This is a genomic window from Pseudoglutamicibacter albus, assembly GCF_031458175.1.
Classification (GTDB): domain Bacteria; phylum Actinomycetota; class Actinomycetes; order Actinomycetales; family Micrococcaceae; genus Pseudoglutamicibacter; species Pseudoglutamicibacter albus.
On record NZ_JAVDXX010000001.1, the window covers coordinates 807,401 to 922,743 of the forward strand.

Here is a 115,343-nt window from a genome sequence, read left to right on the forward strand (position 1 = left end):
GTAACGCATTGAATACTGTGTGATGTGTTTCACGATACCGATAGTATCAGGTACGCTGAGTATTGGTTGAATCACATGAGGCACTGTTAGCTTCAAGCTCGAATAGAGACTCCACTAGAGAGGACACAAGTCCGTGAACAAGTCCCCAGAAAACATCCTGGCAAACAAGGCAGAAGTAGCAAGTAAAGCTGAGCCTAAGCCGCAGAATCCAGGTGTATCTGCGCCTCGTGAGGTTGCGATTGTTGGCGGTAACCGCATTCCGTTCGCACGCGCTTATACCGCATACGCCGATGTGTCTGAGAAAGACATGATGCTCGCCGCCCTCGATGGCCTTGTGGCCCGCTTTGGTTTGCAAGGGGAACGGCTTGGCGCCGTGGCCGCTGGTGCCGTACTGAAGCACCCAAAGGACTTCAACTTGACCCGCGAGGTCGTTCTGGGCTCCCAGCTTGACCCGGCAACGCCGGCCCACGATGTGCAGATGGCGTGCGCGACCGGCGTTGAAGCCGTCGGCTCCGTAGCAGACAAGATCGCTCACGGCCGCATCGACGTCGGCGTGGCAGGCGGGGTGGACAGCATTTCCGACGCTCCGGTCGTTGTCACGGACGGGCTACGTAAGATCCTGGTGCGCCTCACGACAGCGAAGACCGTCAAGCAGAAGCTCGCGGCGATCGCATCGATCCGTCCATCCCACCTCAAGCCAGTTGCACCGGGCACTGCCGAGCCGCGCACCGGCTTGTCGATGGGTGAGCACCAGGCGATCACCAACGAACGCTGGGGAATTACTCGCGAAGCCCAGGACGAGCTTGCCGCTGCAAGCCACCGCAACCTCGCGAAAGCCTACGATGAGAACTTCTTCGACGACCTCATCACCGGATTCCAGGGGCTCACTCGCGATAACAACATGCGCCCGGATTCCACGGTTGAGAAGCTCGCGAAGCTCAAGACCGTCTACGGCAAGAACCTGAAATCGGAACCAACGATGACCGCCGGTAACTCGACCCCGCTGACCGACGGCGCATCAGCTGTTCTGTTGAGCTCGGTTGAATACGCTGATGAGAAGGGCCTTCCGAAGCTGGCCAAGCTCGTTGACTACGAACTCGGTGCCGTGGATTTCGTTGGCGGTGAAGAGGGCCTCCTCATGGCACCTGCCTACGCAGTCCCGCGCATGCTCGAGCGTAACGGCCTCACGCTTCAGGACTTCGATTTCTACGAGATTCATGAGGCCTTCGCCGGTACCGTGCTCTCGACCCTGAAGGCATGGGAAGACGAAGAGTTCTGCACCACCAAGCTCGGCTTGAAGGCCCCGCTCGGTTCGATCGACCGTTCCAAGCTCAACGTCAACGGATCCTCCCTGGCGGCCGGCCACCCGTTCGCTGCAACCGGCGGGCGCATCATCGCCTCGGCCGCCAAGATGGTTCACGCCAAGGGCAACAAGGCACGCGCGCTCGTATCCGTGTGCGCGGCAGGCGGCCAGGGCGCTGTAGCTATCGTGGAGGCTTTCTAATATGGCTGATCAGTACATGAAATTCACCCAAGCAGGGTTCGGTAAATTCCTGAGCAAGAAGCTCGGGCTACCCCGGCCAACCACGCTGCGCCGCTTTGAGGAAGGTGCGCCGCTCGTGCCTGGGACGGCGGTCGTGCTCGGGGTGGAAACACAACTGGAAACCCGGAGCAAAAGCGTCCAACGGATCGCCGATCTGCTCGGAACGTGGGGTGTCAACGCCACAACCCACCCTGATTCTGTGCGCGGAGAGATCGGCGCCATCATCCTGTGCACCGAAGAAATCAATACCCCAGAAGAGCTCAGCAGTATAGCGATGACCGCGTCCCCGCTGGTCAAGAAGCTCGCACGCACCGGCCGTGTTGTGGCCCTCATGCGCCGAGCGGATCAAGCCACATCCACAGCCCAAGCTAGCGCCCGCGGTGCCGTAACCGGCATGATGCGTTCGCTCGCTCGCGAGCTCCGTTGGGGATCGACCGGCAACGGCATCGTGTTAGATAATTCCGTCGATGTGGATGCAACGAGCGTCCAGGCGGCGCTGCGTTTCTTACTCTCGGGTCGCTCGGCTTACGTTGACGGCCAATTCATCGAAGTCAGCAGTGCCGATGGAACACTGCCAGAGAACCCGGAGAAACCACTAGAAGGTAAAGTCGCAGCCGTCACCGGTGCGGCCCGTGGCATCGGCGCCGCGATCGCTAAGGTTTTGGCTCGCGACGGCGCACGCGTCATCGCGATCGACATGCCAGGGGCATCCGAATCGCTCACCACAGTGGCCAACGAGATCAAGGGAACCGCGCTCCAGCTCGACGTCACGGCTGTAGACGCTGGCGAGCGCATTATCGAGCATGCACGCCAGCTACACGGCGGCCTCGACATCGTGATCCATAACGCGGGCATCACGCGCGATAAGTTGCTCGCCAACATGGATGAGTCACGTTGGAACAGCGTCATGGCAGTGAACCTGGAATCCCAGTTACGCATGAACAAGCAGTTCCAGGACGCGGGGCTCGAAGGCCTGCGTGTAGTGACACTCGCCTCAACCTCCGGTATTGCCGGTAACCGAGGCCAAACCAACTATGCAGCATCGAAAGCTGGCGTGATCGCGATGGTTGCGGCTGAAGCCGAGAGGTTCGCGGCCCACGGTGGCTCGATCAACGCGGTCGCTCCGGGCTTCATCGAAACTGACATGACAGCCAAGATCCCACTCGGCCCACGTGTGGTGGGCCGGCTCGTGATGCCAAGCCTTCAACAGGGCGGCCTGCCCGTGGATGTTGCCGAAGCGATCAGCTTCCTCGCATCCGACGGCGCGGGTGGTGTCAACGGCCAAACCTTGCGTGTATGTGGCCAGAGCCTGATCGGAGCGTGAGTATGTCCATCCGTTATCTCGACGCGCTACCAAGCCTGGGGAAGATCTATGCGCAAGCGGGTACCGAGGCGCTTAAGAAGCGGCCAAAGAAGGTCGCTGCAGGTAGCCTCCCGAGTGATGGGCTCGGCGTGCGTGGGGTCACGATATCCCGGGAAACCGTCAACGCTGTCAACCGTCACGTTGGGGCGCCCACTAGGGATTCCGTGCCGAGCATCGTGGTGTTCGGTACAGCGTTTCCGTTGCTGATCGAGCTCATGCGGCAGCCGGAGTTCCCGTTGCCGATGCTCGGGATGATCCACTTGACCAACACGGTTGAGCATCACCGCACCATCGTGCCAGGGGAGAAGCTCACTTTCGAGGTCCGGCCGCTTTCACTCGATGCGCATCACGCCGGTGTGGCGTGCGAAATCGAAACGCGTGTGCTCGATGACGGCGGCGACGTGGTCTGGACGGGGACGGGTGTGTTCCTCGCTAAGGGGGTCACCCTCGAGGGCGTGCAGAAGCCCGAACGGCCTGAGCGGGAAGCGCCTGACCTTCCACCGATGAACGCTCAATGGAGCTTTGCTCCGGGGGAGGGCCGTAGGTGGGCCGGGATCCTGGGGGATTACAACCCGATCCACCTCTCCAACGTGAGCGCGAAACTGTTGGGTATGAAAACCGCGATCGTTCACGGCGCGGACCTCGCAGCGCACGCGCTGGCTGCCGTTGAACCGGCTGATGCAACTGCTTGCGGCGGCTATGAGTGGCACATCGAATTCGGTGCGCCCGCTCCGATCCCATCCCGCATCAGCTTCAACCAGACTGCGGTGAAGAACGCAGATTTTGGTGAGGGAAACGCGGGAGATGAAGTTGAGGGGCTTGTTGGCTTCACCGGGTTCAGTACCCGGAAGAAGCCGCGGATCCACTTCACAGGGTACGTGCGCCCCTTGGGTGTGTAGCCGCCTGACGGTAGAGACCCAGAAGCGTTGAGGCGGTGGACTCCCACGAGAAGTGCCGGCCGTGATCTGCGGCCGCGAGCGCTACCTCGTGGGGGACACCGCCCTTCGCCCAAGGCGCCAACGTGCGTGCCCACTCATGTGGATCACGTGAGTGAATCAGCAAGCCGTCAACGCCGTCGTCAATCAAATCAAGTAAGCCACCCGCGGCATGCCCTACAACAGGGGTACCGGAAGCCAGTGCCTCGGCAGCTACAAGACCGAACGTCTCGTGGCGAGACGGCACCACAACAACATCAGCGGCCCTGTACATTAACGCGAGAAGATCCTGGGGCATCGGGGGTTTGAACGCAACCCGATCCTCGACGCCTCTCGCGCGTGCCCGTGCCGCTAGGTCCATCGAACCAGGCCCAGACTGATCCCCGATCATGACCAGGCTCGCTTCACACCCCGCATCTTTCAGCGCAGCCAGGGTATCTAGCGCGACATCCGGGCCCTTATAGTCCTGGAACCTGCCAGCGAACAACATCTTGAGCCCGCTCCGGTGTGCTCCGGGCTCTACTGGCCAGGAAGCCGTAGGTCCTTCTGGGTGGAACACGCTGCGGTCGATCCCGGGACGGACGATCGTGATCTTCTCAAGCTGGACCCGTAGGTCGTCACTGAGCTCCGCCCGGTCTGTCACGGTATTAGCTGTGAGCCCGTACGCTTCGGCGGCGATGCGCTGTTCCGTCTGCTCACGAAAGGTTTCCACAGTATTCCGGATGTGGCCGTGATGCCGCTTCCGCGCGGCGGTGGTGTGAAAGGTTACGATAACCGGCTTGCCGTGAGCGGCTTTGAGGGCGGCGTCGGCTGAGAGCCAATAGTGGGCGTGAACCACATCTGCGGCAATAAAAGCTGGATGCTGAGATAACTGTTGCGCGAACTCATCCGTGTATTGGGGTAGGTCTTCCTTCGAAGCGTCGGCTGGCCCAGCCGGTAGGGTGTGGACACGGTAGCCAGGGGTCACTTCGATGCTTCCCGGCTTACCTCGTGTGAAAACATCGACGCTCACGCCGGCGGCCGCGAGGGCACGCGACGTCTGATCGACGAAAACATTGAGACCACCGGCGTCCCCTCCACCCGCTGTTGCACGCGGCGAGGTGTGCATACTGATCACAGCAACGTGCATTTAGTCACACTCCAGGCGGAATACGGGAACAAACCAAACAGGGACACGAGCGGAATCTAGCTCGCTTAAAGCCAGCAAATAAGCCCATGGAACGGCTTTCATTCTAGAGCCAGCAGTTCATGTGGGGTAGCTGGCAGGTCATCCACGTGACACATAGAGGTCCCCTCGTTTTGGCATTCTCGAAATCACTGTGTAGAGTCTTTCCTGTTGTCTTCGGTCAGTACAACACAAGGGACTGGCCAAAGCCGCTCGCGCGGGTGGCGGAATAGGTAGACGCGCTAGCTTGAGGTGCTAGTCCTCGCATAAGAGGGTGGGGGTTCAAGTCCCCCTCCGCGCACGTTTGTTATGTGTCGGGACATCGTTCACACGATGTCCCGACATTTTTTATGCCTAGGAGCTTTGAAGTGTCGCGTCATCGTTGGGTTAAGGGTCAAAATGTGTGTCTGGTTTGGGTGTGTTGCGGGGGTTAGATGTGGCCTTTTTGGATGCCGATTGAGTGTGTGTAGGTGGTGTCGATAGCGTTGTCGTAGAGGGCTGGTCGTCCTGTTTGGTGGTCGGCTTGGTTCTTGTTGTGGGTCAGGGCTGGTACTTTGGCGAGTTGGTTTTGGCCCCAGTTGGACTGCCTGGCGATTTCTGTTGGATCGTCAGGCAGTTCTGTTTTCTGGTAGAGCCACCATTCCAGCATTTTTCGTTGGTGTTCTCCGGTTCTGCCGCGGTGGGTGCGGGTGAGCAGTTTCAGTTCGGCGTTGATCGCGCCTTCAAGGCTGTTGGTGGTGGATTTGATGCGGTGCCGGTGCTGTAGTTCGGTCGGTGGGTTGAGGTAGGTGAACAGGAGGTTGTTACGCCATAGGTGTAGCAGGCTGTTGTAGGCCTTACGGGTGTTCGGGTGTGTCCAGGCCCAGTGGCGTTGTTGGGTGATTGGGTCTGTGGTGAAGGTTTTCTGGTTGAGCCATCTCCGGTAGAAGGTGCCGTATTCATGGAGTTGCCTCGCCCAGGTGGCTGCTTCATCCAGGGTGGTGATCCGGGTCAGGTTCCGTGCTAGTTGATAGATCGCTTTGCCCGCATCGGTACGCGGGTGTGAGGTGGTGTAGCGTCGTACAACTCGTTGTGCATGCACCAGGCAGCGTTGGATCACGGTGGCAGGCCAGCATTTCTTGATAGCGCTGGCGGCTCCTTGTCCTCCATCGATGACAGCGATCACTGGTGCGGGGATACGTTGAAGTAGTCGTTGGTAGTCCAGGCTGGTTTCACGCTTGCACCAGTGCCAGGCCAGGACATGATCGAAGGTGGCTGCCACGATAAGACACCCGGCACCGGTGTAGGTTCCATCGATAAAGATCTGGTCATAGATCGTCCCGGCGTGTTTGATCATCGGGTCGGGTACTTCAACCAGCCAGCACCAGCTAAACCGTCGCTTCAACGTCGAAGGGCTCACCCCGGCCTGTTGTGCGGTGTCTTTCAAGCTACGGGTCGAGGTGCAGTGAGCGATGAACTGCTTGAACACTGCTGCTTTGGTGATGTCAGTCCGGGTTTTGGTGCTTGAGGCTCCACAGAGTTTGCACCGCCACCTTGTCCTACCTTGTGTGGTGGTGCCATTGCGTTTCATATCGCCACCGCAGTGGCATCGTGGTCTGTTCTTCGGCATCCAGCCACCACACCACTAGCCGGTAGCACATCAAGGGCACCACACCGAGGAATGAACGCTCACACCACCGATATATGCCCAGCAGCCATATATATCCGCTGAAACCCGCGCCAACACAGCCGAAAACACCAACCCCAGACACACATTCTGACCCTTAACCCTGGTCGGCTTGGTTCTTGTTGTGGGTCAGGGCTGGTACTTTGGCGAGTTGGTTTTGGCCCCAGTTGGACTGCCTGGCGATTTCTGTTGGATCGTCAGGCAGTTCTGTTTTCTGGTAGAGCCACCATTCCAGCATTTTTCGTTGGTGTTCTCCGGTTCTGCCGCGGTGGGTGCGGGTGAGCAGTTTCAGTTCGGCGTTGATCGCGCCTTCAAGGCTGTTGGTGGTGGATTTGATGCGGTGCCGGTGCTGTAGTTCGGTCGGTGGGTTGAGGTAGGTGAACAGGAGGTTGTTACGCCATAGGTGTAGCAGGCTGTTGTAGGCCTTACGGGTGTTCGGGTGTGTCCAGGCCCAGTGGCGTTGTTGGGTGATTGGGTCTGTGGTGAAGGTTTTCTGGTTGAGCCATCTCCGGTAGAAGGTGCCGTATTCATGGAGTTGCCTCGCCCAGGTGGCTGCTTCATCCAGGGTGGTGATCCGGGTCAGGTTCCGTGCTAGTTGATAGATCGCTTTGCCCGCATCGGTACGCGGGTGTGAGGTGGTGTAGCGTCGTACAACTCGTTGTGCATGCACCAGGCAGCGTTGGATCACGGTGGCAGGCCAGCATTTCTTGATAGCGCTGGCGGCTCCTTGTCCTCCATCGATGACAGCGATCACTGGTGCGGGGATACGTTGAAGTAGTCGTTGGTAGTCCAGGCTGGTTTCACGCTTGCACCAGTGCCAGGCCAGGACATGATCGAAGGTGGCTGCCACGATAAGACACCCGGCACCGGTGTAGGTTCCATCGATAAAGATCTGGTCATAGATCGTCCCGGCGTGTTTGATCATCGGGTCGGGTACTTCAACCAGCCAGCACCAGCTAAACCGTCGCTTCAACGTCGAAGGGCTCACCCCGGCCTGTTGTGCGGTGTCTTTCAAGCTACGGGTCGAGGTGCAGTGAGCGATGAACTGCTTGAACACTGCTGCTTTGGTGATGTCAGTCCGGGTTTTGGTGCTTGAGGCTCCACAGAGTTTGCACCGCCACCTTGTCCTACCTTGTGTGGTGGTGCCATTGCGTTTCATATCGCCACCGCAGTGGCATCGTGGTCTGTTCTTCGGCATCCAGCCACCACACCACTAGCCGGTAGCACATCAAGGGCACCACACCGAGGAATGAACGCTCACACCACCGATATATGCCCAGCAGCCATATATATCCGCTGAAACCCGCGCCAACACAGCCGAAAACACCAACCCCAGACACACATTCTGACCCTTAACCCTCATCGTTCCGCTTTTTTGGTGGATGTGTCAGGACATCGTTCCGTTTTATGTGGTGAGCAAAGACGGCTGGGCAAACTGCCTGCAGTCTGGCGGCTCCCCGGTGTTCCCGGGGCTATTTTGCTGCCGCTGCGGTTGCTGTTCACCGGTCTAGTGGCGGCTCGTGGCCGCTGGGATAGTTAGTTTCTGCACCGCCCCGTGCCTCGACGTGGAGGCGTCGGTGGACCCGTCGGGCCTTGCAGTGGTGGGAACGATGTCGTGACAGATGGGTGAAGGATGTCCTGAGACATGGTTGGAAGGATGTCGTGAGAGATCCGTGGGTGGGTTGAGGTGGTTGGGGGTGAACGATGTCGTGAAACCAGACACCCCTCCGCGCACGTTTGTTATGTGTCGGGACATCGTTAACACGATGTCCCGACATTTTTTATGCTCTGGGGTTTTGATGTGTCGGGTCATCTGTATCTATTGTTCGCGGCCGCTATGACAACTAGTTTCTGCGCCGCCTCGCCTCAACGTGGGCTGTCACTGCATCTCAACGTGGGCTGCCCCTGCGGACCGGTACACCTTTGTCTTCAGGTGAAGGATCTCGTTGCACCAGACAAGTTTCCACCCCAGCTGCGGCACGAAAACAACTCAGTACACTCCGTTTGATTTTATTTCAAATTTGTAGAATTTTTGGGTTTTTGGGGTGTTTTCTGGTGGTGGTGCGGGTTAGGATGGCGTGCGTTGGCTCGGGTTTCGCGCCTGGTTTTGGGTGTGGGGTTTGGGTTGATGTGTTGGTTGTATTGGTTTTTGAAGGGATAGTTTTATGAAGTTTGATATGGGTTCGCAGACGTTGGCTACGTTGAATCAGAAGACGTCTGGGTCGAATGATGATTTGGGTGGTTTGGTTCGTCAGTTGGTGGCGGCTGTTGCTCCGTTGGAGGGGAAGTTTAATGGTCAGGGTCGTGTGAGGTTTGATCAGTTCAAGGCTCGTGCTGATGAGATTGCTGCTGATTTGAATAGTTCGTTGGCTCGGATTGCTCAGGGTCAGTCTGAGATGAATGTTGCGACTCAGACTGGGGATCAGCAGACTGCTGATAACTCGACGCGTAATGAGTCTGCTGCGAATTTTGATGGTGCGCGTTTCTCTTCCACCCGCTAACTAGTCTTTCCCGCCTGGGTGGGGGTTAGTTAGTTTTCCTACTTCTCTTAGTTTTCCTTAGTTTTCTTGTTTTTGTTTTTGTGAGGGGTTTGTATGTCGTTGGATCGTATTTCGTTTGATACTGGTGTGTCTGGTCAGGTTCAGGGGGATATTCAGGGGATTGTCTCTCGGCTTGAGTCCTTGATTGGTGAGCGTGATGCTCAGGTGGCTGAGGCGATGTCTGATTTTCAGATGGATGGTGTGGATGCTGAGTATCAGCATGTTGAGAAGCGGTGGCATAACGCTTCGAATGAGGTGCGGGGGATTATTAGTTTGGTGCGTGAGACTCTGGCTAGTAATGATGAGACGGCTGTGTCTACGCAGTCGCGTGCTCGTAATGCTGTAGCGAATATCGGCTAGCCATAGGCGTACCCCTCCTTTGTGTTGGGGGTTGGATGGACTGTTCTTTCAGAAAGTTGTGACACATGTACTTTGATATCCATCACGCGGCCGCTACGCAGACTGTTACAGCAACCAACAGCGCCGCTGATGATTTGGATGATGCTTTCGCTGATGTGAAAGCTGGGTTGGATGGTATGCAGGAGGTGTTGAAGCATTCTCCTGCTGTTGCTGGGGCGTTAGTTGCTGTCAAAGAGGGTGCTGTTGAGCCTACCGCGGATGGTGTGATGGCTAAGATCCGTACCGCAACTGGCTCCACGAGTGGTGCGTTGAAGCTGTATTGGTGTGGGGATCAGCAGATGTCTGCCAACGTATGCGCAGTCCCAGGCAGTTTCGATATGCCGGGGGTGAACTGAGTGAGCTTCAACGTCGTAGAGCTTGACGATCCTGGAGAGATTCGGACACGGGTATCTGGTTTGCGCTCGAGGTTTGGTGATGCGGCTGATGCTATGAAAACTGTGCATGATCGGTGGCGTCCTATTCAAGGCCAGTATGTAGCGCCTGAGGCTCCTACCGTGTCCGGGGCGATGGAGGTCCCTGAAAAGACGGTCAACGCGTTTGATGACGCCGGCGAATCTATCAAGAAAGTGCTGATGAAGTATGCGACTGATCTTGATGGCCTTATGCAACGCCGTAGAGCACTCATGGACAAAATCAGTGACTATGAGGCGATGAATCCCAGTGATGACGATGACGCGGGTCAGCGGGATAAAGAAAATCTGCGTAAGGAAATCGAAAAGGATGCTTCTGTGTTGCTGCAGGATAAGGATGATGTCCAGAACCGTTGCCGGGAGCGTCTGCTAGCTATCAGCATTGACGGTAATTCATCTAAAGATGCACAAGACAGAGCCCCGCAAGCACATGAAGTCCCTAGGAGATCAGACCCGAGCGTCGGCCAGCAGGCGGTAGATCATTTAACTGAGAAGAATGATCTAGACGCTCCTCTTGGTCCGATCGCACAGGGTATTGCGTTTGCTCTGAGTCGGACTGAGAATGCGTTGACCTTTGCTGGGGTGAAGTACACCACGCTTCAGGTTCGAAATAATTGGGCACCTGGGTGGCTGCAGTGGATTGCAAAAAGCAGCAAATTAGGTGAGCGCATCGTTAGATGGACCACTGGATGGGAACCAGCGCTCCTGGTACCAGTCGGGAGACAAACTGCGGGCAGTTTCATCGCGGGAAACCACCCTGGCAACATCGCGCGTAAGCCCGAGAACTTTAGGGACTTTCTACGTCTGCTGGTAGGCCGAACCATCTACGGAGTCAGTGAAGTCAAGAAGCGCAAAGCACTGCGGGATCAAGCTGAACGGAAAACCAAACTGAGTACAGCCTCGAAGTGGGTTGGTCGCTCCTCCTTTTGGCTCGCTGGTGGCGTCAACTTCGCGACCAGTTGGCAGGAAGACTCCCGGAAATACCCAAGTATGGGCAACGGCGAGAAGACGGCACGCGCCACTACCGTGACGTTCACTACCGGTGTTGGGGCATGGGGTGGCGCTAAAGCCGGTGCAGCTGCAGGTGCCGCAGTCGGCTCCTTCGTTGGTCCGGGTGTGGGCACGGCGGTCGGGGCAGTGGTTGGTGGTCTTGTTGGCGGTGCTGTTGGCGGGATTGTGGGTAGTTCACTTGGTGAAAAAGCTAAAGGAGTCGTTTCGTGGATTAAGGGTTGGTTCTGAACGAGTCACTGTAAGGCCACACTAGCGAGCCTGCTCTTGTCGCTGGTTGGGTGCTTAGTAACTGTTTTAGTGAGGTCAGGAAAGTGAAAGGGTGGTGTTCGTATGGATATTCCAGATGTTGAGGTTAAAATTCCGGAGCATCCTGATGCGAAGTTCAGGTTGCCTATTCCTGAGGACTGGGAGGTGGATGACTCCGGTAGTGATAATGGGGTTTTCATCTATAAAGGAGGGCCTTCTGAACTCTGGAATGTTGAGGGGTTTCGTTCTAATTTCGTGATCATCCAGAGAGCCTATGATCAGCGGCACGCCACTGATGAGGGTTATTACAACGAGATCCTCGCCACGGATGCGGGGTTAGCAGAACAACTAGCGGAGTACCGCAATATTCACCTGGGCTGGGACACGCTGGGTGGGGATGATACTGCGGCCGTGTTGCGTGTGGCTTCCTACCGCAATGAGGAAGGTACACCGGTGGTGTTATATCAGTGGAATGCGATACGCGACGGTATTGAGATGAACGTAGCGTTGACATTCCATGCGGCACTACTTTTCGCGTGGGCAGACGTTGCGTATATGTGGGCGAAGGAATTCGAATGGGCAGTGTAGAGAACAATCACAAAGAACAAAAAACCAGAATCGTTCTAAGCTGGGAACAATATCAGCACATGATTGGTGGTGAATACGAAGGGTACGGCCCCACACTTCATGACGTAACCGGCGCCTGTGTGTTGGCTAATGGTGAAGCAGAACCTGGCTATGAGCAGTTCTGGAAGATCTTTCACGCCACATTAGGTGCGGTGAAAGTAGGGCGCCGACGCGCCGACGGCACCGTTAATGCTGCCCACGTGTGGACAGGCCCGGAAGGCATTATCTCTACGGTAGAGAATCACACTGATGGCACCGTGACGATGATGGCTGCAGACCGCGACAGTCGGTTCACACTTTTGATTGACAGTATGGTTCTAGGTCGGCGTAACTTCCGGCGGCACTATGAACCAGGGCATGGGGTGATCAAAAAGAAAGACTTCCTTACCGTCCTCATCCCTGATGATCTACCGGCTCCTGAGCTGGCTGACTCTGTGAAAGCACTCGCCGACTCCGTGAGCCACATTCAGCCTGAGATAGCCCAAGACCTGGTAGATGGCCAATACGAGATGATCGTGGTTGAAGGCACCTATCAAGCCGGTGATCGTGACGAGGCCGGTGTGGTGATCTATCTTGATACTCCACACGGATATCTGCTCTATGACACCGAACGCCGCATGTTGCGTAAGGAGTACCAGCTACACCCTGCACCCGGCTGGTACATCCTCCAACGGGCAGTGTCTCTGTTGCCGCCTCAATGGCTCATCGAAGCATGGCAAGACGAAACCGAACCAGCGGCTAGCTGAGCCTGGGGAGGTAGGGGGCAGTGTCTGTAGAGGACAATCTACTTTGGGGTGCCTTGCTGGTTTGTGCGGTCTTGTATTGGATTCACTATGTCAAGGTTGTGCGTAAGCCGAAATCTGATGCGTGGTATGACTCAGTCTGGAGTCTTGGAAGCCTGTATATATTTCCGTATGGGTGGCTCGGCATAGGTTCTATTTCGGCCGCGGCATTGCTTGCTCAGCTGGATATGCCACAGGTGGTGGGATATTGGTTTGTGAAAGTGCCAATGTTCGCTGGCATAGCTATTGGATTTATTGGTTTTCTCGGGGCGGGCGGTGTCCCTCTTCCCTATCCGTTCTTACCTAAGTGGGCGGTGAAGAAACAGAAAGAGGAATGGGTTAGGGCCATAGGCTACGTCAAAGAATACATGCAGAAACTGCGGGACCGTCTGCGTTCCCGCAGAAGAAAGTAGCCTTCTCAGCAGGAGTTGAAGAACGGGGCAGGTAGCGTTTGAAATGGGTTCGCTGGCGTGCTGTTGCCTCGTAACCGACTAAATGGCTCATCGAAGCATGGCAAGACGAAACCGAACCAGCGGCTAGCTGAGCCTGGGGAGGTAGGGGACAGTGTCTGTAGGGGACAACCTACTTTATGCTGCCTTGCTGATTGGGGCGGTGTTGTATTGGATTCACTACGTCAAAGTTGTACGTAACCCGAAAAATGAGTCGTGGTGGGATTCTCCTTGGAGTATCGGCAGCTTCTACATATTTCCGTTCGGATCGCTAATCTGTGGTTCTGTCTCGGCTACAGTCCTGCTTGTGCAACTCGGTTTGCCTGAGGTTGTGGGATATTGGCTCGTCAAGTTGGTCCCGTGGGGTGTCATCCTTTGTGGGGCTATTGCTTTTCTCGGGCTAGCCGGTGTCCCTCTTCCCTATCCATTCTTACCTAAGTGGGCGGTAAAGAAACAGAAAGAAGAGTGGGCCACCGCTATCGCCTGGCTGAAAGGTCGCGCACGAAAGCTCCGCAAAGGTATTCGTTCCCTCCGAAGAAAGTAGCCGGCCTCGGCTACTGGGAAACTGGCTTGGTGGAGAGCTAAATGAGCCCGGGAAGGTAGAAAACCGTGTCTGTAGGGGACAATCTACTTTGCGTCGCTTTACTGATTGGGGCGGTATTGTATTGGATTTACTACGTCAAGGCTGTGCGTCATCCGAAGAATTCCTGGCGGTATGACGACTCCGGTTGGTGCATCAGGAATCTGCATTTATATCCCTACGTTTCGCTCATGCTCGGATTTATTTCGGTGGCGGCACTGATTGCTCAACTGGATATACCAAAGTTCGTGCTGTTCTGGTTCATAGGGATGCCAATGTACGCCAGCATAGCTCTTTGTTTTATTGCCATGCTTGGTGCGGGTGGTGTCCCTCTTCCCTATCCGCTGGTGCCTAAGTGGTTTGTCAAGCAGCGTCGAGAGGAATGGGCTAGGAGCATAGTCAGGTTGAAAGAATGGGCACGAAGACGGCGTGAGCGGAGGCGTCTCCGCAGAAGGAAGTAGCCCCCTTACTGATTCGAAAACCAGCTTGGTCGAGTACCAAATGAGTCCGGGGAAGTAGTGTGCAGTGTCTGTAGAGGACAATTTGTTCTGGGTTGCCATGCTGATCGGGGCGGTGTTGTATTGGATCCACTACGTCAAGGTCGTGCGCAACCCGAAAAATGAGTCGTGGTGGGAATCACCTTGGAGTATCTATAGCTTTTACCTATTTCCCTACCTTACGCTCATGCTTGCTACTATTTCGGCGGCGGCATTGCTTGCTCAGCTGGATATTCCTCAGGTGGTGGGATATTGGTTTGTGAAGGTGCCAATGTTCGCTAGCATAGGTCTTTGTTTCGTTGGTTTTCTCGGGATGGCCGGTGTCCCTCTTCCTTATCCGTTCTTACCTAAGTGGGCGGTGAAGAAACAGAAAGAGGAATGGGTTAGGACCATAGGTTATGTCAAAGAGTACATGCAGAAACTGCGGGACCGTCTGCGTTCCCGCAGAAGAAAGTAGCCTTCTCAGCAGGAGTTGAAGAACGGGGCAGGTAGCGTTTGAAATGGGTTCGCTGGCGTGCTGTTGCCTTGTAACCGACTGAATGGCTCATCGAAGCATGGCAAGACGAAACCGAACCAGCGGCTAGCTGAGTCTAGGGCGGTGGAACGCAGTGTCTGTAGGGGACAATCTACTCTGTGTTGGCATGATTATTGGGGCGGTGCTGTATTGGATTCACTACGTCAAAGTTGTACGTAACCCGAAAAATGAGTCGTGGTGGGATTCGCCTTGGAGTATCGCCAGCTTCTACATATTTCCGTATGGGTGGCTCGGCATAGGTTCAATTTCGGCGGCTGCACTGCTCGCTCAGCTTGATATGCCACAGCTGGTGGGATATTGGTTTGTGAAAGTGCCAATGTTCGCTGGCATAGCTATTGGATTTATTGGTTTTCTCGGGGCGGGCGGTGTTCCTCTTCCTTATCCGTTTTTACCTAAATGGGCGGTGAAGAAACAGAAAGAAGAGTGGGCCACCGCTATCGCCTGGCTGCAAGGTCGCGCACGAAAGCTCCGCAAAGGTATTCGTTCCTTCCGAAGAAAGTAGCCGGCCTCGGCTACTGGGAACCCGCTTGGTGGAGAGCTAAATGAGCCTAGGGAGGTGAAACGCAGTGTCTGCAGAGGACAACCTACTTTGTGTTGGCATGATTATTGGGGCGGTGTTGTATTGGATTCATTACGTCAAGGTTGTACGTAACCCTAAGAATCAGTCGTGGTATGACTCGCGCTGGAGCCCCGGTAGCTACTACCTGTTTCCCTACATTACGCTCATGCTTGCTTCTATATCGGCTACAGCCCTGCTCATCCAGCTTGATATACCTAAGGTCGTTGGTTATTGGCTCGTGAAGTTGACGGTGTTCGGTGTCTTCGTTTGTGTAGCTATTGCTCTTCTCGGGTTGGCAGGTGTCCCGCTTCCTTATCCGATCGTGCCCAAGTGGCTAGTGAAGAGACGCAGAGAGGAACGGGCCAAGATAAAATCATGGCTGAAAGAAGACATACAAAGGTTGCGTGAACGTAGGCGTCTCCGCAGAAGAAAGTAGTTCACAGTCTCTGTAGAGAACAACCTGGTTCTTCCCCTTGAAACCGACGCATACGGTCTGGCATAGTCCAGCCCTTCCTTGGCTGAGATAGAAACTAAACTCAAGACGCTTCCGGGTTCTAGACTTGAGAGCATGCCAGACTCCGCTCTCACGCCTCAGAATCCTGAACCGCGATACTCCAGCGAACACGCCCCTGATACCCGTACACGGGAATCCCTGGATCAAGAAGTCGTGAGGATCTGCCGAGACCTGATCCGCATCGACACCACCAACCTCGGCAGCTATCCAGACGCCGCCAATGAGCGGCCCGCAGCCGAATACGTCATGGAGCTACTCCAGGAAGTCGGCCTCGAACCCACAATGTACGAATCCGCGCCAGGCCGCGCCAGCGTCGTAGCCCGCATCGAAGGCCGCGAACCCAGCCTGCCCGCACTCGTGGTGCATGGTCACCTCGACGTCGTACCAGCCCAAGCCGAAGACTGGTCCGTCAACCCGTTCGAAGCAGTCATCAAAGACGGCATGATCTGGGGGCGCGGAGCCGTAGACATGAAAAACATGAACGCGATGATCATCACCACCGTGCGAGACATGGCACGCCGCGGACTCAAACCACGCAGAGACCTCATCGTCGCATTCTTCGCAGACGAAGAAGCAGGCGGCGAATACGGTGCACTATGGATGGTCAAAAACCACCCAGAAGTATTCGCTGGCGCAACCGAAGCCATCAGCGAAGTCGGAGGATACTCAACCACCATCAACGGCGAACGCCTCTACCTCGTCCAAACCGCCGAGAAAGGCCGCGCCTGGGGCGCACTCACCGCCCACGGGAGGGCCGGGCACGGATCCGCCGTAACACACGAAAACCCGATCGTGCACCTGGCCACCGCTATCGCCCGCATCGCAGGTGATGACTGGCCCCGCGAATACAACGAAGCCACCACCGCCCTACTTGAAGGCATCGCGCACATCACCGGCACAGAATTCGACCCCGCCAACCCCCAGCCGCAACTAGAAGCACTCGGGCCCACCGTGAAGTTCATCGCGAACACACTACAGACCACAAGCAACCCGACCGTCCTGAAAGCCGGCTACAAAGACAACGTCATCCCACAAGACGCCATAGCGCGGCTCGATGTGCGCACGCTACCCGGCAAACACGAATCCACGCTTGAACGCATCGCTGAACTCGCAGGCGAACACGTCACCTACAGCATCGACCACCACAGGCCATCAGTCAGCGCCCCAATCGATGCCCCCATCTTCGATGCAATGCGGCTGGCACTGAATCGCCACGACCCCGGCTGCCACGTACTGCCATACATGCTCGGCGCAGGAACCGATAACAACGCTCTAGCCGACCTCGGCATCAACGGATACGGCTTCGCTCCACTCCTACTCCCAGCCGAACTAGACTTCACCGGCATGTTCCACGGGATCGATGAACGAGTACCCATCGAATCGATCACATTCGGCCGCGCCGTACTCTCCGAATTCCTCCTCGACTACTAGCGCCCACACCCCATAGAGCCCCCACCACGAACGGAAAGGATATCACCGTGTCTGATCGAGTCACAGCAATCCTGACTCCCGGCCTGCTAGAAACCCTGCGTGAACGCGCACCCGAATACGACCAGAACAACGAGTTCGCGGCCCAGGATGTGTGTGACCTCGCAGAAGCCGGCTACTTCACCGCTACGTTGCCAGTTGAAGAAGGCGGGGCAGGGTGGAGCTTCGCAGACCTGGTGCGCGCCGAAAGGATGCTGGCAGCCGCGGCGCCTGCCACCGCGCTGGCCGTGAACATGCACCAGGTGTGGTGCGGCGTCGACAAGATTCTGCGTTCCTGGGGCGATGATCGGCTTGCCTTCATGCGCCAGTGGGTTTCCGAAGGTGAACTATTGGCCTTTGGGGTCTCCGAGCCAGGCAACGACGCCGTGCTGTTGGACTCCTACACTCAAGCGACCCCAGGGCAGGGCGGCTATAGCCTCAACGGCTTGAAAGTGTTCACCTCCCTAGGTCCTGCGTGGACGCGGCTGGGCGTCATGGGTAAACATGACGGCCAGCTGCTCTACGGGTTCGTGGAACCACAGGAAGGCGTGCAGCGAGTCGGGGAATGGGACGCACTCGGCATGCGGGCTTCCGGCTCGTTTGCCACCAAACTCACCGATGCGTGGATGAAAGAAGAGACCATCCACACCCGTTTTGAGCCGTGGGATGCCACCGAGCCGCTGGTTGCGGCGATCTTCGCCTCCTTCCTGCCCCTCACCGGTTCGGTGTACGTCGGTATCGCAGACCGTGCGCTCGAGCTCGCACGCGCCAGCGCGAATGAACGCACATCCCGCTCAACCGGGCTGGCGCTCTCACAACAACCGGCGCCGCGTACGCTTATCGCGGAGGCCGGCATGAAACAGATCGCGCTCGATGCAGTGGTCGAATCAGTCGTCAACGAACTGGATGCTGGACTCAACCCGAGCCCGGCAACAGTCGCACGGTGGGTGACATTGCGCACGATGGCTACCGACACCGCCCAAGCTCACATCGAGACCGCCCGAGCGCTCTCTGGTGGCGCCGGGTTCACGCGTACCTCAGAGATCTCGCGTCTTTACCGTGACGTTGCGGCAGGTATGCACCATCCGTCGCAACGCCCATCGGCGATGGAATCTGTGGCTAACTGGCTGGTTGGTCCGGTGGAACACACCACTAACAGCTAGGTTGTGTCCGCTCGGCACGATACCCTGCAGTGGTGGAATGGTTATACGCAGCGATCCTCGGCCTCGTTCAAGGGCTGACTGAGTTTCTTCCGATCTCTTCATCTGCGCACTTGCGCATCACGGGGTCTTTCCTGCCAGGCGGGTCTGACCCTGGCGCGGCATTCACCGCGATCACCCAGCTAGGCACCGAGACCGCGGTCTTGCTGTTCTTCTGGCGAGACATCGTGCGGATCATCAAACACTGGTGCCTAGCACTCGTGGGGAAGATGCCGCGTAATGACCCCGATGCGCGCATGGGTTGGCTGATCATCATCGGTTCGATCCCGATCGGCGTGCTCGGTCTGCTACTGGAAGAACAGATCGACACAACCTTCCGCAGTCTGTGGATCGTGGCGTTCATGCTCGTGTTCTTCGGCCTCTTGCTTGCGGCCGCGGACTCCTTGGGTAAACAACGCCGACAGCTACAAGACCTCACCGTCAAACACGGTATTTTCTATGGTTTCTTCCAAGCGCTCGCGTTGATCCCTGGCGTATCCCGTTCAGGCGGAACCATCACGGGTGGTTTGGCCCTCGGCTATTCGCGTGAAGCCGCTACTCGCTACTCGTTCCTGCTAGCGATTCCCGCGGTCATGATCTCCGGCGGCTACAAACTCGCGAAAGCACTCAAAGACGGTTTCGACGGCCCATATGGCGCAGGCCCCACCGCGTTGGCGACCGTCATCGCGTTCATCGTCGGTTTCGTAGTGATCGGATGGCTGCTGCGCTACATCTCAACCCACTCGTTCCGCCTGTTCGTGTGGTATCGCATCGCGCTGGGCTTCATCCTGTTCGTCTTGCTCGGTCTTAACCTCATCGACCCAACGGTCTAAACGGGCGAGCCACACGGTAGCCTCGAATGATAAGTGTTGTGCCCGCGTTCCGCCCCGTAACGTAAGGAGAGCCCGTGCAGTCTTGGCCACGACCACACGTCCCTCAGGTCCCCGGACAACCACCAGCGATGCGGTTGTTCGATACCTCGACAGGAAAGATCGAAGAGGTCAAGACGAACGAGCGTGCATCCATCTACGTGTGCGGTATCACCCCGTATGACGCCACACACTTAGGGCACGCCTCAACATATGTGACCTTCGACCTGCTGATCCGGCAGTGGCTCGATGCGGGCCTTGAAGTGAACTACATTCAAAACGTCACCGACATCGATGACCCGCTCCTGGAGCGGGCCGACGCTACCGGCGTGGATTGGGAATGGCTCGCTGAAGACCAGACCAACCTGTTCCGCGGCGACATGGAGGCACTACGGGTCATCCCGCCGCAGCACTACATGGGCGCGGTTGCCGCGATCCCGTGGGTTGTTGAGGGCGTTGAGAAGATGCTCTCCGACGGTGTCGCCTACCGTGTGCGCGGTGCGGCCGGTGAGCCGGACGGGGATGTCTACTTCGACTCCGCGGCAGCAGCAACGGATGCATGGCGGTTGGGGGATGTGTCTCACTACGACGCCGAAACCATGAACGAGTTCTTCGCTGAACGTGGCGGCGACCCGGACCGTCCAGGTAAACGCGACCCGTTGGATCCGCTGTTGTGGCGGGTGGCCCGCGAAGGGGAACCATCCTGGGACGGCAGGACCCTCGGTGACGGCCGGCCCGGCTGGCACATCGAATGCTCCGTCATGGCGGCCCGCCTCAACGACGGTCCGCTCACCGTCCAGGCCGGCGGTAACGACCTCATCTTCCCGCACCACGAGTTCTCTGCAGGCCATACGGCCGCTGTGTCCGGTCACCGGCTTGCCGAACACTACGCACACACCGGCATGGTTGGCCTTGACGGGGTCAAGATGTCGAAGTCGCTTGGCAACCTTGTGCTCGTCTCAAAGCTGACCTCCGAAGGGCGCGATCCACGAGCGATCCGCGCGGTTATCCTGGATCATCACTACCGTGACGACTGGTCTTTCGAACACGCAGACCTGGAACGCGCCGACCAGCGCATCGCAACGTGGGAGAGCGCCCTGGGCCGCAGCACCCAGCAGCAGGCCGAGGACGTGCTCGCTCGCGTGCGGGCCGCACTTGCCAACGACCTCGATGCGCCAGCTGCCTTGGCCGCACTCGATGAATGGGCCGCGGCAACGCACGATGGGCCAGCTACTTCCGATGCGGCCGCTCGCTTGGTCGCAGACGCCGTCAACGCTCTACTGGGTATCGAACTGCAGCCTGCCGGGAACTAGGACTTTCTAGGACGTGAGATCGTCGCGGCCAGAAAGGTAGCGGCGGAGCTCTTCCGCAATGGCCTCCCCATCGATGCGCTCCTGCGGAGTCTCCTGTTCGGCCTGTGCGTGTTGTTGTCTAAGCTCTGAAAAGAGAGTTGCCAGCCGCGGGTCTTCCGCGGCCGCGGCATCGAGGGCTTCTTCCCACTCTTCGGCGTGTGCACGCAAACTATCGGTTGGCAGATCCAAACCGAAATGCTCATCGAGCGCCGCGATCAGAGCGATCTGGGCCTTCGGATCCTGCAGCGCGGCAACATAGCGCGGCACATCAACCCACACATCCAGAACAGGTAGACCCGCCGCCCACGCGGTATCCGAAAGCACCGAAACAATGCCGGCAGGGCCCACATCCACCGAACGATCCGCTGAAGTCAGCGAACGCAGAGCCCGCGAGTCAGAGGTCAAGCGCGCCTGGGCGTTCGCTGAATGAGGTATCTGTTCAGCGGTGGCGTGCAAGGCTGTGACCATAACAACGTTCAGGGCTTCGGCGTGCATCAAAACCTCACCAACAAACGAGATCCACCGCATGTTAGGTTCCGGGCCCAGAGCAACCACGACGTCCAAACCGGTCGGGGTTCGGAACCGATACAACCGCGTAGTAGGCCAAGCGAGTTTAAGGTTTCCGTTAACACCTGCAACACGTGAAGGTCGATTGACGAGGAAGTCGTAATATTCTTCAGGCTCTAACTTGGCCGCCAAGGTTGAATCGACATGTTCAAGAATCCATTCCGCGGCACTGGTCGCGGCGTGGCCAGCGTTCTCAAAGCCACCGAAAGCCGCGATCAAAACAGCCGGACGCAACTTATCCGTACTCGAACCCGAGACTGGCTGGGCGCGCACCCACTCCTTGACCGAATCAAACGGCACCGACTCATACGGTAATGATTCGATCGGTTGAGTGCTCTCACGGTCACTGCTCACGTGCTCAGTCTCCTCACCTTCAAGCATTTATTCGTTACCCTAGTCACCCTCTCGGCGAGTGAAAAGACCAACCGATTAATCGGTTCGCGTTTTAGGACCTAAGATATGAGTCATGCCTACCGAAGGTGCCACCCAGCCGTGGTACAACCGTCCGCTCCCGCTCGGGAGTATCGGTGGCGTACCCGTTTCACTATCCACATCCTGGTTCTTCGTAGCTTTGGTCCTTCCCATCGCCGTGGTTGTGGTGGTCCAAGACTGGCTGCCAGGGACCACTACCGCTGTAGCGATCATCTTGGGGCTTCTACAGACAGTCGCCCTCATGTTCTCGGTTCTCATCCACGAGGTCGCCCACGCGCTCGTCGCTAAGGCACTCGGTTGGAAAACCACGGGCATCGCAGTCACGCTGTGGGGCGGGCACACGAGCTTCGATACGACGAAACCGAAAGCGTCGCAATCGTTCTTCGTCTCGATCGTGGGGCCGCTCACCAACCTTGCCCTCGCCGCGATCATCTATTCACCCATCTGGCTCGGAGCCCAACTTCCCGATGGGCCGCTGAAGTTCTTCATCATGATGACGGTCATCGCGAACCTCGCGATCGGCGTGTTCAACCTCTTGCCAGGCCTACCCCTGGATGGCGGCAGGGTAGTTGAGTCAATCGTGTGGGGTATCGCCGGGCGCCAGCCGATCGGCACGATCGTTGCCGGATGGATCGGCGGGATCCTCGCTTTGGCCGGCGGGGTCAGCGTCATCGTCTTCTTGGTGCAAGCCCAGCACAACACCAAGTTCGTGACGCTTCTGATGCTGTTGGTCATGATCGTTCCGTTGCTTGATGGAGCGGTCAAGTCAGTTCGGTTGGGACACTTCCGTTTGCGGATCGAAGGAATGCAGGCCGGGCAGTTGATCAGCCCCGTCGTGCGCCTCGCACCTCACGCTTCAGTGGCCGATGCGGTTGAGGCAGGGGTCTTTGACGACACCGTTGTCCTGGTCCTAAGCCAAGACGGAACGCACTTGTACCGTGTGCGTCCGGAACCGCTTCAGAACATGCTTCCTGCTGTGTATGCAGGCACGCCAGTGATGCATGTTGTGATGGACGCGATGGACGCCCATGTAGTCTCCGCTGAATCAGATGGTGATATTTTGGCTCGTGCCGCACTTGATTCTGAGACGGGGACGGTGCTGGTAGTGGACTCGCAGCAGCAATGCATTGGTGCTGTGCGTCGCGAAAGCGTTGTCAAGGCGCTCGAAGGGCGCTGAGCGAAAGGACTTAAACAGTGGCTGTAGGTGCCCAGCACCGTCGCGGACCGTTCAAAGTGGGCGACAGGGTGCAAGTCACAGACGAGCGCCGCCGCGTACACACACTGACCCTCAAAGAGGGCGGGGAGTTCCACACCCACGTTGGTGTTTTGTTCCACGATCAGTTGCTCGGCCAACCAGAAGGCAGCGTCATCGAGAACTCCGAAGGTGTTCGGTATCAGGCGTTGCGTCCTCTTTTGAAAGATTTCGTTCTGTCGATGCCGCGTGGCGCGACAGTGGTGTACCCGAAAGACGCCGGCCAGATCGTGACGATGGGGGACATCTACCCGGGCGCGCGCGTGGTGGAAGCCGGCATCGGTTCGGGCGCGTTGACGATTTCTTTGTTGCGTGCGGTTGGCGATACGGGCCTTGTGCATTCCTTTGAGCGCCGTGAAGAGTTCGCGGATATCGCTCGCGGCAACATCGCCGCGATGTTCGGTGAGGTTCCGCCCTCTTTCCGTTTATCGTTGGGGGACTTCCAGGAGCGTGTGGTCGAAGAGCACGAGCCTGGCAGTGTGGACCGCCTGGTGCTGGACATGCTCTCGCCTTGGGAATGCCTGGATGCGGTCGCCACCGTTCTGGCTCCAGGTGGGGTATGGGTTAACTATGTTGCGACCGTAACGCAACTTTCCCGCGTGATCGAAGCGATCCGCTCCGACGGCCGTTTCACCGAACCTGAGGCTTTCGAAACGATGGTGCGCGGCTGGCACGTTGAAGGTTTGGCTGTCCGGCCTGATCACCGCATGGTTGCCCACACCGGTTTTCTGATGACTACCCGCCGGCTCGCTGACGGAGCCGTAGGTATCCCGGGGTCTCGGCGCGTCAAAGACGTGACCTTCCCGGCTGAGGATGTTTCCGCTTGGACCGCCGATCACGACCCAGAAGCCTGGACAGCCGAAGGACTAGGGGAGCGTGGCCTTTCAGCCAAGAAACTGCGCCGCTCAGCGCGCGACGCGGTAGCGATGGGCCGAGCCGCCGGCGCTGATCTTCCAGATGCCGGCAGCGGAAGCGAAGTCAACGGAACCCACGCCACCCAGCCCGAAGACTAGGGTGCATCCTTTCACGGCACGGCGCATCGACTGCCGAAGCTACACTCACCATCGAGCTTGCCTTGCTGGGCAACACGTAGGGTGGATGCATGAGCGATCAAGCATCCACCCCGTCCCTATCGCCGGAACCCAGGCAGAGTTCTTCCAACGATCTCGCCGACGTGCGTAGCCGCAACGTCGAGTTATCGCGCAGGGCTGAGGACCTGAGTCGACAAAACGCGCGGCTGGTCGATGCGTTGCGCCGCTCACGCGAAGCAATCGACGGTTTACGAGCTTCGCTGGAGCGGGACGGCGACTTCCCGCTGACTCACGCGGTAGTGCTGGCTCGCCACGAAGCGATCACGGACCGCACGCGTGCAATCCCAGGGGCAGCAGCTGCCGGGGTGGACATCCTGCACGCCGGAAGAACCGTGCGCACCAGCATTTCACCCCTGCTGGAAGATGAGTATGTAGTTCCTGGTGCGGATGTTCTAGTCAACGAGTCCCTCATAGTCGTGGCTGTTCTTGGGCGGCGAGAAACCGGGACTGTCATGACCGTGGCCGATACTCTGGGCGCGGATAAGATTGTCGTTTCAACCCGCACAGGCGAACGGCTCGTAGTCCGCGCGGCTACCGAGCTGGCCCGCCGGGGAGTCCGGGCCGGTGAGCTCGTGGTCGTTGACGCGAAGACGGACATGGCCCTCTCCACGGTCACGGTGGACTCAGGCACCTCAGGCCTGCAATTGGCCGAGGTTCCACAAACGACCTACCAGATGATCGGCGGACTGAATCAGCAGATCACCCAGGTTCGCGATGCCATCGAGCTGCCGTTCATTCACCGCGAGAAATTCGCAGCCTACGGGCTTGAAGCCCCACGCGGGGTTTTGCTCTACGGGCCTCCGGGCACAGGCAAGACGATGATCGCCCAAGCAGTCGCCCATGCCTTGAGCGAACAAACCGGATCATCCGCTTACTTCCTCAACGTCAAAGGCCCCGAACTGCTCGATAAGTTCGTAGGTGAAACCGAACGCCACATCCGGTTGATTTTCGACCAAGCCCGCGATCAAGCGGCAGCCGGCCACCCCGTCGTGGTGTTCTTCGACGAGATGGACGCGCTCTTCCGCACCCGCGGTACCGGCGTGTCCTCAGACGTTGAAACCACGATCGTCCCGCAGTTGCTCGCGGAGATCGATGGGGTAGAGAAGCTATCGAATGTGCTCGTTATCGGCGCGACCAACCGCGCCGACATGCTTGACCCAGCGGTGTTGCGGCCTGGACGCCTGGACGTCAAAGTGCGTATCGAGAGGCCCGACCGCGCCGCGACACTCGATATTTTGCAGCGCTACCTGAACGAAGACACACCAATCGCACGGACTGAGCTCACCCAACACGTCGATGCAGCGGCGGCGGCAGCGCATCTGTGTGAGGTGGTGGCACACGAAATCTTCGATGCTGACGCTCCATTGTTCGAATGTCTCGATACCGACGGCCAACCCCACTACATCGGCCGAGCCCAGCTGATCTCCGGCGCAGTTGTCAAAGCAATCGTTGACCGCGCAAAGCGTGCCGCCATCAAACGCGAGATCAACGGCGGCGAGACCGGCCTCGACGCGGGCCTTCTGCGTTCAGCGGTCCAAGACGAGTTCACGCACTCCGGCCACATGCCAACGCAAGGCTCACCGGACGAATGGGCCCGCATCCTGGGGCTAAACACACCAACCGGAACCCGCATCGTGAGCGTGCGCCGCCTAGAGAACGGTGAAGAAAACGGCGAAGAAACGGAACCGGCAGGGGATCAGTGAGGAACCAAAAAGCAGAGACCACACGCGTGAGTACGATCCAGCAACACGTCCCGGATGGTTTAGTAGCCGCCGGACTAGTAGGGCGGGCACCCGGTGAACGGATCATGGGCACCGAGACCGAATACGGGGTCATCGCCCCCGGTTCCGGGCTGACACCAACACAGCTCTCCGCGGCGGTAGTGACCGCGATGGGGGAGGCACTCGAACAGCTCGGCTCAGCAAGCGCTGCCGCCCCGTGGGATTACCTGCATGAGCGGCCGCTTGATGACGCCCGCGGCTTTTCGATGAGACGCGCAGACGCCCACGAATCCCAGCTGACCCATGAAGGCACCTCAGTTGCCCCAGGGGCTGCGGCTAAGGGTGGTTCGGGCAGGATTCTGATGAACTCGGTTTTGGGTAACGGTGCCCGCTTCTATGTTGATCACGCTCACCCCGAATATTCCTCCCCGGAGAGCACGAACTCCTACGATGCCGCGGTGTGGGATCAGGCAGGTGACCGCCTGGCGAGCGCGGCGGCGCGGATCGCTAGCGGGCGCATCGGGCACGAGATTCTTCTGCACAAGAACAATGTGGACGGTAAGGGTGCCTCGTATGGAACGCACGAGAATTATCTGACCCCGCGTGCGTTACCGTTCGATGCCCTCGTGTCAGGCCTGCTGCCGTTCTTCGCTACTCGGCATATCGTCTGCGGCTCCGGCCGGGTTGGTCTGGGGCAGTTCGGTGAGAAACCGGGTTTCCAGATCTCCCAGCGTGCCGACTATTTTGAGCAGCGCGTAGGGTTGGAAACCACTCTGCGCCGCCCACTGGTGAACACGCGGGATGAGCCGCATGCTCAACATAGTCGTTTTCGCCGCTTGCACGTGATTGTGGGGGATGCGAATTGTTGGTGTGTTTCCGCTCGCCTTCGTATGGGTGCAACCAGCTGGGTTCTGCGGCTCATCGAAGCAGGCCGATGCCCGCGCGTTGAGATTGTTGATCCGGTGGCCGCGGTGAAAATTTTCTCCCACGACCCCGCATTGCAGGTTCAGGTGCCAACGATTGATGGCCAGCGCGTGAGTGCGCTTGATATCCAGGAGAGCTATCTCGAAGCGGCGGAAGCCTACGCCGCAAGCGACGCCGAGGCTACCGGAGCGGAGCGCGAGGTGTTGCCACTATGGCGGCGGGTGATCGATGCGTTGCGTGCTAACGACACTGTCGCTGACCGGTTAGTTGAATGGCGCGGTAAATACGCGCTACTGCGGGCCTATGCCGCTCGTGGCGGGCTCGACATTGAGGATCCGGACGCCTGGGAAGCAGACCAGCTCAAGCTCATCGACCTGCAATGGTCTGACATGAGGGAAGGTAAAGGCCTAGCGTGGGCACTTGAGCGCGCCGGCAAAGCAGAAACCGTGCTTGCGGAGGCCGATATCGTTACGGCAATGACCACACCACCTGCCAACACACGCGCGTGGGCCCGTGGCCAGGCCGTGACAACCTTCGGTAGCCAACTGAACGCCGCATCGTGGGAGAGCCTGACCTTCGAAGCCAACGGCCGCATCGAACACATCGACATGCCCGTGCCGTGGGCGGGCACCCGCGAGGAAGTCAGCGCCACATCCCCGAACGAATTCCGCTTGGGCGAATTCTGTTCATCCATCAACGCATCAATGAACGCACACACGGCGAGCGCGAGCGACCCGCACGCCCTCTAACAGGCGGGTTTGTAGCATGGAGGCACACAGCAACCGGCATGCAAAGACCACCGGGAACTGAAACGGCATAGGGAAGTAGGGAGTAGAACATGGCCCAGGAACGCATCAACCAACAGAGCGAATCACCCGCGGAACAGAGCAACGAAACCGCGGACACCCCGCAGATCAACACGCAGGGTCAGGACGCAGGCGTGGATTCGATCCTCGATGAGATCGACGGATTATTGGAAAGCAACGCTTCCGAGTTCGTTTCCGGCTACGTGCAAAAGGGCGGGCAGTGAGCCAGCAGTACCCTGCCGCGAACCGGATTGTGGGCTTGGAAACCGAATACGGTCTTGCCTACAGCGCTCGTAGCGGGCGTGCCCCTGAGGTCGATGAGGTTGCCAAGCATTTATTTCAGCCGGTGATCGAATGGGGACGAGCGACCTCGGTGTTCCTACCGAACGGTTCGCGGCTCTATCTGGATGTCGGGTCCCACCCCGAGGTTGCTACCGCCGAATGCTCGATGCTGGGCGAGGTGCTCGAACAGGACCGTGCAGGGGCGCGGACCCTGGAACAGCTTGCACAGATAGCCGAGGACTCCTGGGAGGATTCACCCCATCCAGGGACCGTGCACCTGTTGCGTAATAACGTGGACTCCGCCGGTAACGCTTTCGGTTGCCACGAGAACTATATGATCCCGCGTAAGCTGGCTGCTGCCCGGCTGGCCCATACGCTCATCCCTTTTTTGGTAACACGCCCGTTGCTATGCGGCTCAGGCCATATCCGTTTGTTCGATGACAAACCCCGCTATGTGCTCTCTCCGCGCGCCCGGCACATGTGGGAGGCCGTTTCCTCAGGTTCGACCCGTTCCCGCCCGATGATCAACACCCGCGATGAACCACATGCGGATGCGGCTAAGCACCGGCGTCTGCACGTGATTGTGGGCGACACCAATGTGTCTGAGGCTTCCACCTTATTGAAGGTCGCTTCGACGTGGCTTGTTTTGGATTGGCTCGAGGCCGGTGGCGGGTCTGATCTTGGTGAGATAGCGCATCCGGTGGATGCGCTACGTGCCGTGTCTGATGACGCGGACGGGTACACGCTTGTGAACTTCGACAACGGCCGCCGGCTTAGCGCTGTAGATGTTCAGGAGTATTTCTATGCACAAGCCGCAGCTCACGCTCAACGAAGTGGGGCTGTGGAGCGTGACCCGCTGATGGCCACCGCACTGACGTTGTGGCGCCGAACCTTGGATGCGTGGCAGGCCGAAGACCTCAGCACTGTTGCCACAACTTTAGATTTTGAGGCTAAACGCAGACTCCTAGAACGCAATGCTGCCCGCCGCGGAGTGGACTGGAGCCATGCCTCCATGCGCCGCCTCGAACTCGCTTATCATGAGCTGGCCCAACCGGGTAGTTCCTCGTTGCAAGAAAAACTGGAAGCCGCTGGTCTCTTGGAGCGGATAACAGCACCCGATGCGGTTGAACACGCACGTACCAATCCACCGCGCACCACACGGGCATTCTCACGCGGTGCATTGATCGCTGCAGCTAAGACGTGCGGGGCGGGGTATAAAGCTGATTGGATGAGCTTCCGGCTCACAGATATTGCCGAAACGAAAGTGCTCATGCCAGACCCGCTTGAGGCGACATCGCAGGCAGCGGCGGAGCTGATCGGTGCACTTCCTCTGAACCGGGAATCGCTTGGCTCCGGCGAACACGTGCGTGGCGTAGAGAACACCGCCACCGACATCGACACAGTTTTCGCTTCACTTCCCGCGCGAAACATGGTCCCAGGTGGACTGTAGAGTTAACCCACGAATATCCACCCTCGTCTCTGCTCATACTGCGAAGGAAGGTTTTCAGTGCGCAAACTAGCGACTGCAACCCTAGTCGGCACCCTGGCCCTGTCTTTGGCCGCATGCTCGGGCTCCAAAGATGAACCCGCTAGCTCGGCGTCCGGAGATAGTCAACTTCAAACAACAGAACAAGACACGGACAAGGGAAACACTGGCGCACCTGCTGACTTGGACTCCGTGAAGATCACCCATGAGGGCAAAGACAAAGTCGCAGCGGACTTCAAGAACCCGCTCAAGGGCGAAAAAGCCACAGCCAAGCTCGTCAACAAGGGTGATGGCGCCAAGCTTAAGGACGGTCAGAGCGTCCAGTTGCGTCTGGCGACCTTCGATGCAGAAACGGGCAAGGAACTGCAGCCGGGTAGCTTCAAGCAGCCGCAAGCGCTCACACTCGACAAGGACGCACTCGTTGGTGTTGAAGGGCTCTACGACGGTCTCAAAGAAGCGACCGTAGGCTCCGACATCGCTTACTTCATCACCTCGCCTAGCGTTGACAGCCCGCAGTTGTGGGTCATCCATGTTGAGGATGCGAAAGACCCGTCAGTGAAGTGGAAGAAGTCTTCGGAAAAGGGCGATAAGCCAAGCTTAGACAAGGGTAAGAAAGACACCTACACGGTAACCATCCCTGAATCTGACGCACCTAAGAAACTCCAGGTCGACGTCATCGACGAAGGCACCAAGGGGCCTAAGGCCACCAAGGAATCCATGCTGACGGTGCGCTACTCCGGCGCTAAATGGTCCGATGCCAAACAGTTCGACGGTAACTTCGACGCACCTGAACCAAGCACGTTCGGGCTCAACCAGGTTATTCAAGGCTGGACGGAAGGCCTCGAAGGCCTCAAGGCCGGCACCACGGTATTGCTCACGATCCCGGGGGATAAAGCCTACGGCGAGGAATCCCCAGGGGACACCGGCAACCCACCAAAGGGCACGCTCGTGTTCCTCGTGACCATCGAGAAGGTTGAAACCCAGCGGGACGCAACCGACAACGACTAACCAGTCAAAACATCGACCTCACAGCCTAAACACCGACCTCCAAGACGCAGGAGAAAAGCAGTATGTCTTTTGGACAGCGGAACTTTGATATCGACCGCGAGAAACCAGAAATCGACTTCCCAGGTAGCGAGGTACCAACCGAGCTGAAAATCATCGATGAGATCGAAGGCACCGGCTCGGAAGTCGCACGCGGCTCGCACGTGACAACCCACTACGTCGGCGTTGCTTTCTCCACTGGAGAAGAGTTCGACGCGTCCTGGAACCGTGGCCAGCCACTCGAATTCACCGCAGGCATCGGTCAGGTTATTCAGGGTTGGGACGAAGGCCTGCTCGGCATGAAGGTTGGCGGGCGCCGCCGACTCGAAATCCCAGCCAACCTCGCATACGGCGAACACGGAGCACCTCCCGCGATCGGCCCTAACGAAGCCCTCATCTTCGTGGTTGATCTTCTGGCAGTGCGCTAGAAAAGGCGTGTTAGAAGCCCGGAGAGAATCTAGCGCACGAAGCTAAGAAGCAACAGTGAGCAGAAGCAACGTTAAGCCCGTGAGCCCTGCGGCGAAAGCCGTGGGGCTCATGCGCGTGCTTACCTCGACTCGCATAGGACTCACTGCAGCCATGCTCCGGGAACGTATCCCTGAGTATCGCGGCCTCAGCGACGCCGCTTTTGAACGTGCATTTGAACGCGATAAGAGCCGTCTGCGCGCGCTCGGGCTTGAACTCACTGTGGAAAGGCTCGAAGCTGACGGCTTAGGGGAGGTGCGCTACCGCATCGACCTGCCCGCGCACAGGCTACCTGAGCTTCATTTGAGCGAGACTGAACGGCTTGTGACCTCTCTTGCCGCGGCCGCTGTTGGGGGTAGCAGTTGGGGATCCCACGCGCGTCGAGCATCCGCTCGGCTCGTTGGTGGTGCATCCGATCGCCTCAGTGGTAGGGAAACCTCGGGGCTCGGAGCACGTGTCGAGCTGAGCAACCCGCCAGAGGCCGCTGAAGCGTCGATCCTGGCAGCCTTATGCGAATATCCGGTCGCGTTCGATTACCGTGCGGCCAACGGTGAACTGACCTCACGCAGAATCATGCCGTGGGGTGTGGGGCAGAAAGCGGGCCGTTGGTACATGTTCGGTGGGGACATCGAACGCGGGGGCGAACGGATGTTCAGGCTCGACCGCGTCCAAGGGCATGTCGCGCAAGCCAACGCACGCAAAACCGAAATGGTCCACGAGATCTATGGGCGCCCGGATAAGTTTTCGATGCGTCAAGAGCTCGGCAGGTTGAGCGAGCGTGAGCCTCGCCATACGGTGCTGATCGCTGTTGCTGAAGGTACGGGAGCTGAGATGAAGGCTCGCGGCCGCAGCGTGGCTCACGGTGGTGGGGTAGAGGTCATCGAGATCCAGGGCGTCTATCCCGATGTGGTGCGGGAATGCGCGGCTATCGGGGCTGCCGTGGTCGATGCGGAAGCTGACATCGGTGTCCCGGAACTTGATGTGACAGAAACCGATCAGCCCGAACGCGCAGCGCTCGAGGATGTTGAAGCGTTGGTCGAGGCAGCCATTGCCGCGAATGCTGACCCAACAGGCGCTGATGCCGCGGCTCCGAGAGTGCGTATATCAGCAGGCGGAAGGCCTTCAACAGATCACGTCCTGGCTGATGTTGTGAGCTTGGTTGCTGTGATCCAGGGCGAAGGGATCACCGGCCTGGAAGACCTGGCGCATCGCTTCGGTGTGAGCGTCAGCGAAATCCAGCGACGGGTTGCAACCCTTGAGTTAGGTGCGCAGCTGACCGAAGACGCAGCGGGATCTCAAGAGAACTTTGCGTTGAGCATCGAGAACGGAAACGTTCAACTCACCGGAGGTGATGCGTTGAGGTACCCGCTCAACGTGTCATTGCAAGAAGCCACTGCATTACTTTTGGGCTGTCAACTGTTGGTTTCGATCCCAGGCATTGCCCCCACTGTCCATGCAGCGGCGCAGACTGTGATGCACAAACTGATGCAAGCACGCGAACAGCTCGGCGCCTTCGATAAGGTCGTCGCCATCGAGGCAGGAGAACCCGGCCACGAAACGGCAGGTTTTGCCCAGAAACTAGGCCAAGTGATCGCAGACCGGCGAACCGTTGAGCTCGAATATGCGGGCCTTGACGCCACCACGGAACGCAGCATCGATCCGCTCACTCTGATCAGGGTTGATGACAAGCTCTATGTGCGGGCGTGGTGCCATCTTCGAAGCGACGAGCGTACCTTCCTGTTGGAGCGCATCGTGCATATGAACATCACTGAGCGCGAAGCGACCCACACTCCGGTACACCCGTACGGCGTTCAAGCGCGCGGTACCCAAGAGCAGGGCGAAGGGATCGACGCCCTGGTCGCGTTCGGACCGAATGCAGAGTGGATGGCGCCCGCGTTCCGTCCCAGTGCAACCAAGCGCACCGAGCATGAACTCATCGGCCGCATCGAGGTGATCAGTGCTGAACGGGTCGCGCGTTCGGTCGCTGCAGCAGGCGGGGACATGCGCATCATCGCGCCGACCCAATTGCGGCACGACGTCAGCTTAGCGCTCGAGGGGTTACTCGATCGCTCACGGAAGTGCCGTACAGTGGGCACTGAACTGATTCGTGGCGTGACGGGATGCGCGCATTGAAGCAGATCCCGGCACACGATCCAAACCCCAACCATCAGGAGCAGAAGTGAATTGGTTCATGTGGACCTTGTTATGGCTCGCACTTTCCCTGGGGCTGATCGCGATGCTCGCCTGGGGCGCCCTGCACTTGTGGCGTAAAGTGCGTGCTTCGCTCGTGGATGTGTCTCAAGCAAGTGAGAAGATCGCCGATGCGTTACAGACTGACGCTGAACCGGTCGCCTCGCTGAGCGCGGAAGGCCGCCACGGAACGCCCGTCGGCTGGGACGCCACCTTTGCTGACCCCGCCGTGGTGCGCGCGGCTCGAGCCAACCAACGCGATCAGCGCGTTGAAGCGCGCCGGAAGCGCCGCATCGACATGCTGTGGGCCACAGGACGGCCACGCCGTTGGGAAGACATCCATGACGTTGATGAGGACACCGCAGTCCGCTAACGCCAACGATGCCGGCTATGCCCAGGCACAACGGCGAAACCTCAAGCCACACTCCGCTAAGCCTGAGTGCCGACGTCTCGGAACCGCGGGCGTCTCGCAACCGCGGACGTTGCTCACCTGCCTGGGTAGACCCCTGCACTAGAATAAGAGAAGTTAGATGACAGCCCAGCTATGGCGGGTTGTCTTACCGAACGCTTGAAGGAGCATCACGTATGCATGCGCCGTCACCCATCGCCTGGGCGATCATCATCGTCGTCATTCTTGTGCTGTTCGCGTTGCCCAAGTTGCCGACCATCGCACGCAGCCTGGGTGAATCGACCCGCATCTTCAAATCCGAGATGCGTCAGATGAAAAAGGACGAAGAAGCGGCCAAGGCTTCCGAGAAGGATGGCAAGGCGGAATCCAGCTCGGCTGAGAACCAGCCCAAAGAGCCTCTCGAAGGCCGCATCGTAGACACCCCGCAGGCTCGGGAAGAGAACAAGTAATCCTTCAGTGGTGTCGAGCACTCGGCGGAAGAACACCGGCGGGCACATGCCCTTAAAGCGGCACTTTAAAGAGTTCCGCAACCGGCTCATTGTTTGCGTTATCACGCTACTGGTCACGTCCATCGTTGGCTTTTTCCTGTATAAGCCAGTCATGGCGTTCATGATCGAGCTCGTTTCCGATCTTGGTGGAACCATCAACTTCGGTTCGGCGATCGCCCCGCTCGATGTCATGATCAGGGTCGCCCTGTGGATCGGTATGGTCTTGGCGGCACCGATGTTCATCTGGCAGATCTGGGCGTTCATCGTCCCTGGCCTGTTACGGAAGGAAAAGCGCCTCACGGTTTCCTTCATGGCGGCGGCGATCCCGCTGTTTCTGATGGGTGTGGCGCTCGGCATCTATGTGATCCCGCATGCGCTCCGGTTCTTCCTCTCGCTAACCCCTGACCAGGCGGACAACATCATCCCGGTCATGGACTTCTTGCCGTTCGTGACCCGCCTGACTCTCGCGTTCGGGATTGCGATGGTTCTGCCGGTCGGGATGGTTGGGCTCAACTTGGTGGGGATTTTGCCTGCTAAGTCGATTCTGAAGCATTGGCGGATCACGGTGTTTCTGATCACCGTGTTCTCAGCTGTGGCCGCACCCGGTGGTGACGCGTTGAGCATGTTCTTCATCGCCGGTCCCATGCTGGTGCTGTTCATCGCGGCCACACTGTTCTGTTGGATCCTGGACCGGCGGCGGGCCAAACGCGAGGCCAAGAACCGCGAAGCGGCACCAACCGAGGTCGAGGCCGCTCGGGCTGTATCGGCGCCCAAAGGAAGTGATGAGCTTTAGACGACACCGCGGAAACCCGCCCACCGCGTCAACCGACCCCAGCAGGAGTCAAGAAAGCATCGAGGACAAGACGTGTCATCTGAAGTAGAGGGACTCAGCCCCGCCGAGCGCTTCCAAGCAGCAGCAGCCAGGCAACGCCGTAACCGGAACGAGGTCGGCCGGTTCACGTCGCAATTCTCGTTCGTTTTGGATGAGTTCCAGCTCACGGCTTGTGACGCGCTTGAAGCCGGGCGCGATGTCCTGGTTGCCGCTCCGACAGGCGCCGGTAAGACCATCGTAGGTGAGTTCGCGGTGCACTTGGCGCTGGCCCGCGGCACTAAGGCGTTCTATACGACCCCGATCAAGGCGTTGTCGAACCAGAAGTTCTCTGACTTCGCCCACACGTATGGCGCCCATAACGTCGGGTTGCTGACGGGGGACACGAGCATCAACTCTGAGGCCCCGGTAGTTGTGATGACCACCGAGGTTCTCAGGAACATGCTGTATGCGGGCTCCACAACCCTCGAGGGACTTGAATATGTGGTCATGGACGAGGTCCACTACCTGGCGGATAAAGACCGGGGCGCGGTGTGGGAAGAGGTTATTCTGCATTTGCCGCAACGGGTCCAGGTGGTTTCGCTTTCGGCTACGGTTTCCAACGCTGAAGAGTTCGGCGGGTGGCTGAACTCAGTGCGCGGGGCCACCGATGTGGTGGTGACCGAGCACAGGCCTGTCCCGCTCAGTCAGCATGTTCTGGTGGGCAAGCAGCTGGTGGATCTGTTCGCTGAAGATGTTTCCTTCGAGGAGACCGCCGGTGTTGACCAACTGGTGAATCCGCACCTGCTGCGGCTTGCTCAGCAGCAAAACTCCCGTGGCGGTTTGAGGGATTGGCGCGCGCCACGAGGTAGCCGTTCACATGGTCGAAATGAGCGCGAGCGGCGTGGCCGCAACCGTCGTGGCGGGCGTGGCCGTCAAGGCGGGCGCGCTAAGCGTTCTAAAGAGTTCAAGGAAGATGCGCGGCGTTATAGCCGTGGGGAAAGCTACTCGGCGCACCGTGCTGAGGGGAGCGCTCATGCTCGCATTGGGCATGAACAGCATGAAGAACATCACCTCGTTCCGGCAAAGGCCCAACGGTCTGACGTGGTGATGACGCTGAAGAAAGCGCACCTGTTGCCAGCGATCGTGTTCATTTTCTCGCGGAAGCAATGCGATCTCGCTGTCCAGCAGTGCATCAACGCGGGTCTGAGGCTTACGGACCAACACGAACAGAGGATCATCCGTGCCGAGCTGGATGAAGTAGCGCAGAATCTGCCTGCCGAAGACCTCGATGTGCTCGGCTATTGGCAGCTACGTGAGGGCTTGCTGCGAGGCATTGCCGCGCATCACGCCGGCATGGTTCCAGTGTTTAAGGAAGCCGTGGAGCGCCTGTTCGTGCGCGGGGTGGTCAAGGTCGTTTACGCGACGGAAACCCTCGCTCTGGGTATCAACATGCCCGCACGTTCAGTGGTGTTGGAGAAGCTCGATAAGTTCAACGGCGAAACACATGTCCCGATCACCCCGGGGGAATACACCCAGCTCACCGGACGGGCCGGGCGCCGCGGAATCGATGTTGAAGGGCACGCGGTAGTGACGTGGCATCGAGGGATGGAGCCGGGCGAGGTTGCCGGGCTTGCCTCGAAGCGCACGTATCCACTGAATTCAAGTTTCCGCCCAACCTACAACATGAGCCTCAACCTGGTTCGCCGGTTGGGGGCTCCGAAAGCGCGTGAAGTCCTTGAACGGTCTTTCGCTCAATACCAGGCCGATGCTTCTGTTGTGGGGCTTGCCCGCCAGCTGGATTCGCGTGAAGAATCCCTCGATGGCTACGCGGAAGCCATGCAGTGTCACTTGGGTGATTTCAAGGAATACGCGCAACTTCGTGCCGAGCTTTCTGCCGCCGAGAAAGCGGCTTCCTCGGGACGTAACCGTGCCCGCAAGAGCGCTATCGAGATGTCGCTGGAATCGCTAGTTCGCGGCGACATCGTTGAGGTGGGCGGCCGGCGCGGGCTTGGCGTTGTTGTCGTGACCCAACCCAGCCCGTCCTTGCGCGACCCGCGTCCGTTCGTGGTCACGATGGAAGGGGCGAGCCGCCGCCTGAGCGTCAATGACCTCGACGCTCCGATTGAGGTTGTGGCGCGGGTCAAGGTCCCTAAGTCTTTCAAGGGAGCTTCCCCTAAGGAACGCATCGAGTTGGCCCGCCGGGCACGTAACGCAGCGGCCAACAGGTCGCCCAAGCACCGCCCGCGGACTGTAGGGTTCACGTTCCCGGGTCAGCAGGACGCGAACGAACGCATCGAAGAACTGCGTGCCAAGCTCAAAGACCACCCGTGCCACCAGTGCCCTGACCGTGAACAGCATGCGCGTTGGGCCGAGCGCTATCAGCGCCTCAAAAGAGAAACAGACCGCCTCCACGGAGAGATTCAGGCACGCACCAACTCGATCGCGCGAACCTTCGACCGTGTTCTGCACGTCTTGGAGGAGGTCGGCTACGTCAAGGGACGCGGCCAAGATGCGCGGGTCACTGACGCGGGCACTGTGATGCTGCGGATGTACGGCGAGCGCGATCTGTTGACGTGCCTGGTAGCTAATACGGGGTTGTTCTCTGGTCTTTCCCCGGCGGCGATGGCCGCGGCTGCGACGATGTTCGTGTTCATGCCTAAACGGGATGCGGATGTGGTTCCGCACGTGTGGCCTACCGGTGTTCGCCCGATCTGGGATGAAGCCGTGAGCATCGCTGAGGAGCTTTCTCACTTGGAGAAGAAGCACCACATCGAGCCGACGCCCGCCCCGGATTGTTCGCTTGTCCAGCCGATGCACAGTTGGGCGACGGGCGAGGACCTTGCTGATGCGCTTTTTGCGTCCCCGATTGAGGCCGGCGATTTTGTACGTTGGGCTAAGCAGACCATCGACTTTTTAGGTCAGGTTGCTAGCAACGAGGCGATCGCCCCGGATGTGTGTGCGAGTGCGGCGGCTGCGGCGGATCTGATCTCGCGAGGCATCGTGGAGGCCTCCTCGGTGGTCGAGGAAGCGTTAGAAGAAAAGGAGACGCATGACTAAGCCAGTCATGTATGTGGGCGCTGCGATTTATGCGCCGGAGGATCCGTTCGCCACTGCAATGTTGGTTGAGGACGGAACGATCGCGTGGATGGGTACCCACGCTGCCGCGAAGACGATCATCTCTGATGCCATGACGGTCGTTGATGTTGAAGGCGCACTCATCGCGCCGGCTTTCGTGGACTCTCACGCTCATATCACTGAGACCGGCAGGCATCTTTCGACTCTGCAGCTGGATCATGTGCGCTCCAAGACTGAGTTTCTGGATGAATTGTCCCGCTACGCGGCCGGCTTGGGCGAGAAACAGCGTGTTTTGGCGTCCGGTTGGGATGAGACGCTGTGGGATGAGGCGGCTTGTGAAGGTGACGCTGGAGTAGCGGACGGGGCAGCTTTGCCGACCGTAGCGGAACTGGACCGTGCGGTGGGGTCCCGCCCGGCCTATATTCTGCGTCGAGACTTGCACACGGCTCTGGCCTCGAGTGCGGCACTCACCGCGGCTGGCCTGGACGTTCCATCGGGTGAGCTTGATGGTGCGTGGATGAGTGAACAAGAGCATCATGCGTTGCGAGACTGGGCGCTCACAGCTAGCGATGATGAACTGCGTGATTGGCAACGGAGAGCTTTGAGCAGTTTCGCTCAGACGGGGCATGCGCTGGTGACGGAGATGGCGGCACCGCACGTTTCGGGCGGGCGTGACCTCGAGGTTCTTCTGGCAACGTGCGAACAAGAGGCTCGGGCTTTCCCTTCGGTGGATGCGTTCTGGGCGCAGCTTGTCGAGACTGAAGAGCAGGCGCGCGAGCTCGTGGCGTCTTTCAGCTCCAACAGCCGTTACAGGCGTTTAGCTGGCATCGGCGGGGATTTGTCGATGGATGGTTCGATTGGCGCCTATACCGCGGCGCTTCGCCAGGATTATGCGGACGCGCCGGGGGAGAAGGGGCAGTTGCTGCTAACCCCTCGGCAGGTAGCGGCGCACGTGATCGCGTGCGTTACCGCGGGCGTCTCGACAGGCTTCCACGCGATCGGCGATGCGGCGCTGGACGCGCTCCTGGAAGGGTATCGGCTCGCCGCTGATGTGGTGGGTGCCCGTGCGATCCGGCAGCAACGGCACCGCATCGAACATGCTGAAATGCTGGATGCTGCACACATTGAGACGATGCTGGACTACGGCCTCACCGCGAGTGTTCAGCCGCGCTTCGATGAGTTGTGGGGTCATACAGGCGACATGTATGAGGCCCGCCTAGGCGTCGAGCGGGCTGGCGGTATGAACCCGTTCGGTTCGCTCTCTGCGGCGGGGGTTCCGCTCGTGTTCGGCTCGGATGCCCCGGTGACCCAGGCTCATCCGTGGAAGGCGATTCGTGCGGCGATGCATCACCACGATGCGCAACAGACTCTGCCTGCACGCGCGGGATTCCTCGCTCATACGCGCGCCGGCTACCGCGCCTTGAATAGTCCTGACCCTACGGCGGGTGTCTTGCGTTGGGGAGCTTCAGCGACGTTTGCGATCTGGGAACCGAGCGAGCTCGTGGTCGGTTCTGCTGATCAGTCGCGAACCAGTTTCTCAACGGATGCGCGGGCACGGACCCCGATGCTTCCGGACCTTGACGGTGAGAAGCTGCCGGAGTGCTGGGCGACGCTGCGGCATGGCGAAATTTTATGGGACGCTCAAGGTTTGCACCCATAATGGTGTGGGCCGCTGCGCAGTCAGTGCTGTGCAACGGTCGCCTAAGCGTGGATGAGGATTGTGAAAGGTTAGACTAAACACTGTGCGTGTATTGACTATCATCCCTACATACAACGAGATTGAGACGCTCGAAAGCATCGTTAAGCGTGTTCGTGCCGCGGTTCCACACGTGGACGTTTTGATCGCCGATGACAACTCTCCTGACGGTACCGGCAAGCTCGCTGACGAGATCGCCGAGCACGATGAGAAGGTTTTCGTTCTGCACCGTCCGGGTAAGCAGGGCTTGGGTGCCGCATACCTCGCTGGTTTCGGGTGGGGTAAAGAGCGCGGCTATGACGTCTTGGTGGAGATGGACGCTGACGGCTCGCATCAGCCAGAGCAGTTGCCTCGCTTGCTGCGTGCGATCGAACGCGGCGCGGATGCCGTGATTGGTTCCCGTTGGGTTCCTGGGGGCGAGGTCAAGAACTGGCCGGCGTCCCGCAAGCTGCTTTCGAAGGCCGGATCGTTCGTCTCCCGCTTCTTCTTGGGCCTGAACTTGAAAGACATCACGGCTGGCTTGCGCGCATATAGGGTGGAGATTCTCACGGATGAGCTGCTCGGCTCGATTGAGTCTGTCGGCTACGGTTTCCAGATCGACATGACCTTCCAGATAGCACTGGCTGGACACAAGATTGTTGAGGTTCCCGTGACCTTCATCGACCGTGAGCTGGGCGAATCGAAGATGAGCGGCAACATCATCGTCGAAGCGTTGCTCAACGTTGTTCGATGGGGCCTGAAGGCTCGGGCGAAAAAGCTCGTTAGCTTGTTCAAGGGCTAAGCGTAAATCTGCTGAGCAACCCAACATACACGGTGAGGGGCGGTACCGATGTTCTCGGTACCGCCCCTCACCGTGTATGTACTCGGCCTTCTAGCGTTCAGCCGGTCGGGTGAGCCTTATTTCTTCGGCTTTTCTCCGCGGGCCTCACGCAACTGGTTCAAGCGGTCTTTGAGGATAACTTCGAGTTCGTCGAAAGAGCGACGCTCCAGCAGCATGTCCCAGTGGGTTCGAACCGGTTTTTCCTTGGTTGGTTCCTCTTCGCCACCGTCAATCCGCTTAGCCTTCTTGCCGGTCTTGGTGTACCAAACGGTCGGGACGTCGGCTTCGAGGGCGAAAACGACATCCATGCGTTCGCCGTCTTCAGTCTCGTAGGTTACGGTCTGACGAGCTGCAGGCTCGACACCTGCCTCAGACTCCATCGACTGAGATCCAAGACGCATACCGCGTAGGCTGCGATCGCTCACACATTCTCCTCAGTGTTTGCTTGTCGTTGTTTAATTCCAGTGAAAAATGATTCGCAGGGTGCAACAACGATGCCGGCGGAATTATTCCCGCACATCATGGTGCACCCTGCGAGCCAGGCAGGTTAGTTCTTCGCGTCCGTTCCAGCCGTCCCGCTGGCTTCGGAGGAATCCGAGGCGAAAGCGCTACCGAATGAAGCGCCAGGGCTGCCGAAGGCGTTGCCGAGGCCCTTCATTGCATCAGTGACATCGGTCGGGATGAACCAGAGCTTATTCGATTCACCTTCGGCGATCTTTGGTAGCTGCTGCAGGTACTGGTACGCCAGCAGCTTAGGAGAGGCGTCAGCTGTGTGGACCGCTTCGAAGACGTTGCGGATCGCTTCAGCTTCACCTTGTGCACGCAAAACAGCGGCCTTCGCTTCACCCTCAGCCTTGAGGATCTGAGCCTGGCGTTCACCCTCAGCAGTCAGAATCTGGGACTGCTTGACGCCTTCTGCGGTGAGGATCGCGGCACGGCGGTCACGTTCAGCACGCATCTGCTTTTCCATCGAGTCCTGGATGGACATCGGCGGATCAATCGCCTTGAGCTCAACGCGGGATACGCGGATACCCCAGCGGCCGGTCGCCTCATCGAGAACACCGCGCAGCTGACCGTTGATGCGGTCACGCGAAGTCAGGGCTTCTTCAAGGTTCATGCCGCCGACCACGTTACGTAGCGTCGTGGTGGTCAGCTGCTCAACGGCGCGAATATAGTTCGCGATCTCGTAGGTGGCATCCTTCGCGTTAGTGACTTGGTAGTAGACAACGGTGTCAATGTTGACCACGAGGTTATCTTCGGTAATCACCGGCTGCGGCGGGAAGGTCTGAACCTGTTCACGCAAGTCGATGACCGGGCCGAGACGGTCGATGAACGGCACCACCAGGGTCAGGCCCGCTTTCGCGGTGCGGTGGTAACGGCCCAAACGTTCAACGATGCGTTCACGAGCCTGCGGGATGATGTGGATGGACTTGACTAAAACGATGAGCGCAATCACCACAACCACGAGCGCCACAACGAGCGCCGGGGAGAGGAACGGCTCCGAGGAGTCTACTGATGACATAGGTTAGCTTTCGTGTGTCCGGACAGGGGAGATGTAGGCGGTTGCACCCTGGATGCTGTCAATCGTGACGTATTCACCTGGTGCGATGCCTTGAGCAAGATTGGTGCGGGCGCTCCATTCGTCGCCTTCAACGCGGATGAGCCCGGTCTGCTTAGTGACTCGTTCAAGGACGAGGGCTTCACTGTTGATGAGCCGGGAAACGTTGGAGCGGGCGTCTGTGGTTCGTTTGCGCAACATCCGCATCGCGAAGGGCCGCAACGTTGTCATCAGGATCAAAGAAACCACACTGAACACGATGAGCTGCAACCAAAATTCAGCGTCGGCCAGCGATGTGAGGGTAGCGGCGAGGGCCCCACCTGCGAGCATCGCGAACCATAAATCGAGCGAGAGCATCTCGATTCCGAGCATGACGAGCATCACGATGAGCCAAAACGCCCAACCGTTTTCCATGATCCAATGCATCATGACCCTATCTTCGCATGAGTTAGGGAATTAGTGGATTTCACTGGTCTCATGGCTGCTGGTTCGCTGGGGACGCTCACTGTTTGAGCAGAATGATCAGTTTGAAAAGAATGTTCACTGTTTCTTGAAGGCGCTGATCATGACGTTGCATGTGACCTGCAAGGCTGAATGGGTCTGGGCCGTTTCGGGAACGTGCCTGTCCCATTCGCTTTCGACGCGCGCACGGATCTCATCGCGGCTGTGATGATGCCCGGCTGGACCCATGTGCGCTAGAGCCGATACCGCCTGAGGCTCTAGCAGCATCGTTTCTTTGAGGCTGTGTTCGCCCACAAGACGGAAACCGTGGCGAGCGGCATCAGCGAGCAGGTATTCCTGTTTTCCTTCTTGGATCGCTAAGAGGCCTGCGAGATCGCGTATCTCAGCCAGATGCTCAGGTAGGGGAGTCACCACGATCAGCGCGCCGGATGGTTTGAGTGCTCGGTCGAATTCCTCCCAGTTGCGAGGAGCAAATACATTGAGGATTGCATCGGCTGAATGTGTGGGGATAGGCCAAGTGCGCCACACATCCCACACGAGGGCCAAAACATTGTCGATGTGCGCGGCACGCTGCGCTGCGGCGGGAGAAATGTCGAACCCGATGCCGCGTGCGCCAGCGCCCAGCCCGGCGATTGCGTGGGCGAGGTAATAGCCTGTGCCGCATCCGGCATCGAGCACAAGGGGAGCGGAGCAATGATCCGCTCTCTCTTTCGTATCGCTTGTGTGGTCAAGGCTGGCGTGCTTTGTTATGGCCTCCCGGATGGTGCGCGCGATCGGTTCGTAGTGCCCCGCTTCAAGGAACTGAATGCGTGAGGCCACCATGTCGCGGCTATCCGGTGTGAACGAGGTGCCGCGGCCGGTCAGTAGATTGATGTGTCCTTGGCGGGCGGCATCGAAGCGGTGGCCTGAAGCACACGATGCGGTAGCTGGCTTCCTATTGCCCTTGTACTCGATGGTCAATGGCGAGGGCTCGATGCCACATACAGGGCAGGTCAAGGTCCACGAAAATCCGTGTGAATCTTGAGGGGCGACCTCTTTTGTATCATGCATTGTTATGCTAGTGTTGTTGTCAGCAGGGGAGAGGTGCGGTGAAGGGCGACTCAAAACTGCAACGCCTCGCGGACTTCATGAGGTGTCGGCTCGGCCCACAGCCCCGCGTAGTTCTCATCGGTGCAGATGCTGCGGATATGGGCTTTGTCGATATAGATGATGCCGGCCAAGTGGTCGGTCTCATGCTGGAAGATGCGAGCCTGCCAACCTGAAAGATCGCGGATGTGTAGATTCCCGTCAAGGTCTTGCCATGTTGCGCGGATGTCAGCAGGGCGCTCGACTGCAGCCGTATAGCCTGGCATCGAAAGGCAACCCTCGTAATGCGTAGCCGTTCGATCGCCGATCGGTTCATAGGACGGATTGAGTACCACCATGAGCTCGAGCTTTTCCCGTTCGCGTGCCTCGGCGAAGCTAGCCGGTATTTCGTAGAGATCCTCGAGAACCGCCAAGCGAAGATTCGCGCCGACCTGGGGTGCGGCAACGCCGACGCCCGGCGCGTCGTGCATTGTGGCGACCATGCGTTCAACGAGTTCGCGTAACTCAGGCGTATCAGATCCATCCCAGTCATCGCAGACCTGACGCAAGACAGGGTCGCCAACATGCACAAGCGGCAGAGGCTCTGAAGAAAACGGCGCGCGTTCTGGGGCGTCAGCTTGGGGCTCGTTGGAGTGGGTGCTGGAGTGATTGTTTGACTCAGAGGACATGTGCATCATTATCGCACTGGGAAATGGTTCACGATGGGCTGTATGGACTGGATGGACTGTATTGCGGCGTCGTCGCGGCACCTATATAAAGCGCCGATAATCTACATTATGTCAAGTAATGTTGTGGTGCCCACGCCCCACCGGGCTCTGCCCGGCATAGACTGATGTGTATGCAACGTTTCGTGTGGATCCTGTGGCTCATCGTCGATCTCGCCCTCATGCTTGTCTTCGCAACCACAGGGCGTAGCTCTCATAATGAAGAACTCAGCGCCGGCGGGATCTTCCAGGTCGCGTGGCCGTTCATGGTTGCGGTCCTGATCGCATTCGCAGTGACCCGCGGATGGCAAACCTACTGGAAGATCTGGCCGCACGGTTTCATCTATTGGGCGTTGGTCGTCGTGATTGGCGTTCTGCTACGGATCGTCGGCGGAGCCACTGCAGCCCTGCCGTTCATTCTCGTGACAGCCGGTGTGCTGTTCCTGTTCTTGATTGGCCGCCGCATGATCAGCGGCCTCTTCATGCGCCACCGCGTCTGAACACCATAGGTGTGCCACTTCAGTGTTCATGTTTGTCTAAAAATGTATGGGCATATAGGTTGTGTGACTCCCCCGCGCGTACAGTGGTCTGCGAGTCCTAGATGCCCTGTATAAGTTGCCACGTATAAGGAGAGTCATGATTACCGCTTTTGTGATGATCGATGTTGAGGCCGAACGGATCCCGGAGACCGCCCAGGAGATTTCAGAGCTCGATGGCGTGGCTGAGGTGTACTCGGTTGCTGGCGGTGAATGGGACCTCATCGCTATCGTGCGTGTCATGAATCACGAAGACCTCGCTGAGGTTATCCCAAACCATCTCAATAAGGTCGAAGGTGTGGTCTCCACGACCACCAACATCGCGTTCCGAGCCTTCTCTCAACACGATCTTGAGGCAGCGTTCTCGCTGGGCCTCGAATAATAGATCCCTATATACGCGTGAGGCGTACCTAGTCTGGCCAACAGCTAGGTACGCCTCACGCGTTTAAGGATTTCCTCTTTATGCCTCTTGTGTCGCGGCAACCCAGGCTTCGAGAACCCTCTGAGCGGCACCCGAATCAATCGATTGCTCGGCTACTGCGTACTTCGCGGCAATTCGGTCCTTGAAAGAGCCTGAGGCTTCCTTGTCAAAGGCGACCAACGCAGCGGCTGCGTTGAGCAGGACCGCATCCCTGATAGGCCCCTTCTCCCCCGCCAAAACGTCGCGAACCACCTGTGCGTTGTGTTCGGCGTCAGCTCCGCGCAGATCATCCAAGGTAGCTCGTGGAACACCGATGTCTTGAGCATCGAATTCAAACGTTGCAACCTCGCCGTCACGGACCTCCCATACTTTGTTTGAAGTGGTGGTCGTGAACTCGTCAAGGCCATCCTCGCCACGGAAAACCAGGCCACGCTTGCCTCGCTTGGCAAGAACGCCAGCCATGATCGGAGCCATCGGGGCGATCGCGCAACCAATGACCGAAGCGCTCGGGTCAGACGGGTTAGTGAGAGGACCCATGAAGTTGAAAGCCGTAGGCACCCCTAGCTGTGCGCGTGCTGGAGCCGCGAACCGCATCGAGGGGTGAAAAACTTGCGCGAAACAGAACGTGAGGCCAGCCTTTTCAAGAACCGGGAGCAAATGCTCAGGTTGAACATCCAGCCGGACGCCAAGCGCCCCGATCACGTCAGCTGAGCCCGACGAGCTGGACGCTGCACGGTTACCGTGCTTCACTACACGCGCGCCAGCGCCCGCGCACACAAGCGAGGCCATCGTAGAAATGTTGACGGTGTTCTGGCGGTCGCCGCCAGTGCCGACGATGTCGAGGGTCTCCCCCTCCACGTTGAGCGGTCGGGCCGCGGCGACCATCGAATCCACAAGCCCAGTGAACTCATCGACAGTCTCCCCCTTGGTGCGCAACGCGATGAGGAAGCCGGCAACCTGCGCATCGGTTGCAGATCCCTGCATAATCTCACGCATCGCCCACGCTGCTTGGCTTGTCGTGATGTCACGCCCCTCCATAAGAGGCGCGAGGATCTGGGGCCAGGTAAAAACTTCACTAGTCATCGTCACGTGGCCAGGTTACAAGGTCGAAGCGAAATAATCGGTGAACGTGACGCTAAGCACGTAACTCTTTTCCTCACACAGAACTCGGATTCTCTGAGACGGACACCGCCTTGCCTGGTTGTTTGTTTCGTAACCACGAGAACCCCGAGAGCAAGCGGTTAATAGGGGATGTACGACACCAGAGGCGGCGTGCCGTTGGGCAAAACGGGTCGAAATAGGGATAATGGGTCTGTGACCACTGCGACTTCATCACTCAGCAAGCAGGGGCAGGCCATTCCTCGCCGCCCCAACATGGTGGCCGTCGGAACCATCGTTTGGTTGTCGTCCGAACTGATGTTCTTCGCGGCTCTATTCGCCATGTATTTCTCCCTCAAGGCCACAAGGCCAGACGTCTGGGCAGCGGATACCCAGCATTTGGCCTTCCCTCTTGCCTTGATCAACTCGACGATCCTTGTGCTTTCGTCCTTCACCTGCCAGATCGGCGTGAACAAGGTCGAAGCGCACGGTAAGCCTGCGGTTCCGCGGCGTACCGGCGGCATCTTCGAGATCGGCAAGTGGGGGCTGGCGGAATGGTTCATCCTCTCGTTCCTGATGGGTGCCATCTTCGTTGCCGTCCAGGCCTTCGAATACACCGAATTGGTACAGGCAGGCGTGACGTTCTCGTCCTCGGCCTTCGGTTCCGCATTCTTCATCACCACAGGCTTCCACGGCCTGCACGTGATCGGCGGTCTGATTGCCTTCCTGATCGTCATTGGACGTACCTACATGGCACGCAACTTCGGTGCCCATGAAGCGTCCTCTGCCATGGTCGTCTCCTACTACTGGCACTTCGTCGACGTAGTGTGGGTGGCCCTGTTCATCATCATTTACATCCTGAAGTAGTCAACGGCTCCCACCGTCATCACTTCATTGCCCATAAACCCGAATTGAGGATCCGCACGTGAAGGCTTTGTCCCAGCGCCGGCGCTCCCCGCTAGCACTCCTCGCCCTGCTTGTGCTCGGCTTGGTTGTGACTGGTGGCGTATATACAGTTGCCGGTTCCGTAACTTCCGCCAATGCTGAAGCTCAGGCAACCGCCGAGGGCGACGTAGAAAACGGCAGCAAGCTTTTCTCCGCCAACTGCGCAACCTGCCACGGTGCTAACGCTGAAGGCTCCCCTGCTGGCCCAAGCCTGATTGGTGTTGGCGCTGCATCGGTTGACTTCCAGGTCGGTACCGGCCGCATGCCTATGCAGATGCAGGGCCCACAGGCTCAGATCAAACCGAAGCAGTTCTCCGAGCAGCAGACCGCTGACCTTGCGGCATATGTTGCATCGCTTGGTGCAGGACCAGCTGTCCCATCCAAGGAGACCCTGGATCACTCCAACCTGACTCCAGAAGAGATCGCTGACGGCGGCACGATCTTCCGCGTTAACTGCGCTATGTGCCACAACGCCGGTGCATCTGGTGGTGCTCTGACCCGTGGTAAGTTCGCGCCAACCATTCACGGTGTTTCTGAAAAGCACATCTATGAGGCCATGGTCACTGGTCCTCAGAACATGCCAGTCTTCAACGACACCAACCTGCCACCTGACCAGAAGCGCCAGGTTCTCGGCTACCTCAAGATGCTTGAGAACGAGGGCAACCCAGGCGGCTTCCCGCTCGGTGGTTTGGGTCCGGTGGCTGAAGGTCTGTTCATCTGGACTGCAGGTCTCGCCCTGATCATTTCGTTCACCATCTGGATCACGTCGCGTCGCGCCTAATGATCCACGTGCTCCCCAACTAATGTTGGGGACGCATCATGTCATCTCCACTTGCACATCTAAGAGAAGGTAGTAAGCCACTATGAGCGACGAACGTCACGGCAACCCGCACACGTCGGGTGCCGTCGATCCGGTCGGTCAGGGGGGAACTCCTAAGGAGTTCCAGAACCCCGGTCTACCGCCGCACACCCCGCGTATCACCGACGTAGATCCGAAGGCCGAGAAGCGCGCTTCTCGTCAAGTCTTCGTCTTGTTCCTGATCTCCATCTTGGGAACAATCCTGTTCTTCTTCGGTTACTTCGGAGTCGGCCACACCGGCATCGAAATCGGCACCAAGCTGCGCTTGCAGAACACGCTGATCGGTCTGGGTACCGCATTCGCGATGCTCGGTATCGGTCTTGGCGTCATCCACTGGGCTAAGTCCCTGATGCCAGACCATGAAGTTGTTGAAGAGCGCCACGAGATCGCTCCTGAGGCTGGCCGAGCTGAAGCTCAGCAGATGATCGAGGAGATCATCGAAGAGTCCGGCATGAGCCGCCGTAAGGTCCTCACCGGCACGCTCATCGGCGCAGCTGCTATCGCGCCGCTTCCAGCAATCTTCATGTTCCGCGACCTTGATCGCACCAAGAAGACCGCGAACCAGATGGTTGACTCTCTGCGTCACACTATGTGGCACGAAGGCGTCCGCCTCGTTCGTGACCCTTCAGGTCTGCCGATTAAGGCATCCGATATCCAGATCGGTTCTGCAGTGCACGTTATTCCTGAGGGCCTCAACGAGCTCAAGGAAGACAAGCTCAACGAGAAAGCCAAGGCTGTTGTGCTTGTCATGCGCCTGTCTGAAGACCGGATGCACATCTCCCCTGGTCGTGAAGACTGGCATGTCAACGGCATCGTTGCATACTCCAAGATTTGCACCCACGTTGGTTGCCCTATCGCACTGTACGAGCAGCACACGCACCACCTGCTGTGCCCATGCCACCAGTCGACGTTCGACCTCACGCAGGAGTGCAAGGTTGTCTTCGGCCCAGCGTCGCACGCTCTGCCGCAGCTTCCAATCACCGTTGACGACGAAGGCTTCCTTGTTGCGCGTAGCGACTTCCAGGAGCCTGTTGGCCCGAGCTACTGGGAGCGTGGTTGATCACTATGACTAATACGGTCACTGAATACGAGGCAAAGACCAAAACTGGTCGTATTGCCAACTTTGTGAACACCCGCACGGGCGCTCAGTCGCTCGTCAAGGAGTTCGGCCGCAAGGTCTTCCCTGACCACTGGTCGTTCATGTTCGGTGAGGTAGCCCTCTACTCGTTCGTGATCCTCCTTCTGTCCGGTACGTTCCTGACGCTCTTCTTCGATCCGTCGATGACGCACGTCACTTACGATGGCTCCTACCCTGGTCTCCAGGGAATCGGAATGTCCGCTGCCTACCACACCGCGTTGGACCTTTCCTTCGATGTGCGTGGCGGCCTGTTCATGCGTCAGCTACACCACTGGTCTGCACTGCTGTTTGTAGCAGCGATGTCCGTGCACATGTTGCGCGTGTTCTTCACCGGCGCGTTCCGCCGTCCACGTGAACTCAACTGGGTTGTCGGTTGCGTCCTGTTGATCCTTGGTCTCGCAGCTGGCTTCACCGGCTACTCGCTACCAGACGATCTGCTTTCCGGTAACGGTCTGCGCATTATCGATGGCGTTATCAAGGCCATCCCGATCGTTGGCACGTACATCTCGATGTTCCTGTTCGGCGGCGAGTTCCCAGGCGAGCACATTATTCCTCGCCTCTACGTGCTCCACATCCTCGTGGTTCCAGCGATGATCCTCGCGATGATTGTCGTCCACTTGATGATGGTCGTCGTTCACAAGCACACCCAGTACCCTGGCCCGGGCCGCACCAACAACAACGTGGTCGGCTACCCGGTTGGTCCTGTCTACGCAGCTAAGGCTGGCGGCTTCTTCTTCGTCGTCTTCGGTGCCTTGGCATTCATCTCGGGTGTCTTCCAGATCAACGCGATCTGGCACTACGGCCCATACGACCCATCGCCGGTCTCCGCGGGTACTCAGCCTGACTGGTACATCGGTTGGGTTGACGGCGCGTTGCGTCTCATGCCAGGTATGCTCGGCGACTTCTCGTTCGAGCGCGTCGTATCGCTCCCATGGGGTGACAACACGTTCGCATTCGCAGTGCTCTTGCCAGCGCTTGGCCCGGCTCTGTTCCTGTTCGCGCTGATGTTCGGCTGGCCATGGATCGAACGCTGGATCACCAAGGATAACCGCGAGCACCACATCCTCGACCGTCCACGTAACGCTCCGTTCCGTACGGCCGTTGGTGTTGCAGGTGTGATCTTCTACTGCGTCATGTGGGCTGCAGCGTCCTCTGACCTCGTAGCAACGCACTTCAAGGTTTCGCTCAACGATGTCACCTACTGGTTGCGTGTCCTGTTCTTCCTGGGCCCAATCCTCGGCTTCATCATTACCCGCCGAATCTGCATCGCGCTTCAGCGTAAGGACCGCGAGACCGTCCTGCACGGTAGCGAATCCGGCATCGTTCTGATGAGCCCAGACGGTGGTTTCCACGAGAAGCACAACGAGCTCAGCGAATACGACCGTTGGCGCTTGGTCTCCTACAACTCCCCTGCCTACATCCCGGCCCAGCCGGATGAAGACGGCAAGATCTCCAAGAAGGAGCGCCGCCGCGCCAAGTGGGCCAAGTTCTTCCTCGAGGACCGTGTTGCACCGGTCACCCCGGCAGAACTCGAAGCAGCTCACGAACACCACGATGAGATCGAAGGATCTGATCACCGTTCGGTAGAGAAGTAAGCTTCACTCCACACAACAGCTGAGGGTGGGTTCGAAACGAAAGTTTCGGACCCACCCTTTTGCGTTACCCGGGTTCTTTCGACAGCATCCTTGTAGCCAACAGCCACGCTCAACTGGTGTGTATAATTCATAGCCATGAACAAGTGATCTCCACCCCGCTTCTAACGGCAGCAGTCGGCACGCTATAGGTGCCCATTGTGTTGCTAGAGCCCAGCAATGCTCAGGAGATCACTATGCCTTCCATCAAGCTCGACCATATTTCTTTCGCATACGGTTCAAACCAGGTACTAGATGAGGTGTCACTCAACGTTGGTGATGGTGAGCGAGCCTTCCTTGTGGGACCCAATGGCTGTGGCAAAACCACGCTCTTGAACGTCGCCTCGGGGCTACTTAAACCAGACAGCGGTCGTATCACCTCCCGGGTTGTTGGCGCACCGATTCCAGAACCGGAACGCTTCAACGGTACTGTAGCGGAGTATTTTGCGACCGCGTTGGCACCGTTGCATGAACTGTCTCGACGCTTCGAAGAAAACACTGCATCGCTAGCTACTGGCGACACCGGCGCCGAGCGCGAATACGACCAGCTTTTGGCAGCGATGACCGCACACGATGTCTGGTCACTCGAAGCACGCCTAGATGAAACACTTGAAGGCCTAGGTCTAGGGGTGCTTTCCGGTTCCTCGGAACGTCTGCTCACGAGTCTCTCCCCCGGTCAGTGTGCACGCCTTCACTTAGCTGCGCTGCTCACGCTACAACCAGACGTGCTGATACTCGATGAACCGACAAACCACCTGGACCGTGAAGCGATCGACTTCCTCACCGCGATGGTCACCAAGTGGCCCGGCCCTGTGCTTGTAAGCAGTCACGACCGTCTGTTCATTGAGAACGTTGCGACTGTCATCTACGACATGGACATCACGGTTTGGCAAGAGCTCGCTAGAGCCGAAGGCCACGAACTTACCGGCGGGCTGTTCCGTAATGCTGGCAACTACTCGCAGTATCTAGCCGCGAAAGAAAAAGCCCGGCAGTCACACCGCCAGATTCATGCGGAGCAGCAAGCAGATAAACGGCACATACGCGAGCACCGTAACGAGAGCATGAAGATTGCCCGCGGCGGGGTACGCCTCAAGACCGCGACCGGTAAGGAAAAGAAGTTCTTCGCCGACCGCGCAGCCGCGACATCTGTCAAACGCACACGCAACGATGACGTCAAGCTAGAACGACTAGAAGAGCGGGAAGTCCGTAAGCCGCGCGACTATCAACTCGAACTCAGCACCCCAACTCCAGAGCCATACGAAGGCCTAGCTCTCAGCATTCGGCACGCTGCTGTCGAGCACCGGCTGGCACCGTGCGACCTCGACCTAGCTGCCGGTGAACATCTACTTGTTACTGGCGATAACGGCGCCGGGAAGTCGACACTGCTGCAGTGGATCGCCACCGCTCAGCCGCCACAGGGCGTCATCTCGTCAGGGATCATAACCCGCGAGGAGCCTGTGACCATGGTTCAGCAACGACTTCCAATGGAAAACGACCCCGGATTCACCGTTGGTATTTGGCACAACGGTGTGGGTCAGCTCGGTAAGGGCGTCATCCACCCAGCAATGTGGTCTACACCAATCCCGGAGCTATCGGACGGAAACCAACGCAGAGCGCAAATAGCTGTTGCCATATCAGCCCACCCGTCAACACTGATCGTGGATGAGCCAACCAACTATCTGGATCTCGACACCATCGAGTCGTTGGAACGAGCCTTACGCGACTGGCCGGGAACACTGATCATAGCGAGCCACGATCGGTGGCTGATAGAGCATTGGCAGGGCCGCCATCTCCACCTGCAGTCATGCAGGTAAAAGCTCTACTGGCGCCTGAGATCAAGCCTGATCGGGAAAGCCTCAGGCCTATAGAACGTACCGCTAAAGACCACTACCTCATCTCCGGCGAACTGGTGCCGCACAATTTGGAGAAGCGCTGCACCGGAACTCAGATTCAACATTCGCTCCTGCATCAATGTGGCTGTGACAGCCTCGATCTGTTCGAGTGAACGATTCAACGACACGCCGCAACGCTCATCCAGATGCTTCTCTATCCGAGCGCTGGGAGGCCCTTCTAAGAGGCCCGCAGTACGCCGCAACGCAACGTACATCTCTTCAACCGCGACAGGTGCGCTATCGGCGCTGTGCAGCCGCTGCAGGTACAGGATCTCCTCACCCCGCTCAAGACGAAGCTCTCGCGCAAGAAGATTCGTCGCCTTCACAACCTCGTGACGGATCAAGCGAACGCTTGGGGTGCGGTGCCGTAAACGCATCTCCTCAGCGAAGGTGCGTAGCCCATACGTGGGCGGCGTGGAGGTTGGCCGGGCTGAACGTGTCCCCCTGCCCGGCTGAACGCGAACATAACCTTCCCTGGCTAGTGTTTCGACAGCATTCCTCAGTGTCGTACGGGATACCTCTAAAGCCTCAGCTAGGGGCCTCTCCCCCGGTAAACGCGTTCCTGGCGGTATCTGCAGCAGAACGCCACGCAAAGCCTCTGTGAGGCCGTCTGAACGTTTATAGGATTCCCTGCTGCGTTGCCCCCGGGAGGCTGGCCCTTGCGCTCCCATCGGGTGATGTTTCCAAGCGTCTACGAGTGCTTGCAGGATGAGATCCGTGTTGGTGACGGCCTGCTCTGTGGGAGTTGCCAACGGTTTTGAGGATGCCGGTAGTTCCTGTGTTGGCGGTGGTTCTTGCGTTGCCGGATTGTCGTGAGTGCTCTCGGTGGTAACTGACGGATTCTTCATGGAACGTCCTGCCGCGGAAAGTCTGACACGTGAAGATGAGAAACGACGAGGGCTTAGGTCTCAACTATATCGGCAACAAGATACTTTCGATCGTTAAATGTTTGAAGGGGCTTCCGCACCATGGTGCGGAAGCCCCTTCAAACTATGTCAGCTGGTATTTAGTGGCGGTAGGAGCCTCGGTTGAGTTCGAACGCCCAACCGAGGACGCCGACTGCTACAGCACCTAGGCCGAGGTAGAAAACCCACCAGCCGATGGCCAGGCCTGCGAAGCCGATAGCTACACCAGCACCGAGCATCAGCGGCCACCAGGACCACGGAGTGAACTGACCGTAGATGCCAGCGCGCTCAGCGATCTCACCCTCAGTGTCATCCTCCGGCAGGTTGTCGGACAGCTTAGCATGCTTGTTGAAGTAGTAGCCGATCATGCCGGTCATCAGACCAAGCAATACCAGTGCTGGGAAACCTACCCATTCCTCGAAGCTCGTCATGAAACCGTAAACGATTCCAATCGGAATGAAGAACAGAACACCAGCTAAGAAAAAGTAACCACTAGTTTTCATAACTTAATCACTTATCTCCCTGGTCAGCCGGACCGAAGACCGATGCCACTGGGCCAGTTGGCGTTACACGACCCGAAGCGAGTTCTGGGTGGTGCAGGTCCAGTGCCGGACGCTCGGAACGGATACGTGGCAGCGAGTAGAAGTTGTGACGTGGCAGTGGGCAAGGCGTTGCCCACTCGAGCGAGGCGCCAAAGCCCCACGGGTCATCAACCTGTACGCGGCGGCCGTTGCGGTGGGTGATGAATACGTTCAAGAAGAACGGAATCATCGAGATCGCGAGGATCATGGAACCAACCGTGGATACCTGGTTCATGGCGGTGAAGCCATCGGAATGCAGGTAGTCAGCGTAGCGACGTGGCATACCCATGACGCCGAGCCAGTGCTGAACCAGGAAGGTCAGGTGGAAACCGATGAACACGAGCCAGAAGTGGATCTTGCCGAGGCGCTCGTTGAGCATCTTGCCGGTCCACTTTGGCCACCAGAAGTAGAAGCCTGCGAACATCGCGAACACGACGGTACCGAAGATCACGTAGTGGAAGTGAGCCACAACGAAGTAGGTATCGGAAACGTGGAAGTCCAGCGGTGCCGAAGACAACGTAATACCGGTCAGACCACCGAAGAGGAAGGTCGTGAGGAAGCCGAGGCTCCAGATCATTGGAGTCTCAAACGTGATGGATCCTCGCCATAGAGTGCCGAGCCAGTTGAAGAACTTCACACCGGTTGGTACCGCGATCAGCATGGTCATGAAACCGAAGAACGGAAGCATGACGGAGCCAGTCACGTACATGTGGTGCGCCCAGACCGCAACCGAGAGGGCAGCAATCGCGATGGTTGCAAAGACGAGGCCCTTGTAACCGAAGATCGGCTTACGGGAGAAGACCGGGAAGATCTCAGACACAACACCGAAGAACGGCAGCGCGAGAATGTAGACCTCTGGGTGACCGAAGAACCAGAACAGGTGCTGCCAGAGAACCGGGCCACCATTGGAGGCATCGAAGATCTGGGCACCCAAGCGGCGGTCAGCGCCGAGGGCGAACAGTGCTGCTGCGAACGGTGGGAACGCCATGAGGATCAGCATCGAGGTAATCAGCGTGTTCCAGGAGAAGATGGACATACGCCACATGGTCATACCCGGTGCACGCAAGGTGATGATCGTGGTGATGAAGTTCACCGCACCGAAGATGGTACCGAAACCCTGAAGTGCCAGACCGAAGACCCAGAGGTCAGCGCCCAAACCAGGGCTGAAGGTCGAGGAAGCAAGTGGGGCGTAACCGAACCAACCGAAGGATGCTGCACCCTGAGGGGTGATGTAGCCAGACATCGCGATGAGCGAGCCGAACAGGAAGAACCAGAAAGCCAGCGCGTTCAGACGTGGGAAGGCCACATCCGGTGCACCAATCTGTACTGGCATGAGGACGTTGGCGAAGCCAGCGAACAGCGGCGTACCAAACATCAGCAGCATCAAGGTACCGTGCATCGTGAACAGCTGGTTGTACTGCTCCTTGGTGTGCAGGATCTGCATACCTGGCTCGAAGAGCTCTGCACGGATCAGCAACGCCATGACACCGGCGATGCAGAAGAAAATAAACGCGGAGATCAGGTAAAGGTAACCGATCTTCTTGTGGTCAGTCGTCGTAATCCAGTCGACGATGATGCGGCCCTTGGACTTAGGCACCACCGGCTGACTTACGGTGCGAGACTCGTTGGACGAGTATTCAAAAGTTGCCACGAGTCATCACTTCCCTTCTCGGCTTGGCTCTTCTTCGCCAGTCAGACGATGGTAGGAAGGATCGTTAGTCGGAGTAACCTCAAGACGGTTGTACTCCTCCTTCAAGCTACCCTTCTCCATCTTCGCGAGCTGGTTCTTGAATTCTTCCTCGGAGACAACCTTGACCTGGAAGATCATCTCGGAGTGGTATTCACCGCAAAGCTCAGCACACTTACCTGCGTAGGTGCCTTCCTTCTGCGGGGTGAGCCACATGTGGTTCTGCTTACCTGGGATCATGTCCATCTTCTGAAGGAATGCAGGAATCCAGAACGAGTGGATCACGTCACGCGAGTTCAACTTGAAGTGAACCGGAACGTTAACTGGGAGGTAGAGCGTCGGGAGCTTGGACTCGTCAACGACCTTGCCCGGCTCGTGCACCTGGGTCGTAACCTCGTAGCGCTGATCGCCTTCGTAGTCGTAGTTGAAGTCCCAAGCCCACTGCTTGCCGTAGACGTTAACGGTCAGCGGAGAGTCAACTGGGGTGTCAACCTTCTGCTGCGTGCGGTGGGTGAAAGTAAAGAAGGTCATGATAATGGCGATCGGGACCGCCGTGTAGAAGACCTCGAGTGGCAGCGAGTAGCTCAGCTGCTTTGGATAACCGGTATCGCCCTTGCGGCGGCGGTAGGCAACGATGCACCACAGAGCCAAGCCCCAGGTAATCAAACCGATTACCAACGAGGCGATCCAGGAGTGATTCCACAGCTCCGCGAGTGAGCGAGTGTGGTTGGTCGTGTCCAGATCTTCCAGGGGCAGGAAGCCATTCTTGGACACGGGGGTGCATCCCGCGAGGGCTAGTGCCCCAACGGCAAGGATCCCGCCGAAGACCTTGGTCTTGACGCGACCGCTGGTCCGAACTTGCGAACTCACAGACGGCCCTTCCTCTTGAGTGTATGCGGATGACGTGATGGTAAGCGGCGGCCGGTGGAGAAACTGGCACACCTACTCTCCTTAGAGAGTACCGTTCTTTGCGCTCTGACGCACAGTTGGCGCGCCGAATGCACTTAATGTTGGTCAGTGGAACGAGTCGCCGCAGGCGCATGAACCCGCAGCGTTCGGGTTATCAATCGTGAAGCCGACCTTCTCGATGGAATCCTCGAAATCTACGGTCGATCCCGCAAGATACGGAGCCGACATCTGATCCACGATCAGCTCGACACCATCGAAATCACGGATGGCGTCGCCGTCGAGGACACGCTCGTCGAAGTACAGCTGGTAGATCAGACCCGAACAACCACCGGGTTGTACAGCGACCCGTAGTCGAAGATCATCGCGGCCTTCCTGCTGAAGCAGTTCACGAACCTTAGTGGCAGCACCATCAGTCAAAGTGACTTCATGGCTTGCAGTCTCTGCAGCTGTTGTCATGAGAAACCTCCATACCCAGCACGCCGGATATCCAGCATGCTGTGTGCCTTGTTGCGGTCATCGAAGGCGGTATTTCTATTGCCATCGAAAACCTTGTTTTGTCTCTAGTGTAGTCCGAGGCCCTTAGCTGTTGGCCGCTTCAGTGGCCAGATGCGTAAGCAATAGAGCTTCCGAAAGTGTTGCCTTGAAGAAGTCTTCAATATGTAGCGATTCGTTGGCCGAATGTGCTCGGGTATCCGGGTCTTCAATACCGGTGACGAGAATCTCGGCGTCTGGGAAGACCGCCTGGAGGTCGCCGATGAATGGGATCGAGCCTCCAAGCCCCATTTCCACTGGCTTGACGTTCCATGCTTGCTTAAGGGCCCACATCTTCGCCTGAGCAGCCGGCGAGGAGGTATCGGTCGCGAAGGACGGGCCAACCTCCGTGGTCTTATAGCTAATCTCGGCACCGAAGATGTCTTGATTCGCAAAGTGCTCTTCCATAGCTTTCGCCGCCAACGCCGGGTCCTGGCCCGGTGCTAGACGCACTGAAACTTTGCCCCGCACCATCGGGATGATCGTGTTGGAGGACAGCGACACGTTGGTGATGTCCATACCGATGAGCGAAATGGCTGGCTTGCGCCACAAACGATCCGCGATCGAACCGGTGCCTGCCAAACGTAAGCCCTCAACTACGTTGGCATCGGCTCGGAAATCAGCCTCGTCATAGTCGATCTCGGCAGTCGAGGCGACGGCCAGCCCCTCAACTGCCACGTCACCGTTCTCGTCGTGGAGGGTTGCGACCAAGCGTGCCGCGATCGTCGGGGCGTCCAGAACGGGGCCCCCAAAGACACCTGAGTGAACAGCGTGCTCAAGTACCCGAACCTCGAACTCTCCTGCCGTGAGGCCACGTAGCGACGTGGTCAAGGCAGGCTGGCCGACCTTCCAGTTGCTCGAATCAGCAACGATGATGACCTCAGCTGCCAGCGCATCGCGATTCTCTTGCAGGAAGTTAGCGAACGATGGCGAACCGACTTCCTCTTCACCTTCGATGAAATATGTCAAGCCAAGCCCGGTCGCGGCAGCTACCTGGTCGATAGCGCGTAGCGCTCCAACGTGGACCATGATGCCTGCTTTATCGTCGGCCGTGCCGCGGGCATACAGGCGCCCATTGACCTCAGTGGCTTTCCACGGGTCCGTGTTCCATAGCTCCACGTCCCCGGTGGGCTGCACGTCGTGGTGGGCATACATGAGCACGGTAGGCATACCGTCTGCTGCTTCGCGACGCGCGATGATAGCCGGGCGGCCCTGCGCCCCATCAGGGCGAGCAGCGGAGAGAACACGGACGTCTTCGAGACCAGCTGAGCGGAACAGCTCAGCCACCGCTTCCGCGGAATCGATCACCGGCTGCGGGTCAAGATCATCCCACGCGACCGAAGGGATCTCAACGAGTGCGCTCAGCTCTTTGATGAGCTGTTCACGTTGGCCATCAACTGCTGAACGCAGCTGATCGACCACATCAGGTGAGACAACGGAAAGGGGTTCGTTTGTTTCAGTCATAGAACCAACACTAATACGGTCACCAAGGCCAATAACACGTCGCGTGTTCGGTAATTGAGCCAAAGGCCGATAGGATTGGGGCCGTGTTTGGTCGTAAAAAGAATGAACGGGCGGGCAAAGCTCAAACGAATGCCCCCGAGCCTGTAGTGGAAGAAGACAAGGGCCGCTCCCCTAGCGCTAAGAAGGGCCCCACCCCTTCACGCCGTGAACAGGAAGCAAAGAACCGCCGCCCTTTGGTAGGTGGCTCCCCTGCTGTTGCGAAGCAGCGTCAGCGTGAGCGCCGCGCCGCTGAGGCCGCGCGTATCCGTGAAGGGATGCGTACCGGGGATGAACGCTACCTGCTCGCCCGCGACAAGGGGCCACAGCGCCGCTACGCCCGTGAATTCATCGACGCCCGAACATCCATCGGTGAGACCCTGCTCATCGTTGTGGTGCTCTTCCTGGTCACTTCGCTTCTAATGTCCTCGATCCTGCCTCCCGAGGCGCAGGCGAACATGGTCTTCATCATGTGGATCTACCTGTTCATCGTGATTGTGGATGGCATCTGGGCAAGCCGCCAGCTCAAGAAGCGTTTGTTGTTGAAATTCGGTGAGGTCGAGAAGGGAACGATGTGGTACGCATTCATGCGTGCGCTGCAGTTCCGCCCGATGCGCCAACCAAAACCACAGAATAAGCGCGGCGAATACCCTGAGTGATAATCCGCCGGTGCTAGCACCGCGGTCTAATGCTCAATACACAACGGTTCGGGACCCTGACAGGGTCCCGAACCGTGTTTAAGGGAAGCTACCGTGCAGTAAGTGAGGCGTTGGCAGCTAAGCAGCCTTGCGTTTATAGGCTTTCTTGAGTGCACGGTTGATGCGGTGGACCCAGAACGGACCTTCATACAAGAAAGCGGTATAGCCCTGGACTAGATCAGCGCCTGCTTCGATGCGTTGAATCACGTCCTCGCCAGTAGTAACACCGCCAACGGAGATGATCGCGATCTCTTCTGGGAGTGCCTCACGCAGTATCTCTAGCACCTCGATCGAGCGTTCTCGCAGAGGCTGGCCCGACAAACCGCCAGCACCCAGGGCAACGACCTCATTCGTCGGTGTTGAAAGTGGCGCCCGCTTGATCGTGGTGTTGGTAGCAATCACCGCATCGAGCCCCACATCTTGAGCCAAGCGGGCAACATCGCGGACATCCTCATCAGCAAGATCCGGGGCGATCTTCACCGCCAACGGAACACGGCGGTCGGTAACCGCCGCATCGGCTTCCTCGCGAACGGCCGCTAGCAGCGGACGTAACGCCTCAATATCCTGCAGCATCTGCAAGCCCGGTGTGTTCGGCGAAGAAACGTTCACGACCATGTAATCCGCGTACGGCGCCAGAGTGCGGGCCGAAAGCCGGTAATCATCAACAGCGTTCTCAAGCTCAACCACTTTGGTTTTACCGATGTTCACGCCGATGATCGGGCGGATACCGGCGCGGCGGTTCAAAACCTCCCGCGTGCGGGCCAAACGTGGAGCGATCGCTGCAGCACCCTCGTTATTGAAACCCATCCGGTTGATAATCGCCTTGTCCTCAACCAGACGGAACAAGCGAGGCTGAGGGTTTCCATCCTGAGCCTGCCCTGTGACCGTACCCACCTCGATGTGGCCGAACCCCAGGTTAGTCAGCGCAGTGGTTCCCTCGCCGTGCTTATCGAAACCGGCCGCCAGCCCGAAAGCTGAAGGGAAGGTCAAGCCCATTGCCCGCACGGGAGTCGACGGGCGCGTCAAGCGACGCAAAACCGCGCCAAGGCCGCATTTCTCGACCAAGCGGATCATCGAAAAACCGAGGTGGTGAGCTTTCTCCGCATCCATGCGAGAAAACGCAAGCTTAAAAAACGTAGGGTAAAAACGCATCAAGCAACTTCCTGATCAGTACAACGTTCCAGACCAATACAGTGCCCATAGTGCATGGGCTAAACCTCGCCGTTTATAGCAGGGGACGAACCAGGCTGGGAACCTAACGACACCGGCTTATTCACCGCGCCACCGAAACGGCGATCCCGCGAAACATACTGGCCCAACGCGTCCCAGAACACTTCACGGCTCATATCCGGCCACAACGTATCCAAGAAAACCAGTTCCGCATACGCCGACTGCCATAGAAGAAAATTCGAAATCCGGTGCTCGCCCGAGGTGCGCAAAAACAGATCCACATCAGGAAGATCCGGCTGATACATCCGTGCGTTCAACGCATTCTCAGTGACACCCCGCTCAGACAGCGCACCGGAGGCAACATCGGAGGCGATCTCGCGCACCGCACGCATAATCTCCGAACGGCCGCCGTAATTGACGCACATCACCAGGTCCATGACGGTGTTATTCCGCGTCATCTGCTCGGCAGTCTCCAACTCAGAGATGACTGACTTCCACAACCGACCACGCTCACCAGACCAACGAACACGCACACCCCACTCGTTCAACGTGTCGCGCTGGCGCCGCAAAACATCGCGTGAGAAACCCATCAAGAAGCGGACCTCGTCCGGGCTACGCTTCCAGTTCTCCGTGGAGAACGCATACACCGAAACATGCTTAATGCCAGCCTCGATGGCTCCTGCGACAACATCGAGTAGCGCCTGCTCCCCCGCCCGGTGCCCTTCGGTACGGGGAAGGCCCCGCTGATTCGCCCATCGCCCATTGCCATCCATCACGATGCCAACATGGTGAGGCAACAAAGACCTCTTATAGTCCGGCATGAAGCGGACAGCCCCTTGGCCTGGTGCTGGAACTGAAGCGGAAACATCAGCCACTATGAGCGCAAACCTCCGATTCAAACATCCTGCGCGCGATCAAGCACACTCAACGACCTAACTGAGCGTTCGAGGTGCCACTGCACATATTGTGTCACGATCTCACCGGCCTGCCGCATCGTCACGTGATCAGCGCGCTGAACCCGTGCCCACTCCCCCGTGTTCAAAGCATCCAACAGATCCATAACTTCCGGCGTTGGGCTACGGGAACCCGCAGGCCGACAGTCGGGGCATACAGCGCCACCCAGCGGGACGTTGAGGCTACGATGCGGACCTGGCGCGCCGCATCGGACGCATTCAGCGAACGAGGCCGCCCAGCCGGCAACCGCAAGAGAACGTAAAACGTACGAATCAAGCACAGCGAAAGGATGCTGCTGCCGCGTGGCTAAAGCATTCAAGGCCCCGTAGAGCAACGTGAACTGGACATGCGTGGAATCGGCGTCATCACGAGTGAGCTTCTCAGCAACTTCAACCATGACCGCGGCGCAACTATAGAGGACATAGTCCGCACTCAACGTAGCGCCATACGGCTCCACGATCTGCGCCTGGGTTACGGTATCCAGGTTCCTGCCTTGAGCGAGCTGCACATCGATCACCATGCCCGGCTCCAAAACCGCACCGAACCGGGACGCGGTCCGGCGTACACCCTTCGCGACCGCCCGCACCTGCCCGTGCGATTGCGTCAGCAACACCACGATCCGGTCCGCTTCAGCGAGCTTATAGTGGCGCAACACGATAGCGCGGTCCTTATAAGAACGCGCAGAGAAAGTTGAACCACGGGCCATGCTTACAGCCTATAGACCTATGCCGTAGACAGACGTGGGTGGGGCGTGCGTTGATGCGCTCGGCCCACCCACAACAATGCCTGCTACCGGAATCGGTGCGAGGGTTTAGGAAGCAGCGGTGCCTGCCGCTTGACGGTCCCGGATCGCACGGTTGACTGCCGAGATCACAGCGTTCAAGCCAGCAAGCGTCGTGTTGGTGTGGATGCCAACGCCCCACAAGACGCGGTCATCGACTGCTGCCTCGATGTAGGCGGCAGCTCGCGCCGCACCGCCGGCCTCGAGGGCGTGCTCGGTGTAATCCAAGACTCGCACGTCGACACCCTCGGAGTTCAACAGGTTCACGAGCGCGTCGATCGGGCCGTTACCGGAAGCGCTGCGTACACGCTCGACACCGTCGATCTTCATGGTCGCGGTGAGCTTGACTGAATCGTTTGGTTCGTGGGTGCTCTCAACATTGAGCAGACGGAAATAACCCCACTGCGAATCATCTTGCTTGGCGGGCAGATACTCGTCGTTGAACACCTGCCACAACTGCTCCGAGGTGACCTCGGTACCGGAGGTTTCGGTGTGCTTCTGCACCACCTGGGAGAACTCAACCTGGTGACGGCGCGGCAAATTCAAACCGTAATCCGCCTTCAACAGGTACGCGACCCCGCCCTTGCCGGACTGCGAATTCACACGGATCACAGCCTCGTAGGTTCGGCCAACATCGCGTGGATCGATCGGCAGGTAAGGGACAGCCCACACCATATCGTCCACAGTCTTGCCAGCTGCCGCGGCATCGGCCTCCATCGCCTCGAAGCCCTTCTTGATTGCGTCCTGATGCGAGCCAGAGAACGCGGTGAAGACCAAATCGCCACCCCACGGGACACGCTCAGGGATCGGCATCTGGTTAGCGTATTCGACGGTGCGGCGGATCTTATCCATGTCAGAGAAATCGATCTCAGGGTCCACACCCTGGCTGAACATGTTCATACCCAGCGATACCAGGTCCACGTTACCGGTGCGCTCACCGTTGCCGAACAAGCAACCTTCGATGCGGTCGGCACCAGCCATGTAGCCAAGCTCCGCGGCAGCAACACCGGTTCCGCGGTCATTGTGCGGGTGCAGCGAGAGGATGATGGACTCACGGTTCTTGAGGTTGCGGTGCATCCACTCGATCGAATCGGCATACACGTTCGGAGTCGCCATCTCTACCGTTGCAGGCAGATTGACGATGATCGGATTCTGCGGGGTTGCACCGAACTCCTCGACGACCTCATCGACGATCCGGCGAGCGAACTCCAGCTCGGTGCCCGTGTAGGACTCCGGCGAGTACTCGTAGACGATCTCCGTATCACCGGACATCTGCTCTTCGTATTTCTTGCACAGACGGGCACCGGTCAACGCGATATCGACGATGCCGTCCTCGTCTTGGCGGAACACCACGCGGCGCTGCAAGATCGATGTCGAGTTATATAGGTGCACGATCGCACGGTGTACGCCGTCGAGGGCTTCGAACGTGCGCTCGATGAGGTGCTCACGCGACTGGGTCAGAACCTGGATCGTGACGTCTTCGGGGATCAGATCGTTATCGATGAGGTGGCGTACGAAGTCGAAATCGGTTTGGGACGCGGCCGGGAACCCCACCTCGATCTCCTTGAAACCCATCTCAACCAACAGCTGAAACAGTTTCAGCTTGCGGTCGGTGTCCATCGGGTCAACGAGTGCTTGGTTACCGTCACGCAGATCAACCGCGCACCAGCGCGGCGCCTTCGTGATCTTCTGATCCGGCCACGTACGGTCAGGCAGATCAACGGTGATCTGTTCATGAAAAGGGTCGTACTTGTGTACTGGCATGCCGGATGGCTGCTGGAAATTCTTCACGGTTTAGCTCCTGTAGACGACGAATGTGCGACGGCCGAGCGCGAAAAACTCCGCAACAAAAGACTCCGCGACGAGACTCGGCCGAAACGTTTACCTTCAACCTGCCGTTGGCGCGGGGGTAAGTAAGGCTTTAGAACTGTGGCATCTCGTCGCGGCAAGCAAGAAGAAGCATGCGCACCGTGATCATGGTTAAAAGCTAACACCCGGGCCGGGGTGCTTGTGCATTCATGACGCAACTGTGGACTTACGCCTCAGCCGAGCGTTAGAAACCGAAACGGTCGAGGTGGCGGGCATTGCGCTGCCAATCTTTAGCGACCTTGACGCGGATATCGAGGTAGACCTTAGTTCCGAGCATCGCCTCGATGGATCGTCGGGCACGCTGCCCAACATCCCGCAGCCGCGAACCGCGCTTACCGATCACGATCGCCTTCTGCGAATCACGCTCAACATACAAGGTTGCGTAGATATCGGTGAGTGGATTGTCCTCCGGGCGGTCCTCACGCGGCTCCATCTCTTCGATGGTGACCGTGAGCGAATGCGGAAGCTCTTCCCGGACACCCTCGAGTGCGGCTTCGCGGATGAACTCGGAGACGAGTTTGAGTTCAGGCTGATCAGTCACGTCCCCATCGGGATACAGCGGCGGCGAGACAGGCATGTGTTCAGCCATAACGTCTTCGAGGGTTGCCAGTTGTTCACCCTTGAGTGCAGAAACCGGAACGATCGCTCTAAACCCGCCAGGCAAGAGTTCATCCCCCATCGCCTGGACTTCTAGCAGATGGTTGGCCACGCGGGATTTATCCACTGTGTCAGTCTTGGTGACGATCGCGATCACCGGTGTGCGTTTAACTTTGGCGAGCTGTTCAACGATGAAACGGTCCCCCGGCCCTACCGCCTGATTTGCGGGTGTGCAGAAACCTATGACATCGACTTCCCGCAACGTGTTCTCAACCAAGTCATTGAGCCGATGCCCCAGCAAAGTCCGTGGGCGGTGAATACCGGGGGTATCGACCAAGATGAGCTGATAGTTCTCGCGGTGAACAACCCCACGGATCGTGTGCCGGGTTGTTTGCGGCTTATTCGAGGTGATCGCGATCTTTTGGCCCACCAGAGCGTTCGTCAGAGTGGACTTCCCTGCGTTAGGGCGCCCGACAAGGGAAATGAAACCAGCTCGGAAATCATGTGCTGGAGGCATTAGTCCTGCTCACTTTCACGTCTCATCGAAGCCCGCTGAGCATTACCAGCGGACCCATCTTCTTCACTTAGTGTGTCACGGTCCGATACGCGCCTATCTGTTGAGCCAGCGTCCGCGTCATCCATGCGAGTGCCGTCCTCGCCCGATTGATCGCCTCGCAACCGCTCATAGCGTTGCATGGTCGTGGCACCAGCATTAGATTCACTTTCGCCATCGTCTTCTGCTTCATTGTCAACAGGTGGATCAAGTTCCGTGACGATAATCTTGCCCGGACGGTTGCGGCGACCCTCGAGGGTTCTGACCTCCATGCGTAGCCCATCGATCTCAGCGACGGAACCGACGATCGGGACCTTGCCGATGAGCTTACCCATCAACCCGGCAACCGTATCGACGTCTTCATCGCGAAGTTCGCGGTCGAAAAGTTCGCCTAGGTGTTCGATCTGGAAGCCGGCATCGACCTCATAGCTTCCGTCTTCGCGCTGCGTGTAGTCAGGTGTATCCGAATCGTATTCGTCATCGATCTCGCCTACGAGCTCTTCAAGAAGATCCTCAAGCGTGATCAGCCCCGCGGTGCCACCGTATTCATCCACAACAATCGCGAAGTGCGTGGATTCGCGCTGGAACTCTTGCAACAGCTCATTGACGTGCTTGGAATCAGGTACAAAACGGGCACGCCGAGCGACCTCGAGCACGTTGGTTGCATTCAGCTCATCCGAATAGAGGTTCCCGATCACGTCTTTGAGGTGAACGACGCCGCGAACATCGTCGCTGTCTTCACCGATCACCGGAACACGGGAGCAACCGGAACGCATGAACAGCCTGATCGCGTCTTCTGCCGAGGAATCAGCCGAAATCGTGACCATGTCTGTGCGCGGAACCATGAGGCTACGGACTAGCGTGTCATCGAGTTCAAAAACAGAGTGAATCAGTTCGGCTTCTGCATCATCGATCTGTTGGGTTTCCGATGCGCGCTCGAGCATGTCACGGAAATGTTCCTCCGTGAGGAAAGTCGCCCCAGGGCGGGCGCCCTTAGGGGTAGCCATCGCAACCAGCCACGAAGAAGCCGGGCCAAGCAGCCAGGTCAAGAACCGAACGATCCACGCCGTATAAAGTACTGTCTTTGCGGCATGGCGCTGCCCATACTGACGCGATGCGAAACCAACCACAAGAATGGACAGAACCGCAGTCACTAATGCAGCAAGCCCAGCCGCCACCAGCGGGTGTGCGAACACGAAGAAGAACGCGCATGCCAACGCGATGCCGGCCAAAGATTCGGTCCAGACTCTCCAGAACCGGATCGCATACGTGTGTTGGGTCGGTTTCGCGAGGATCTTGGGTAGAAGTTTGCGGCGTGGATGTTCCGTGAGCTCTTCAGCTGCTTGGCGGGACAACGCAAGGAAAGCGGCCTCCGCGGTGCTCAAGAGCCACGCCAGAGCGAAGAAAACACCGGCCGCGAGAAATAAGACAACGGTAGTCATGAGTTAGTTAGTTTCAGTTTCTTGAGGTGCTTCGCGGTTCAAAAACTTCGCAAGCAATTCCCGCTGCAGACCGAACATTTCAGCTTTAGCATCAGGCTCATCGTGATCGAAACCGAGCAGATGCAGGAATCCGTGGGTCAGCAACAGACAGATCTCATCTTGGGTCGAGTGCCCTTGGGCTTCCGCTTGTTTAGCTGCTACGGTCGGGCTGATTACGATATCGCCCATGACACCCGGTGGGCTCGGATGCTGAACGGTACCTGGCCGCAACTCGTCCATGGGAAAGCTCATAACATCGGTTGTATCGGCCAGATCCAGCCAATCGATGTGCAGCTGTTCCATCGCTTCGTCATCGATGAGGGTCACGCCCAGCTCGGCATCCGGGTGGATATAGAGCTCATCCATGAGGAAAGTGGCCAGGGTTCCGAGCTGTTCGAGATCGCACTCGTGTTCGGTCTCGTTATGGATCTCGACGCTCATGCTGACTCAGAATCTCCTGCGGATGAGGATGCGGATACGGACTGTGCTGCTGGTGCTTTACGGCGCTCGGCACCACTGCTTCGAGGCTCTCGTGCACGCTTGAGCTTGCCGGCGCTGAGACGCTGGTGGTCTTCGTCCCAACGCTGATATGCATCCACAATCTTGCCCACGAGGCGGTGGCGCACAACGTCTTCGGCTGAAAGCTCACAGATAGCGATGTCATCGATCCCATCGAGGATGTCCAACACAATCCCGAGCCCGGATGTTTTGCCACCCGGAAGGTCGATCTGCGTGATGTCGCCGGTGACGACCATGTGCGAACGGAAACCAAGCCGAGTCAGAAACATCTTCATTTGCTCAGCGGTCGTGTTCTGCGCTTCATCGAGGATCACGAACGCGTTGTTCAACGTGCGCCCACGCATGTAAGCCAACGGAGCGACCTCGATGGTTCCGGCAGCGATCAACCTCGGAATCGATTCGTGCTCAACCATGTCATGCAACGCGTCATAGAGCGGCCTGAGGTACGGATCGATCTTGTCAGAGAGCGTGCCGGGCAGAAAGCCGAGGTTCTCGCCGGCTTCGACTGCGGGACGGGTCAGAATAATGCGGTCAACCTCGCCCGACTGCAAGGCAGCAACCGCCCGCGCCATCGCCAAATACGTTTTACCTGTACCGGCTGGACCCACACCAAACGTAATCGTGTGGGCGTCCATCGCCTCGACGTAGGCCGCCTGATTATTCGTCTTAGGTCGGATGCTCTTGCCTCTGTGGCGCAGAATCTCGCCAGTCACCGCAGGGTCGGGGTTGGCTGCCGCGAGCTGACGTTCTGCCATGATCCAGCGCTCAACCAACGTGGCTGTGACGGCGTTGCCACCAGCCGCCGCGGCGCGAGCTTGCTCCACGACGCGCCGAACAGCCTTAACATCAGCGAGCGGTCCACTCAATTCGAGTGAATCGCCGCGGGGAGCCAACGTGACTTCTGGCCACACCCCGCTGACAATCCGCAAAAGCGTATCGGCCGGACCAAGACTGGCGACCATTGCCTGATCGGATTCGAAATCGATGCGGGCGTGTGCGATGCCAGGGTCCCCAGCAACACCATGATGAGAGGGTTTGGCTGAGCTGTTCTTTGCTGTGAAGGGCACGTGCGTGCTCATCCTCGCTTCGGTAGATATGAAGTTCGGCAGAATTCCGGTCAACCGGTATCTATCTTCAGTCTAAGACGCGCTGCCTGCGTTCTCTAGGAACACATCACCTAGGTCTTATCGCCAAGAATATGGCGGGTCAGCACCGCGCCCACCGCGCCCGCTGTGGAAGCACGCAGAATATTACCCCCCAATGAAACCAAAACCGCGCCGGCGTGAGTGAGCGCCTCGACTTCCGCTGGAGAGATTCCGCCTTCAGGACCCACCGCGAGCATCACATCCACATCCCATTCCGGTGGCGGAGTGGATGATGAATGTTGACGAGGAAAGCTGCTGGCCCTGGTGGCCAGAACATCGACAAGATGCTGTGTGGCCTCCTCGTGACACACGGCAACGAGCACGCCGCGCTCGCTGGCCTGAGCAACCGCATCGACGAGCTGCTTAGTGGTGACCATCGGACCTATTGCTGGCTGATCAGCTCGGCGTGACTGCTTAGTGGCACGCACAGCCGTATCGACCCACTTCTGGTGTGCCTTCTGAGCACGCTCCCCACGCCAACGGACAATCGAGCGATCAGCCTGCCAAGGGATGAAGGCCGCTACACCAATTTCGACACAGGTTTCAACGGCCTGTAAGTCACGATCGTTTTTCGAAAGCGCCTGAATCAGGCCAACCCTCACCTCGGGTCCTGCCTGGCGGACCTCGTCGACAAGAACGCTTACGACCGCAGGATCCACGCGAGTCAGCGTCACGATCGCTGCCCGGCCGCAACCATCCACAACCTGGACGGACTCCCCCGGTTCAAACCGCATGACACGCACGTGATGAGCCTCAGAGGCGCATAGTTGATACGTACCGCCTGGCTGCCAATGGGCCGCCGCGGGATCCATGAACGACTTCAGCGACACCGGTCAGCCCAGGAACTTTTCGCGCAGACGACTCATGAAACCACGTTGGGCGAGCTTGCCGCGTGTGAACTGCTCGTCTCGGGCTTGGGCAAGTTGCTCGAGAAGATCACGCTGCTGCTCATCAAGATTCTTAGGGGTCTCAACGTTGACCGTGACTCGCAGATCCCCACGGCGCCCGCCACGCAGAGACGGCACACCCAAACCAGCCAAGGTCAATGTCTCACCCGACTGGGTCCCGGGTTGAATATCAAGCTCTTGGTCACCATCGAACGTCTCTAGCGTGACCTCGGTGCCGAGCGCCGCCTGAGTCATCGGGACCGACAGGACCGCGTGAAGGTCGTTGCCGACGCGCTCGAAGGTCGCGTGGTTACGGACACTGATCTCAAGGTATAGGTCACCGTTCGGGCCGCCACCCGGACCAGCCTCGCCCTCGCCTTGTAGCTGAATCCGCGTACCCGAGTCGACACCCGCAGGGATCTTAATCGTCTTCTCGGTCTTCTCACGAACGCGACCTTCACCGTTGCATTCGGGGCACGGCTTGACCAGACGGCTACCGAAACCAGAACATGCAGGGCACTCGGAGAGAGTCATGACGTCTCCGAGCATCGAGCGGACCGGACGCTGAATATGCCCGGAGCCGTGGCATGTTTCACACGTGACTGGCTCGGTGTTGCCTTCGGTGCAGGAGCCGTGGCACAACGAACACACCACAGCAGTGGAAACCGTGATGGTCACCTCTTTACCTTGAACCGCATCGACAAGATCGATCGGAACCCGCACTAGACCGTCACGGCCCGGCTGAGTCCGTGACTTTGGTTGAGGGCGGCCACCCCCACCGCCGCCTCCGAAGAACGCATCGAAAATATCCCCGAAGCCACCGAATCCGCTGAATCCGCCGCCACCGAAACCACCGGATGCGCCGTTCTCATCGCCTGTGCGATCGTAATTGCGGCGCTTATCAGGATCAGAGAGCACCTCATAAGCGTGAGTGACCGCTTTGAACTTCTCGTGCGTGTCCTCACCCGGGTTCAAGTCAGGGTGGAGCTGACGGGCAAGCTTGCGGTAGGCGCGCTTGATTTCCTCTTCCGAAGCGTCCTGGGATACCCCCAGGGTTTCGTAGTGGTTAGCCATGACGTAAATAAGTCGCTTTCCTTGGCTGGTCTAGTTGTCTAGTCGTCTGAGTGGGCTAGCTGAATGAGTCGTATATGAATCTTTGTGCCTCTAGATGGACAGGATGCGGCTGAGGTAACGCGCGATCGCTCGTACTGCGCCCATCGAACCTGAATAGTCCATCCGGGTAGGGCCGAGTACCCCGAGCATCGCGGAACCATTAGCTCCATAACTGCTGGCCACAACTGAGGTGTCCGTGAGTTCCGCGTGGGTGTTCTCGCTTCCGATGCGGACCACAACCTGGTCGTCGTCGGCTTCCATCTCTGAAAGCAGACGCAACAAGACAACTTGCTCTTCAAGGGTTTCCAATAAACCTGTCAGATCTTTACGGAAGTCCTGTTGTGAACGGGCAAGATTCGCCGTGCCGGAAAGCACTACCCTATCGACCTGGTGCGCTGTCAACGCGGACGCGATCGCTCGGGCCACGGTGTGGGCGAAGTCCAGAAGCTGCCGCGGCAGGTTGAACCCAGTTGGGTCACCAGGTGGCGGTGAAGACACCGAAGTCAACACGCCGGTTACAGCGTGCAGCGGTTCCCCGACGATGTGCTCGGCAATCTGATCGCGCACTAAAGCGACGTCCACATCAGAGACCTCGTGCGGTGCTGGCACCATGCGTTGGGTCACATCGCCGTTGCTAGCGATCACAACGACCAGAACCTGGCCTGGCCCCATCGTGAGGATCTCAACGTGCCGGATCCGCGTGTTAGAAACCTTCGGGATCTGGATGACCGCAAGCTGCTGGGTCAATGCGGACAGCGCGCGTGCCGTGCGCGCAAGAACGTCGTCGAGTTCCTCCGCGCCTTCAAGTAGCTGGTGGATCGCGCGACGTTCGGCCGCCGAAAGCGGCTTGATGTCCTCGATACGGTCAACGAAATAGCGGTAGCCCTGCTCAGTCGGGATACGGCCGGCCGAGGTATGGGGTGCTTCGATGAGTCCCTGCTCCTCCAAGACCGCCATGTCGTTACGAATCGTGGCTGCCGAGACTCCAAGGTTATGCCGTTCAACGAGTGCGGCAGAACCGACCGGTTCGCGTGAGTTCACGTAATCGTCAACCACTGCGCGCAGCACATGCACGCGGCGCGCGGTTGCACGGCTCACCGGCTTATCGCTGTCTGGGCGGACCACCTGAACTCCTCCTGCCTCATCCGGAAACTACGTGCCAACTACCTGCCAGAGCCTCAGGAACCTCACAACTCTTCAGGAAACCTCTTCACGTTCCACTCTGGCACTCTAATGGCCTGAGTGCCAATTATATCGGTTACCGCCCCGTTGCGGGCCCTACCGGATCGGGTTGCCACCCCGCCGCATCGCCACCCCGCCGCACCGTGCAGGCAAAGGTCCCCTGCGGACGCGCTAGGGCATCGTAGGCTGTAAAAGACTAGAACCGGCAGAGCCGCCCACCTCGGAATGTACCTAAAGGAGCCCAGCTATGGATTGGAGCCAATGGGGCCCCGGCTCGATCTCTCACCCTGCCCGCAAAGCACCGCGCAAGGTCGCAGCCCATGTAGGGCTCGTGCTCGAAGACGTTCAAAGCGGTTTCGTTGGCGAGGTGATCCGGACCGAACGCTCCGGTGGCGTCCGGGTTCTCGAGTTGGAAGACGGGCGTGGGGCTCGCCGTTCTTTCCCTGCCGGTTTCGGGTTCTGGATCGACGGTGAACCCGTCGAGATCGTCGAGCCTGCCTCGATAGCGGAAGCTGAACCGGTCACGAAGATCTCGGCATCTGGCTCGGTGTATGTCGAAGGTGCCCGGGCCAAGACAGCCCGCGCGGCACGTATCTGGGTCGAGGGCATCCACGATGCCGCACTCATTGAAAAAGTGTGGGGCCACGATCTGCGTGTCGAAGGCATCGTCGTGGAACCGATGCACGGCGCCGATGACCTCGCAAGCCTCGTCGAAGAGTTCGCCCCTACACAGCAACGCAGGCTCGCGATACTACTGGACCACCTCGTCGAAGGCTCAAAAGAAACCCGTATCGCCGCCGAAGCGATGCGTGTTCCGGGAGCCCGCGAACACGTCCTGATCGTCGGGCATCCATTCGTGGACGTGTGGGAAGCAGTCAAACCTGAGAAAGTGGGGCTCACAACGTGGCCGCAGATCCCCCGCGGCCAAGACTGGAAACGCGGAATGCTGCGGCATCTAGGGTGGCCTGCTGAAACTGATGCCGACGTGGGGGCAGGTTTCTCCCGCATCCTCGAATCCGTCTCCAGCTACGCTGACCTGCGGCCTGAGCTGCTGGGCAAAGTTGAACACATGATCGACTTCGTCTCAGTTGAGGACTAAGAGGTTCCGGCTGATAGGACTGTTCAAGAAGAACTGAGGACAGACAACTTCACAGTCGGCGAACGTGAAAAGCGACACAGCTGAGAGTTGTCCAGAAGTAGTAGCCCATCTACTACTACAGTCTGATGAGGCTGTAGTAGCTGATGAGTAATATAGTCGACAACTGTTTTCTAGAGAGGAACAAAGCGTGACGAACCCGACACCTGGGCGCCCTCAACAGCCTCGGGATAAAGAGACGTCGACTGACTCGCTGCCCCTTGCCCCGAGCGAGGACAGGCGCTGGGCCACAGTCTCACATTTCGGGGCGATCGCTGGGTTCATTCCCGCGATGATCATCCACTACCTGTTCAAGGATCGCGGGCCGTTCACCGCCCAAGAATCACGTGAAGCCGTGAACTTCACGCTCCCGCTCACAGCCTTGATGTTCGTCCTGATGCTGCTGGCGATATTCATTCCAGGTATCGGTTCGATCTTCTCCGTAGCACTTGTTGTGGTGTGGCTGTACATGACGTTCTCCGGAATCGTCGCCGGCATCGAAGTCAACAAAGGCCGCCCTTACCTGTACCGCTTCAATATGCGCTTGTTCTAATTCTCGCCGCTAATTCTCGATCAGTTCGAGCACTAGACCGTCAGCGAGCAAACGCCCTTTCAACGTCAAGGTAAACCGATCACCATCTTCGGGTGTGGGCTTTTCGTTGCCAGCACCATCAACGATGTGACCCAAGCCGCGCGCCACGAACCCGGGTAGGCGCCCGCGCTCACTGAGCGAAAGCATCGAAACAGGAAGCCCGCTGGCCAAGCGAATCGAGAGCATAATGTTCTCAAGATGGCGAGCATCAGCCGAAGGAACTTCCCGCGCCAACGCCGGCGAGACGCCCGCGTCGATGCGTTGCTGATACGCCGAAGGATGCTTCACATTCCACCAACGGATACCCCCGATGTGCGAATGTGCGCCCGGCCCAATCCCCCACCAATCCTGATTACGCCAATACGCAACGTTATGGCGAGCTTGATGCTTCTCAGAGCGCGCCCAGTTGGAGACTTCATACCAACTGAAACCAGCATCGGCGAGTACCACATCAGCCAGCTCATACTTCTCGGCGTGATCGTCCTCATCGACCATCGGGACCTCGCCGCGCCGCATCTGTGCAGCCAGCTTGGTGCCAGGCTCAACAATGAGTGAATACGCCGAAACATGATCCGGCTCCAACGCTAAAGCCGCATCCAAGGAAGCCTGCCAATCAGCGATGGACTCCCCCGGCGTCCCATAGATCAGGTCAACAGATACATCCAAGCCAGCATCACGCGCCCACTGCACCGCCTGCGATACACGCTCCGGGCTGTGAGTTCGATCCAGGGTAGACAGAACGTGCGGCACCGCCGACTGCATCCCGAACGAAACCCGGGTGAAGCCACCGGCCCTCAGTTCAGCGAGCGATTCAGGCGTGACCGAGTCCGGGTTCGCCTCCGTGGTGACCTCCGCATCGGGTGCGACACCATACAGTGAACGCGCACGCTCAAGGATCATGACCAGGTCCCCTGCTGGCAACAAGGTTGGAGTGCCGCCGCCGAAAAAGACCGTTGACAGCTCGCGAGGCACAGCACCAGCGCGACGTAAAACCTCGGAAGAAAAATCCACCTCACGCGCCGCAGCGAGCGCGTACGTGTCTTGGCTTGCGCCATGACCTAACTCAGTAGCCGTATAGGTATTGAAATCGCAGTAGCCGCAACGGACCGCGCAAAACGGGATATGGACGTAGAAGCTCAAAGAACGCTCATGCGCATCCGCGACCGACTCGCGCGTGAGAGCTCCATCGGCTGGGGCGGGATCCCCCTCCGGCAGCTGCGCCATTACTTCTTCTTGCCCCCGTTATCGTCCGAGGACAGCGCGGCAATGAAGGCCTCTTGCGGGACCTCAACGCGCCCCACCATCTTCATGCGCTTCTTACCTTCCTTCTGCTTCTCAAGCAGCTTGCGCTTACGGCTAATGTCACCGCCGTAACACTTGGCAAGAACGTCCTTACGGATAGCGCGAATATTCTCACGCGCAATAATGCGGGAACCGATCGCTGCCTGGATCGGTACCTCGAACTGCTGACGAGGAATCAACTCACGCAACCGAGAAGTCATCATCACGCCATACGAGTACGCGTTGTCCTTGTGGGTGATCGCGGAGAAAGCGTCCACGCGCTCACCCTGCAACAGGATATCGACCTTTACTAGATCCGCTTCCTGCGCGCCATCAGCCTGCCAGTTCAGTGACGCATAACCGCGGGTGCGCGACTTGAGGTGGTCGAAGAAATCGAACACGATCTCAGCCAGCGGTAAGCGGTAACGCATCTCCACGCGTTCCTCGGACAAATAGTCCATGCCCATCATGTTGCCGCGGCGGCTCTGACACAGCTCCATGACCGCGCCGATGAACTCAGCCGGGGTAATCACGGTCGCTGAAACCATCGGCTCGGTGATCGATTTCAGCTTCCCATCCGGGAACTCAGACGGGTTTGTCACGTGAACATGCGAGCCATCCTCAGTCACGACGTCGTACTCAACGTTGGGGGCTGTGGAAATGAGGTCAAGGTTGAACTCGCGTTCAAGTCGCTCGCGAATGATCTCAAGGTGCAACAGGCCGAGGAAACCAACGCGGAAACCGAAGCCCAACGCAGCGGAGGTCTCCGGTTCGTACACGAGCGCGGCGTCGTTGAGACGCAACTTATCCAATGCATCACGCAATACCGGGAAATCCGAGCCATCGATCGGGAACAATCCTGAGAAAACCATCGGCTGAGGCTCGTCATAGCCCGCCAAATGCTCGGATGCGGGGTTTGTGAAGTTCGTGACCGTGTCACCGACCTTCGACTGGCGGACATCCTTAACACCCGTGATGAGGTAGCCCACCTCACCAGCTGCCAGGCCATCAGTCGGAATAGGGCCTGGCGAAGAAACACCGATCTCCAACAGCTCATAGCTCACGCCAGAAGACATCATCTTGACCTTCTCGCGCGGCTTGAGCCGGCCATCGACAACACGGACGTAGGTGACCACGCCACGGTAGACGTCATACACAGAGTCAAAAATCATGGCGCGGGCCGGCGCGTCAAGCGTGCCTTCAGGAGCCGGAACATCGCGGACGATCTTCTCCAACAATGCCTCGACACCCTCACCGGTTTTACCCGAAACCCGCAAGACATCATCCGGTTCACAACCGATCAGGTTCGCAAGCTCTACAGCAAAGAAATCAGGTTGGGCATTCGGAAGGTCGATCTTGTTCAGAACTGGGATGATCGTGAGCTCATGCTCCATCGCCAGATACAGGTTCGCTAGCGTCTGCGCCTCGATGCCTTGGGCAGCATCAACCAAAAGAATGGCGCCCTCGCACGCGGCCAATGAACGCGAAACCTCATACGTGAAGTCCACGTGACCCGGCGTGTCGATCATGTTCAGAGCGAATGTCTTACCATCCAGTTCCCACGGCATACGCACTGCCTGCGACTTGATGGTGATGCCGCGCTCACGCTCAATATCCATGTTGTCCAAGTACTGGGCGCGCATTTCGCGAGGTTCAACAACACCAGTCGCCTGCAACATACGGTCAGCCAGCGTCGACTTACCGTGGTCGATATGGGCGATGATGCAAAAATTCCGAATGACGTCCATAGGAGTCTTCGAAGGGACCTGCGGCGTAACGGCCTGAGGGGACACGGAGAGGGCCTCACTTCACACTGCGAAACTCGAACTCCCTTAGTATCTCATGAGCTTCAGTAGCATCTCTAAGGCCTAGAGCCTGAGACGAAGCTAGCTCACGATGCACGCCTCGGCTGCAAGGGGCTACCGGAGCCGTTGAGTATCAGTTGAGTATCAAGAGGGCGGCTGTGGACATAAAATAGTGGGCATGTCTTCACAAGGCCGATTCTTCACCCAGCTTCTACGCGTGGCGCGCCCGCTCATCAAACGTTTCCTCTCATCCCAAAGCGGTGACCAAACATCAACGCGTGGTCCGCGTCCGTCATCCTCCCCGCGTCCTTCCCGTTCACACCAGCAGCAGAGTTCGAAACAGCCTCAGAGTTCGCAACAGCCTCAGCGCCAGTCGAGCTCGAGCCGCAACGCCTCTGCTCATAAGGCACCCGTTACTGCAGGGGCGTATCCGGGCGACTATACGGGCCGTCTCACCGCGGTCTATGATCCGCATCCCGATGGCAACCCTGACCCGGGCGAGGTCGTGTGGGCCTGGGTCCCGTATGAAGAGGACCACAGTCAAGGCAAGGACCGGCCCGTTCTGCTTGCCGGTTGGGATGGTCCGTGGATGCTCGGTTTCATGCTGACCTCGAAAGACCACGATGACCGCCGCGATCACGCCGAGTTCGTCGACATCGGCTCAGGCGCGTGGGATAAAGAACGCAGACCAAGCGAAGCGCGGATCTCACGGGTGATCCGCATCAACCCTGACTCGGTCCGTCGTGTTGGCGCGATTCTCGATAAAAGCCGCTTTGACCTGGTGATCAGCGAGTACAACCGCCACCATTAAAAGGGCGCGTCACTGGAGAGTCACTGGAGAGGGGTAGGCCCGATCCCCAAGCCACGGCTCAAGCGTAGGCGAACGTGGGTCACTGTGGTGCGGCTCATGCGGCATGAACAGTCAATGAATGTTAGGATGGTCGCTAGTGTGTCCGCGCGTGGTCGACGGGCACTCGTAGCTACCGGACCCAGTTCCCCACTCTCTCAGTCGTGGTAGCTACGGAACCCTCAGACCCAATTCATCTTCAACACGAAGGAACAACGTGGCGAACATCAAGTCGCAGAAGAAGCGCATCATTACCAACGAGAAGGCGCGCCAGCGCAATCAGGCGGTCAAGTCTGAACTGCGCACTTTCGAGAAGAAGGTCCGCGCTGCAGTTGAGGCCGGCGATAAGGACGCCGCCATCCCAGCTCTTCAGGCTGCAAGCCGCAAGCTCGACAAGGCAGCAACCAAGAAGGTTATTCACAAGAACCAGGCTGCAAACCGTAAGTCGAAGCTCGCTCAGGCCGTCAACGGTCTCTAAACGATCAACCTTGAGTAACCGGTGAGAACACCGGATTCGTGACCAGGGGCCCATCCACTCGGATGGGCCCCTGGTTTGTGTTGCGGGCGAAAATGCTCGGTATTCACTAGCCCGGCCGCACTCCCTTCACCTGGGTGGCGAGGTTTAGGAAGCGCGCGGCCCGGCCGCCGCCATCCGGGAGATAGCAATAACGCAGCGTTCCAACGCATACTCGGGGTTGCGTGAAGCGCCTTTGAGCATGTGGTCTGTTGCAGCGATCAACTGAACGGCTTTGGCGATATTGAAAGCAGAGAACCGCCTCGCCGAAGCCTGCGCTTGCTTGACCATCCACGGCGCCATCTTAAGTTCGGATGCCAACTGTCCTGCGGGTGCGGAGCTGCCGGCTACCTTCGCGATCTGCCGGACCTTACCGCCAATCGCGCCAAGCAGCGGAACAGGGTCAAGTCCGCTAGCTAACGCATAACGCAAGAGACTGACTGCTTCGGCTCCCCTACCTGCCACAGCGGCATCGGCCACCGCAAAGCCTGTGGTCTCTAACCGGCCACCAAAATACGTGGTGACCGCATCCACGGTAATGGGTCCGTCGATATCGGAAGCCAACTGGGACACGGCGGCTCCCAGTTCGGCTACATCGCTACCTACCGAATCCACTAAAGCCCTCACCGCTTCAGGATCCACCTTACGGCGCAGACTCTTGAACTCCCCCAGCACGAAGTCTTGACGTTCTTGGTCCTTCTTGAGAGGGGAAACATCGATCACACTAGCGCGTTTCTTCAACACGTTGACTAGCGTTTTTCCGCGTTGCCCACCACTATGATGCAACACAAGGACAGCGTCCTCCTGCGGCGCTTCAATATAGCTGAGCAAATCCTTCTGGAGGGCCTCGTTCATCTTCTCCAAGCCGTGGATTTCAATCAGCGGAGAACCGCCAAACAGTGACGGACTCGAAGCGAGAATGAGCTGGGAAGGTTCGTAGGACTCACCGTCGATCCGGGTCACCTCGATGGACGGGTCCGCAGCCCGGGCCTTGGAACGGACGACTTCAAAAGCGCGTGCGGCTTGATAATCATCGGCACCGTCAAGAAACACCAGCGGGGCCGGTTCAGCTGACCGGAAGTTAGGACCACGCTGCCCACCAGCGGACCTGGTGGCTCGTTTCGAGCGGGCAGGTGGTGTCATCGTGTCTCCTCAACGGAATAGAGCAACGCTAAAGCGCGGATTCTACCTATCGAATGCTACCTGCTGGGGAGCGCTCGTGAAGCACCTGCGCGCCCACACGGTTATCAGCTTCTTCCGTTCCTGAGACAGGCCTGACGATAATGGTGCCTTCCTGATCAGTTCTATGAACGCTCACATTCGCCCGATACAGCGCCTCAAGAATGACTTGGCGGGGATGGCCGTAATCGTTATCAGCGCCTACACCGATCAGCGCGAGGTCAGGCTGAAACTCTTCAATGAGCTCAGTTCCACCCGTAGCCGAACCATGGTGGGCCACCTTCAGAACACGCAGGTCACCGGTAGATCGTTCCAACTTATGCGATCGCAACATCAGCTGAGCTTGCTCGGACTCCAGATCACCCGTGTTGATCAATTCGACCCCCAAACCATCACCGTGAATCATGCGGGCACGCGTCACGACAGATGCACCATTCTCACTGCTGGCCTGCTGCGGTGCCCACAGCACATCGACGCTCCACGGACCGCACGTCATCTGCTCCCCTTCCAGCGCTCGCCGGGCCTGCTCGACGGGAGGACGCCTCTTAGCTGTCCCATAGATGACCTCCCCACTGAGTTCTCGCGTGTTGAGAGCGCCGTCAAGCCCACCCACGTGGTCAAGGTCCAGGTGGGTTATCACCACGCCGCAGAGTTTGGTGATGCCGGCTCGGCTCAAGCAGGCATCGATGTGTGTTGGGTCTGGCCCTGCATCGATCAGTAGCGCGTTGTTCTCATCCCCTATCACCGCGAGCGCATCCCCTTGCCCGACATCGCAAAACAGGATGTCCCCAGCCTGAGCGCGGCTCAGGGCTGGGTCAGGTGCTCGGATGAAGCTCGCCAGAACAAACACGAAAGAAACGATGACCGAAGCCGAGAGAAGGATCGCAGCAGGGCGCCGCCCAAACTTGGGTGGGCCTTGTTTAAACCCTCGCTGGCTGTGGCCAACCCCGGGTTGACGGTGCCCTGTATATGGTGATGGGGCCGCTGCGATCGTGGACGCTGAGCGGCGGGCCTGGAGGTCAAGACGCACGTGCGAAAGCCACGCCCGAAGAACATCGGGCCGCGCGCGTTGCGCAAGAACCAGCAGTGTTGCGGGCAGAACCCAACACGTTATGGCCGCAAGCAAGAAACCCCACGGCATTTCCGGCCAGTGATGCATGGGTGCGTGTTCGGCTGAGAACCGTGCCAGCATTGTGATGACGTGTGCCGGCAGCCCCACACATGCAGTTAATGGCCAGCCCCACGGCCAGGGAATCCAGCCGAGCAACATGACACTTGGAGCCGCGAGCCCAACGAGTGCGGCAGCGGGACTCGCTAGAACGTTGATAGGGACGACCCACAAGGATTGAGCAGGGTCCATCGCCACGAGGACCGGTGTGCATGCGATGGTTGCGGCAGCTGAGACGGCGGTGACTTCGGCGAAGAGCCGTGGAAACTTGAGGCCTTGCAACAGTTGTGCAAGTGGATGGGATCCGATCAAGATCCCGAACGTCGCTAGGACGGAGAGCTGGAACGCGGGTGCAACCAGCATCCAGGGGTCTAGTAGTAGAAGCACTGTTGCTGCCAGAGCTAGCAGAGCGATTGCGGCGGCTGGTCTGCCAACAGTGACTGCGAAGGCGCCCACCGCGCCCATGATGCATGCTCGAAGGACCGATGGATCAGGGCCCACGATGTGCGCGAAGGTGATGATCACCGCAAGGATCACCGCATAGCGGGCTATGCCTCGTAGCCGCACAAGCCGACACAGTGAGGTCACGACGAGGACCATCGCCGCAACGTTCGCCCCGGATACCGCGGTGAGATGACTCAGCCCAGATACGACCATGGAAGCAGACAGCTCTACAGACTGGCTGGAGCGATCCCCCACAATCAGGCCTGGGATGAGTGCGCCGGTTTCGCCTCCCCACCGTTGCCCTAGCTTCTGCAGATTCGCTCTGACCCACGCGCTAAACCCCGCGGGAGCGGACGCCTCATCCACCGGAGGCGAGAGTACAGCCACGGACACGGGTTCGGATGCACGTTCACGGTGAGCCTTCACACGTATCCACGCCGTCCACTGTGTACCCACCGCTGCGTTCTCGGGAATCTGCGAGCTCGGCGTAAAGATCACGGCCTCGAATCTCGGCGTATTGTGGCGGGGCTTGCTTTCCTCTCTGAGGCTCGGGCCAGCCTGAACTAACGGCGTTACAGAAACATGCGTCAGCATTGATGGCCCAATATCCCGCGGGGCCTCCGTGACTTCGAGCCGGGCTTGTAACGGGGCATCCGATATGAACGCTTGCGCGTTCAGCCGGCCTTGAGCATCGAGTGCGCAGGATGAGAAAGTTGCGCTCAGCATAATCAACGCCAGGATCGCATGAGAAAGTGCATGTGAGCCCCGAAAGCTAGGGTGCCGCGGGCGCTGTTGCCTGCGATGGCTATGCGCCGAATGTGTTCTCATGCGCAGCACAAAGAACAGGACACCGGCCAGCACCGCACACGTTAGGGCTGCTCCCCAAGCGAATCCGGGTGGGAAGCCGTGCACCGTATAGACCCAGCACACCGCAACGCATGCGGCAGTACCGGATAAAAGCGCTGGCGCTAACGGTTGGAGGGATCGTTGAGGGTATGGCTTTAGAGGATGGAGAGAGGTTGAGGATACGGCGGCGCGTTCGGCATAGCCGCCTAATCGGGCAGGTGGTTCGCTAGTCATAGGAGACCATCGGCTCGATCTTGCTCAAGATCGCTGGCCCGATACCGGAGACCGCATCAAGATCTGCTGGTCCACGGAACGGTCCGTGTTGAGCCTTGAAGTCGAGGATTCTTTGGGCGAGCGCTGGCCCAACGCCTGGCAGTTGTTGAAGCTCTTCAGAGCTGGCCGAGTTGATGCGCACAATGATTTTCCCGCCGGCGCCTGGTCCGGAGGAGCCCCCGCCGGTGTTGAGCCGGCCGGTCTTGCCGCTACCGTCACTCCCGCCACCGCCGCTAACAGGCCCGTTGCTGGCGTGTTCACCTTTGCGTGGCACCCGAATTTGTTCGCCATCGTTGACCGGTGCCGCCAAGTTGATGCCGGCTTGATCGGCCGCCCGGGTCATCCCACCCGCCTGCTTGATTGCGTCTGCAGTGATTGCACCTTGATCCAGTTCATAGAGGCCAGGCTTCTTCACTGCACCCACAACATGGACCCGCAGAAGCCCGCCAGCGGCCTGTTGAGCTGGCCCCTGTTTGGGGGCGTGGTCAGGACTATCTGTACTACCCGGCCCGGAACTGGCGTCTCGAGGTGTCGAGCGAGAATCAGCTTCAGGCTGTGCAGGTGCTTGCCCGTTGGCTGCGACCACGCCGGCTGATGTGAGCGCACCGTTGTTGGCAATGAAGAAGCGGTAGCCAAGCACAGCCAGCAGAACACACAGAGCGAGTGCGAGCGCGCCGATCCCCCAGCGTCCAAGGAGTGGGCGGCGAGGTGGTTCGTCTAGCCATGCGTAATCGTCATAGGAATCTGTCTCATTCGGTTGGCGTAGATGTTGCGGGCTCATGCCCTCAGGCTAAGAAGAATCACAAGCCCGATGCGGCGGCTGTGGATGAGGCCCCGGTGCCACTAGCGCTGGGGATAGTGGATCGGCCGCCAACAGTAAGAGTGCTAACAGCAAACCTCAAGCCCAGGGCTCTAGGGCAGGACTTGTCGGCAAGGACTTGACCCCTGAACTCCAGGTGAGGCGTTCAGCGCAGTGCCTCAGTTGTCCAGATTCTGGTTCCCTGGGTTGGATTCGTGCACAACTCGGTGCACTACTAAGCCGATTGCGCCTGGCCCACAGTGGGCGGCCAGAACCGATGGCAGTGGCGAAATTGTCACGGGCCATGACGTATGGGGCTCAAGCGCATCGGCGACTTCGATGGCGGCTTCTTCGGCTGCGAAATGCTGAACGGCGACCTGAACGTCGCCCGGCTCGGCCTCACCCGCGTGCGCAATGCCCAGCTCAGCGAGCCGCTGCAACGCGCGGTCGGTGTGCCTCACGCGCTCCAACACGCTGAGCGGTCGTTGATCCTCGATCTGGCGCTCGCACTGGCGGAGGACCGCCGGCGCGACATCAGCTGCAAGACGAAGAACGGTCTCGAAGCCGCGCGCAAGCGTGGCAAGGTCGGCGGGCGGCCACGGGTGATCGACGATGACAAGCGCGCGATCATCCTGTCACGCCGCGAGAAGGGCGAGTCGATAAGGGTGATCGCCCGGGTGCTCGACGTCTCGGTGGCTAGCGTGCACGCGGTGCTCGCTGAGGAGTCCGCTGACTAGCACCACCGCAAATTGCTGCTCCGAGCACCGGTCAGTGTTCTTTCGGAGTTTTCGATGTCGTCGGGCTCTACTAAAGTGAAGCTAATTGGTTCATCTCGGCGTTACCGGATGGGCCTATGAGCACACAGGAATCGAGGGTGATCAGTGGCGGGGAAGCGAGCGACGCTGGAAGCGTTGAAAGTGTGGCGAGAGAGTCTGGTGGGTCTCGATCGCCGTAGTCGGTTGATCAGGTTCAATCCCCCGAAGAGGTCGTCACTCACCTTCGACACACCGGATCTGGACGGGCTGCAGGGCCTCGTTGCCTCCGGAAAACCGCTCGTGTTACAGGGCGACCAACTCGAAGTTGACGAGGACGGAGAGGAGCGACTCGTCAGACCTCCGCTCGGTCGCAATGCGCTCCATATCCCCAGACCGGACAGCGACATCGGAACTATTGCGCGCACTCTGATGCGCAAGGCGAATCAGGAGTTCCTCGACCGCGGACTTTCGGTTCTCTACATCGCATTCGGTATGCTCCGCTGGAAGGACGTCGACGGCTCGGACATGGCGAGCCCCCTGTACCTGGTCCCTGTTGAGCTCATACCCGAGGGTCCGCGTGCGACTCCGAAGCTCGTGGGCAGCGATGACGATGCCGTTCTCAACTCGGCACTGCCGTTGAGGCTAGCCGAGTTCGGGGTGGTCTGTCCTTTGCTCGAGGAAGTAGAGGATCTTCGAGTTTCGGAGATCCTCGAGTTGTTCAGGAAGCGTCTGTCAGCGGCTCCGGATCTCAAAGGCTGGGAGCTCCGTCCAGAGGCTCACCTCGCAACCTTTTCTTTCACTAAGGAGGCGATGTACAAAGACCTGCTTGACAATCAGGAGGTCATCTCAGACCACCCGGTCGTGCAGGCACTCGCCAATGGTGACCCAACAAGCCAGACTGACGAGTTCCAGTTCGATCCGATCGATCCCGCGGACATCGACGAGAGCGCTCCACCGGAGAAGACGCCGTTCGTGCTCGACGCGGACTCTTCGCAGCGCGCAGCGGTGGCCGCGGCTCTCGCCGGGCGCAGCTTCGTCATGGACGGTCCTCCGGGCACGGGAAAGTCACAGACGATCGCGAACATGATCGGCGCGCTGATGCACTCGGGGAAGTCCGTGCTGTTCGTATCGGAGAAGATCGCCGCGCTCGACGTCGTGCGGAACAGGTTGAAAGATGCCGGGCTCGGAAGCTACCTTCTGGAGCTACACTCGCACAAGGCCAACAGGCGCGAGGTCGCGGCCGAACTGCTTCAGACGCTGGAGAACGTGGCGCAGCCGCCGAGCGGGATGTCGGCGCCGTCGCGGGCCTCGCTGGTCGACAAGCGAAAGCGGCTGAACGCTTACGCGTCAGCGATGAACGAGAACCGGTCGCCACTTGAACTGTCGTTGCACGACGTCCTTGGGCTACTTGCGGGTCTCGTCGATGTGCCTGCTGCTCCGGTCCCGGAGCGCTCGCCGCTGGGGCTCGACCAGGCCGGGCTTTCTGACCTCCGCGATGCGCTCCGCAGGTTAGAACGAAACTGGAGGCCCGCAGCCCAGGGCAGGTCGTTCCTTTGGAGGGATATCGTCGACGAGACCTCGCTCGAGGCACGCCTGTGGGCCGCCGAACGGGCGCTACAGGAGCTCCGCGGCACGATGCAGGTCAACTTCGAGCTGGTTAGGTCCTTTGATCTGGACCGGCCGGACCGAGCTAAACAGCTGATTGAGTTGCTGGATTTGCAGCATTCCGAGCGCCCGGCATCGGCCGATGACCGTTGGCTGATTGCCGCCGACCTCGCCCCCATTGAGGCGAGCCGAGCCGAGCTTGGTTCCCTGCTCGAGGATTACCAGGCAAAAGCCACCGCGGTGAAGGAACTGAGCGGGGTTCCATACAGCTCTTTTCCTCAGAACGCGCCCTCCGAGGTTGTCCAGCCCGCTGTTGCAGGCAGCATCGAGCTCGGATCCCAGAATGCTGAGCAGCTACGTGTCTTCGGAAAATACTTGTCACACCATGCTGCGGGTCTGGCCTCGGCCGTAACGTCGCTACGAGGGCTCGCACAGATAGCTGGCCTCCCTGAGCCGAGCTCGTACTCCGAGGCAGACCGCGTGGTGCGGATGATCGATCTGAGGGCTAATGGAGCTTTGCTGGAGACTACCTGGCTGACGCCTGCAGGCCTTCAAGCCGCGAGAAGCGCCGCTGCAGAGATTCGACTGAAGGCGATGGAGCTCGACAGGGCCGAAGGGCGCGCGCATTCGTTGTACACGGCTGAAGCACTTGGTGCCCCGCTGCGGGAGCTTCAGGACAGATTCAGCAATCTGCATACTGGGCTGCGGAAGCTCTCAGGGGCATATCGCACCGACAAGAAGGCTGTGGCAGCTCTCCTGGCGGATGCTTCCCAAGTGAAGTCGGGTATCTCACGGCTCTCCGAGGCCATCGCGTGGTCCGAAGCCACTGAAGCATTTGAGAGCGTTGGCGTAGTGCACTCGCAGGCACTTGGCAGACACTGGCAGGGCCGCGACACCGATTGGGAAGGCCTGGACCGGTTGTTTGGTGTCGCCGACGAGGTGATCGCGTTGTCGGGCGGTACCGTGCAGCCGAAGACCGTGGAGTACTTCACTGCTGGGGTTCCTGAGCCCGCTCACCAGGAGATGGCCGCGGCCGCTTCCGCGGCGCTCGGTTCCTGGCGGAGCTCTCTCGGACCTGCTCCGGCTCTCACGGGTCGGCAGGAGCTGCTTACGTTGCCGATGCAGGCATCACTGGACTGGATCGAGGCGCACCAGGAACCCAACGCGGACGCGCTCTCGGTGGTCGAAGCGGTGAACGCGGTGACCGGCTGCGACCACACAGTCGACCAATCGGTCACGATCCTCCGCTCTTGCAAGGACGCCCGCGACGTCGCGGCGGGCCTGGACGCCTCCAGATTGGAGTACGAGGAGCGCTTCGGGGCGCTGTTCCAGGGATCTGCGACGGACCTTGACCGCATCGATTCGGTGATCTCGTGGGCCAAGCGCATCCGGAGCGCGGCTCCGACGGGTGCACTGACGCCGGAGCAGCTGACCGCTTTAGTCTCGTCCACCCCCGTCTCAGCTCTGCCTGGGTCACTCGCGAAGTGGGAAGGCGATCGCGACGCAGTGATCGGAGCTTTCGCGCCCTCGCGCAGGGAGGAACTTCTCGAAGAGTTCGCGGAGTTCGACGGCGCCGCGGGTCTCATAGAGGAGCTCGGCTCTGACACGGTCGGGCAGCAAGAATGGTTCGACTACACGGAGATCCGCGAGTACCTGAGGATGCACGACCTGGACTCGACCATCGAGTTCTGCATCGAGATGCGGGTCCCGGCATCGGACGTGCCGCGGGTTGTGGAGCGGGCGCTCCTCAGGGCATGGGCCGACGCACAGATCCGGGACGACGAGCGGCTACACCCGCTCCTGGCGACGGACAGGGAGGCGCTCGTCGACGAGTTCAAGGCACTGGACCTCGAGGTCATAGCTGCCGCCACCGGCGACATTGTCCGGGCGGCGAATGCGCGCCGTCCATCGAACACGTCGCTGGGAGAACCAGCTCTCCTCCGGAGGGAAGGGATGAAGCAGCGTCGGCACATGTCCGTGAAGTCCCTGATCTCGGAGGCCAGAAACGCTGTCCAGGCGATAAAACCCGTATTCATGATGTCGCCGCTCGCTGTGTCTCAGTATCTGCCGTCCGACATGAAGTTTGACGTGGTGATCTTCGACGAAGCCTCGCAGGTTACCCCCGGGGACTCGATCAACTGCATCTACCGTGGACGCGCATTCATACTTGCAGGCGACGACAAGCAGCTGCCTCCGACGTCGTTCTTTGATCGTGCAACGGAGACAGACGAGGATGTGGAGCTCGACTCCGACGTGCAGGACTTCCAGTCCATCCTGGAGCTGGCGAAGTCGGCCGGTGCGTTCCGGAACCTCGGTCTGCGATGGCACTACAGGTCCCGCCACGAGGCGCTGATCGCATTCTCGAACTACCGTTTCTACGAGGGTAATCTGGTAACTTACCCCTCGGCGCAAGAGGATGGCCCGGACGTCGGTGTGGAGTTCTTCCTGGCGGACGGCCTGTACAGGCGAGGCGGCGGCGCAGACAACCCGCGTGAGGCCAAAGTCGTCGCCGAGCGAGTAATCCATCACTATCGGACGAGGCCCGGAGCCTCGCTCGGGGTGGTCACGTTCTCTGTGGCGCAGGCCTCGGCGGTGATCGCGGCCGTCGACAAGCTCAGGGAGTCGCACCGCGACCTCGACGAGCACTTCGACAAGAGCGACCGCCTCGACGGCTTCTTCGTCCGGTCGCTTGAGTCAGTGCAAGGCGACGAGCGTGACGTGATCATTTTCTCGGTGGGCTACGGCCCCGACGAGGCAGGAAAGGTCTCGACAAACTTCGGCGTACTCAACAAGGAGAAAGGATGGCGGCGACTGAACGTCGGCATCACGCGAGCGAGGCAGCGCATCGAGGTCGTGTCTTCGATGGAGGCGCACGACATCCCCGCCTCGCAGAACGAGAACGTCGAGGCGCTGCGGGCCTACCTCGACTTTGCGAAGCGCGGCATCGAGGTGCTTGGTACCCAGTCCTCAGCGACGGGGCTCATGCCGGAGTCGCCGTTCGAAGAGTCGGTGATCCGCACGATCGAGTCGTGGGGGTACAAAGTGGAGCCCCAGGTCGGCGCTGCGGGCTTCCGTATCGACCTCGCCGTTCGGCACCCCGCGAAGCCCGGCGTATTCGCGATCGGGGTCGAGTGCGACGGCTACCAGTACCACTCGTCGCCCACAGCGCGCGACCGTGACCGCCTGCGCGACCAAGTACTCGAGGGGCTCGGATGGACCTTACACCGGATCTGGGGCACATCCTGGTATCGGGATAGGGCCTCGGAGGAGCAGCGTCTCCGGACCGCGATCGAGGACGCCATCGCAGGCACGACCTCAGCAATGAGGCGGAGCCGTCCCGAGCTGGTGCGCCCGGACGTCGAGACTGTGCCCGCGCAGTCGGAGGCGTCCCAGGACTGGGCCGTGAGTTACAAGAAGGTTGCGGAACAGGACCTGCCGCTATGGGCCGACGCGGGCGAGCCCGGCAGCCACGTGTACCTGATCGAGCCGCTGTTCAACCTCGCGAGGACCGAAGGGCCGGTCCACATGGCGCTGGTCCTTGAGCGGATCAGAGATTGGTGGTACATCGGCAGGATCTCCCAGAGGATGAAGGAGAACATCGACCTGGCGATCGAGATGGCCGATGTCGTACGCGACGGCGACTTCATCGACCTCCCGGGCCGACCGGTCACGAAGGTCCGAAGCAAGGGCAATCAGCGCAAGCCGGCGCAAGTCCATATCGACGAGTTCGCGAGGGCCGTCGAGCTCCTAGTCCAAGACGTCGGCGGGGCCTCCCGCTCGGAGGTCGCGGTGCAGATCGCGAGGCTTTACGGCTGGAACAGGAACGGCTCGATCCTCGATGCGCGCCTGAACCAGGCGATCGACCGAGCTGTCAAGAATGGTCGGGTGGTAGACCAGGACGGGCGGCTCACTCGGAACTTGGGTTAGACCGTGAGCCACTCGGATGCATCGAGCGTGGGCAGCTCCTGTCGGAAACGGCGAAGGTTTGCCGGCTTCGATGCGATGGTCGTGGCCTTCCTCGTGCTGGGGCGCGGTTCATACCTACGGATGCGGCACGCTCAGATGCTCGGTTGCCCACACCCGGGAGGAAGCAGCGCCATTCGTTTAGTGATTTCTCACCAGCGGGAGATACGAGTTTCCCGATGACCCGGTATCTTCCACCTGGGCAACATCACCGATGCAGCAGGTGATGCCCTCAGCGGAGGACACTCTCCGCGAGGTGTGGAACGATGCTTAAAGCAAAGACCCCGAGGCGTCACGCCTCGGGGTCTTTGCTTTCGCGTGTGCGCCTGCTGGGGCTCAGACGATCACCCTCATCCTCACCACGCACGAGCCGAATGGCCCGATGCTGATTTCCTCGACTTCCCCGCAGATGCCAGCGGCCACGAGAGCCGCCGGCAGGCCGAAGTGCTCGCTGTAGTCGCGGACGGATATCTCGCCGGGGAACGCGAAATAGCCGTCCCGGAGCAAGCTCACTGTGAGGACTTCATCCTCGCCAGGCTCGGGGTCTACAAGATACAGGCTGCTCTCTACAGAGTCGTAGTGGAACTCTCCCTCCAGCTCGATATCGCTAAGCCGGAGAGATACCGCTTCGCGGTGCATTGCCCATGTCATCGTCGGTTCACTTCTTTCTCTAATCGGTACACGGCGTGCCCGAGCTGATTGAACCCAGCGAAGCGAACTGCGCCGCCGAGAGCGAGCTCAGCTGCCCTCGTCGCGAAGTCAGGAGCCGTGTGGAGCGGTATCACGACTGCGCCTCCGCGGTCGATCACCAGGCTGCGCGCCCTGACGTGGACGGCGAGGCCGTCATCCTGGGACCTCATGCTGTGTCCTGCTTCTTTGCGCCTCGTCCAAGTAACCCCAGTACGTCAGCGCCGTCTCCCACGAGCCGCGCTGTGCCCTGCTGCACGAGCATGTGGCAACCCGCGCTCGCTGCGCTTGTGACCGACCCCCGGCACTACACCAACAGGCCGAGCCATGCCGTGCGCGAGCTGCGCGACCGAGAGCGCGCCGGAGCGCACTCCGGCTTCAGGGATGACCACTGCGCTCGCGAGTGCTGCGATGACCCTGTCGCGCATGTTGAAGCGCCAGCGGGGCGGCGCCGTGTCCGGGGGCGTCTCGCTGACTACACAGCAGTCGACGGCGATCCGCTCGATGAGGGTTCCGGTGATAACCCTTAGTCGTCAGCCTTGCTCTGCATGACTCTGTGCACGACCAGGCCTATCGCGCCTGGCCCGCAATGAGCGGCCAGAACCGACGGTAGCGGTGAGATGGTGACAGGCCAGGACGTATGAGGCTCGAGAGCATCGGCAACCTCGATCGCCGCTTCTTCCGCGGCGAAATGCTGAACGGCGACCTGAACGTCGCCCGGCTCGGCCTCACCCGCGTGCGCAATGCCCAGCTCAGCGAGCCGCTGCAACGCGCGGTCGGTGTGCCTCACGCGCTCCAACACGCTGATGCTTCCGGCATCGTCGAACCGCAAGATGGGCCGGATGCTTAGTAAATTACCCAGGACAGACGCCGCGATCGTGACGCGCCCACCCTTTCGCAGCGCGTCTAGCGACGGGACCGTCAGCCAGATGTGTGAACCCATCGCATGCTGCGCGGCTTCGACAGGATCACGCCCCGTCATCGCGGCATCGGCCGCGGAAACCACAGCCAGTGCCTGACCGAAGCCGGCGCTGCAGGAATCGATCACATCGACCTCAACCCTGCATTGTTCTGCCGCAAGGCGCGCCGAATCGGCTGTATTAGAGAGCCTGCCGGCCATCGTGATCACGATGATCCGCTCCGCACCGTTCTCTACCGCATGATCGTAAGCCTCGCGGAATTTCCCTGGTGCGGGCCTGGACGTTGAAACCGACTGGCCAAGCGCAAAACCCATTGCAAGAGCACGCTGCAAGTCCGGGTCGCCATCGTTATAGACCTGCCCGCCAACGGTCACGTGCATCGGGACAACCGAGAGATAGCCGCGGTAGCTCGCAACCACTTCATCGCTCAGACCTGCTGCAGAGTCAGTGATGATCCACGTACGCGGGCGGCGGCCAGAATACGCCCGAGCTAGCGCAGCGATGCGGTGGCCCAAGCGTGGTTGCCCACGCGCCGGATGCCGCTCCAAAGAGGAGGGCAACCGGCGCGCGAGAGACGATAAACGGTCAGACATCAGACGACAATCGAAACCAGCTTAGGTGCGCGCACGATGACCTTGCGGATCTCTTGATCGCCAATGAAACGCTGGACATCTGGGTTGGCGAGCGCGCGGGCCTGCAGGTCCTCTTCAGAGATGTCCACCGGGACCTCGAGTTTGCCGCGGACTTTACCCTTGACCTGAACCACGGCGGTGATGGTCTCTTCCTTGAGCAGGGATTCATCCACCGCTGGGTATGGTACGCGGGCAATCGGCTGGCTATGGCCGAGCATGTGCCACATGTCCTCAGCGGTGTATGGGGAGACGAGGCTCAGAAGCAATGCGATGACCTCAGCTGCCTCGCGCACAGCCGGATCCGCTGGGCCAGCACCGGAATCGATGGCCTTACGGGTTGCGTTGGTGAGCTCCATCGCGTGAGCCACAACAACATTGAACTTCCCGTTCTCAAGGTTCTCGAGCGATTCGGCGAGGATCTTGTGCGTTACCGAACGCAGGTCTTGATCTCCACCAGCCGGGTCCGTTCCTGCCGCGCTGCTCACGTCTTGGGCAATACGCCAGGCACGTGCCAGGAACTTGGTAGCACCTGATGGCGAAACATTCGCCCAGTCGACATCGTCTTCGGGAGGGGATGCGAAAACCATGGTCAAACGGACGGCATCCACACCGAACTGATCGAGCTGTTCGCCCAGGTTCACGCCGTTGCCGAGCGACTTGGACATCGCCTTGCCCTGGTTCAAAACCTGGCCCTGGTTCAGCAACGCTCTGAACGGCTCGCTGAAATCGAGGTAGCCGAAGCTCTGTAGTGCCTTGGTGATGAAGCGTGAATACAGCAAGTGCAGGATCGCATGCTCAACACCGCCGACGTATTGATCAACCGGCAACCAGCGTTTGACGGCCTCGGTGTCGAAAGCCGCCTGGTCATTCTGCGGCGAGGCAAAACGCAAGTAGTACCACGAGGAGTCCACGAACGTGTCCATCGTATCGGTATCGCGCAGAGCCGGACCACCGCATTCAGGACAGGTCACGTTGACCCAGTCTTCGGCCCCAGCAAGCGGCGAACGGCCCTTGAGCGCAAGCTGTTCACCGCGAAGATCCTCTGGCAGGCGCACCGGCAGTTCGTCTTCGGGGACCGGGACCTCACCGCATGATGCGCAGTGGATGATCGGGATCGGTGCACCCCAGAAACGTTGGCGGGAAACGAGCCAGTCACGCAAACGGTAGGTGATGGCCTCATGCCCGGTACCGGCCTTCTCGACGATGTCGATGGCTTGAGCTATCGCATCTTGCTTGCTCAGCCCATCGAGCGGGCCGGAGTTGATGAGGGTGCCGTCGCCAACGGTGGCGACACCGCTGACGGCTGGGTCTTCCTCCCCCGTGTCGACAACGGTGCGCACTGGCAAATCGAAGGCGAGCGCGAATTCGAGGTCGCGTTGATCGTGGGCCGGCACGGCCATGATCGCCCCGGTTCCGTAGTCAGCCAGCACGTAATCGGAGGCCCACACCGGTACAGAAGCGCCGGATACCGGGTTGGTTGCGTAGCGGCCCAGGAACACGCCGGTCTTTTTGCGCTCTGTTGATTGGCGTTCGATGTCGGAGGCGGCTTTGACTGATTCCCGATACTCTTCGAACGCTGCACGGTGTTCGTCTGTGACCAGTTGGTCTGCGAGGTCGGCGTCCACGGCAACGACCATGAACGTTGAGCCGTAGAGGGTGTCGGGGCGGGTTGTGAACACTTCGATGGTGTGTTCGTCTTTACCGGCGTTGGCTTCGATCACGAAGTTCACGTTGGCGCCGTGGGACCGGCCGATCCAGTTGCGCTGCATCGCAAGCACACGCTCGGGCCACTTCCCTTCCAGCGCAGGCATCTCGTCGAGCAAACGGTCAGCGAAATCGGTGATCTTGAAGTACCACTGGTTCAGCGACTTCTTAGTGACTGGGGTTTTGCATCGCTCGCATGCGCCATCGACTACCTGCTCGTTGGCGAGCACGGTCTGGTCTTTAGGGCACCAGTTGACTGGCGAGTTCTTCCGATAGGCCAACCCGTGCTTGAACAGCTCGAGGAATAGCCACTGGGTCCAGCGGTAATACTCCGGGTCGGAGGTGTGAAGGCGTGAGTTCCAGTCTGCGGAAATCGCATACCGTTTGAACGATTCCGCCTGGGTGTCGATGTTCTTATATGTCCATTCGGCCGGATGCTGATCGTTTTTGATCGCGGCGTTCTCAGCTGGCAGGCCGAAAGAGTCCCAACCGATCGGGTGGAAGACGTCGTAGCCTTGGTGTAGCCAGTGGCGTGCTACGACGTCACCGATGGCGAAGGCCTCAGCGTGACCCATGTGAAGGTCCCCCGACGGGTAAGGGAACATGTCGAGGACGTATTTACGTTCGCGGGAGCCGTCATCCGTTGGTGTGAAAACGTTGTTTTCTTCCCAATAACCCGCCCAGCGCTTCTCGATGGCGTGCGCATCGTAGGTGGCGTTCTCTTGTGGCGTAGGGGCCTGAGCCAACTGGTATTCCTCTTCTGTGTGGGTCAGCTTGTGCGTAGACAACTCGTGCGCGTGTGGCAGGAGTCAAAGCAGTTCCCTATTCTACGTGTCAAACGGGTTTCTGCATGTTTAGTGCACGTCACATAACGGCTGTATCAGGTTCCTGAATCGGCTTGGACGTCTTCATCAACCCAGTCGAAGCTGCGGTGGACGGCTTTGCGCCAGATGCGTTTCTTCCGCTCGACTCTTTGTTGGTCCTTGGAACGGCTGAAGGTGCGCTCCAATTGCCAGTTCTCCTCGATTTCGTCCAGTGAATTCCAGACGCCAACGGCGAGCCCGGCGGCGTAAGCGGCACCGAGTGCCGTGGTTTCGGTGACGGCCGGCCGTAGAACATCGACACCGAGCAGGTCGGCTTGGAACTGCATCAGGACGTTATTGGTGACCATGCCGCCGTCCACTCGCAGTTCGGTGAGTTTGCCGTCAACGTCTTCTTCGGCGGCGTCGAAAACGTCAGCGGTTTGGAAGGCTGTCGCTTCCAGTACGGCGCGTGCGATGTGTTCGCGGGTCACGTACCGGGTGAGCCCAGTCATGACACCGCGGGCTTCGGGCTGCCACCACGGAGCGTAGAGTCCGGAGAAGGCCGGGACGATGTAGCAGCCGCCGGAGTCTTCAACTTCGCTCGCTAGCTCTTCGATCTGTGGGGCGTGTTCGAACATCTTGAGGTTGTCGCGTAGCCATTGAACCAGCGAGCCTGCTACTGCGATGGAACCTTCCAAGGCGTAGACGGGTTCTTGACCGTCGAGCTGATAGGCGATCGTTGTCAAGAGGCCTTTGGTGCTGCGTGCCGGTGTGGTTCCGGTGTTGTACATAACGAAGCAGCCGGTTCCGTAAGTGTTTTTGGCTTGGCCTGGTTTGAACGCTGCTTGTCCGAAGAGGGCTGCTTGTTGGTCACCGAGGATTCCTGCGATGGGAAGGCCTGCCCCGGGGTTGCCGCTACTGATGTGCCCGATGTGCCCGGATGATGTCACGATGCGGGGCAGCATCGCTTCAGGGATGTTGAAGTCGTTGAGGATGCTGGGTTCCCATGCTTGTTTGCGCAGGTTCATGAGCATGGTTCGAGACGCGTTGGTCACGTCGGTCACGTGCAGGCCTCCGTCTGGGCCGCCTGTGAGATTCCAGATGACCCAGGTGTCCATGGTTCCTGCAAGGAGTTCCCCGGCTTCTGCGCGTTTCTGCAGTTGCGGGTCTGTATCGAGGATCCAGCGCAGCTTGGTTGCGGAGAAGTATGTTGCTAGCGGCAGGCCTGTGACTTCGCGGTAGCGGTCGAGCCCACCGTCTTCTTCCATCTCATCGACGATGCGTTGGGTGCGTGCATCTTGCCACACGATGGCTGGGGTTACGGGCTCGCCGGTTGCGGCGTCCCATACAAGGATGGTTTCGCGTTGATTCGTGATGCCGATTCCCTGGACGGCGCTGGCCCTCTCCCCGAGGGTATCCAACAGTTCGGCTAATACGGCTGTGACATTGTCCCGAATTTCGGTCGCATCATGTTCGACCCAGCCTGGCAGGGGGAAGTGCTGTTGATGTTCACGTTGGGCCACTGCTTGCTGCTGACCGCGTTCATCGAAGGCGATAGCCCGGGAGGATGTGGTGCCTTGATCGATCGCCACAATAAGTTTTTGTGTCATGAAGCCCTCGATGATGTGCGTGGGTTGTTAAGAGTCTCAAAGCATCGTAGCGAGCGCGCGAGGTGAGCGCGACGTCAGCCATGCTTCGAGGCAAGGTGAAACCTGCCTATTGCGGCAGTGACAATAAGTAATTGTCCGGGTGACATTCGCTTACTGTCGCCGCGACAACAACTTATTGTGTATCTGACCGGAACTAATTGTATAGGTGGCAATAACTAATTGTGCGAGTGACACTAAGTACCTGCTGTGGCGGCAATATGTAATTGTTTGCATGACAATATGTAGGTAGAGTTGCTTGCATGCACTCCTGGGCTAATGTCACTGAACGCCGTAACCTCCAGCCCGAACTGGCGGTTTCGGTGATCGTTTTCGCTTTCTTCAAGAAGCCGGCAGACTCCAGCAACACCGATAGTTCTCAGCTCAAAAACCACTCTGAAGCACTGCCCTATCGCATTCAGGTTCCGCTCATAGAACGGGTACGTGAGCCCTTCCGCGGCCGCTACGCGATCCCCGGGGCACCGGTTCAAGCTGCGCTTTCCCTCGATGATTCTGCAGCGGAGATCTTCACCCGCGTCACCGGTTTGAACGGTTATCAGCCGCAACAGCTACACACGTTCGGCGGCCTGTATCGCGCCGCTTGCCAGCGCCGCACCTCTGGGCAAGATGGGCTCTCACCCGACATCTCAGAGGATTCCTGGCATGTGGGCAGCTTGCGGGTGGTCACGGTTGCATACTGGTCCATGGTGCGCCTGGATGACGTTGATGCCGCGTATCAAGTCGCTGAAGCGGACCCACGGCTGAGTTGGTGGGACATCGATGACTTGCCGCCTCTGGCCTTCGATCACGGCCACATCTTCGCTCAAGCCCGGCAAGCCTTGCGCGAAATCGAATTGGACGAGCTCGCTCACGCGAGCCTGCCATCGAAGTTCATCCTCGCTGACTTACGTGAACTCGTCGAAACCATCCAGGGGCAACAGCTGGACCCTGGGAACTTTCAACGCAGCATCAAAAACCAGCCTCGGATCAAAGCCACCTCAGAATTCCTGGAGGGCACCAAACACAGGCCGCCGAGGCTTTACACGCTTGAGTCACCCTAAGCGGGGACCCTGCCGGTCACGCTCGTGCCAGTTCGGCGGTGAAGCCAAAGGGGCCTCACGCCCGCGCCGTACTGGCCTCCAAGATCTCCTCGATCTCACGCACGAGTGCATCTTCCCCCACATCGCCTTGAGCCGCAGTATCTTTACCGGCTTCAACGCTGAGGGCTGTGTCCTGTCTCACGATCCCATTGAAACGCAGGTTCGTGCGGCGCCTGAGGATGTCTTCGGCGTTCGTGGCGTGTTCGCGCTCCGCCATCCACGCGACCTCGCCTCTCAGCAACTCCCGCGTGTGCGCAAGAGGGTGTGCAGCGTCGGGATCTGTTCCTGAGTCGATGAGGTGTGCGATGAAGTCCGCGACCTCGTTCGCATACGAACCGTAGCGCTTAACGAGAGCGCGGGCGTAGGTGGAACCAACCACTGCTTCGCAGTCCTTCGTGGGGTCATCACCACGGATCATCCCTTTGATGTCGCGACCGCGCGTGGTTCTGATGCGGTCGCGGTCAAGCTGATCCAAAACCTGATCGGTGAGCTGCTCCCCGACCGCACGGAACGTAGTGAGCTTTCCACCCACAAGGCACAACAGCGGGATCTCGATGCTCTTTACCCGGCCGTTGCGGGTCCCTCGCATGCTGTGGCTCAGGTGCACGATGTGGTGGTCACGCGTGATGGCGCCTGTCGCGTCAGCGTTTGATCGCGGTAGCGGCCGCACCCCAGCGAAAGTGTGGACCACGTGCTCGTCACTGATCGGGATCGTCGGGAACATGTCCTGGACGAGCTCAAGCAGATATTCGTATTCCTCATCGGAGCATTCGGGTACTTCCCCGGGGTCCGCGGGTAAGTCGGTTGTTCCGACGAGTACGCGTTCGCCCAGCGGGCAGATCAACACGATGCGACCGTCTTGATGTTCAAAGAAAATCTCGCCGCCGCGGCATGCTTCAAGTAGTTGAGGGTGATCCAGAACCAAGTGTGCACCTTTGGTTCCACCCATGAACGAGGTTTCATGCCCCAAAGCACGGTTAGTGAGGTCAACCCAGTTACCGGTGGCATTGATGATGACGCGGGGCCGAACCTGGATGTGGTGGCCAGTGAGCTGGTCAGTCAACGTGATCCCATCGGATGCATCGATAGTGCTTGCTGTGGTGCCGGTCAACGCCAGCTGATTTGCGATGCGGGCCCCGTGATCTTCGGCCTCACTCAGCAGATCGATAATGAGACGCTCAGGGCTTTCGACCTGAGCGTCTTGATACTGTGCGACAAAGCGAGTATCTGGGCGCAGATCAGGGAACGCGCGCCGTACAGCTTGACGCCCCAGCAAGAAGGAATGCCGTTTAAGGCCTGCCGCTTTCCTACTCGCACGGGAGTATGTGTCATAGAGCACAAGCCCGGCCTTGATCATCAACGCCCCGCGTTCAGCCGGGACGCCGCGATAGTCCTTGAAGAGAAAACGTAGCGGAGCATTCAAAAGACCCGTGAGGGTTGTACGCAAAGGAATGAACGTGGGCAACGGGCGCACCCGATGCCCGGCATGACGCAAAAGACGGTTACGTTCCTGGACCGACTCCTTCACTAGCCGGAACTCGCCATACTCCAAGTAACGGATACCGCCGTGAATCATATGGCTGGATGCGCCACTTGCCCCGTATGCGAAGTCATGAGCTTCCGCTAGCACAACGTCGATGCCCTGCAACGCCAACTCACGCGCCGCTGCCGCGCCGTTGATACCGCCACCAAGGATCAAAACATCGGTTTCCGGACGCTGCGCGATCCGCTGGACCGAGGCCCGCACCGGCGCTGTCCCCGCCGCATGCCTACCCCTTGCTAGATTCAATGGTGGAGCAAGCGAGGATGATGGATCTACCGGAGCAGAGCCGAGCCCAGATGAAGTAAGTGGAGCGGAGCAGGCTGGAGCAGAGCCGGCTGGATCAGTATCGGCGTGGTGGTCCTTGGAATGCATACCGACCATCTTGCCCGGATGAACTTCAGGCAACAAGCGCAACCTCAGACGAAAACCGCAATAACACCTACTGGACACATAAGGTTAAAACGTGAGTAAACCCAGCATCACCAAACACCCATACCCCGACTCTCTCGCGCTCGCCGCAAGCCCTTTAGACGATGACCGGGACTCGCTGTATTTCGACCTCACGGTATGCGGTTCACGCATGCGCACGTGGGTGTATCCAGCGCAGCAGAATGCATCAGGTGAACAAGGCGCTGCGGGATCTCGTGTGGTGCTTGCGATCCATGGTTTCCGCGGGGACCATCACGGCCTACGCCGCCTCATCAACGCAATGCCTGAGCACACCTGGATTGTCCCGGATCTACCCGGCTACGGGGTCTCTAGCGCGTTTGATACCCAACAGGCACGCCACAGCGCTATAGGCTTTCACGAAGTCATCGACGCCCTCATCGATGCCCTCGAGCTGGATGCTGAGACGGTCCTGCTCGGCCACTCGTTCGGCTCGGTCGTCGCCTCAACCTATATGGCCGCCAATCCGGGGCGTTTCGGGCAGCTCATCCTGATCAACCCGATCTCCGAGCCGCCGCTGGCAGGCCGCCACATCGTGTTGACCCAGGCAACCCGCTTGCTTTATGAGCTCGGGACCCGGGTTCCAGCGCGCTGGCGCACCGCGGTATTGAGCTCCACTGCACTCGTTGACGGGGCGAGCCTCACCATGACCACAAGCCGTGATCAGGCCACGAGGGAGTATGTCAGGCATCAGCATCGGGCATATATGAGCGGCTTCGCAAGCCCCGAAGTGCTACTGGAAACCTATGAATCCTCGGTGCACACCACGGTGCTCGATGCCGCCGCCGAGGTCGATGCGCCGACACTGCTGATCGCAGGGGCCGGGGATCCGCTCGGCACGGTGGCAAGCCAGACAGCGCTCGAAGCACTGTTTCCCAACGCGCGGCTCGTGATGATTCCGCAGGTGGGTCACCTGATTCACTATGAAACCCCACGTGCCGCGGCAAGAGCGATACGCGCGTGGCTCGGCAGGCCCGAATAGGTGAGGCTAGAGCTCGGTTGGGTCGTCGACCCGGACCGTGACTTTGGGGTCGCGCCGCAGCGACCCTAGTGCCTTACGTCGCCGTAGCGCGTGCGTTACGGTGGGTCCGGCCGCGTAGTCGAAGAACAACAGCCACCGTTGCTCGGCAGTATCCGTAACGCCGCCTTCGGAGCTGCCCTGTACCGGCGTTGGCCCTACAGCGCGCACTCCATCCACGGCCTGGATGTCGAGGCAGAACTGCTGCGCGGCCTCACGCGGCCCAGACAACGACGCCGTGCGCACCGCTGGAGGCAAACCCACCTCAGCCCGCTCCGCGAGCTCCTGGGCGGCCAGCCCAGCCGGATCCCACCGGACTAAAGCCCTACCCTGAGGCGAAGGGTGGCCCGTTAGAACAACCTGGCCGCCTGCCTCGCGCCCACGCACCAAAGCTGCAGCAGCAAACCACCGATGCGCCACGTCCTCCCCCGAACGCAACCCACCGGAGGCAAGCATCGCATCGGCATCCAAGAGCAACGCGGCCGCATAGCCACCATCCACGAGAGGCTCAGCACCCGGTGTTGCGATCACCAACTGAGGCTTAGCATCCACGTGATGGAGTGCATCCGCACCAGTCGCACGCACCACAGGTACTCCCGGGAATGCCCGACCGAACTCCTCAACCGTTCGCTGTGCCCCAACATGGCCTGCACGCAAACTCCGGCCACCACACTCCTCACACGCGAAAGCGCGCTCGATCAAGCCGCACCAGCCACACGTCGGCGCAGGATCATTCGCTCCCAAAAACTGCAGCGGGCCCTGACACTGCCGGCAGCGGGCAGGCATTCTGCAGCGTTGACACCGCAACAAGGGGATGAACCCGGTGCGTGCCACTTGAACCAGAACAGGCCCGGACTCAAGCCCGGCACGGGCAACCTCGAAAGCTAAACGAGGGAGCCTGACCGAATGGAAAATAGGGTCCCGTTCCGACTCATAACTATCCGAGGTCGCCCTGACCCATGGGGTACGGTCCCGCAACACAGGGCGAGCGGCACTTAATGGTTTGGCCCAACCGGTCTCAACAAGCCGCTGCGCTTCAGAGCTACGAGCAAAGGACGCGAAGACAGCTGCACAACCGCTGTGTTGAGCACGCAACAAAAGGACCTCGCGGGCATGATGATACGGGGCGCGCTGCTCAACATGGGTTTGATCATGGTCATCCCACATAGCAACCAAACCCAGGTTCCACACCGGAGCGAAAGCCGCAGACCGCGTACCCACAGCAATCCTCCTCTGCCCCGTCACCACCTCAAGAAAGGACCGGTAGCGAGCGCTCGGGCCGTCCTCAGCCGATAACCTCGCATAAGCATCCGCACCCACCACAGCATCCAGCGCACGCGTCACAGCATCAAGATCTCGGGCATCCGGGACCACCAGAACACTGCCTCGACCCGAAGCCAGCGTTGCCGCCGCAGCTGTTGCCAAGCGCACCGCCCAGCCCTCGATGTGATGCGGTGTATCACTCGACTGGTTGTGCCGGGCAGCATCCGCCGTGGTCTGCGCCGAGGTTTCCGCCGTGGCTTCCGCCGTTGCTTCCCCTGGGGTGACCGCTACAACAGCCCGGGGAGCCTCACCTGCCAACAACTCAGTGAGCAACCACGCCTCGGGGTCCTCTGCCTCCCACGCCTTAGCCCACCGAGCTGTATCAGGGCAAGCGAGCGGAAGCTCAACCGGGCCATCCCAAGGCTCCTTCTCTATCCTGGCAACACGAGGAACCACAGCAGACTTCGCAACATCGGCCACCGTACCGGCATACCGGTCAGCGACCGCCTCACACAGCGAACGCACCTCAGAAGAGAAAACAGGTAGCGGTGAGAAAACCGTCGTGAGCGGCCTAGGGGTGACCTCAGGATCACACTGGGCAACCCGTTCCACGATGTAACCGTTAACCCTGCGCCCACCGAAAACCACCCGCACACGCGCACCGGCAACCGCATCGGAATCCTGCTCCTTCAGCACCGCATAATCGAATAAGCGGTCAAGATGCGGAACCGGGGTATCCACCAGAACCCGAGCATACGGGAGATGCTCAGCGTACTGATCAGCGCCAATACGAGGCTTCTTCTGAGAGGGCTTCTTCGGCTTCGCGTCTGTGACACCAGCCGGAGTACGGAACTGGGAGGCGTCGAACAAAACGCCGTCTGGCGATTCAGTCAACAGGCCTCCCAGCTCAACACGATCTAGATGGGGGAATCAGAGGTTGAAATACGACTTGAGCGCATCAACCCGGTCCAGGTTCTCCCACGTGAAATCAGGGTCCGGGCGACCGAAATGGCCGTGCGCGGCCGTCTTCCGATAGATCGGACGCTTCAAGTTGAGGTCCTCGATGATACCGAGTGGACGCAGATCGAAAACCTCACGGATCGCGCTAGCGATCTTGACCGGATCCTCCTGGGAGGTACCGAACGTTTCAACATAGAGACCAACCGGGGCGGCCTGCCCAATCGCATACGCAACCTGAATCTCAGCTCGATCAGCCAAGCCAGCCGCAACAACATTCTTAGCTACCCAACGTGCAGCGTAAGCCGCCGAACGGTCAACCTTCGATGGGTCCTTACCAGAGAACGCGCCACCACCATGGCGAGCGAAACCGCCATAGGTGTCAACGATGATCTTGCGGCCAGTCAGACCCGCATCGCCCACCGGGCCACCGATGATGAACTTACCCGAAGGGTTCAACAGAACCTCGGCATTGGATGAATCCAACGGTTCGGTCGCAAGAACCGGCTTGACCACAAAATCATGCAGATCAGACTGAACCGAAACCAAGTCATAGTCCTCGGCATGCTGGCTTGAGACCACCACAGACTCAATAGAGACAGGCTTGTCCCCGTCATAGCCGATCGTGACCTGCGTTTTACCGTCTGGGCGAAGGCCCGGCAACACCCCGTCGCGGCGCACACGCGTCAACTGCTGCGAGAGCCGATGCGCCAAATGGATCGGGGTCGGCATGAAAGAGTCATTCTCGTTGGTCGCATAACCGAACATGATGCCCTGATCACCAGCGCCCTGAGCATCACGTGGATCTTTGGCTTTGCCAAGCCGTTCTTCTAGAGACGAGAACACGCCAGAAGCGATCTCTTGGGACTGCTGCCCAATAGAGATATTCACCCCGCAGCGGGCGCCATCAAAACCGTTCGCGGAGGAGTCATAACCCAAATCCAGGATCGTGTCGCGCACAAGTTGGGGGATCTCAACGTAGGCGTCAGTCGTGACCTCACCGGCAACCTGAACCAACCCCGTGGTCGTCAAAGTCTCAACAGCAACACGAGACTCAGGGTCTTTATCCAAGAGCGCATCCAGGATCGCGTCGGAAATCTGGTCACAGATCTTGTCCGGGTGACCTTCCGTCACGGATTCCGAGGTGAAAAGCCGCAAACTATCAGAAGTAAACATAACAATTATCGATTCTTTAGTGCTTCAGCGATCTACCCAGGACTTTAGCGCGCCAAGCGCTTTACAATCGCATCCACGATAAATTCAGAAACATAACGTTTCGAGCCGGAAATCTCACCGGCGTCCTTGCCGTCGGCGGCAAGCACGGCGACCGTATTGTTTGGTGTGCCGAACCCACGCGTTTCCGAGACCTCGTTCACGACGAGAAGATCCGCACCCTTGCGTTGAAGTTTGGCTCTGCCGTATTCCAGAACGCTTGCGTTCTCATCACCGGTCTCCGCGGCGAAACCAACGATGAGGCGCGGCAGGACGTCCGCATCCTCTGAAGCGCTGGGTTCCTGACCACCCTGCTCCGGCACGCGCCGGTCCTTAGCCCGTGAGCGCCGGTCCTCCACCAGCCCTTTCAGGATGTCCGGATTGCGGACCAGCTCGATCACGGGCGCGGAATCGTCTTCCGGGTTCTTCTTGATCTTGCTGCCCACATATTCTTTAGGCCTGAAGTCAGCTACTGCAGCAGCCATGACAACGATGTGAACCTCGCTAGCAGATGCACGCATCGCTTGTTCCAGCTCGGCTGCCGTGGTCACAGAGGTGACCTCTACCCCATCGGGTGCCGGAACTTCGATGTTAGCTGCGACGAGCTCGACCTCGGCGCCGGCATCGCGCAAAGCCTCCGCCACGGCGACCCCTTGACGGCCGGTAGAACGGTTGCCGAGGAAACGCACCGGATCCAACGGTTCACGCGTGCCACCTGCGCTCACAAGCGCCCGGACGCCCGCAAGAGGTGCCTCGCCGGCGTGTGGGGTGGCGCTATCGAGCAACGCGAGTGCCTCTTGCGCGATGACCGGGATTTCTTCGAGACGGCCCGGCCCGGAGTCTTTGCCCGTGAGCCGGCCTACCGCTGGGTCAGGCACGGCAATTCCGCGGCTACGCAGAGTCGATACGTTCGCTTGCGTTGCGGGGTTAAGCCACATTTCCGTGTGCATGGCCGGGGCCATGTACACCGGTGATGTTGTGGTTAGGATGGTGGCAGTCAGCAGGTCATCGGCGCGACCTGCAGCCACACGGGCTAGAAGGTCTGCGGTGGCAGGCGCTACCACCACGAGGTCAGCTTCTTGGCCTAGGCGTACGTGGTTGACCGCATCGACGGCTTCAAACACTGAGGTCCTCACCGGATTGTGAGACAACGCTTCCCAGGTTGCGGCACCAACAAAGTTCAGGGCGGACTCGGTTGGGATCACATCAACGTGATGACCGGCCTCGGTGAACTCACGCACCAAGCCCGGGACTTTATATGCGGCGATACCACCGCCAACGCCTACGACAATCCGAGCCATACCAATCCCCTATCTCGCTCAACCGGTACGCTATCTACGCCACTGAGCGCAGGGCTTTATTCAGCGGCTTGCTGCGACTCGTTGAGAGGCTTCACATCCAGGAGGCCGTCGTTGTATTCGCGCAACGCGATCGAAAGCGGTTTCTCGTTCGGCTGGGTATCAACGAGCGGGCCAACGTATTCGAACAGTCCCTCGTGCAACTGCGAGTAGTATGCGTTGATCTGGCGGGCACGCTTGGCGGCATTGATCACCAGCGCGTACTTGGAATCAACGTGGGTCAGCAGTTCATCGATCGAAGGGTCGGTGATACCTGGCAGTTCTTCAGACACAAAGTCTCCTTGAATTGATATTGACAGGCCTTGTCAACAGCGCCGTCTCTTCTCGAGAGCACCGTGAGGTGCAAACTATAATTCTACAACCTTGCGGCCGCGGCTTCAGACTTCGCGGCAACGCAAACGTCAATGAGTGGGCTCGATCTCCATGATCTGCACGAGTTCGGCTGCCGCGCGCTCGACCTCGTTGTTGATGATCGTGTGGTCGAATTCGGCTTCAGCCGCAAGTTCCTTCTTGGCGGTTTCAAGCCGACGGTTCTGTTCTTCTTCGCTTTCTGTACCGCGGCCAATCAGCCGGGCGACTAGCTCATCCCAGGATGGAGGGGCGAGGAACACGAAACGCGCTTGAGGCAGGGTTTCGCGGATCTGCCGGGCACCCTGTAGATCGATTTCCAAAAGAACGTGCTTACCCTCGGCAACAGCAGCATCAACCGATGCCCGCGGAGTACCGTAGGTGTTCTGCCCGTGCACGATCGCGTATTCGAGCATCTCGCCGGCATCGATCATGCGGCGGAACTCTTCAGGGGATACAAACTGGTAATGCACCCCATCGATTTCGCCTGGGCGCGGTTGCCGAGTTGTCGCAGACACCGAAAGCCACACCTCAGGATAGTTCTCCCGGATGAAGGTCGAGACGGTTCCCTTCCCCACCGCGGTCGGTCCAGCCAGCACCGTGACCCGCGTAGGGTTCGTTTGGGTTTCAGCCTGTGCCATAGACATTCCTCCGTTGCAAGGGAATCGTAGGGCCTTAGCCCCACTGATTTTAGTTGATTGCTGTAGCGAGGTCCTCTTGTGCGGATTCGATCGCGGCTTCCATCGCATATGGTTTGGCCAATGATCGTGACGCCGGAACGACCACTTGGTCCCACACATCCCCGAAGGCTGCTGCGAGGTCCGATGCGGTGGCACCTTGCGCCCCATAGCCTGGGGTCAGAAGCGGCGGCTTACCGGTAGCGAGGTCGATGCCGAGGTTGCGTGCTGCATCGCCTGTCGTTGCGCCAACAACGAGGCCAACGTCACCAAGAGTGGGTGCTACTGTCTCGGCCTGCGTCCGAGTCTGAGCCTTGCGCATCCGTTCGTTGATGTCCGCGACATCGGTAATGACGCGGCGTGCCGCGGAGTCGCTTCCGCCGGCGTGTTGAACGCGTGCGCCTTCCGGATTGGACGTCAACCCAAGCACGAATACACCGCCGCCGAATTCGGCGGCCACATCGAAGACCGGGCCGAGCGCCCCCACACCGAGATATGGGGAGACCGTTACGGCATCGGCAACCAATGGTGAGGAAGGATCCAGCCAGGCTTGGGCATAGCCGGCCATCGTGGAGCCTATGTCGCCACGTTTGGCATCCGCTAGAACAAGGATTCCCTGTTCCTTCGCCTCGGCCTGGACTCGTTCAAGAGCCGCGAAGCCCGCAGAACCGAACCGCTCAAACAGGGCGACCTGCGGTTTGATGATCCCGGCTCGGCCGGACGCGGCTTTCACTGCGGCCAAACCGAACTCGAGCGCGCCGTCAGCGGAATCGGCGAGCCCCCAGTCCTTGAGTGTGGAAGGATGCGGGTCGATCCCCACACACAGCTTGCCGTAGCGCTCAAGGGCGTGAGCTAGCCGGCAACCGAACGGCTCGGTGCTACCCGTTGTCATGGCTTAGCCTTCTTCGCCTGCGCGGATCGCGGCGAGACGTACGGCATGCTCTTGCAGGCTTGCAACCTCCCACGGATAGGTCCGTAGCGCCTCGATCGCCATGACAGCTGAGCTGAATTCCGCAACGGTTGTGATGATCGGGGTACCTACAGAGGTAGCCGCGGCGCGGATCTCGTAGCCATCGGAGCGGGAATCCCCACCACCGGATGGGGTGTTCATGATCATCGCGATCTCACCGTCAGTGACGAGGTCGACAATCGAACGCTCATTCCCAGCCTCGTGAACCTTGTTCACAACGGTCGCCTTGATGTCGTTGCGGCGCAACACATCGGCAGTGCCACCCGTGGAGACGATCTCGAATCCGAGGTCCGCCAAGAGCTTGACCGGCATCACTACAGATCGCTTATCGCGGTTAGCTACCGAGACAAAGACCTTACCTTCGGTTGGCAACGGATTGTTGGCGGCGGCTTGGGACTTCGCGAAAGCGGTATCGAAGTGCTTGTCGATACCCATGACCTCGCCTGTGGACCTCATCTCCGGGCCGAGCAGAGAGTCGACCGCGCGGCCATCCTCGGTCCGGAAGCGGGCGAACGGCAGGACTGCCTCCTTGACGGCGATCGCTGAGCCCATCGGTAAGGACGCGCCGTCGCCTTCAGCTGGCAGGATCCCGCCACGCATCGAGGCGATGGTGGCGCCCACACCGATGAGTGCGGCGGCTTTAGCGAGCTCAACACCGGTTGCCTTCGAGACGAACGGGACCGTGCGGGATGCGCGTGGGTTCGCTTCGATGACGTAGAGGACATCGGAGGCGAGAGCGAACTGGATGTTGATCAGGCCGCGCACGCCAACGCCTTCGGCGATAGCTCGGGTTGCTGCCGAGACCCGATCGAGGGTCTCTTGCGAAAGCGTGGTTGGCGGCAGGGTGCACGCCGAGTCACCGGAGTGGATACCGGCTTCTTCGATGTGCTCCATGACGCCACCGATGAACAGATCGCTACCATCGAAGAGTGCGTCAACGTCGATCTCGATCGCGTCCTCAAGGAAGCGGTCCACGAGCATCGGATGATCAGCGGTGATCTCGGTCGCGTTCTCAACGTAGGTTGCCAGCTGGGCTTCGTCATAGACGATCTCCATGCCGCGGCCACCCAGAACGTAGGACGGGCGGACCAGAACCGGGTAACCGATTTCGTCCGCGATTCTCTTGGCCTGATCGAAGGATACGGCGGTTCCGTTCTTCGGCGCGGTCAGCCCCGCGCGATCAAGCACGCGCTGGAACTCACCACGGTGCTCGGCAAGATCAATCGCGGTTGGGCTCGTGCCCAGGATCGGAACTCCTGCGGCTTCGAGTTCTGCGGCGAGCTTGAGCGGGGTCTGCCCGCCGAGCTGAACGTAGACACCCAGAACGCCGCCGGTAGCCTGCTCCGCCTGAATGATTTCCAAGACGTCTTCAAGCGTGAGCGGTTCGAAGTACAGACGGTTGGAGACGTCGTAGTCGGTTGAGACGGTCTCCGGGTTGCAGTTGATCATGACCGTCTCATAGCCGGCATCGCGCAGCGCCATGGTCGCATGGACGCACGAGTAGTCAAACTCGATGCCCTGCCCGATGCGGTTAGGCCCGGAGCCGAGGATGATCACGGATGGCTTATCGTGCTGTTCGAGTTCGCATTCCTCATCATATGAGGAGTACAGGTATGGCGTGAACGCCTCGAACTCAGCGGCGCACGTGTCCACGGTTTTATACACCGGACGGATGCCGAGTGCTTGCCGGATGCCGCGCACAACGTCTTCACGGCGGTGTGAGAGTTTAGCGATCTGGGCATCGGAGAAACCGTGACGTTTAGCCAAACGCAGGGTCTCTGGCGCGAGGTCCTGATCAGCTGCGATCTCTTGTGCAACCTCGTTGATCAGTTGCAACTGATCGAGGAACCACGGGTCGATCGCGGTAGAGGCGTAGACGCGTTCGATGCTCGCACCACCTAGCAGGGCGCGCTGAACGTTATAGATGCGTTCGGTTGAGCCGCGCTCGGAGCTGGCCAGCAGCTGAGCGATCTCGGCTTCGTCCGGCTTCTCAAAGCTGAACTCGGCATCTTTCTGCTCAAGCGAACGCATCGCTTTCTGCAGCGCTTCGGTGAAGTTGCGGCCCAGAGCCATCGCTTCACCGACCGACTTCATGGTAGTGGTCAGTGTGGCATCAGCTGCCGGGAACTTCTCGAACGCGAAGCGCGGAACCTTCACAACCACATAGTCAAGAGCCGGTTCGAAGGACGCCGGGGTTTTCTGCGTGATGTCGTTCGGGATCTCATCGAGGGTATAGCCCAGCGAGAGCTTCGCGGCGATCTTTGCGATCGGGAAGCCGGTGGCTTTGGACGCCAGGGCCGAGGAACGCGAGACGCGTGGGTTCATTTCGATCACGACCACGCGGCCGGTTGCTGGGTCTACTGCGAACTGGATGTTGCAACCGCCCGTGTCGACACCGACTTCACGGATCACGTTGATCGAGATGTCACGCAGCTTCTGATACTCGACGTCGGTCAGCGTCATAGCTGGTGCCACGGTGATCGAGTCACCCGTGTGGACACCCACCGGATCGAAGTTTTCGATGGTGCACACAACAACCACGTTGTCGTTCTTATCGCGCATCATCTCGAACTCGTATTCCTTCCAACCGAGGATGGACTCCTCGAGGAGCACCTCACTGGTTGGTGAATACTGAAGCCCGGCACCGCAGATGCGGCGTAGGTCTTCTTCGTTATAGGCCATTCCGGAGCCAAGCCCACCCATCGTGAAGGACGGGCGGACCACGACCGGATAGCCGAGTTCCTCGACGGCCTCGAAGGCCTGTTCCATGGTGTGAACGATCGCTGAGCGGGCTGATTCGCCGCCGGAGCGTTCCACAACTCCTTTGAACTTCTCGCGGTCTTCACCGAGTTCGATGGCTTCGATATTCGCGCCGATCAGCTCAACGTTATATTCAGCGAGCACGCCGGATTTATCGAGCTCGATCGCGGTGTTGAGTGCGGTCTGGCCACCCAGGGTTGGCAGAAGCGCGTCCGGGCGTTCTTTCTCGATGATCTTGGCGACTACGTTCGGGGTGATCGGTTCGACGTAGGTCGCATCCGCCATCGCAGGGTCGGTCATGATGGTCGCCGGGTTCGAGTTCACCAGGATCACCCGCACGCCCTCTTCCTTGAGGACGCGTAGCGCTTGGGTTCCTGAGTAGTCGAATTCGGCGGCCTGGCCGATCACGATCGGGCCTGATCCGATGACAAGGACGGATGAAATGTCAGTGCGCTTTGGCATGGAGGTTTCAGCCTTCCTTCTGCGAGGTGTGCGCTTGCATGAGTTCGATGAAACGGTCGAAAAGGTACGAGGAATCGTGCGGGCCCGCACCGGATTCCGGGTGGTATTGGACGGAGAACGCCGGGATATCGAGGCAACGGAGACCTTCGACGACCTGGTCGTTGAGACCGATGTGAGAGACCTCGACGCGCCCGAAGCGTGACTCTGGGGCTTCAACAGTGCCCTCGATCGGCACATCGATCGCGAAGCCGTGGTTTTGGGAGGTGATCTCGACGCGGCCGGTCGCCTTGTCAAGCACTGGCTGGTTCATGCCGCGGTGGCCAAACGGCAGTTTATAGGTCGAGAAGCCTAGCGCCCGGCCGAGGATCTGGTTGCCGAAGCAGATCCCGAACAGTGGGATGTTGGCATCGAGCACGTCGCGTACGAACTTCACTTCCGGGTCAGCCTGGGACGGGTCGCCCGGGCCGTTGGAGATGAAGACACCGTCGAAGTTCTCTGCCTTGATGTCGGCAAAAGTCGATGCGGCAGGCAGAACGCGCACGCGTACGCCGCGTTCTGCTAGGCGGCGCGGGGTCATGCCTTTGATACCGAGGTCGAGTGCGGCAACGGTCGCTAGCGGTTCGCCTTCCCATCCGTGTTCAGCAGGATCAACCCAGTGGCTTTCCTTGGTGGTCACGGCCTCGGAGAGACGCTGGCCTTGCATGCTCGGCTGGTCTTTGATGGTCTTGATGAGTTCCTCGACCGGCTTGTCTGCGGCTTCGCCGGAGAAGATGCCGGCCTTCATTGCACCGGCAGAGCGGATGTGGCGGGTTACCGCCCGGGTGTCGATCCCGGCGATCCCGACGATGCCGTCGCGTTCAAGCTCGTCATCCAGCGTTGTTTCGGAACGCCAGTTGGATGCGATGCGTGACGGTTCGCGGACTGCATAGCCGGCGACCCAGATGCGTGCCGATTCGTTATCGGTTGGGTTCGCGCCGGTGTTGCCGATGTGGGGGAAGGTCTGGACGACGATCTGGCCTGCATAGGACGGGTCGGTCAAGGTTTCCTGATAACCGGTCATGCCTGTGGTGAACACGAGCTCACCGAGGGTTTGGCCACGTTTGCCGTAGGCGTGCCCGCGGAATACGCGGCCGTCTTCGGTGACAAGTAGTGCCTTGTCGTGATCGGTGTGTGCCACCTATGCCGTCCTTTCTGGGTGGTGCCCGGAAGCGTTGCCCGCGTGCTCTGCCGCGGTGGTGTCAGTTTCCGGATGCGTCTGAATTTCTGGGGCGAGCTTGTATAAAGCCGCCAAGAGTGTGCTGTGTACGGTGCGGGTTTCGGCGCGGAATCCGGTGTCGACGCTGGTTTCGCCAAGTTTATGGCGGATCACGATGATCCCGCCGTCTTCAACGAACTTACCCACCATTCCGCGTACCGTGGTGATGCCTGCGATATTGGCGGCCGGGATGAAGAAGTTCTCTGCTTCCGTACGGTAGACGGACACGCCGTCATCCCCTATAGAGAGTGCTGCCGCGCATCGCACGCCAAGCTCGTGTGCCGCGATCCTTTCGAGATGCTGGCCCGCGAAGGTCGTGACAACGTAGGTGCCTTCGCCTTCGGCGCGGGGCTCGGTCAAGCTCGCGGGCAATTGTTCGGGCGCCTGGATCCCGGACTGGCGTTTCTTTCGGTGTGACCAACCAAGCAACATCAATACGATCGCGATCACACAGATCGCGACGGTCACGATCAGGCCAATGAACTCTCCCTGTGTCATGCGATCACCTTGCGTGGGCTAGCGAGTTCGCCATCAACGACTGTGGCGTGGCCTGCATAGAACGTGTGCATGACCTTGCCTGGCAACTCTAGGCCTTTATACGGGGAGTTACGGCCCTTGGTGTGGTGTTCCTCAGGGTTCACGACGCGTACCGCGCTCGGATCATACAGCGTCACATTCGCTACTGACCCGACTTCCAGGGGCTGGCCGTGGTTAGTGGCCTTGATGAGCTTGGCTGGTGCGGTGGACATGATGCGTGCGACGTCTTCCCACGTGATCATGCCCGTATCCACGAGCGTCTTCTGCACCACTGGTAGAGCGGTCTCCAAACCGGTCATGCCCATCACGGCTTCGTTCCAAGCGCACTGCTTGGTCTCCGAGGTGTGAGGTGCGTGGTCGGTTCCGATCATGTCGATCGTGCCGTCAGCAACAGCCTCACGTAGCGCGAGGGTGTCTTCCTTAGTACGCAGCGGTGGGTTGACCTTGAACACCGGGTCGTAGCCGCGAACCATCTCTTCAGTGAGCAGTAGGTGGTGCGGGGTTACCTCGGCGGTCACATCGATCCCCTGGGACTTTGCCCAACGGATGATTTCCACGCTACCTTTAGTTGAGACGTGGCATACGTGCAAACGCGAGTTGACGTGCTGGGTCAGCAACACATCGCGGGCGATGATCGATTCCTCTGCAACGGCAGGCCAGCCGGTCAGTCCAAGCTCTGAGGAGACGATGCCTTCGTTCATCTGTGCGCCCTCTGTCAGGCGCGGCTCCTGGGCGTGCTGGGCCACCACACCGTCGAAAGAGCGGACATATTCAAGAGCCCTGCGCATCAGGACCGGATCAAACACGCACATGCCGTCATCGGAGAACATACGGACCTGGGCGTGGGAATCAGCCATAGCGCCGAGTTCGGCGAGCCGCTCCCCTGCCAGCCTCTGGGTCACAGCACCGATCGGGCGTACTTCCGCCCACCCGGCTTCTTCACCCAGCTGGCGTACCGACTCAACAACACCGGCGGTGTCTGCAACCGGCATCGAATTCGCCATCGCATACACCGCAACGAAACCCCCGGCCGCCGCGGCCTGGGTTCCGGTCTCAACGGTTTCGGCGTCCTCGCGGCCTGGCTCACGCAGGTGGGTGTGAGGGTCAACCAAACCTGGAAGCGCGATGAGCCCTTCAGCATTGATGACTTCTGCGTCGGAAGGTGCGGTGATGCTGCCGGCCTCGGCAATATCGCGAATATCCCCTTCGGCCAGCAGGATGTCTGCGGTGTTCCCGTTAGGGAGCGTGACGGATTGAATCAACGTGGTCGTCATGATCAGGCCTTCTGAGTGTCGGTCGAATCTCCAGCCAAAACCAGGTAAAGCACAGCCATTCGGACGGCTACACCTGCGGAGACTTGGTTGAGTACACGGGAATTGGGGGCATCCGCTGCTGTGGAGCTGATTTCTAGGCCTCGGTTCATGGGGCCCGGATGCATCACGATGGCTCCTTGCTTCATGGATGCGTGACGCGCGGGTGTCAATCCCCAGCGGCGTGAATACTCAGATGCCGATGGGAAGAAGGCCCCGTGCATCCGTTCAGCCTGAACACGCAACATCATCACGGCATCAGGTTCGCTCGCGAGTGCTTCATCAAAGTCGTGGGTCACTCTCACCGGCCAATCACCGACGCTGTGCGGCATCAGTGTTGGAGGGGCAACCAGTGTGACCTCGGCACCCAAGGTGTTCAGCAGCCACACGTTGGAGCGGGCCACACGCGAGTGCAGAATATCGCCGACGATCACAACGCGCGCGCCATCGAGGCCCTGCCCGAGCGAGGGTTCACCCTTCAGGGCTGCACGTTCGCGGCGTAACGTGAATGCGTCCAGAAGCGCCTGTGTTGGGTGTGCGTGGGTTCCATCGCCTGCGTTGACGATTGCGGCGTCGATCCAGTCGGTTTCAGCGAGGCGGTAAGCCGCACCTGAGGAGCTGTGGCGGATGACGATCGCGTCAGCACCGATCGCTTCGAGTGTCTGGGCGGTGTCTTTGAGGGATTCCCCCTTGGAGACGGACGAGCCTTTCGCGCTGAACGTGATCACGTCGGCTGAAAGCCTTTTCGCGGCAGCTTCGAACGAGATGCGCGTGCGGGTTGAGTCTTCAAAGAAGAGGTTTGCAACAGTCAGGCCGCGCAGGGTTGGGAACTTCTTGATTTCCTTACCTGTGGAATCCGTCATGGATTCAGCGATATCTAAGATCCGGATCGCTTCTTCACGGCTGAGGTCTTTAGTGTCCAGGAGGTGGCGCATCAGTTATCGGCCTTCCCCGTTGCAGACTCAGCTTGCGCGGTGTCGTCTGTGTCAGGTTGGGACGCGGCAGGACGTTCGATGATCACACGGTCAGCGCTATCGATCTCTGTGAGTTCTACACGCACAGATTCGGTGCGTGAGGTGGGGATGTTTTTGCCTACGTGGTCGGCACGGATCGGAAGTTCACGGTGCCCGCGGTCCACTAAGACTGCAAGACGCACCGCTTGCGGGCGGCCACAGTCAACGAGCGCATCAAGGGCCGCGCGGATCGTGCGGCCTGAAAAGAGGACGTCATCGACCAAGACCACGGTTTGGTCATCGACCCCGGTGTCCGGCAAGCGTGTTGGCGCGGGTACGCGCGGAGCGCGGCGGCGGACGTCATCGCGGTGCATCGTGATGTCAAGCGAGCCGCAGAAAGAAGCGGCTGGACGGTTGATGATGCGCTCAAGTTTCTCAGCGAGCCGTTGCGCCAAAGGGACTCCACGAGAAGGGATCCCCAGGACCACAAGATCATCTCCGCCGCGGTTTTTCTCAACGATCTCGTGAGCGATCCGCGTGAGGGCGCGATCAATGTCGGATGCATTCATCACTTCAGCGATTTCAGCTGAGGTGTTACCCATGCGCCGACCTCCTTCCCCGCCTCACTGGACGGTTGTTAAAGGCTGTCTTCTCCGGTTCTCTAATCTACCAGTCGCATCGGCTAGCGCCGGGCTTCGTTACCCACGCGCACGTGTGATCTCAGTTGCAGTGCCGCTAGAGGATCAGTGTGGGCTTGATGCGTTGCAGGCGGCCAAGTAATCCGTTGACGAAGTCCGGTGACTCCGAGGTGGACATCTCACGCACGAGCCGTACAGCCTCATCGACTGCAACCGCGTCCGGGATCTCGTCGTTATATAGCAACTCCCAGAGACCAATCCGTAATGCGGCACGGTCTACTGCGGGCATCCGATCCAGCGTCCACCCCTGTGCGTAGGTCGTGAGGACCTCATCGAGTTGGGTCGTGTGCGTGCTCACTCCACCGACGAGCTCACGAGTGTACGGGTTGACGGCAGCGCCGTCTTCGTCGCGGCGCTGCAACACGTCTGCCGCCTCGATCCCACGCTGCTCGGCTTCGAAGAGGATCTCGAGTGCGCGGCGGCGTGCTTTCGAGCGGGTGCTCTCCCCTTGCCTGGTCACTCTGTAACGCGGCCCAAGTATTCGCCGGTGCGGGTGTCAACCTTGACCTTGGTGTTCTGCTCGACAAAGAGCGGAACCTGGATCTCGTGGCCGGTTTCCAGGGTTGCTGGCTTGGTGCCGGCGTTGGAACGATCCCCCTGCAGACCTGGCTCGGTGTAGGTGATCTCAAGGATCACCGACGGCGGCATTTCGATGTAGAGGACCTGGCCGTCATTCAGCGCGATCTGAACGTTCTGATTCTCCAGCAAGAAGTTGGCGGCGTCCCCCATAGTTTCGCCGGGTACGGTCAGCTGATCGTAGTCTTCCAAATCCATGAAGACGTAGTCAGCGCCGTCTTGGTAGAGGTACTGGTAGTCGCGGCGGTCAACGGTAGCCATCTCAACTTTGGCGCCAGCGTTGTAGGTCTTATCGACAGTCTTACCGGAGACGACGTTACGCAACTTGGTGCGCACGAACGCGCCACCTTTACCCGGCTTGACGTGCTGGAACTCGACCACGCTCCACAGTTGGCCGTCAATCCGAAGAACGCTACCGTTCTTGATGTCATTGCTGGTTGCCACGTTGGCTCCTTCAAAATTAGTTACAGCAGTACATGGTGAATTCGTTGCGCAACACTGATCTGGTCGCGAAACACTCAGGCCTAGTTTACGCTTTCGCCAGCCTATGCGTTGGAGGTGTCCGGCAATACCGAAACTTGGACGGCCTCGTCCGGGGCGTTCACTTCGTTCAGCAGCGAC

The 115,343-nt window shown here is 59.1% G+C and carries 104 protein-coding genes, 1 tRNA gene and 2 pseudogenes (1 of these 107 cut by a window edge); 51 read left to right on the forward strand and 56 right to left on the reverse strand.

Going from position 1 to position 115,343, the window contains the following annotated elements:
* Window positions 1–133: 133 nt before the first annotated feature.
* From J2S67_RS03525 to J2S67_RS03535, 3 genes are read left to right on the forward strand one after another with little or no spacing between them, the layout of a single operon-like run.
* Window positions 134–1,504, forward strand: a complete 1,371-nt coding sequence (locus tag J2S67_RS03525; RefSeq protein WP_310246362.1) for an acetyl-CoA C-acetyltransferase — start codon at window positions 134–136, stop codon at window positions 1,502–1,504.
* Window position 1,505: 1 nt separating this feature from the next.
* A complete protein-coding gene (locus J2S67_RS03530) occupies window positions 1,506–2,867 on the forward strand; it encodes a 3-oxoacyl-ACP reductase (RefSeq protein WP_310246364.1) in 1,362 nt (453 codons plus the stop codon).
* A gap of 2 nt (window positions 2,868–2,869) precedes the next feature.
* Window positions 2,870–3,805, forward strand: coding sequence for a MaoC/PaaZ C-terminal domain-containing protein (locus tag J2S67_RS03535; protein ID WP_310246367.1), 936 nt, complete (start codon window positions 2,870–2,872; stop codon window positions 3,803–3,805).
* Here the strand turns inward: J2S67_RS03535 and J2S67_RS03540 are convergent.
* Window positions 3,774–4,970, reverse strand: coding sequence for a glycosyltransferase (locus tag J2S67_RS03540; protein WP_310246370.1), 1,197 nt, complete (start codon window positions 4,968–4,970; stop codon window positions 3,774–3,776). The two genes, J2S67_RS03535 and J2S67_RS03540, sit on opposite strands and share 32 nt — an antisense overlap.
* A 251-nt stretch (window positions 4,971–5,221) precedes the next feature.
* Here J2S67_RS03540 and J2S67_RS03545 point away from each other — a divergent pair.
* Window positions 5,222–5,307: transfer RNA gene (locus tag J2S67_RS03545), tRNA-Leu, on the forward strand.
* Window positions 5,308–5,436: 129 nt separating this feature from the next.
* Here the strand turns inward: J2S67_RS03545 and J2S67_RS03550 are convergent.
* Both J2S67_RS03550 and J2S67_RS03555 read right to left on the reverse strand, forming a co-directional pair.
* Window positions 5,437–6,615, reverse strand: coding sequence for an IS1249 family transposase (locus J2S67_RS03550; RefSeq protein WP_310245177.1), 1,179 nt, complete (start codon window positions 6,613–6,615; stop codon window positions 5,437–5,439).
* A 163-nt stretch (window positions 6,616–6,778) separates the two neighbouring features.
* A pseudogene (locus tag J2S67_RS03555) lies at window positions 6,779–7,870 on the reverse strand (IS1249 family transposase); the annotation flags it as partial.
* Window positions 7,871–8,837: 967 nt separating this feature from the next.
* Here J2S67_RS03555 and J2S67_RS03560 point away from each other — a divergent pair.
* The 16 genes from J2S67_RS03560 (at window position 8,838) to mshC (ending at window position 20,690) form a co-directional block, all read left to right on the forward strand.
* Window positions 8,838–9,173: a hypothetical protein gene (locus J2S67_RS03560; RefSeq protein ID WP_084590386.1), complete on the forward strand. Its 336-nt coding sequence runs from the start codon at window positions 8,838–8,840 to the stop codon at window positions 9,171–9,173.
* 93 nt (window positions 9,174–9,266) lie between these two features.
* Entirely contained in the window at window positions 9,267–9,572 is a 306-nt protein-coding gene (locus tag J2S67_RS03565) for a pore-forming ESAT-6 family protein (protein ID WP_310246248.1), read from the forward strand.
* Between the two features lie 65 nt (window positions 9,573–9,637).
* Window positions 9,638–9,967 (forward strand): hypothetical protein, encoded by a 330-nt coding sequence (locus J2S67_RS03570; RefSeq protein WP_310246373.1) that lies wholly within the window; start codon window positions 9,638–9,640, stop codon window positions 9,965–9,967.
* Between the two features lie 93 nt (window positions 9,968–10,060).
* Entirely contained in the window at window positions 10,061–11,281 is a 1,221-nt protein-coding gene (locus tag J2S67_RS03575) for a hypothetical protein (protein ID WP_310246375.1), read from the forward strand.
* 102 nt (window positions 11,282–11,383) lie between these two features.
* Window positions 11,384–11,887 (forward strand): hypothetical protein, encoded by a 504-nt coding sequence (locus J2S67_RS03580; protein WP_310246378.1) that lies wholly within the window; start codon window positions 11,384–11,386, stop codon window positions 11,885–11,887.
* 191 nt (window positions 11,888–12,078) lie between these two features.
* The gene (locus tag J2S67_RS03585) at window positions 12,079–12,672 is read left to right on the forward strand and encodes a hypothetical protein (protein ID WP_310246381.1); all 594 of its coding nucleotides are present in this window, start codon (window positions 12,079–12,081) and stop codon (window positions 12,670–12,672) included.
* Window positions 12,673–12,692: 20 nt separating this feature from the next.
* The gene (locus J2S67_RS03590) at window positions 12,693–13,121 is read left to right on the forward strand and encodes a hypothetical protein (protein WP_310246384.1); all 429 of its coding nucleotides are present in this window, start codon (window positions 12,693–12,695) and stop codon (window positions 13,119–13,121) included.
* A 151-nt stretch (window positions 13,122–13,272) separates the two neighbouring features.
* The gene (locus J2S67_RS03595) at window positions 13,273–13,701 is read left to right on the forward strand and encodes a hypothetical protein (protein WP_310246387.1); all 429 of its coding nucleotides are present in this window, start codon (window positions 13,273–13,275) and stop codon (window positions 13,699–13,701) included.
* A gap of 65 nt (window positions 13,702–13,766) precedes the next feature.
* Window positions 13,767–14,198: a hypothetical protein gene (locus J2S67_RS03600; protein WP_310246390.1), complete on the forward strand. Its 432-nt coding sequence runs from the start codon at window positions 13,767–13,769 to the stop codon at window positions 14,196–14,198.
* Window positions 14,199–14,262: 64 nt separating this feature from the next.
* The gene (locus J2S67_RS03605) at window positions 14,263–14,691 is read left to right on the forward strand and encodes a hypothetical protein (RefSeq protein ID WP_310246393.1); all 429 of its coding nucleotides are present in this window, start codon (window positions 14,263–14,265) and stop codon (window positions 14,689–14,691) included.
* 151 nt (window positions 14,692–14,842) lie between these two features.
* Window positions 14,843–15,271, forward strand: a complete 429-nt coding sequence (locus J2S67_RS03610) for a hypothetical protein (protein ID WP_310246396.1) — start codon at window positions 14,843–14,845, stop codon at window positions 15,269–15,271.
* Between the two features lie 64 nt (window positions 15,272–15,335).
* Window positions 15,336–15,764: a hypothetical protein gene (locus J2S67_RS03615; RefSeq protein WP_310246399.1), complete on the forward strand. Its 429-nt coding sequence runs from the start codon at window positions 15,336–15,338 to the stop codon at window positions 15,762–15,764.
* A gap of 132 nt (window positions 15,765–15,896) precedes the next feature.
* A complete protein-coding gene (locus J2S67_RS03620; RefSeq protein ID WP_310246402.1) occupies window positions 15,897–17,273 on the forward strand; it encodes a M20/M25/M40 family metallo-hydrolase in 1,377 nt (458 codons plus the stop codon).
* 47 nt (window positions 17,274–17,320) lie between these two features.
* Window positions 17,321–18,472: an acyl-CoA dehydrogenase family protein gene (locus tag J2S67_RS03625; protein WP_310246405.1), complete on the forward strand. Its 1,152-nt coding sequence runs from the start codon at window positions 17,321–17,323 to the stop codon at window positions 18,470–18,472.
* Window positions 18,473–18,504: 32 nt separating this feature from the next.
* Entirely contained in the window at window positions 18,505–19,341 is an 837-nt protein-coding gene (locus J2S67_RS03630; RefSeq protein WP_035755390.1) for an undecaprenyl-diphosphate phosphatase, read from the forward strand.
* A 74-nt stretch (window positions 19,342–19,415) separates the two neighbouring features.
* Window positions 19,416–20,690 (forward strand): cysteine--1-D-myo-inosityl 2-amino-2-deoxy-alpha-D-glucopyranoside ligase, encoded by a 1,275-nt coding sequence (mshC, locus tag J2S67_RS03635; RefSeq protein ID WP_310246411.1) that lies wholly within the window; start codon window positions 19,416–19,418, stop codon window positions 20,688–20,690.
* 6 nt (window positions 20,691–20,696) lie between these two features.
* Here the strand turns inward: mshC and J2S67_RS03640 are convergent, their stop codons facing one another.
* On the reverse strand, window positions 20,697–21,650 hold the full coding sequence (locus J2S67_RS03640) for a PAC2 family protein (RefSeq protein WP_310246413.1): 954 nt from the start codon (window positions 21,648–21,650) through the stop codon (window positions 20,697–20,699).
* A 112-nt stretch (window positions 21,651–21,762) separates the two neighbouring features.
* Here J2S67_RS03640 and J2S67_RS03645 point away from each other — a divergent pair, with 112 nt between their 5' ends.
* The 15 genes from J2S67_RS03645 to J2S67_RS03715 all read left to right on the forward strand — a co-directional run bounded on the left by J2S67_RS03645 (window position 21,763) and on the right by J2S67_RS03715 (window position 40,249).
* Entirely contained in the window at window positions 21,763–22,905 is a 1,143-nt protein-coding gene (locus J2S67_RS03645; protein WP_310246416.1) for a site-2 protease family protein, read from the forward strand.
* A gap of 17 nt (window positions 22,906–22,922) precedes the next feature.
* On the forward strand, window positions 22,923–23,993 hold the full coding sequence (locus tag J2S67_RS03650) for a tRNA (adenine-N1)-methyltransferase (protein WP_310246418.1): 1,071 nt from the start codon (window positions 22,923–22,925) through the stop codon (window positions 23,991–23,993).
* 89 nt (window positions 23,994–24,082) lie between these two features.
* Window positions 24,083–25,774 (forward strand): proteasome ATPase, encoded by a 1,692-nt coding sequence (arc, locus tag J2S67_RS03655; protein ID WP_310246420.1) that lies wholly within the window; start codon window positions 24,083–24,085, stop codon window positions 25,772–25,774.
* Between the two features lie 26 nt (window positions 25,775–25,800).
* Complete coding sequence (gene dop, locus J2S67_RS03660; protein ID WP_310246423.1) at window positions 25,801–27,465, forward strand: depupylase/deamidase Dop; 1,665 nt, start codon at window positions 25,801–25,803, stop codon at window positions 27,463–27,465.
* Between the two features lie 89 nt (window positions 27,466–27,554).
* On the forward strand, window positions 27,555–27,746 hold the full coding sequence (locus tag J2S67_RS03665) for a ubiquitin-like protein Pup (protein WP_035755288.1): 192 nt from the start codon (window positions 27,555–27,557) through the stop codon (window positions 27,744–27,746).
* The gene (locus J2S67_RS03670) at window positions 27,743–29,254 is read left to right on the forward strand and encodes a proteasome accessory factor PafA2 family protein (protein ID WP_310246428.1); all 1,512 of its coding nucleotides are present in this window, start codon (window positions 27,743–27,745) and stop codon (window positions 29,252–29,254) included. The genes J2S67_RS03665 and J2S67_RS03670 overlap by 4 nt, the downstream gene beginning before the upstream one ends.
* A 228-nt stretch (window positions 29,255–29,482) precedes the next feature.
* Window positions 29,483–30,298, forward strand: coding sequence for an FKBP-type peptidyl-prolyl cis-trans isomerase (locus J2S67_RS03675; RefSeq protein ID WP_141739764.1), 816 nt, complete (start codon window positions 29,483–29,485; stop codon window positions 30,296–30,298).
* A gap of 62 nt (window positions 30,299–30,360) precedes the next feature.
* Window positions 30,361–30,762: an FKBP-type peptidyl-prolyl cis-trans isomerase gene (locus tag J2S67_RS03680; protein WP_035755282.1), complete on the forward strand. Its 402-nt coding sequence runs from the start codon at window positions 30,361–30,363 to the stop codon at window positions 30,760–30,762.
* 55 nt (window positions 30,763–30,817) lie between these two features.
* Window positions 30,818–32,932, forward strand: coding sequence for a helix-turn-helix transcriptional regulator (locus J2S67_RS03685; RefSeq protein WP_310246431.1), 2,115 nt, complete (start codon window positions 30,818–30,820; stop codon window positions 32,930–32,932).
* Between the two features lie 58 nt (window positions 32,933–32,990).
* The gene (locus J2S67_RS03690) at window positions 32,991–33,362 is read left to right on the forward strand and encodes a hypothetical protein (protein ID WP_141739766.1); all 372 of its coding nucleotides are present in this window, start codon (window positions 32,991–32,993) and stop codon (window positions 33,360–33,362) included.
* A 212-nt stretch (window positions 33,363–33,574) separates the two neighbouring features.
* Window positions 33,575–33,847, forward strand: coding sequence for a Sec-independent protein translocase subunit TatA (gene tatA, locus J2S67_RS03695; RefSeq protein ID WP_310246434.1), 273 nt, complete (start codon window positions 33,575–33,577; stop codon window positions 33,845–33,847).
* Between the two features lie 10 nt (window positions 33,848–33,857).
* Window positions 33,858–34,679, forward strand: a complete 822-nt coding sequence (tatC, locus tag J2S67_RS03700; protein ID WP_232219253.1) for a twin-arginine translocase subunit TatC — start codon at window positions 33,858–33,860, stop codon at window positions 34,677–34,679.
* A 72-nt stretch (window positions 34,680–34,751) separates the two neighbouring features.
* Complete coding sequence (locus J2S67_RS03705; protein WP_310246438.1) at window positions 34,752–37,754, forward strand: DEAD/DEAH box helicase; 3,003 nt, start codon at window positions 34,752–34,754, stop codon at window positions 37,752–37,754.
* Window positions 37,747–39,432, forward strand: a complete 1,686-nt coding sequence (locus J2S67_RS03710) for an amidohydrolase (protein ID WP_070492102.1) — start codon at window positions 37,747–37,749, stop codon at window positions 39,430–39,432. The genes J2S67_RS03705 and J2S67_RS03710 overlap by 8 nt, the downstream gene beginning before the upstream one ends.
* Window positions 39,433–39,514: 82 nt before the next feature.
* Window positions 39,515–40,249: a polyprenol monophosphomannose synthase gene (locus J2S67_RS03715; RefSeq protein WP_310246441.1), complete on the forward strand. Its 735-nt coding sequence runs from the start codon at window positions 39,515–39,517 to the stop codon at window positions 40,247–40,249.
* Between the two features lie 116 nt (window positions 40,250–40,365).
* Here the strand turns inward: J2S67_RS03715 and J2S67_RS03720 are convergent, their stop codons facing one another.
* The 5 genes from J2S67_RS03720 to J2S67_RS03740 form a co-directional block, all read right to left on the reverse strand.
* Window positions 40,366–40,713, reverse strand: a complete 348-nt coding sequence (locus J2S67_RS03720; protein ID WP_035755262.1) for an RNA polymerase-binding protein RbpA — start codon at window positions 40,711–40,713, stop codon at window positions 40,366–40,368.
* A gap of 122 nt (window positions 40,714–40,835) precedes the next feature.
* Window positions 40,836–41,810 carry an SPFH domain-containing protein gene (locus J2S67_RS03725; protein ID WP_035755260.1) on the reverse strand — a complete coding sequence of 325 codons (975 nt, stop codon included), beginning with the start codon at window positions 41,808–41,810 and terminating at the stop codon, window positions 40,836–40,838.
* 3 nt (window positions 41,811–41,813) lie between these two features.
* Complete coding sequence (locus tag J2S67_RS03730) at window positions 41,814–42,275, reverse strand: NfeD family protein (RefSeq protein WP_035755257.1); 462 nt, start codon at window positions 42,273–42,275, stop codon at window positions 41,814–41,816.
* 111 nt (window positions 42,276–42,386) lie between these two features.
* Window positions 42,387–43,358 carry a methyltransferase domain-containing protein gene (locus J2S67_RS03735; RefSeq protein ID WP_310246451.1) on the reverse strand — a complete coding sequence of 324 codons (972 nt, stop codon included), beginning with the start codon at window positions 43,356–43,358 and terminating at the stop codon, window positions 42,387–42,389.
* A gap of 50 nt (window positions 43,359–43,408) precedes the next feature.
* Entirely contained in the window at window positions 43,409–44,062 is a 654-nt protein-coding gene (locus J2S67_RS03740) for a peptide deformylase (protein ID WP_310246454.1), read from the reverse strand.
* 170 nt (window positions 44,063–44,232) lie between these two features.
* Here J2S67_RS03740 and J2S67_RS03745 point away from each other — a divergent pair, with 170 nt between their 5' ends.
* Together J2S67_RS03745 and J2S67_RS03750 are read left to right on the forward strand one after the other, a co-directional pair.
* Window positions 44,233–44,598, forward strand: a complete 366-nt coding sequence (locus J2S67_RS03745; protein WP_052048320.1) for a DUF3054 domain-containing protein — start codon at window positions 44,233–44,235, stop codon at window positions 44,596–44,598.
* A 136-nt stretch (window positions 44,599–44,734) separates the two neighbouring features.
* Window positions 44,735–45,016, forward strand: coding sequence for an Lrp/AsnC family transcriptional regulator (locus J2S67_RS03750; RefSeq protein ID WP_070492119.1), 282 nt, complete (start codon window positions 44,735–44,737; stop codon window positions 45,014–45,016).
* A gap of 78 nt (window positions 45,017–45,094) precedes the next feature.
* Here J2S67_RS03750 and trpD read toward each other — a convergent pair whose 3' ends face one another.
* Window positions 45,095–46,138 carry an anthranilate phosphoribosyltransferase gene (gene trpD, locus J2S67_RS03755; protein WP_035755379.1) on the reverse strand — a complete coding sequence of 348 codons (1,044 nt, stop codon included), beginning with the start codon at window positions 46,136–46,138 and terminating at the stop codon, window positions 45,095–45,097.
* Between the two features lie 231 nt (window positions 46,139–46,369).
* On the opposite strand from trpD, the gene ctaE reads away from it, so the two are divergent.
* The 5 genes from ctaE to J2S67_RS03780 all read left to right on the forward strand — a co-directional run bounded on the left by ctaE (window position 46,370) and on the right by J2S67_RS03780 (window position 52,540).
* Window positions 46,370–47,020, forward strand: coding sequence for an aa3-type cytochrome oxidase subunit III (gene ctaE / locus J2S67_RS03760; protein ID WP_035755248.1), 651 nt, complete (start codon window positions 46,370–46,372; stop codon window positions 47,018–47,020).
* Between the two features lie 58 nt (window positions 47,021–47,078).
* Complete coding sequence (gene qcrC, locus J2S67_RS03765) at window positions 47,079–47,879, forward strand: cytochrome bc1 complex diheme cytochrome c subunit (protein ID WP_035755245.1); 801 nt, start codon at window positions 47,079–47,081, stop codon at window positions 47,877–47,879.
* An 82-nt stretch (window positions 47,880–47,961) separates the two neighbouring features.
* Entirely contained in the window at window positions 47,962–49,017 is a 1,056-nt protein-coding gene (gene qcrA / locus J2S67_RS03770) for a cytochrome bc1 complex Rieske iron-sulfur subunit (protein WP_035755244.1), read from the forward strand.
* A 5-nt stretch (window positions 49,018–49,022) separates the two neighbouring features.
* The gene (qcrB, locus tag J2S67_RS03775; protein ID WP_310246460.1) at window positions 49,023–50,690 is read left to right on the forward strand and encodes a cytochrome bc1 complex cytochrome b subunit; all 1,668 of its coding nucleotides are present in this window, start codon (window positions 49,023–49,025) and stop codon (window positions 50,688–50,690) included.
* A gap of 233 nt (window positions 50,691–50,923) precedes the next feature.
* Window positions 50,924–52,540 carry an ABC-F family ATP-binding cassette domain-containing protein gene (locus J2S67_RS03780; RefSeq protein ID WP_310246462.1) on the forward strand — a complete coding sequence of 539 codons (1,617 nt, stop codon included), beginning with the start codon at window positions 50,924–50,926 and terminating at the stop codon, window positions 52,538–52,540.
* 5 nt (window positions 52,541–52,545) lie between these two features.
* Here J2S67_RS03780 and J2S67_RS03785 read toward each other — a convergent pair whose 3' ends face one another.
* From J2S67_RS03785 to J2S67_RS03810, 7 genes and pseudogenes are all read right to left on the reverse strand, one after another.
* Complete coding sequence (locus tag J2S67_RS03785) at window positions 52,546–52,995, reverse strand: GntR family transcriptional regulator (RefSeq protein WP_310246466.1); 450 nt, start codon at window positions 52,993–52,995, stop codon at window positions 52,546–52,548.
* 69 nt (window positions 52,996–53,064) lie between these two features.
* Window positions 53,065–53,466: pseudogene (locus J2S67_RS09830) on the reverse strand (winged helix-turn-helix domain-containing protein); the annotation flags it as partial.
* 158 nt (window positions 53,467–53,624) lie between these two features.
* Window positions 53,625–54,026 (reverse strand): cytochrome c oxidase subunit 4, encoded by a 402-nt coding sequence (locus tag J2S67_RS03790; RefSeq protein WP_310246469.1) that lies wholly within the window; start codon window positions 54,024–54,026, stop codon window positions 53,625–53,627.
* 7 nt (window positions 54,027–54,033) lie between these two features.
* Window positions 54,034–55,755 carry an aa3-type cytochrome oxidase subunit I gene (gene ctaD / locus J2S67_RS03795; RefSeq protein ID WP_035755233.1) on the reverse strand — a complete coding sequence of 574 codons (1,722 nt, stop codon included), beginning with the start codon at window positions 55,753–55,755 and terminating at the stop codon, window positions 54,034–54,036.
* Window positions 55,756–55,761: 6 nt separating this feature from the next.
* Window positions 55,762–56,661, reverse strand: a complete 900-nt coding sequence (gene ctaC, locus J2S67_RS03800; RefSeq protein ID WP_070492135.1) for an aa3-type cytochrome oxidase subunit II — start codon at window positions 56,659–56,661, stop codon at window positions 55,762–55,764.
* 144 nt (window positions 56,662–56,805) lie between these two features.
* A complete protein-coding gene (erpA, locus tag J2S67_RS03805) occupies window positions 56,806–57,156 on the reverse strand; it encodes an iron-sulfur cluster insertion protein ErpA (protein ID WP_035755232.1) in 351 nt (116 codons plus the stop codon).
* A 123-nt stretch (window positions 57,157–57,279) separates the two neighbouring features.
* Window positions 57,280–58,695: a dipeptidase gene (locus J2S67_RS03810; protein WP_310246473.1), complete on the reverse strand. Its 1,416-nt coding sequence runs from the start codon at window positions 58,693–58,695 to the stop codon at window positions 57,280–57,282.
* A gap of 83 nt (window positions 58,696–58,778) precedes the next feature.
* On the opposite strand from J2S67_RS03810, the gene J2S67_RS03815 reads away from it, so the two are divergent.
* Entirely contained in the window at window positions 58,779–59,390 is a 612-nt protein-coding gene (locus J2S67_RS03815) for a DUF3043 domain-containing protein (RefSeq protein ID WP_035755227.1), read from the forward strand.
* A 117-nt stretch (window positions 59,391–59,507) separates the two neighbouring features.
* On the opposite strand, the gene J2S67_RS03820 is transcribed toward J2S67_RS03815, so the two are convergent.
* The 11 genes from J2S67_RS03820 to hrcA form a co-directional block, all read right to left on the reverse strand.
* Window positions 59,508–60,581, reverse strand: coding sequence for a quinone-dependent dihydroorotate dehydrogenase (locus tag J2S67_RS03820; protein ID WP_310246477.1), 1,074 nt, complete (start codon window positions 60,579–60,581; stop codon window positions 59,508–59,510).
* A gap of 59 nt (window positions 60,582–60,640) precedes the next feature.
* Complete coding sequence (locus tag J2S67_RS03825; RefSeq protein ID WP_310246480.1) at window positions 60,641–61,474, reverse strand: isoprenyl transferase; 834 nt, start codon at window positions 61,472–61,474, stop codon at window positions 60,641–60,643.
* Window positions 61,475–61,494: 20 nt separating this feature from the next.
* The gene (gene recO / locus J2S67_RS03830) at window positions 61,495–62,259 is read right to left on the reverse strand and encodes a DNA repair protein RecO (RefSeq protein WP_070492144.1); all 765 of its coding nucleotides are present in this window, start codon (window positions 62,257–62,259) and stop codon (window positions 61,495–61,497) included.
* 105 nt (window positions 62,260–62,364) lie between these two features.
* Window positions 62,365–64,125 (reverse strand): 2-isopropylmalate synthase, encoded by a 1,761-nt coding sequence (leuA, locus tag J2S67_RS03835; protein WP_310246482.1) that lies wholly within the window; start codon window positions 64,123–64,125, stop codon window positions 62,365–62,367.
* Between the two features lie 262 nt (window positions 64,126–64,387).
* The gene (gene era, locus J2S67_RS03840; RefSeq protein ID WP_310246484.1) at window positions 64,388–65,317 is read right to left on the reverse strand and encodes a GTPase Era; all 930 of its coding nucleotides are present in this window, start codon (window positions 65,315–65,317) and stop codon (window positions 64,388–64,390) included.
* Window positions 65,317–66,795, reverse strand: coding sequence for a hemolysin family protein (locus tag J2S67_RS03845; protein WP_070506525.1), 1,479 nt, complete (start codon window positions 66,793–66,795; stop codon window positions 65,317–65,319). The genes era and J2S67_RS03845 overlap by 1 nt, the downstream gene beginning before the upstream one ends.
* A 3-nt stretch (window positions 66,796–66,798) precedes the next feature.
* The gene (ybeY, locus tag J2S67_RS03850; RefSeq protein ID WP_239446115.1) at window positions 66,799–67,275 is read right to left on the reverse strand and encodes an rRNA maturation RNase YbeY; all 477 of its coding nucleotides are present in this window, start codon (window positions 67,273–67,275) and stop codon (window positions 66,799–66,801) included.
* Window positions 67,272–68,432, reverse strand: a complete 1,161-nt coding sequence (locus J2S67_RS03855; RefSeq protein ID WP_310246488.1) for a PhoH family protein — start codon at window positions 68,430–68,432, stop codon at window positions 67,272–67,274. The genes ybeY and J2S67_RS03855 overlap by 4 nt, the downstream gene beginning before the upstream one ends.
* Before the next feature lie 98 nt (window positions 68,433–68,530).
* Window positions 68,531–69,328 carry a 16S rRNA (uracil(1498)-N(3))-methyltransferase gene (locus J2S67_RS03860; protein ID WP_239446117.1) on the reverse strand — a complete coding sequence of 266 codons (798 nt, stop codon included), beginning with the start codon at window positions 69,326–69,328 and terminating at the stop codon, window positions 68,531–68,533.
* A 3-nt stretch (window positions 69,329–69,331) separates the two neighbouring features.
* Window positions 69,332–70,459, reverse strand: a complete 1,128-nt coding sequence (dnaJ, locus tag J2S67_RS03865; RefSeq protein ID WP_239446118.1) for a molecular chaperone DnaJ — start codon at window positions 70,457–70,459, stop codon at window positions 69,332–69,334.
* Between the two features lie 90 nt (window positions 70,460–70,549).
* Entirely contained in the window at window positions 70,550–71,596 is a 1,047-nt protein-coding gene (hrcA, locus tag J2S67_RS03870) for a heat-inducible transcriptional repressor HrcA (RefSeq protein WP_310248718.1), read from the reverse strand.
* Window positions 71,597–71,927: 331 nt separating this feature from the next.
* Between hrcA and J2S67_RS03875 the strand changes: the two genes are divergently transcribed.
* Together J2S67_RS03875 and J2S67_RS03880 are read left to right on the forward strand one after the other, a co-directional pair.
* Window positions 71,928–72,779: a DUF3097 family protein gene (locus J2S67_RS03875; protein ID WP_310246491.1), complete on the forward strand. Its 852-nt coding sequence runs from the start codon at window positions 71,928–71,930 to the stop codon at window positions 72,777–72,779.
* A 187-nt stretch (window positions 72,780–72,966) separates the two neighbouring features.
* Complete coding sequence (locus tag J2S67_RS03880; protein ID WP_035755211.1) at window positions 72,967–73,368, forward strand: DUF4870 domain-containing protein; 402 nt, start codon at window positions 72,967–72,969, stop codon at window positions 73,366–73,368.
* 9 nt (window positions 73,369–73,377) lie between these two features.
* On the opposite strand, the gene hemW is transcribed toward J2S67_RS03880, so the two are convergent.
* Together hemW and lepA are read right to left on the reverse strand one after the other, a co-directional pair.
* Window positions 73,378–74,631, reverse strand: coding sequence for a radical SAM family heme chaperone HemW (gene hemW / locus J2S67_RS03885; RefSeq protein ID WP_310246494.1), 1,254 nt, complete (start codon window positions 74,629–74,631; stop codon window positions 73,378–73,380).
* Window positions 74,631–76,481: a translation elongation factor 4 gene (gene lepA, locus J2S67_RS03890; RefSeq protein WP_239446122.1), complete on the reverse strand. Its 1,851-nt coding sequence runs from the start codon at window positions 76,479–76,481 to the stop codon at window positions 74,631–74,633. Before lepA ends, hemW begins: the two co-directional genes overlap by 1 nt.
* A gap of 190 nt (window positions 76,482–76,671) precedes the next feature.
* Here lepA and J2S67_RS03895 point away from each other — a divergent pair, with 190 nt between their 5' ends.
* Window positions 76,672–77,304, forward strand: a complete 633-nt coding sequence (locus J2S67_RS03895) for a type II toxin-antitoxin system PemK/MazF family toxin (protein ID WP_035755207.1) — start codon at window positions 76,672–76,674, stop codon at window positions 77,302–77,304.
* A 253-nt stretch (window positions 77,305–77,557) separates the two neighbouring features.
* Window positions 77,558–77,818 carry a 30S ribosomal protein S20 gene (gene rpsT, locus J2S67_RS03900; RefSeq protein ID WP_035755205.1) on the forward strand — a complete coding sequence of 87 codons (261 nt, stop codon included), beginning with the start codon at window positions 77,558–77,560 and terminating at the stop codon, window positions 77,816–77,818.
* A gap of 144 nt (window positions 77,819–77,962) precedes the next feature.
* On the opposite strand, the gene holA is transcribed toward rpsT, so the two are convergent.
* The 4 genes from holA to J2S67_RS09835 form a co-directional block, all read right to left on the reverse strand.
* The gene (holA, locus tag J2S67_RS03905; RefSeq protein WP_070492175.1) at window positions 77,963–78,997 is read right to left on the reverse strand and encodes a DNA polymerase III subunit delta; all 1,035 of its coding nucleotides are present in this window, start codon (window positions 78,995–78,997) and stop codon (window positions 77,963–77,965) included.
* Window positions 78,998–79,043: 46 nt separating this feature from the next.
* Window positions 79,044–81,371: a ComEC/Rec2 family competence protein gene (locus J2S67_RS03910; RefSeq protein WP_310246499.1), complete on the reverse strand. Its 2,328-nt coding sequence runs from the start codon at window positions 81,369–81,371 to the stop codon at window positions 79,044–79,046.
* Between the two features lie 346 nt (window positions 81,372–81,717).
* A complete protein-coding gene (locus tag J2S67_RS03915) occupies window positions 81,718–82,545 on the reverse strand; it encodes a helix-hairpin-helix domain-containing protein (RefSeq protein ID WP_052048318.1) in 828 nt (275 codons plus the stop codon).
* A gap of 197 nt (window positions 82,546–82,742) precedes the next feature.
* The gene (locus J2S67_RS09835) at window positions 82,743–83,036 is read right to left on the reverse strand and encodes a DegV family protein (RefSeq protein WP_377650094.1); all 294 of its coding nucleotides are present in this window, start codon (window positions 83,034–83,036) and stop codon (window positions 82,743–82,745) included.
* Window positions 83,037–83,048: 12 nt separating this feature from the next.
* Here J2S67_RS09835 and J2S67_RS09840 point away from each other — a divergent pair, with 12 nt between their 5' ends.
* Both J2S67_RS09840 and J2S67_RS03925 read left to right on the forward strand, forming a co-directional pair.
* Entirely contained in the window at window positions 83,049–83,300 is a 252-nt protein-coding gene (locus tag J2S67_RS09840; protein WP_377650097.1) for a helix-turn-helix domain-containing protein, read from the forward strand.
* Between the two features lie 198 nt (window positions 83,301–83,498).
* Window positions 83,499–88,850: a DUF4011 domain-containing protein gene (locus J2S67_RS03925; protein ID WP_310246505.1), complete on the forward strand. Its 5,352-nt coding sequence runs from the start codon at window positions 83,499–83,501 to the stop codon at window positions 88,848–88,850.
* Window positions 88,851–89,222: 372 nt separating this feature from the next.
* Here J2S67_RS03925 and J2S67_RS03930 read toward each other — a convergent pair whose 3' ends face one another.
* The 6 genes from J2S67_RS03930 to glpK form a co-directional block, all read right to left on the reverse strand.
* Window positions 89,223–89,525: a hypothetical protein gene (locus J2S67_RS03930; RefSeq protein WP_310246507.1), complete on the reverse strand. Its 303-nt coding sequence runs from the start codon at window positions 89,523–89,525 to the stop codon at window positions 89,223–89,225.
* 8 nt (window positions 89,526–89,533) lie between these two features.
* Window positions 89,534–89,746, reverse strand: a complete 213-nt coding sequence (locus tag J2S67_RS03935; RefSeq protein WP_310246511.1) for a hypothetical protein — start codon at window positions 89,744–89,746, stop codon at window positions 89,534–89,536.
* Window positions 89,747–89,791: 45 nt separating this feature from the next.
* Complete coding sequence (locus J2S67_RS09845) at window positions 89,792–90,094, reverse strand: DNA-processing protein DprA (protein WP_377650354.1); 303 nt, start codon at window positions 90,092–90,094, stop codon at window positions 89,792–89,794.
* Between the two features lie 5 nt (window positions 90,095–90,099).
* Window positions 90,100–91,086 carry a DegV family protein gene (locus J2S67_RS03945; protein WP_310246516.1) on the reverse strand — a complete coding sequence of 329 codons (987 nt, stop codon included), beginning with the start codon at window positions 91,084–91,086 and terminating at the stop codon, window positions 90,100–90,102.
* Complete coding sequence (leuS, locus tag J2S67_RS03950; RefSeq protein WP_310248721.1) at window positions 91,086–93,575, reverse strand: leucine--tRNA ligase; 2,490 nt, start codon at window positions 93,573–93,575, stop codon at window positions 91,086–91,088. The genes J2S67_RS03945 and leuS overlap by 1 nt, the downstream gene beginning before the upstream one ends.
* 134 nt (window positions 93,576–93,709) lie before the next feature.
* Complete coding sequence (glpK, locus tag J2S67_RS03955; RefSeq protein WP_310246518.1) at window positions 93,710–95,242, reverse strand: glycerol kinase GlpK; 1,533 nt, start codon at window positions 95,240–95,242, stop codon at window positions 93,710–93,712.
* A gap of 299 nt (window positions 95,243–95,541) precedes the next feature.
* Here glpK and J2S67_RS03960 point away from each other — a divergent pair, with 299 nt between their 5' ends.
* Window positions 95,542–96,339, forward strand: coding sequence for an NUDIX hydrolase (locus tag J2S67_RS03960; protein WP_310246521.1), 798 nt, complete (start codon window positions 95,542–95,544; stop codon window positions 96,337–96,339).
* A 55-nt stretch (window positions 96,340–96,394) separates the two neighbouring features.
* Here J2S67_RS03960 and J2S67_RS03965 read toward each other — a convergent pair whose 3' ends face one another.
* Entirely contained in the window at window positions 96,395–98,326 is a 1,932-nt protein-coding gene (locus J2S67_RS03965; protein ID WP_310246523.1) for a glycerol-3-phosphate dehydrogenase/oxidase, read from the reverse strand.
* A gap of 58 nt (window positions 98,327–98,384) precedes the next feature.
* Here J2S67_RS03965 and J2S67_RS03970 point away from each other — a divergent pair, with 58 nt between their 5' ends.
* Complete coding sequence (locus J2S67_RS03970) at window positions 98,385–99,350, forward strand: alpha/beta fold hydrolase (protein ID WP_070492186.1); 966 nt, start codon at window positions 98,385–98,387, stop codon at window positions 99,348–99,350.
* A 6-nt stretch (window positions 99,351–99,356) separates the two neighbouring features.
* On the opposite strand, the gene J2S67_RS03975 is transcribed toward J2S67_RS03970, so the two are convergent.
* The 15 genes from J2S67_RS03975 to J2S67_RS04045 form a co-directional block, all read right to left on the reverse strand.
* Window positions 99,357–101,543: a primosomal protein N' family DNA-binding protein gene (locus tag J2S67_RS03975; RefSeq protein WP_310246526.1), complete on the reverse strand. Its 2,187-nt coding sequence runs from the start codon at window positions 101,541–101,543 to the stop codon at window positions 99,357–99,359.
* Window positions 101,544–101,579: 36 nt separating this feature from the next.
* Window positions 101,580–102,782: a methionine adenosyltransferase gene (metK, locus tag J2S67_RS03980; protein WP_310246528.1), complete on the reverse strand. Its 1,203-nt coding sequence runs from the start codon at window positions 102,780–102,782 to the stop codon at window positions 101,580–101,582.
* 44 nt (window positions 102,783–102,826) lie between these two features.
* On the reverse strand, window positions 102,827–104,119 hold the full coding sequence (gene coaBC / locus J2S67_RS03985) for a bifunctional phosphopantothenoylcysteine decarboxylase/phosphopantothenate--cysteine ligase CoaBC (protein WP_310246530.1): 1,293 nt from the start codon (window positions 104,117–104,119) through the stop codon (window positions 102,827–102,829).
* 56 nt (window positions 104,120–104,175) lie between these two features.
* Entirely contained in the window at window positions 104,176–104,448 is a 273-nt protein-coding gene (gene rpoZ / locus J2S67_RS03990) for a DNA-directed RNA polymerase subunit omega (protein ID WP_035755188.1), read from the reverse strand.
* Window positions 104,449–104,577: 129 nt separating this feature from the next.
* Window positions 104,578–105,165, reverse strand: coding sequence for a guanylate kinase (gmk, locus tag J2S67_RS03995; RefSeq protein ID WP_310246534.1), 588 nt, complete (start codon window positions 105,163–105,165; stop codon window positions 104,578–104,580).
* A gap of 49 nt (window positions 105,166–105,214) precedes the next feature.
* Entirely contained in the window at window positions 105,215–106,093 is an 879-nt protein-coding gene (pyrF, locus tag J2S67_RS04000; protein ID WP_310246537.1) for an orotidine-5'-phosphate decarboxylase, read from the reverse strand.
* A gap of 3 nt (window positions 106,094–106,096) precedes the next feature.
* Window positions 106,097–109,393 carry a carbamoyl-phosphate synthase large subunit gene (gene carB, locus J2S67_RS04005; RefSeq protein ID WP_070492207.1) on the reverse strand — a complete coding sequence of 1,099 codons (3,297 nt, stop codon included), beginning with the start codon at window positions 109,391–109,393 and terminating at the stop codon, window positions 106,097–106,099.
* Between the two features lie 7 nt (window positions 109,394–109,400).
* Window positions 109,401–110,570, reverse strand: a complete 1,170-nt coding sequence (gene carA, locus J2S67_RS04010; RefSeq protein WP_310246542.1) for a glutamine-hydrolyzing carbamoyl-phosphate synthase small subunit — start codon at window positions 110,568–110,570, stop codon at window positions 109,401–109,403.
* Complete coding sequence (locus tag J2S67_RS04015) at window positions 110,571–111,146, reverse strand: PH-like domain-containing protein (protein WP_052048312.1); 576 nt, start codon at window positions 111,144–111,146, stop codon at window positions 110,571–110,573.
* Entirely contained in the window at window positions 111,143–112,459 is a 1,317-nt protein-coding gene (locus tag J2S67_RS04020) for a dihydroorotase (RefSeq protein WP_310246545.1), read from the reverse strand. The genes J2S67_RS04015 and J2S67_RS04020 overlap by 4 nt, the downstream gene beginning before the upstream one ends.
* Before the next feature lie 2 nt (window positions 112,460–112,461).
* Entirely contained in the window at window positions 112,462–113,430 is a 969-nt protein-coding gene (locus J2S67_RS04025; RefSeq protein ID WP_070492212.1) for an aspartate carbamoyltransferase catalytic subunit, read from the reverse strand.
* The gene (gene pyrR, locus J2S67_RS04030) at window positions 113,430–114,050 is read right to left on the reverse strand and encodes a bifunctional pyr operon transcriptional regulator/uracil phosphoribosyltransferase PyrR (protein ID WP_070492215.1); all 621 of its coding nucleotides are present in this window, start codon (window positions 114,048–114,050) and stop codon (window positions 113,430–113,432) included. Before pyrR ends, J2S67_RS04025 begins: the two co-directional genes overlap by 1 nt.
* A 133-nt stretch (window positions 114,051–114,183) precedes the next feature.
* A complete protein-coding gene (nusB, locus tag J2S67_RS04035; protein ID WP_035755170.1) occupies window positions 114,184–114,606 on the reverse strand; it encodes a transcription antitermination factor NusB in 423 nt (140 codons plus the stop codon).
* Entirely contained in the window at window positions 114,603–115,166 is a 564-nt protein-coding gene (gene efp / locus J2S67_RS04040) for an elongation factor P (protein ID WP_310246549.1), read from the reverse strand. The genes nusB and efp overlap by 4 nt, the downstream gene beginning before the upstream one ends.
* A 101-nt stretch (window positions 115,167–115,267) precedes the next feature.
* On the reverse strand, window positions 115,268–115,343 hold the end of the coding sequence (locus tag J2S67_RS04045) for a tetratricopeptide repeat protein (protein WP_035755164.1). It continues 467 nt past the right edge of the window; 76 of the gene's 543 nt are visible here — the last part of the coding sequence; the start codon falls outside the window, past its right edge; it ends in the stop codon at window positions 115,268–115,270.

Bases quoted from the DNA above. Each gene is read 5' to 3' on its own strand.
- J2S67_RS03530 (WP_310246364.1), top strand. From the start codon at position 1,506: ATGGCTGATCAGTACATGAAATTCACCCAAGCAGGGTTCGGTAAATTC.
- J2S67_RS03535 (WP_310246367.1), top strand. From the start codon at position 2,870: ATGTCCATCCGTTATCTCGACGCGCTACCAAGCCTGGGGAAGATCTAT.
- J2S67_RS03540 (WP_310246370.1), bottom strand. From the start codon at position 4,970: ATGCACGTTGCTGTGATCAGTATGCACACCTCGCCGCGTGCAACAGCG.
- J2S67_RS03550 (WP_310245177.1), bottom strand. From the start codon at position 6,615: ATGCCGAAGAACAGACCACGATGCCACTGCGGTGGCGATATGAAACGC.
- J2S67_RS03560 (WP_084590386.1), top strand. From the start codon at position 8,838: ATGAAGTTTGATATGGGTTCGCAGACGTTGGCTACGTTGAATCAGAAG.
- J2S67_RS03565 (WP_310246248.1), top strand. From the start codon at position 9,267: ATGTCGTTGGATCGTATTTCGTTTGATACTGGTGTGTCTGGTCAGGTT.
- J2S67_RS03570 (WP_310246373.1), top strand. From the start codon at position 9,638: ATGTACTTTGATATCCATCACGCGGCCGCTACGCAGACTGTTACAGCA.
- J2S67_RS03575 (WP_310246375.1), top strand. From the start codon at position 10,061: ATGAAAACTGTGCATGATCGGTGGCGTCCTATTCAAGGCCAGTATGTA.
- J2S67_RS03580 (WP_310246378.1), top strand. From the start codon at position 11,384: ATGGATATTCCAGATGTTGAGGTTAAAATTCCGGAGCATCCTGATGCG.
- J2S67_RS03620 (WP_310246402.1), top strand. From the start codon at position 15,897: ATGCCAGACTCCGCTCTCACGCCTCAGAATCCTGAACCGCGATACTCC.
- J2S67_RS03645 (WP_310246416.1), top strand. From the start codon at position 21,763: ATGCCTACCGAAGGTGCCACCCAGCCGTGGTACAACCGTCCGCTCCCG.
- arc (WP_310246420.1), top strand. From the start codon at position 24,083: ATGAGCGATCAAGCATCCACCCCGTCCCTATCGCCGGAACCCAGGCAG.
- J2S67_RS03665 (WP_035755288.1), top strand. From the start codon at position 27,555: ATGGCCCAGGAACGCATCAACCAACAGAGCGAATCACCCGCGGAACAG.
- J2S67_RS03680 (WP_035755282.1), top strand. From the start codon at position 30,361: ATGTCTTTTGGACAGCGGAACTTTGATATCGACCGCGAGAAACCAGAA.
- J2S67_RS03690 (WP_141739766.1), top strand. From the start codon at position 32,991: ATGTGGACCTTGTTATGGCTCGCACTTTCCCTGGGGCTGATCGCGATG.
- tatA (WP_310246434.1), top strand. From the start codon at position 33,575: ATGCATGCGCCGTCACCCATCGCCTGGGCGATCATCATCGTCGTCATT.
- J2S67_RS03710 (WP_070492102.1), top strand. From the start codon at position 37,747: ATGACTAAGCCAGTCATGTATGTGGGCGCTGCGATTTATGCGCCGGAG.
- J2S67_RS03725 (WP_035755260.1), bottom strand. From the start codon at position 41,810: ATGTCATCAGTAGACTCCTCGGAGCCGTTCCTCTCCCCGGCGCTCGTT.
- J2S67_RS03730 (WP_035755257.1), bottom strand. From the start codon at position 42,275: ATGATGCATTGGATCATGGAAAACGGTTGGGCGTTTTGGCTCATCGTG.
- J2S67_RS03735 (WP_310246451.1), bottom strand. From the start codon at position 43,358: ATGCATGATACAAAAGAGGTCGCCCCTCAAGATTCACACGGATTTTCG.
- J2S67_RS03740 (WP_310246454.1), bottom strand. From the start codon at position 44,062: ATGTCCTCTGAGTCAAACAATCACTCCAGCACCCACTCCAACGAGCCC.
- J2S67_RS03745 (WP_052048320.1), top strand. From the start codon at position 44,233: ATGCAACGTTTCGTGTGGATCCTGTGGCTCATCGTCGATCTCGCCCTC.
- J2S67_RS03750 (WP_070492119.1), top strand. From the start codon at position 44,735: ATGATTACCGCTTTTGTGATGATCGATGTTGAGGCCGAACGGATCCCG.
- trpD (WP_035755379.1), bottom strand. From the start codon at position 46,138: ATGACTAGTGAAGTTTTTACCTGGCCCCAGATCCTCGCGCCTCTTATG.
- qcrA (WP_035755244.1), top strand. From the start codon at position 47,962: ATGAGCGACGAACGTCACGGCAACCCGCACACGTCGGGTGCCGTCGAT.
- qcrB (WP_310246460.1), top strand. From the start codon at position 49,023: ATGACTAATACGGTCACTGAATACGAGGCAAAGACCAAAACTGGTCGT.
- J2S67_RS03780 (WP_310246462.1), top strand. From the start codon at position 50,924: ATGCCTTCCATCAAGCTCGACCATATTTCTTTCGCATACGGTTCAAAC.
- J2S67_RS03785 (WP_310246466.1), bottom strand. From the start codon at position 52,995: ATGCGTTTACGGCACCGCACCCCAAGCGTTCGCTTGATCCGTCACGAG.
- J2S67_RS03790 (WP_310246469.1), bottom strand. From the start codon at position 54,026: ATGAAAACTAGTGGTTACTTTTTCTTAGCTGGTGTTCTGTTCTTCATT.
- erpA (WP_035755232.1), bottom strand. From the start codon at position 57,156: ATGACAACAGCTGCAGAGACTGCAAGCCATGAAGTCACTTTGACTGAT.
- J2S67_RS03810 (WP_310246473.1), bottom strand. From the start codon at position 58,695: ATGACTGAAACAAACGAACCCCTTTCCGTTGTCTCACCTGATGTGGTC.
- J2S67_RS03820 (WP_310246477.1), bottom strand. From the start codon at position 60,581: ATGCGTTTTTACCCTACGTTTTTTAAGCTTGCGTTTTCTCGCATGGAT.
- recO (WP_070492144.1), bottom strand. From the start codon at position 62,259: ATGGCCCGTGGTTCAACTTTCTCTGCGCGTTCTTATAAGGACCGCGCT.
- era (WP_310246484.1), bottom strand. From the start codon at position 65,317: ATGCCTCCAGCACATGATTTCCGAGCTGGTTTCATTTCCCTTGTCGGG.
- J2S67_RS03845 (WP_070506525.1), bottom strand. From the start codon at position 66,795: ATGACTACCGTTGTCTTATTTCTCGCGGCCGGTGTTTTCTTCGCTCTG.
- ybeY (WP_239446115.1), bottom strand. From the start codon at position 67,275: ATGAGCGTCGAGATCCATAACGAGACCGAACACGAGTGCGATCTCGAA.
- J2S67_RS03855 (WP_310246488.1), bottom strand. From the start codon at position 68,432: ATGAGCACGCACGTGCCCTTCACAGCAAAGAACAGCTCAGCCAAACCC.
- dnaJ (WP_239446118.1), bottom strand. From the start codon at position 70,459: ATGGCTAACCACTACGAAACCCTGGGGGTATCCCAGGACGCTTCGGAA.
- J2S67_RS03875 (WP_310246491.1), top strand. From the start codon at position 71,928: ATGGATTGGAGCCAATGGGGCCCCGGCTCGATCTCTCACCCTGCCCGC.
- hemW (WP_310246494.1), bottom strand. From the start codon at position 74,631: ATGGCGCAGCTGCCGGAGGGGGATCCCGCCCCAGCCGATGGAGCTCTC.
- J2S67_RS03895 (WP_035755207.1), top strand. From the start codon at position 76,672: ATGTCTTCACAAGGCCGATTCTTCACCCAGCTTCTACGCGTGGCGCGC.
- holA (WP_070492175.1), bottom strand. From the start codon at position 78,997: ATGACACCACCTGCCCGCTCGAAACGAGCCACCAGGTCCGCTGGTGGG.
- J2S67_RS03910 (WP_310246499.1), bottom strand. From the start codon at position 81,371: ATGCTGAGCGCAACTTTCTCATCCTGCGCACTCGATGCTCAAGGCCGG.
- J2S67_RS03915 (WP_052048318.1), bottom strand. From the start codon at position 82,545: ATGAGCCCGCAACATCTACGCCAACCGAATGAGACAGATTCCTATGAC.
- J2S67_RS03930 (WP_310246507.1), bottom strand. From the start codon at position 89,525: ATGCACCGCGAAGCGGTATCTCTCCGGCTTAGCGATATCGAGCTGGAG.
- J2S67_RS03935 (WP_310246511.1), bottom strand. From the start codon at position 89,746: ATGAGGTCCCAGGATGACGGCCTCGCCGTCCACGTCAGGGCGCGCAGC.
- J2S67_RS03945 (WP_310246516.1), bottom strand. From the start codon at position 91,086: ATGTCTGACCGTTTATCGTCTCTCGCGCGCCGGTTGCCCTCCTCTTTG.
- glpK (WP_310246518.1), bottom strand. From the start codon at position 95,242: ATGACACAAAAACTTATTGTGGCGATCGATCAAGGCACCACATCCTCC.
- J2S67_RS03960 (WP_310246521.1), top strand. From the start codon at position 95,542: ATGCACTCCTGGGCTAATGTCACTGAACGCCGTAACCTCCAGCCCGAA.
- metK (WP_310246528.1), bottom strand. From the start codon at position 102,782: ATGTTTACTTCTGATAGTTTGCGGCTTTTCACCTCGGAATCCGTGACG.
- coaBC (WP_310246530.1), bottom strand. From the start codon at position 104,119: ATGGCTCGGATTGTCGTAGGCGTTGGCGGTGGTATCGCCGCATATAAA.
- gmk (WP_310246534.1), bottom strand. From the start codon at position 105,165: ATGGCACAGGCTGAAACCCAAACGAACCCTACGCGGGTCACGGTGCTG.
- pyrF (WP_310246537.1), bottom strand. From the start codon at position 106,093: ATGACAACGGGTAGCACCGAGCCGTTCGGTTGCCGGCTAGCTCACGCC.
- carB (WP_070492207.1), bottom strand. From the start codon at position 109,393: ATGCCAAAGCGCACTGACATTTCATCCGTCCTTGTCATCGGATCAGGC.
- J2S67_RS04015 (WP_052048312.1), bottom strand. From the start codon at position 111,146: ATGACACAGGGAGAGTTCATTGGCCTGATCGTGACCGTCGCGATCTGT.
- J2S67_RS04020 (WP_310246545.1), bottom strand. From the start codon at position 112,459: ATGACGACCACGTTGATTCAATCCGTCACGCTCCCTAACGGGAACACC.
- J2S67_RS04025 (WP_070492212.1), bottom strand. From the start codon at position 113,430: ATGCGCCACCTCCTGGACACTAAAGACCTCAGCCGTGAAGAAGCGATC.
- pyrR (WP_070492215.1), bottom strand. From the start codon at position 114,050: ATGGGTAACACCTCAGCTGAAATCGCTGAAGTGATGAATGCATCCGAC.